The organism is Blastococcus sp. SYSU DS0619 (genome assembly GCF_054051035.1).
In genome coordinates, this window is record NZ_JBJHAM010000005.1 from 1 (window position 1) to 115,343 (window position 115,343).

General features: G+C 71.9%; 94 protein-coding genes and 1 riboswitch (1 of these 95 running past the window's edge). Of the genes, 50 read left to right on the top strand and 44 right to left on the bottom strand.

All coding sequences use genetic code 11. From position 1 onward, the window contains the following. Positions 1–16 precede the first annotated feature (16 nt). Together ACI79T_RS08595 and ACI79T_RS08600 are read left to right on the top strand one after the other, a co-directional pair. Complete coding sequence (locus ACI79T_RS08595) at positions 17–139, top strand: SDR family oxidoreductase (RefSeq protein WP_456609881.1); 123 nt, start codon at positions 17–19, stop codon at positions 137–139. After that, complete coding sequence (locus ACI79T_RS08600) at positions 139–912, top strand: fumarylacetoacetate hydrolase family protein (RefSeq protein WP_456609634.1); 774 nt, start codon at positions 139–141, stop codon at positions 910–912. The genes ACI79T_RS08595 and ACI79T_RS08600 overlap by 1 nt, the downstream gene beginning before the upstream one ends. Before the next feature lie 20 nt (positions 913–932). Here ACI79T_RS08600 and ACI79T_RS08605 read toward each other — a convergent pair whose 3' ends face one another. Further along, positions 933–1,553: a hypothetical protein gene (locus tag ACI79T_RS08605; protein WP_456609635.1), complete on the bottom strand. Its 621-nt coding sequence runs from the start codon at positions 1,551–1,553 to the stop codon at positions 933–935. A 346-nt stretch (positions 1,554–1,899) separates the two neighbouring features. Between ACI79T_RS08605 and ACI79T_RS08610 the strand changes: the two genes are divergently transcribed. Beyond that, the gene (locus tag ACI79T_RS08610; protein WP_456609636.1) at positions 1,900–3,297 is read left to right on the top strand and encodes a recombinase family protein; all 1,398 of its coding nucleotides are present in this window, start codon (positions 1,900–1,902) and stop codon (positions 3,295–3,297) included. 170 nt (positions 3,298–3,467) lie between these two features. Here the strand turns inward: ACI79T_RS08610 and ACI79T_RS08615 are convergent, their stop codons facing one another. From ACI79T_RS08615 to ACI79T_RS08640, 6 genes are all read right to left on the bottom strand, one after another. Further along, a complete protein-coding gene (locus ACI79T_RS08615) occupies positions 3,468–4,121 on the bottom strand; it encodes a rolling circle replication-associated protein (RefSeq protein ID WP_456609882.1) in 654 nt (217 codons plus the stop codon). A 564-nt stretch (positions 4,122–4,685) separates the two neighbouring features. Further along, entirely contained in the window at positions 4,686–5,162 is a 477-nt protein-coding gene (locus tag ACI79T_RS08620; protein WP_456609637.1) for a HEPN domain-containing protein, read from the bottom strand. Then, positions 5,162–6,259: a DUF262 domain-containing protein gene (locus ACI79T_RS08625; protein ID WP_456609638.1), complete on the bottom strand. Its 1,098-nt coding sequence runs from the start codon at positions 6,257–6,259 to the stop codon at positions 5,162–5,164. Before ACI79T_RS08625 ends, ACI79T_RS08620 begins: the two co-directional genes overlap by 1 nt. A 105-nt stretch (positions 6,260–6,364) precedes the next feature. Next, positions 6,365–7,780, bottom strand: coding sequence for an HNH endonuclease (locus ACI79T_RS08630; protein ID WP_456609639.1), 1,416 nt, complete (start codon positions 7,778–7,780; stop codon positions 6,365–6,367). 47 nt (positions 7,781–7,827) lie between these two features. Further along, positions 7,828–8,280 (bottom strand): hypothetical protein, encoded by a 453-nt coding sequence (locus ACI79T_RS08635; protein ID WP_456609640.1) that lies wholly within the window; start codon positions 8,278–8,280, stop codon positions 7,828–7,830. Between the two features lie 440 nt (positions 8,281–8,720). Beyond that, the gene (locus ACI79T_RS08640) at positions 8,721–9,302 is read right to left on the bottom strand and encodes a DUF6318 family protein (protein WP_456609641.1); all 582 of its coding nucleotides are present in this window, start codon (positions 9,300–9,302) and stop codon (positions 8,721–8,723) included. 155 nt (positions 9,303–9,457) lie between these two features. Between ACI79T_RS08640 and ACI79T_RS08645 the strand changes: the two genes are divergently transcribed. Both ACI79T_RS08645 and ACI79T_RS08650 read left to right on the top strand, forming a co-directional pair. Continuing rightward, positions 9,458–10,993 (top strand): class I adenylate-forming enzyme family protein, encoded by a 1,536-nt coding sequence (locus ACI79T_RS08645; protein WP_456609642.1) that lies wholly within the window; start codon positions 9,458–9,460, stop codon positions 10,991–10,993. Positions 10,994–11,060: 67 nt separating this feature from the next. Beyond that, on the top strand, positions 11,061–12,110 hold the full coding sequence (locus tag ACI79T_RS08650) for an LLM class F420-dependent oxidoreductase (RefSeq protein WP_456609643.1): 1,050 nt from the start codon (positions 11,061–11,063) through the stop codon (positions 12,108–12,110). Between the two features lie 8 nt (positions 12,111–12,118). On the opposite strand, the gene ACI79T_RS08655 is transcribed toward ACI79T_RS08650, so the two are convergent. The 3 genes from ACI79T_RS08655 to ACI79T_RS08665 all read right to left on the bottom strand — a co-directional run bounded on the left by ACI79T_RS08655 (position 12,119) and on the right by ACI79T_RS08665 (position 15,413). Further along, a complete protein-coding gene (locus tag ACI79T_RS08655) occupies positions 12,119–12,556 on the bottom strand; it encodes a hypothetical protein (protein ID WP_456609644.1) in 438 nt (145 codons plus the stop codon). 135 nt (positions 12,557–12,691) lie between these two features. Next, a complete protein-coding gene (locus ACI79T_RS08660; RefSeq protein ID WP_456609645.1) occupies positions 12,692–14,248 on the bottom strand; it encodes an amidase in 1,557 nt (518 codons plus the stop codon). Between the two features lie 130 nt (positions 14,249–14,378). Then, complete coding sequence (locus tag ACI79T_RS08665) at positions 14,379–15,413, bottom strand: glutathione S-transferase family protein (RefSeq protein ID WP_456609646.1); 1,035 nt, start codon at positions 15,411–15,413, stop codon at positions 14,379–14,381. Positions 15,414–15,646: 233 nt separating this feature from the next. Here ACI79T_RS08665 and ACI79T_RS08670 point away from each other — a divergent pair, with 233 nt between their 5' ends. Continuing rightward, positions 15,647–17,434: a putative bifunctional diguanylate cyclase/phosphodiesterase gene (locus tag ACI79T_RS08670; protein ID WP_456609647.1), complete on the top strand. Its 1,788-nt coding sequence runs from the start codon at positions 15,647–15,649 to the stop codon at positions 17,432–17,434. Positions 17,435–17,462: 28 nt separating this feature from the next. On the opposite strand, the gene ACI79T_RS08675 is transcribed toward ACI79T_RS08670, so the two are convergent. After that, entirely contained in the window at positions 17,463–17,882 is a 420-nt protein-coding gene (locus ACI79T_RS08675; RefSeq protein ID WP_456609648.1) for a DUF1810 domain-containing protein, read from the bottom strand. Positions 17,883–18,099: 217 nt separating this feature from the next. Here ACI79T_RS08675 and ACI79T_RS08680 point away from each other — a divergent pair, with 217 nt between their 5' ends. The 5 genes from ACI79T_RS08680 (at position 18,100) to ACI79T_RS08700 (ending at position 22,196) form a co-directional block, all read left to right on the top strand. Beyond that, complete coding sequence (locus ACI79T_RS08680; RefSeq protein WP_456609649.1) at positions 18,100–19,083, top strand: ABC transporter substrate-binding protein; 984 nt, start codon at positions 18,100–18,102, stop codon at positions 19,081–19,083. 68 nt (positions 19,084–19,151) lie between these two features. Continuing rightward, complete coding sequence (locus ACI79T_RS08685) at positions 19,152–20,045, top strand: ABC transporter permease (protein WP_456609650.1); 894 nt, start codon at positions 19,152–19,154, stop codon at positions 20,043–20,045. 8 nt (positions 20,046–20,053) lie between these two features. Beyond that, a complete protein-coding gene (locus tag ACI79T_RS08690) occupies positions 20,054–20,851 on the top strand; it encodes an ABC transporter ATP-binding protein (protein WP_456609651.1) in 798 nt (265 codons plus the stop codon). Further along, entirely contained in the window at positions 20,844–21,572 is a 729-nt protein-coding gene (locus tag ACI79T_RS08695) for a helix-turn-helix domain-containing protein (RefSeq protein WP_456609652.1), read from the top strand. The genes ACI79T_RS08690 and ACI79T_RS08695 overlap by 8 nt, the downstream gene beginning before the upstream one ends. Before the next feature lie 30 nt (positions 21,573–21,602). After that, complete coding sequence (locus ACI79T_RS08700) at positions 21,603–22,196, top strand: TIGR03086 family metal-binding protein (RefSeq protein ID WP_456609653.1); 594 nt, start codon at positions 21,603–21,605, stop codon at positions 22,194–22,196. 82 nt (positions 22,197–22,278) lie between these two features. Here ACI79T_RS08700 and ACI79T_RS08705 read toward each other — a convergent pair whose 3' ends face one another. The 6 genes from ACI79T_RS08705 to ACI79T_RS08730 form a co-directional block, all read right to left on the bottom strand. Next, positions 22,279–24,330, bottom strand: a complete 2,052-nt coding sequence (locus ACI79T_RS08705) for a primary-amine oxidase (protein WP_456609654.1) — start codon at positions 24,328–24,330, stop codon at positions 22,279–22,281. 53 nt (positions 24,331–24,383) lie between these two features. Further along, positions 24,384–25,940, bottom strand: a complete 1,557-nt coding sequence (locus tag ACI79T_RS08710) for an APC family permease (protein ID WP_456609655.1) — start codon at positions 25,938–25,940, stop codon at positions 24,384–24,386. Between the two features lie 96 nt (positions 25,941–26,036). Next, on the bottom strand, positions 26,037–26,789 hold the full coding sequence (locus ACI79T_RS08715; RefSeq protein WP_456609656.1) for an ABC transporter ATP-binding protein: 753 nt from the start codon (positions 26,787–26,789) through the stop codon (positions 26,037–26,039). A 2-nt stretch (positions 26,790–26,791) separates the two neighbouring features. Further along, positions 26,792–27,364 carry an FtsX-like permease family protein gene (locus tag ACI79T_RS08720; RefSeq protein ID WP_456609657.1) on the bottom strand — a complete coding sequence of 191 codons (573 nt, stop codon included), beginning with the start codon at positions 27,362–27,364 and terminating at the stop codon, positions 26,792–26,794. Then, positions 27,361–28,557, bottom strand: a complete 1,197-nt coding sequence (locus ACI79T_RS08725) for an ABC transporter permease (RefSeq protein WP_456609658.1) — start codon at positions 28,555–28,557, stop codon at positions 27,361–27,363. Before ACI79T_RS08725 ends, ACI79T_RS08720 begins: the two co-directional genes overlap by 4 nt. Before the next feature lie 132 nt (positions 28,558–28,689). Then, on the bottom strand, positions 28,690–29,088 hold the full coding sequence (locus ACI79T_RS08730) for a hypothetical protein (protein ID WP_456609659.1): 399 nt from the start codon (positions 29,086–29,088) through the stop codon (positions 28,690–28,692). Positions 29,089–29,314: 226 nt separating this feature from the next. Here ACI79T_RS08730 and ACI79T_RS08735 point away from each other — a divergent pair, with 226 nt between their 5' ends. The 5 genes from ACI79T_RS08735 to ACI79T_RS08755 all read left to right on the top strand — a co-directional run bounded on the left by ACI79T_RS08735 (position 29,315) and on the right by ACI79T_RS08755 (position 34,171). Continuing rightward, positions 29,315–29,614 carry a hypothetical protein gene (locus tag ACI79T_RS08735; protein ID WP_456609660.1) on the top strand — a complete coding sequence of 100 codons (300 nt, stop codon included), beginning with the start codon at positions 29,315–29,317 and terminating at the stop codon, positions 29,612–29,614. Positions 29,615–29,734: 120 nt separating this feature from the next. Continuing rightward, positions 29,735–31,144, top strand: a complete 1,410-nt coding sequence (locus ACI79T_RS08740) for a DUF4407 domain-containing protein (RefSeq protein WP_456609661.1) — start codon at positions 29,735–29,737, stop codon at positions 31,142–31,144. A gap of 181 nt (positions 31,145–31,325) precedes the next feature. Next, a complete protein-coding gene (locus tag ACI79T_RS08745) occupies positions 31,326–31,727 on the top strand; it encodes a hypothetical protein (RefSeq protein ID WP_456609662.1) in 402 nt (133 codons plus the stop codon). A 108-nt stretch (positions 31,728–31,835) separates the two neighbouring features. Beyond that, on the top strand, positions 31,836–33,641 hold the full coding sequence (locus ACI79T_RS08750) for a putative bifunctional diguanylate cyclase/phosphodiesterase (protein ID WP_456609663.1): 1,806 nt from the start codon (positions 31,836–31,838) through the stop codon (positions 33,639–33,641). Continuing rightward, entirely contained in the window at positions 33,638–34,171 is a 534-nt protein-coding gene (locus ACI79T_RS08755; RefSeq protein WP_456609664.1) for a DUF4916 domain-containing protein, read from the top strand. Before ACI79T_RS08750 ends, ACI79T_RS08755 begins: the two co-directional genes overlap by 4 nt. 98 nt (positions 34,172–34,269) lie before the next feature. Here the strand turns inward: ACI79T_RS08755 and ACI79T_RS08760 are convergent, their stop codons facing one another. The 7 genes from ACI79T_RS08760 to ACI79T_RS08790 all read right to left on the bottom strand — a co-directional run bounded on the left by ACI79T_RS08760 (position 34,270) and on the right by ACI79T_RS08790 (position 43,514). Beyond that, entirely contained in the window at positions 34,270–35,103 is an 834-nt protein-coding gene (locus tag ACI79T_RS08760) for a hypothetical protein (RefSeq protein WP_456609665.1), read from the bottom strand. A gap of 270 nt (positions 35,104–35,373) precedes the next feature. Next, positions 35,374–36,618 carry a polyhydroxyalkanoate depolymerase gene (locus ACI79T_RS08765; RefSeq protein WP_456609666.1) on the bottom strand — a complete coding sequence of 415 codons (1,245 nt, stop codon included), beginning with the start codon at positions 36,616–36,618 and terminating at the stop codon, positions 35,374–35,376. A gap of 118 nt (positions 36,619–36,736) precedes the next feature. Beyond that, positions 36,737–41,248, bottom strand: coding sequence for an HAD-IC family P-type ATPase (locus ACI79T_RS08770; RefSeq protein ID WP_456609667.1), 4,512 nt, complete (start codon positions 41,246–41,248; stop codon positions 36,737–36,739). Positions 41,249–41,321: 73 nt separating this feature from the next. Beyond that, positions 41,322–41,639 carry a tautomerase family protein gene (locus ACI79T_RS08775; protein WP_456609668.1) on the bottom strand — a complete coding sequence of 106 codons (318 nt, stop codon included), beginning with the start codon at positions 41,637–41,639 and terminating at the stop codon, positions 41,322–41,324. Beyond that, positions 41,575–41,808, bottom strand: a complete 234-nt coding sequence (locus ACI79T_RS08780) for a hypothetical protein (protein ID WP_456609669.1) — start codon at positions 41,806–41,808, stop codon at positions 41,575–41,577. Before ACI79T_RS08780 ends, ACI79T_RS08775 begins: the two co-directional genes overlap by 65 nt. 52 nt (positions 41,809–41,860) lie before the next feature. Next, positions 41,861–42,109: a hypothetical protein gene (locus tag ACI79T_RS08785; protein WP_456609670.1), complete on the bottom strand. Its 249-nt coding sequence runs from the start codon at positions 42,107–42,109 to the stop codon at positions 41,861–41,863. Between the two features lie 154 nt (positions 42,110–42,263). Further along, on the bottom strand, positions 42,264–43,514 hold the full coding sequence (locus ACI79T_RS08790; RefSeq protein WP_456609671.1) for an MFS transporter: 1,251 nt from the start codon (positions 43,512–43,514) through the stop codon (positions 42,264–42,266). Positions 43,515–43,810: 296 nt separating this feature from the next. Between ACI79T_RS08790 and ACI79T_RS08795 the strand changes: the two genes are divergently transcribed. Beyond that, the gene (locus ACI79T_RS08795) at positions 43,811–46,498 is read left to right on the top strand and encodes a S8 family serine peptidase (RefSeq protein WP_456609672.1); all 2,688 of its coding nucleotides are present in this window, start codon (positions 43,811–43,813) and stop codon (positions 46,496–46,498) included. Positions 46,499–46,567: 69 nt separating this feature from the next. Here ACI79T_RS08795 and ACI79T_RS08800 read toward each other — a convergent pair whose 3' ends face one another. Then, on the bottom strand, positions 46,568–48,493 hold the full coding sequence (locus tag ACI79T_RS08800; protein ID WP_456609673.1) for a primary-amine oxidase: 1,926 nt from the start codon (positions 48,491–48,493) through the stop codon (positions 46,568–46,570). Positions 48,494–48,639: 146 nt separating this feature from the next. Beyond that, a complete protein-coding gene (locus tag ACI79T_RS08805; protein WP_456609674.1) occupies positions 48,640–49,263 on the bottom strand; it encodes a putative quinol monooxygenase in 624 nt (207 codons plus the stop codon). 332 nt (positions 49,264–49,595) lie between these two features. Between ACI79T_RS08805 and ACI79T_RS08810 the strand changes: the two genes are divergently transcribed. From ACI79T_RS08810 to ACI79T_RS08835, 6 genes are all read left to right on the top strand, one after another. Then, entirely contained in the window at positions 49,596–50,405 is an 810-nt protein-coding gene (locus tag ACI79T_RS08810; RefSeq protein ID WP_456609675.1) for a DUF4839 domain-containing protein, read from the top strand. A gap of 158 nt (positions 50,406–50,563) precedes the next feature. Then, entirely contained in the window at positions 50,564–51,307 is a 744-nt protein-coding gene (locus tag ACI79T_RS08815) for a helix-hairpin-helix domain-containing protein (RefSeq protein ID WP_456609676.1), read from the top strand. A 253-nt stretch (positions 51,308–51,560) separates the two neighbouring features. Continuing rightward, complete coding sequence (locus ACI79T_RS08820; protein WP_456609677.1) at positions 51,561–52,814, top strand: hypothetical protein; 1,254 nt, start codon at positions 51,561–51,563, stop codon at positions 52,812–52,814. Positions 52,815–52,966: 152 nt separating this feature from the next. Then, on the top strand, positions 52,967–56,251 hold the full coding sequence (locus tag ACI79T_RS08825) for a TM0106 family RecB-like putative nuclease (RefSeq protein ID WP_456609678.1): 3,285 nt from the start codon (positions 52,967–52,969) through the stop codon (positions 56,249–56,251). Between the two features lie 102 nt (positions 56,252–56,353). Further along, positions 56,354–57,103, top strand: coding sequence for an enoyl-CoA hydratase/isomerase family protein (locus tag ACI79T_RS08830; protein ID WP_456609679.1), 750 nt, complete (start codon positions 56,354–56,356; stop codon positions 57,101–57,103). 1,119 nt (positions 57,104–58,222) lie between these two features. After that, positions 58,223–58,540 (top strand): hypothetical protein, encoded by a 318-nt coding sequence (locus tag ACI79T_RS08835; protein WP_456609680.1) that lies wholly within the window; start codon positions 58,223–58,225, stop codon positions 58,538–58,540. 47 nt (positions 58,541–58,587) lie between these two features. Here the strand turns inward: ACI79T_RS08835 and ACI79T_RS08840 are convergent, their stop codons facing one another. Then, complete coding sequence (locus ACI79T_RS08840) at positions 58,588–60,360, bottom strand: DNA/RNA helicase domain-containing protein (RefSeq protein WP_456609681.1); 1,773 nt, start codon at positions 60,358–60,360, stop codon at positions 58,588–58,590. A 222-nt stretch (positions 60,361–60,582) separates the two neighbouring features. Here ACI79T_RS08840 and ACI79T_RS08845 point away from each other — a divergent pair, with 222 nt between their 5' ends. Next, positions 60,583–60,930 (top strand): nucleotide pyrophosphohydrolase, encoded by a 348-nt coding sequence (locus tag ACI79T_RS08845; protein ID WP_456609682.1) that lies wholly within the window; start codon positions 60,583–60,585, stop codon positions 60,928–60,930. Between the two features lie 112 nt (positions 60,931–61,042). On the opposite strand, the gene ACI79T_RS08850 is transcribed toward ACI79T_RS08845, so the two are convergent. Beyond that, a complete protein-coding gene (locus ACI79T_RS08850; RefSeq protein ID WP_456609683.1) occupies positions 61,043–62,092 on the bottom strand; it encodes a DNA cytosine methyltransferase in 1,050 nt (349 codons plus the stop codon). A gap of 596 nt (positions 62,093–62,688) precedes the next feature. Between ACI79T_RS08850 and ACI79T_RS08855 the strand changes: the two genes are divergently transcribed. The 5 genes from ACI79T_RS08855 to ACI79T_RS08875 all read left to right on the top strand — a co-directional run bounded on the left by ACI79T_RS08855 (position 62,689) and on the right by ACI79T_RS08875 (position 74,247). Then, positions 62,689–63,708 carry an HNH endonuclease gene (locus ACI79T_RS08855; protein ID WP_456609684.1) on the top strand — a complete coding sequence of 340 codons (1,020 nt, stop codon included), beginning with the start codon at positions 62,689–62,691 and terminating at the stop codon, positions 63,706–63,708. Between the two features lie 492 nt (positions 63,709–64,200). After that, on the top strand, positions 64,201–66,876 hold the full coding sequence (locus tag ACI79T_RS08860) for a hypothetical protein (RefSeq protein WP_456609685.1): 2,676 nt from the start codon (positions 64,201–64,203) through the stop codon (positions 66,874–66,876). Positions 66,877–66,882: 6 nt separating this feature from the next. Beyond that, positions 66,883–68,394, top strand: a complete 1,512-nt coding sequence (locus ACI79T_RS08865; protein WP_456609686.1) for a hypothetical protein — start codon at positions 66,883–66,885, stop codon at positions 68,392–68,394. Between the two features lie 77 nt (positions 68,395–68,471). Further along, entirely contained in the window at positions 68,472–71,522 is a 3,051-nt protein-coding gene (locus ACI79T_RS08870) for a BPTD_3080 family restriction endonuclease (protein ID WP_456609687.1), read from the top strand. A 16-nt stretch (positions 71,523–71,538) separates the two neighbouring features. Beyond that, positions 71,539–74,247: a site-specific DNA-methyltransferase gene (locus ACI79T_RS08875; protein ID WP_456609688.1), complete on the top strand. Its 2,709-nt coding sequence runs from the start codon at positions 71,539–71,541 to the stop codon at positions 74,245–74,247. Positions 74,248–74,301: 54 nt separating this feature from the next. Here the strand turns inward: ACI79T_RS08875 and ACI79T_RS08880 are convergent, their stop codons facing one another. Then, positions 74,302–77,025, bottom strand: coding sequence for an ATP-dependent helicase (locus ACI79T_RS08880; RefSeq protein WP_456609689.1), 2,724 nt, complete (start codon positions 77,023–77,025; stop codon positions 74,302–74,304). Between the two features lie 172 nt (positions 77,026–77,197). Here ACI79T_RS08880 and ACI79T_RS08885 point away from each other — a divergent pair, with 172 nt between their 5' ends. From ACI79T_RS08885 to ACI79T_RS08895, 3 genes are all read left to right on the top strand, one after another. Further along, the gene (locus tag ACI79T_RS08885; protein WP_456609690.1) at positions 77,198–77,758 is read left to right on the top strand and encodes a hypothetical protein; all 561 of its coding nucleotides are present in this window, start codon (positions 77,198–77,200) and stop codon (positions 77,756–77,758) included. 154 nt (positions 77,759–77,912) lie between these two features. Next, a complete protein-coding gene (locus ACI79T_RS08890) occupies positions 77,913–80,075 on the top strand; it encodes a DUF262 domain-containing protein (RefSeq protein ID WP_456609691.1) in 2,163 nt (720 codons plus the stop codon). Positions 80,076–80,303: 228 nt separating this feature from the next. Next, a complete protein-coding gene (locus tag ACI79T_RS08895) occupies positions 80,304–80,978 on the top strand; it encodes an EcsC family protein (RefSeq protein ID WP_456609692.1) in 675 nt (224 codons plus the stop codon). A gap of 104 nt (positions 80,979–81,082) precedes the next feature. Here the strand turns inward: ACI79T_RS08895 and ACI79T_RS08900 are convergent, their stop codons facing one another. Together ACI79T_RS08900 and ACI79T_RS08905 are read right to left on the bottom strand one after the other, a co-directional pair. Beyond that, positions 81,083–82,480 (bottom strand): ADP-ribosylglycohydrolase family protein, encoded by a 1,398-nt coding sequence (locus ACI79T_RS08900; protein WP_456609693.1) that lies wholly within the window; start codon positions 82,478–82,480, stop codon positions 81,083–81,085. Between the two features lie 65 nt (positions 82,481–82,545). Then, a complete protein-coding gene (locus ACI79T_RS08905) occupies positions 82,546–83,328 on the bottom strand; it encodes a thioesterase family protein (protein WP_456609694.1) in 783 nt (260 codons plus the stop codon). A 163-nt stretch (positions 83,329–83,491) separates the two neighbouring features. On the opposite strand from ACI79T_RS08905, the gene ACI79T_RS08910 reads away from it, so the two are divergent. The 4 genes from ACI79T_RS08910 to ACI79T_RS08925 all read left to right on the top strand — a co-directional run bounded on the left by ACI79T_RS08910 (position 83,492) and on the right by ACI79T_RS08925 (position 88,361). After that, complete coding sequence (locus ACI79T_RS08910; RefSeq protein WP_456609695.1) at positions 83,492–84,130, top strand: hypothetical protein; 639 nt, start codon at positions 83,492–83,494, stop codon at positions 84,128–84,130. 634 nt (positions 84,131–84,764) lie between these two features. Continuing rightward, entirely contained in the window at positions 84,765–85,214 is a 450-nt protein-coding gene (locus ACI79T_RS08915) for a matrixin family metalloprotease (RefSeq protein WP_456609696.1), read from the top strand. A 159-nt stretch (positions 85,215–85,373) separates the two neighbouring features. Then, a complete protein-coding gene (locus tag ACI79T_RS08920) occupies positions 85,374–87,032 on the top strand; it encodes an NERD domain-containing protein (protein ID WP_456609697.1) in 1,659 nt (552 codons plus the stop codon). A gap of 9 nt (positions 87,033–87,041) precedes the next feature. Then, entirely contained in the window at positions 87,042–88,361 is a 1,320-nt protein-coding gene (locus ACI79T_RS08925) for a DUF6884 domain-containing protein (RefSeq protein WP_456609698.1), read from the top strand. Between the two features lie 388 nt (positions 88,362–88,749). Here the strand turns inward: ACI79T_RS08925 and ACI79T_RS08930 are convergent, their stop codons facing one another. Together ACI79T_RS08930 and ACI79T_RS08935 are read right to left on the bottom strand one after the other, a co-directional pair. After that, the gene (locus ACI79T_RS08930) at positions 88,750–89,403 is read right to left on the bottom strand and encodes a class I SAM-dependent methyltransferase (RefSeq protein WP_456609699.1); all 654 of its coding nucleotides are present in this window, start codon (positions 89,401–89,403) and stop codon (positions 88,750–88,752) included. Between the two features lie 90 nt (positions 89,404–89,493). Beyond that, positions 89,494–90,534: an NAD(P)-dependent alcohol dehydrogenase gene (locus ACI79T_RS08935; protein WP_456609700.1), complete on the bottom strand. Its 1,041-nt coding sequence runs from the start codon at positions 90,532–90,534 to the stop codon at positions 89,494–89,496. Positions 90,535–90,660: 126 nt separating this feature from the next. Between ACI79T_RS08935 and ACI79T_RS08940 the strand changes: the two genes are divergently transcribed. Continuing rightward, complete coding sequence (locus ACI79T_RS08940; RefSeq protein WP_456609701.1) at positions 90,661–91,536, top strand: NUDIX hydrolase; 876 nt, start codon at positions 90,661–90,663, stop codon at positions 91,534–91,536. 16 nt (positions 91,537–91,552) lie between these two features. Here the strand turns inward: ACI79T_RS08940 and ACI79T_RS08945 are convergent, their stop codons facing one another. Then, positions 91,553–92,323 (bottom strand): hypothetical protein, encoded by a 771-nt coding sequence (locus tag ACI79T_RS08945; RefSeq protein WP_456609702.1) that lies wholly within the window; start codon positions 92,321–92,323, stop codon positions 91,553–91,555. An 8-nt stretch (positions 92,324–92,331) separates the two neighbouring features. Next, a complete protein-coding gene (locus tag ACI79T_RS08950; protein WP_456609703.1) occupies positions 92,332–93,000 on the bottom strand; it encodes a helix-turn-helix domain-containing protein in 669 nt (222 codons plus the stop codon). Between the two features lie 72 nt (positions 93,001–93,072). Here ACI79T_RS08950 and ACI79T_RS08955 point away from each other — a divergent pair, with 72 nt between their 5' ends. The 3 genes from ACI79T_RS08955 to ACI79T_RS08965 all read left to right on the top strand — a co-directional run bounded on the left by ACI79T_RS08955 (position 93,073) and on the right by ACI79T_RS08965 (position 95,574). Continuing rightward, the gene (locus ACI79T_RS08955; RefSeq protein ID WP_456609704.1) at positions 93,073–93,534 is read left to right on the top strand and encodes an NUDIX domain-containing protein; all 462 of its coding nucleotides are present in this window, start codon (positions 93,073–93,075) and stop codon (positions 93,532–93,534) included. A 41-nt stretch (positions 93,535–93,575) separates the two neighbouring features. Next, on the top strand, positions 93,576–95,255 hold the full coding sequence (locus ACI79T_RS08960; RefSeq protein ID WP_456609705.1) for a CocE/NonD family hydrolase: 1,680 nt from the start codon (positions 93,576–93,578) through the stop codon (positions 95,253–95,255). A gap of 148 nt (positions 95,256–95,403) precedes the next feature. Next, positions 95,404–95,574 carry a hypothetical protein gene (locus ACI79T_RS08965; protein WP_456609706.1) on the top strand — a complete coding sequence of 57 codons (171 nt, stop codon included), beginning with the start codon at positions 95,404–95,406 and terminating at the stop codon, positions 95,572–95,574. Between the two features lie 60 nt (positions 95,575–95,634). Here ACI79T_RS08965 and ACI79T_RS08970 read toward each other — a convergent pair whose 3' ends face one another. The 5 genes from ACI79T_RS08970 to ACI79T_RS08990 all read right to left on the bottom strand — a co-directional run bounded on the left by ACI79T_RS08970 (position 95,635) and on the right by ACI79T_RS08990 (position 101,428). Further along, positions 95,635–96,993 (bottom strand): GntP family permease, encoded by a 1,359-nt coding sequence (locus ACI79T_RS08970; protein ID WP_456609707.1) that lies wholly within the window; start codon positions 96,991–96,993, stop codon positions 95,635–95,637. A 102-nt stretch (positions 96,994–97,095) separates the two neighbouring features. Continuing rightward, a complete protein-coding gene (locus tag ACI79T_RS08975; protein ID WP_456609708.1) occupies positions 97,096–97,872 on the bottom strand; it encodes a transglycosylase domain-containing protein in 777 nt (258 codons plus the stop codon). Positions 97,873–98,315: 443 nt separating this feature from the next. Then, positions 98,316–98,894, bottom strand: a complete 579-nt coding sequence (locus ACI79T_RS08980; RefSeq protein ID WP_456609709.1) for an HAD domain-containing protein — start codon at positions 98,892–98,894, stop codon at positions 98,316–98,318. Positions 98,895–98,903: 9 nt separating this feature from the next. Then, positions 98,904–100,226 (bottom strand): HupE/UreJ family protein, encoded by a 1,323-nt coding sequence (locus ACI79T_RS08985; RefSeq protein ID WP_456609710.1) that lies wholly within the window; start codon positions 100,224–100,226, stop codon positions 98,904–98,906. Then, positions 100,226–101,428 (bottom strand): DUF3500 domain-containing protein, encoded by a 1,203-nt coding sequence (locus tag ACI79T_RS08990; protein ID WP_456609711.1) that lies wholly within the window; start codon positions 101,426–101,428, stop codon positions 100,226–100,228. Before ACI79T_RS08990 ends, ACI79T_RS08985 begins: the two co-directional genes overlap by 1 nt. A 151-nt stretch (positions 101,429–101,579) precedes the next feature. Here ACI79T_RS08990 and ACI79T_RS08995 point away from each other — a divergent pair, with 151 nt between their 5' ends. Then, positions 101,580–102,575: a GGDEF domain-containing protein gene (locus tag ACI79T_RS08995; protein ID WP_456609712.1), complete on the top strand. Its 996-nt coding sequence runs from the start codon at positions 101,580–101,582 to the stop codon at positions 102,573–102,575. 328 nt (positions 102,576–102,903) lie between these two features. Further along, positions 102,904–103,896, top strand: a complete 993-nt coding sequence (locus tag ACI79T_RS09000; protein WP_456609713.1) for a ScyD/ScyE family protein — start codon at positions 102,904–102,906, stop codon at positions 103,894–103,896. Between the two features lie 74 nt (positions 103,897–103,970). Here ACI79T_RS09000 and ACI79T_RS09005 read toward each other — a convergent pair whose 3' ends face one another. Next, positions 103,971–104,873, bottom strand: a complete 903-nt coding sequence (locus tag ACI79T_RS09005) for an SMP-30/gluconolactonase/LRE family protein (RefSeq protein ID WP_456609714.1) — start codon at positions 104,871–104,873, stop codon at positions 103,971–103,973. Between the two features lie 110 nt (positions 104,874–104,983). Here ACI79T_RS09005 and ACI79T_RS09010 point away from each other — a divergent pair, with 110 nt between their 5' ends. Together ACI79T_RS09010 and ACI79T_RS09015 are read left to right on the top strand one after the other, a co-directional pair. Next, positions 104,984–105,922, top strand: a complete 939-nt coding sequence (locus ACI79T_RS09010) for a Rieske 2Fe-2S domain-containing protein (RefSeq protein ID WP_456609715.1) — start codon at positions 104,984–104,986, stop codon at positions 105,920–105,922. Beyond that, positions 105,919–106,401 carry a hemerythrin domain-containing protein gene (locus ACI79T_RS09015; protein WP_456609716.1) on the top strand — a complete coding sequence of 161 codons (483 nt, stop codon included), beginning with the start codon at positions 105,919–105,921 and terminating at the stop codon, positions 106,399–106,401. The genes ACI79T_RS09010 and ACI79T_RS09015 overlap by 4 nt, the downstream gene beginning before the upstream one ends. A 55-nt stretch (positions 106,402–106,456) precedes the next feature. Here the strand turns inward: ACI79T_RS09015 and ACI79T_RS09020 are convergent, their stop codons facing one another. Then, positions 106,457–106,984, bottom strand: coding sequence for a C40 family peptidase (locus tag ACI79T_RS09020; protein WP_456609717.1), 528 nt, complete (start codon positions 106,982–106,984; stop codon positions 106,457–106,459). A 15-nt stretch (positions 106,985–106,999) separates the two neighbouring features. Continuing rightward, positions 107,000–107,158: riboswitch (cyclic di-AMP (ydaO/yuaA leader) on the bottom strand. Between the two features lie 340 nt (positions 107,159–107,498). Here ACI79T_RS09020 and ACI79T_RS09025 point away from each other — a divergent pair. From ACI79T_RS09025 to ACI79T_RS09045, 5 genes are all read left to right on the top strand, one after another. Next, complete coding sequence (locus ACI79T_RS09025) at positions 107,499–110,708, top strand: carboxyl transferase domain-containing protein (protein WP_456609718.1); 3,210 nt, start codon at positions 107,499–107,501, stop codon at positions 110,706–110,708. A 109-nt stretch (positions 110,709–110,817) separates the two neighbouring features. Then, positions 110,818–110,979, top strand: coding sequence for a hypothetical protein (locus tag ACI79T_RS09030; RefSeq protein WP_456609719.1), 162 nt, complete (start codon positions 110,818–110,820; stop codon positions 110,977–110,979). Positions 110,980–111,100: 121 nt separating this feature from the next. Beyond that, entirely contained in the window at positions 111,101–111,739 is a 639-nt protein-coding gene (locus tag ACI79T_RS09035; RefSeq protein WP_456609720.1) for a hypothetical protein, read from the top strand. Positions 111,740–111,802: 63 nt separating this feature from the next. After that, the gene (locus tag ACI79T_RS09040) at positions 111,803–111,949 is read left to right on the top strand and encodes a hypothetical protein (protein ID WP_456585966.1); all 147 of its coding nucleotides are present in this window, start codon (positions 111,803–111,805) and stop codon (positions 111,947–111,949) included. Between the two features lie 53 nt (positions 111,950–112,002). Further along, complete coding sequence (locus ACI79T_RS09045) at positions 112,003–112,959, top strand: D-2-hydroxyacid dehydrogenase family protein (RefSeq protein ID WP_456609721.1); 957 nt, start codon at positions 112,003–112,005, stop codon at positions 112,957–112,959. A gap of 46 nt (positions 112,960–113,005) precedes the next feature. Here the strand turns inward: ACI79T_RS09045 and ACI79T_RS09050 are convergent, their stop codons facing one another. Together ACI79T_RS09050 and ACI79T_RS09055 are read right to left on the bottom strand one after the other, a co-directional pair. Continuing rightward, a complete protein-coding gene (locus tag ACI79T_RS09050; protein ID WP_456609722.1) occupies positions 113,006–113,797 on the bottom strand; it encodes a hypothetical protein in 792 nt (263 codons plus the stop codon). After that, on the bottom strand, positions 113,794–114,732 hold the full coding sequence (locus tag ACI79T_RS09055; RefSeq protein WP_456609723.1) for an ABC transporter ATP-binding protein: 939 nt from the start codon (positions 114,730–114,732) through the stop codon (positions 113,794–113,796). Before ACI79T_RS09055 ends, ACI79T_RS09050 begins: the two co-directional genes overlap by 4 nt. Positions 114,733–114,917: 185 nt before the next feature. Here ACI79T_RS09055 and ACI79T_RS09060 point away from each other — a divergent pair, with 185 nt between their 5' ends. Further along, positions 114,918–115,343, top strand: partial view of a sensor domain-containing protein gene (locus ACI79T_RS09060; RefSeq protein WP_456609724.1) — the 5' end (the start) only. 855 nt of this gene lie beyond the right edge of the window; only the first 426 of its 1,281 coding nucleotides appear in the window; the start codon lies at positions 114,918–114,920; its stop codon lies off the right edge, out of view.

Consider the following 115,343-nt stretch of genomic DNA (forward strand, 5'->3'; position numbering starts at 1 on the left):
GGAGAAGGGCATCCCCATCGGCCGGTACGGCACCGCCGAGGAGTTCGGCCGGGTGGCGGCGTTCCTCGTCTCCGGCGCCAACACCTACCAGACCGGGCAGAACCTGCTCGTCGACGGCGGAATGGTCCGGGCCATCTGATGCGCATCGTCCGATACACCACCGCCGGGAGCAGCGAGCCCTCCTACGGCGTGGTCGACGGGGACGGCGACGCCGCCGCCGTCGTCCGGCTCGAGGGCTCGCCGTTCGACGGCGTCCGGCGGACCGAGGAGCGCACCCCGCTGGCCGAGGCCACCCTGCTGGCGCCGGTCGAGCCGAGCAAGGTGGTCGCCCTCGGGCGCAACTACGCCGAGCACGCCAAGGAGCTCGGCAACGAGGTTCCCGCGATCCCGATCGTCTTCCTCAAGCCCTCCACCGCGGTGGTGGGGCCGGACGCCGAGGTCCCGTACCCGGCGCTCACCTCCGACCTGCACTACGAGGGCGAGCTCGCCGTGGTCATCGGACAGCGGTGCGTCGCGGTGGCCGAGGAGGACGTCGCCGGCGTCGTCCTCGGCTACACGGTGGCCAACGACCTGACCATGCGCGACATCCAGAAGTCCGAGGGGCAGTGGACCCGCGGCAAGGGCTTCGACGGCTCGTGCCCGCTGGGCCCGTGGGTGGAGACCGACGTCGACCCCTCGGCGCTGTCGCTGCGGTCGACGGTCAACGGCGAGCTGCGCCAGGACGGCACGACCGCCGACATGCTCCGCGACGTCGCGGCGTGCGTCTCCTGGGTCAGCCAGGCGATGACCCTGTTGCCCGGCGACGTGGTGCTGACCGGCACCCCGGCCGGGGTGGGCTCGCTGCAGCGCGGCGACGAGATCGCGGTGACCATCGAGGGGATCGGCACGCTGCGCACCCGCATCGCCGGCTGACCCGGCGCGGCGGGGCCCGGTCAGACGGTCTCGGGTACGCGCAGCTGGGCGACGACCAGCTCGAAGGTGGCGACCTCGACCACCTGCGCGGACATCTGCCGGGTGAACTCCTGGCGCAGCACCGTGGCGCGGTCCAGCGCCTCGCGCATGGCCTCGCGGTCGGTGTACGTGACGGTGGTGGTGGCGCGACCGTCGGCCGGGTCGACGAGCATGCTCACCGAGCAGAAGCCGGCGAGGTCCTCCAGCCGCGGGACGATGCTCCCGCGGAAGGCATCGGTCATCCGCTCCAGCCGCTCGGGCCGGCCGCGGGTCCAGGTGACGCGGGCGAAGGCACCGTCCGGCGCAGGGCGGGAGCGGTGCAGCACGGCGATCGACCAGTCCTCCACGACCGCCGGCCCGCCGAGGACGTCGGCGGCACGGGCCCGCATCGCCTTCACCGGGTCGGCGCTGCGGTGCATGGCCGTGCTGTCCTCCCAGGCCGTGGTGACGATGCAGCGCCCGGAGTGCCGGTCGGCCAGCATGGAGAGCCCGATGAAGCCGTCCATCCCCATGACGGCGGGGAGCACGCGGTCGCGGATGTAGACGGTGCCCCTGTCGATGTTCGCCGGGTCGCCGGAGATCGTGGTCGAGCGCGCGTCCATGCGGCGGTTCCTCTCGCGAGCCAGGCGAGTCCCGGACGGTGTCGCCGTCGTCCCTACTGTCCTCCCGCGGGTGCCGGTTTGGGAACGGTTCCGGACGCGCCGGTTCCGCCGGTCAGCAGCGCAGGCGGTCGGGGGGACGCTCCTCCTCCCACCACGGTGGATCCGGCTCGGGATCGTGGCACCAGCCCGGCGGCCGGGTCGTTCGGGAGACACCGCTCGGCGTGCGGACGACGAGCCGACCGTCGTCCAGCAGCTCGAAGTGCCAGCCGCGGGCGAACGTCTTGATCCGGTGATGGCGTCGGCAGAGGCAGCAGAGGTTCCCGACGTGTCCTTACTATGACTCCCCATGTCGACGCCCCGGTCCGCCGCGATCTACGCACGCATAAGCAGCGACCAGGCCGGGGAAGGGCTCGGCGTCCGCCGCCAGGTGGAGGACTGCCAGAAGCTCGCGGCCAACCTCGGCTGGAACGTCGGTGAGGAGTACGTGGACAACGACCTGTCTGCCTACTCGGGCAAGCCCCGACCGGAGTACCTGCGCATGCTGGCGGACCTGGCCTCAGGCGCACGGGACGGCGTGCTGGTCTACCACCTGGACCGACTGACCCGACGCCCCCGAGAGCTCGAAGACTTCCTCGAGGTGCTGGACGCGGCGAGAGTGCGCCACGTCAAGTTCGTCGCCGGGGACGCCGACCTGGGCAGCGGGGACGGGCTGCTCGTCGCGCGGATCATGGGAGCGGTGGCAGCCCAGGAGAGTGCGGCGAAGAGCCGCCGCGTCAAGCGCAAGATGCTGCAGAACGCCGAGCTCGGCCTGCCCCACGGACGCTCCCGCCGACCCTTCGGCTTCGACGACGACGCGATCACCCACCGCGCCGACGAAGCGGCGATCATCCGAGAACTGGCGGAGCGGTTCGTCGCCGGAGAGTCCCTGCGCTCGCTGTGCACCGACCTCGACGATCGCGGCATCCGCAGCGTGAAGGGTGTGCCCTGGCATACCCACAGCCTGCGACAGGTGCTGTCCAACCCGCGCATCGCGGGCTTGCGCAGGCACAACGGTCAGATCGTCGGCAAGGCAGCCTGGGAGCCGATCATCGACGAGGACCTGCACCGCCGGGTGCTGGCGACCATCGAATCCCGCAAGGTCTCTGGCCGTCGAACGGCGCGCACCTATCTGCTGTCCGGGCTACTGCGGTGCGGCAAGTGCGACGGCACCCTCTACTCCTCCCGTCGCGTGGACTCCCGGCGCTACGTCTGCCTGTCCGGCCCCGACCACCGCGGCTGCGGAGGCCTCACCGTCGTCGCGCTCCCCTTGGAGCAGCTGGTCACGGACTACGCGCTGTTCCGCCTGGACAGCCCGGCCGTGGCTGACGCCATTGCCGGGCGTGGCAGCGCCGATGCCGAGGCGTCAGCGCTGGCTGCGGAGTTGGCGGAAGAGCGGGAGACGCTTGACTATCTCGCCGAGCAGTTCGGGACCCGACGTATCGACCGACGGCAGTGGGAGAAGGCGCGCGTCCCGGTCGAGAGCCGTGTGCAGACCCTGGAACGCCGCCTGGCGCAGATCACCAGGACCGACGCCCTGACCGGACTCGGCAACGGAGACACCCTGCGCCGCAACTGGTCGGCGCTCAACCTCGACCGGCAAGCGGCGATCCTTAGCGCGCTGGTCGCCTCGATCAGCATCGCCCCCGGCACCCGAGGAGCCCAAGCCCTCAACCCCGACCGCGTGCAGGTGTCGTGGCGGCTGTGAAGCCCGCCGGCCGGCCACGCGCTAGGCCCTCCGGGCCTGCGCCCGTGACCGATCCGCCGGCACCCGCAGCAGCACAGCGATACGCGCTACGACGGCCGCATCCTCGACGTGCACCGGCACTCCCGACGCGGCGCAGGACTCCGCCACCCGGCGGGCCAACTCCTCCCGGCTCACCGCCACATCGCCCACAGCGCAGGCGGGCCCTGCCAGGCCAGCGACTGATCTGACGTCCACACCTCGTCCGGATCGCCGCCCATCGCCGCGACCGCCTGACCCATGACGTCTTCGAAGGTGCGTCCGCGCAGCCGAACCGTCTCCGGTTGGAAGCGCTGCGCTACCTCGTAGCGGTGCAGCCCCGGGATGCGCCGCGCGTCGAAGCCCTTCCGCACGTACTTCGACAGGTAGCGGGCCGCGATCCGCGCTTCATCGCGAGCCAGACCGCCCGCCGTCGAACCGGACGGCGCGGACAACCGCTTGATGTGGACGAACCCGTGACCCCAGGCCTGCTCGATCAAGCCCCGGGCGACGAACCGGCCGACCGCGAAGTGCACGTGCAACCCGTGGTCGGTCTTGTGCCACTCCGGCACCCACAGATACGCGAACGGCGTGCCGCCGAGCAGCGTGCGCAGCGATCGGAAGAACTCGGACACATCGCGTCGTAGCTGGCGAGGATCGTGGCAGCCGGGCGGTCGGTAGGTCAGCGTGCCAAGGCGGTTCAGGCGGTTGTGCGCGCAGTACCGGCGGACCTTCCTCGCCGCCCGCCGCGCCGCCTCCTCCTTCGAGCGCTCGGGATCCCCGCCACCAGGCGACCGCTGCACCGGCACCGAGTAGCGGAACGACCCGCCGACTTCTCCGGCGCCGGGGTACAGCGTGACGAACCAGCCCGCCGGGCTAGACGGGGACAGCGGTGGGGCAAGCAAGAGGGGCCTCCGGGGCAACCGATCAGCAAGTGATCGGCCCCGGCGCCTACGCCCTCGGAATCGTCGTTACTGCTTCAGCATCAGCAGCCTGCTGCCCACGCGCCTCGATGATCTTGGCTAGCGGGAATTGGGGCCCTACTCCGGCCGTGAGTGCGTGGGCTACACGACCGTTTATCCGCGAACCGCCCAGCACCCTCGCCAACACCGGGTCACCCTGTCAAGCGACGCGCCGGAGCACCGACTCCTCCGGCACGAGCATGCGCCACCCCCGCCCACGACCAAGGGCCGCCGTCATCGAGGCACCACGACCCGAGCCCTTGGCCGTGACCGCGTGCGGCAAGGGCACGAACCTGCGGCGCCGCCGCCAGAACGGGTCAGAGGGACAGCCCGAGTTATGTTGCTACTTCAAGTGAAGTAGCGGCGCGCTACGCGCGCCGCTACCACCCCGCGCCCGAGCCGAGCCGAGCATCAGACCGGATCGAACCGATCGCACAAATCATCCAGGACGACGGAAATCTGCCCGAAGTACTGCTTGATAGTCGCCATGGTGATGCCCGCGTCACCTCCGTGCGACACCGCGTTCCTCACGGTGGCAACACTGGTGAAGGCAGACAGCTCGTCCGCTCGCTTGTCCTCAAGCTCCACCCACCACTCAGGCTGGAACGACTCAACTAACTGCTTGAGCTTCTCCAAGTCGATGTTTCTTAATCGTCCCAACTGCTTGCCAACGTACCGCTGTATAGGCTCATTCGACTTCGTTCGACAGTAATGCGCCACCAATTCCTTGACAGACTGTTCGGCATAGCCAGACACAAGAACGCAGAGATAGCGCGAAAAGTGGGACGTTAACTCGGATCCTAATCCTGCACCGTCAATGGCTGCGAATGTTGCAGTCAGTCGCTGTTTCCGGCGCGCAACTTCTGCCCGGCCCTGATGCGCCGCCATTAGACCGATGCGAAAGCGTCGGTCGCCAGCCGGAGACGTTCTTCAACAGAGTCCTCGGCAGCCGTGGAACTTGTCGTGACTAGCTGATACTCAGTGCTGCCAATCAGGGCGCCGTACGGAACGACCAGGCGCGTCGGGTCCTTCACCGGGCCGGCGTCGAGTCGGCGCATTAGGCCAACCATGACGGAGTCGAGTACTGCTGCGTTCAAAGGTCGAACTGGACGAAATGCTCGCGACCCGATCTGCTCATTTAACAACTCGGTGGCTTGCACGAAGATTTCGGCCAAACGGGCGCTGTCGTCCTCGGACCGTTCTCGATTGTTCTCCAGATAGTGGTTGAGGAAGCCCTTAACGGGGCGACTGTAGTCCTCGGGCGTCTCGAACAGTGCAAGCACGCGAAGGATGAGTTCTTGGTCCTTGAACCGACTCGACGGCGCCCCGTAGAGGCTCCTCCAAGCCTCCCCCTCGTTCAGTTCGCTTATCAAGTGCAGGAAGGGGCCGTTGTAGAGGGCCACACGAATCTCCTGCGGCTGAAGCGGGCTGCCGCCAGTGTTCAGTCGCTCGAAGATCGAGTAGACCGCATCCTGGGACCCCTCAGGGTGCTCTTGCCGCAGGACGGTCGCGTGGATAATGCTGTCGTCTAGCCGGCGGCGCGCCTCGTCATCAAGCGATTCGTAAGTCTTGCCACGAAAGGGCTCCTGCACATGCCTGAGCGCGTACTCGCGGCCAGCATGTAGGCCCCTATAGAAGGCCTGGAGGGTCCGCAGGCGCTGCTGCCCATCGAGGACAAGGAGCTTGTTCCCCTTCTCCCGGACCAGGAAGACACCCGGCACCGGAAGTCCAAGCAACAGGGACTCGATGAACTTGTCCATCTGCGGCCGCGTCCACACGAAGCGTCGCTGGAAGCCTCGAACCTCTTCGCTCTCGTCGTACATCGGGTCAAACGACGGCACGACGATGTCGCCCTTCGAAAGTCGCTTGACGAGTCCATCGACGGGATAGTCGGCACCGTACGAGGTGATGTCGTAGGTGACCGGCATGACCTCCTGTTCCGGATCGACATCCAGAACGTCGTCCTCTTCGATCTCCTCGGACACAACTACCTCAGTCACAACTGACCCCGTCTCTGCTGCTCCACACCGGCGGCTTCATCCTTACATCGCTGACAGGTGGGCTGACCCCTGACGCACCAGCCCTGTGGACTACCAACCGTCCCGGCGTGGCGGCAACGACGTATGGCCGATCAGCCAGGCCGTCGGCCGAGCCCGGCCCCGTCGGGGGGCGGTTTGACTACTAGCGAGGTTCCAGCACGTCGTGGGGCCGCCGTCGGCGTGAGCCACCCCGTGGTCGATGTCGCAGCGGGCGGCGCGCCGGCGGCACCCGGGCATGCGACAGCGACGGTCCCGGGTTCGGGTGAAGCGACGCTGTGCGGCGGTCGGCCGGTACGCGGAGGTGGCTGCCGGCGGTCCGAGGCCCGGGCCGTCAGCGGGGATGTCCACGGTGTCGCTCGAGGCGCCGGCGGCATCGCGGCGCCGGGACAGACGGGTCCCACCGGCAGCTCGCCGCAGCTCGTGGCGGGTGGCGACGGCGACGAGCCGGCCGCTCACCGGATCCCCGACGGCCACCTGCACGCAGCCACCGCCCGGGGTCGCACGGACCCCCAGCATGTCGAGTTCGCGGAGCAGCTCCCGGCACTGGGCAGCGGTGACGACCTGACCGGCGACCTCCGCGGCCGGCTGCGTCGCGGCTCCAGCCGGGTCTGCGTCGTGGAGCGAGCGCAGTGGTGCGTGCACCTCCAGTCGGGCGGTGACCGGCGGCCGGGAGGTGTCCCACGGCCGCAGGATCAGATCGGCCGCCACGCCCGACCGGATCACGCCGATGGGCCGGAGGTCGCCGTCGGCGCGCAACATCTGGGCGTACTGGTCGACGGCGTCGACGCACGCGGCGGCCAGGGGGATCGGCATGTCCATGACGACCTGGCCCATGCCGTCGGCGGTGGGCCGCATGGCGACGTCGGCGCGCCGGGCGGCCGCCTTCCGTCGCTCCTCCAGCGCCTCGGCGTCGAGCCGGGCCAGGGCCCGCCGTACCCGGTGCCGGAGCTGCGGCACGGTGAGGCGGCCCGCGTCGGGCAGGACCCGGCGCTCGATCTCCGCGACGACCGCGGGCTTCGCCGGGCCGAGGAGGTCGACGAGGGCGCGCATCTTGCGCACGTCGATCTCGCCGGCGTACAGCGCGCTCCAGGTGCCGAGGAGCAGTGTGGTCAGGAGTATCGACTCGACCGCGAGGGCTTCGGCCTCCGCCTCGGAACAGCCCCGGATGAGAGCCAGCTCGGACACGAAGGTGTCGCTGACCTGTGCGAGCACCGGGGACCGGCGCAACCGGCTGTCCAGGCCCGGGCCGCCGAGTCGGCCGAACTCGCGGTCGCGCTCGATGGCGCGACGGCGGGCCAGGGCTGCGATCGCAGTCGCCCGCTCGGCTGCGTGGCGGGCCTCGCGGGCGTCAGCGGCCCAGATGTCGGAGACCAGCTCCATGTCACTGAGACCGACGGCGACGCTGTCGGGCAGCTCCGGGATCCGGACGCCCTCCTCCGGCGCGCGAGGAGGCTCGTCGTCGAACACACCCGCACCGTACGAGCCACCTACGACAGCTTCTGCTGCTCAGGAGGTCAGTCGTAGGGGTTGGTGAGCACGGTCCGGGCCTGGAGGACGTCGAAGGTGACCGGTGGGCCGTCGGTGGTGGTGCCGGGGACGTCGGTGGCGGCGCTGCCGTCGACGCTGAAGGTGGCGCCCCAGGTGACGGTGAGGGAGGCGGTGTAGGTGCCCGACCGGTAGGAGTGCTCGATGGTCTGGTCGGGATAGGGCGCGCCGGGGTCGGTGGTGGTGATCGAGCCGGTGGGGTCGCCGGTGTGCCAGGTGAACTGCTCGGCCGTGGCGTCGATGGTGACGGTGAAGCCGCGGATGTCGACGGTGAAGGTCTGGGTGGTGGGGGAGTCGGTGTAGAAGATGACCGGCAGGCCGGTGAGGCCGTCCCCGGGCGGCTGGTGCTGGGTGGTGAGCTCGGGGAGCGGCAGGCGCTGGAAGTAGCTGAACACCTCGGCCGGCGACGGCGGTGGGTTCAACGGCGTGACATCCATGCAGCCCCGGCGGACTTCCTCCCATGCCCCCAGCAGCGTCCCCGGTTGCGCCCCTGGCGGCACGGGGATAACCGCCGTGCCGTCCGGGCGCACGACAGGCCGCTGCTGAACAACCAGATAGCTGATCACGCGACCGGGCTCCTCCGGGCAGTCCTGAAAGTCCAGACCCGAGCAAGCTCCTTCTGCCTCGTCGGCCAGCATGCACAGGGTCCTCAGGCGCCAGACGTAGTCAACGGCTGCCTGTCCGCCTCCACTCACCAGATCGGTGACCGCTCCGCCGGTGAAGTCGACTTGGGCGGCGCCGTCCTTCAGCCCGACCGGCTCGCAGCCTCCCGTGAATTGGCAGGCTTGTGCAGCAGGGACGCCCCAGCCGAGAAACACCGTGATCCAGAGTGCGACGAGCCAACCTCGTGCGGCCACCGCTCTCATCCGAAATTCACTGCTTCCACGAGCCAGGACTCGAGTTCCGGCGACCAGTTCAGCGTGATTCCCGAAGCGAGATCCGGCTTCAGCTCGAGGCCGGGATCGACCACGTTTCCCTGCTGATCGACGAGACGGACCGCCTCTTGCCGTGCGCTGAAGCTGATGACCGCCCTGCTGCCTTCGATGTACGGCGTCGCAAGAGCATTGACGGTGAGCTCACCTCCCTCGTACTGCTGGCCGGCGGTCGCGACCTCGTCGAAGTTCTGGGCGATCCGTAGGCACTCCTGACAGTCGCGACCGAGCGCACGAAGTGGCTCACCGTCCAGCGCGACCTGCTGCCTGTTCGACAGCTCGATCCAGTAGCGCAGGAAGGCCTCGGCGCCGGCGGCGTCCTTGGTGCGGGCCTCTGCGGGGACCGGGAAGTCGGCCGGGCCGAGTGGCGGCAGCGCTTCGGTGGTCGGGGCGGAGGTGGTGGGCAGGGAGGTGCTCGCCTCCTGCTTCTCCGCGCACCCGGTGAGCAGCAACGACCCGGCCACGAGGCAGCCGAGCGTCGTCCGGACCAGACCCCCACGGTGATCACGCACAGCGGGAGACTACGCAGTGTGCGGCCGTATTCGGTTCCGTAACTGTGGACAACCGAGCACTGCTGCCGGATCGGGTGACCGCCCCGTCCGACGAGACGTGGCTCACCGGCGCACAATCCGACACCGGGCGATCAGCCACGAGGACTGGGGGACGCATGGGCACGGACGACGTCGCGACGGCCACCTACCCGTTCGACACCAGCGGCATCGAGACCGGCGCCGACGGCATCCGCCGGTACATCGGCCTGCCGCAGAACATCGTGCGCATGCTCGCCGACGTCGTCGCGGCCCGCGGCGAGCAGACCGCCATGGTGGAGCTCGGTGGCGGCCGGCTCACCTACGCGCAGCTCTGGCAGCGGGCGATGCGCGTCGCCGGGGGCCTGCGCGACGCCGGCGTCACGACCGGCGACCGGGTGGCCGTCCAGCTGCCCAACGGCCTGGACTGGGTGCTCGCCTTCTGGGGAGCCCAGCTCGCCGGCGCCGTCGTCGTCCCGATGAACACCCGCCTGGCCCCGGCCGAGGCCGACTTCATCCTCGCCGACTGCGGCGCGACCTCCGTCGTCCGCCCCGGGGAGCCGCTGCCCGACGGTGAACCCGGGGAGCTGCCCGACCCGGCGCACACCGACGTCGCCGCGCTCTTCTACACGAGCGGCACGACCGGCCGCCCCAAGGGCGCGATGACCACCCACGAGAACTTCCTCAGCAACATCGAGTCGGTGATCCGCTGCCGCGAGCTCAGCCGCGACCCGGAGGTCTCCCACGCCACCCTCATCTCGGTGCCGCTCTTCCACGTCACCGGCTGCAACTCGCAGTTCATGACCCAGATCGCCCTGGGCGGCACGTCGGTGCTGATGCCACGGTTCGACGCCACGGCCTTCCTGGCCGCCATCCCGGAGCACGGCATCACGCTGCTCACCAGCGTCCCGACGATCTACGAGCTCGTGCTGCGCCACCCGGCGCTGGCCACCACCGACGTCTCCACCGTCCGCACCCTCAGCTACGGCGGCGCCCCGATCGCCCCCGAACTGGTGCACCGGCTGCGGACGGCGTTCGCCAACGCCCGCCTCGGCAACGGGTTCGGCCTCAGCGAGACCTCCGCGCTGGCCACCTTCCTCCCGCACGACCAGGCCGCGACCCACGCCGACGCCGTCGGCTACCCGACGCCGGTGAACGAGGTCCGCCTCGACCGGCCCGACCCGGCGACGGGGGTGGGGGAGCTGCTGGTGCGCGGCCCGAACGTCGTCGCCGGCTACTGGGGCGACCCGGTGCGGACGGCGGAGACCTTCGCCGACGGCTGGCTGCACACCGGTGACCTCGCCACGATCACCGACGGCATCGTGCGGATCGTCGACCGGGCCAAGGACATGATCAACCGCGGCGGCGAGAACGTGTACAGCGTCGAGGTGGAGAACGCCCTCGCCGAGCACCCGGACGTCCTCGAGGTCGCCGTCGTCGGCGTGCCCGACCCGGTGATGGGGGAGAAGGTCGGCGCCGTCGTCCTGCCCCGGTCCGGGGTCACCGCCGACGAGCTGGTGCCCGCCCTCAGCGGCTTCGCCCGCGAGCGGCTGGCCGACTTCAAGTGCCCTCAGTTCGTCCGCGTGATCGAGGGTCCGCTGCCGCGCAACGCCGGCGGCAAGGTGCTGAAGAGCCCGCTGCGCGAGGCCGAGGGCTGGATCGCCGTCCCGCGCTAGCTCGGGACGGCGGTCGGCGGGCTTCGCTACGTTGCCGGTACCCGTCCCTCGTCGGCAGGAGCCCCCCGTGCGCATCGGCATGCCCATCTCCTACAGCGGGGGGTTCGACCGGACCACCGCCGTCATCGCCGAGTACGAGGGCGTGGGCCTCGACGTCGTCTACGTGGCGGAGGCCTACTCCTTCGACTCGGTGAGCCAGCTCGGCTACCTCGCCGCGCGCACGAGCACGGTGGAGCTCGCGTCGGGGATCCTCAACATCTACTCGCGCACCCCCGCCCTGCTGGCGATGACCGCCGCCGGCCTGGACTTCGTCTCCGGCGGCCGCTTCACCCTCGGCATCGGGGCCTCGGGCCCGCAGGTGGTCGAGGGCTTCCACGGCGTCCCCTACACCGCCCCGCTGGCGAGGACCCGCGAGGTCGTCGAGGTCTGCCGCACCGTCTGGCGGCGCGAGCGGCTGGACCACCACGGGAAGCACCTCGACATCCCGCTCACCCCCGAGCGCGGCGGCAGCGGGCTCGGGAAGCCGCTGAAGCTGATCAACGAGCCGGTGCGGTCGCAGATCCCGATGGTGCTGGCCGCCATCGGCCCGAAGAACGTGGCCCTGGCCGCCGAGCTCTTCGAGGGCTGGCAGCCGACCTTCTTCCTGCCCGAGGGCAGCGGGACGGCGTTCGGCGCGGCGCTCGCCGAGGGGACGGCGCGGCGGGACGCCGACCTCGGGCCGCTGCAGATCGTCGCCGACACCCAGTTGCTGATCAGCGAGGACGCCGACGAGCAGGCCGCCGCCCTGGAGCGGGTGCGTGCGCAGCTGGCCCTCTACGTCGGCGGCATGGGCGCCCGCGGGAAGAACTTCTACAACGACCTCGCCGTCCGCTACGGGTTCGCCGAGCAGGCCGCCACGGTGCAGGACCTGTACCTGGCCGGCCGCAAGGACGAGGCGGCCGCCGCGCTGCCCGCGGAGTTCGTCCGGGGCGTCTCCCTGATCGGCCCGCGCGGCTACGTCGCCGAGCGGGTCGCCGCCTTCCGCGACGCCGGGGTCACCACGCTGAACGCCTCACCGCTGGCGGGCGAGCACGCCCAGCGGCTCCGCGCGATCGAGCAGCTCAAGGCCGTGGCCTGACGGCTCCCTCAGCCGGTCCAGACGGCGGACGGCGCCGCGACGAGCGGCAGCACGCTCCCGCCGGCGGCCAGGTGCAGGCTCCACGAGCCCGGCACCCGCTCGTCGTCGAGCACCGACCGCAGCGCCTCGGCCCAGTCGTCGTCGTCCGCGGTGATCTCCGGCCCGCCCGGCCGGCACAGCGCCAGCGCGAGGTGACCCGCCCCGCCCAACTGGTCGCCGAGGACGGAGCCGTGCACCTCCCGCAGCCCGACCAGCAGCGCGGGGTCGGGCGCGAGCGGCAGGTCCTCGACCGGGACCACCACCGGCAGCTGGCGGCCGTCCGGCGCGAACCAGGTCAGCCACAGGCTGCGGCCGCCGGACCCGGCCGAGCCCAGGACGGCGTGCCAGCGGGCGGTGAGGTCGTCGGCGGAGCGGACGGGGGCGTCGGTGAGCGAGGACGTGGTCATGCCCGCCACCGTGTCAGCTCCGGCCGACGCCCCCAGCGGTTGTCCACAGGCCAGTGGCCAGGAAGGACACGAGCACGGGCACCCGGAGCCGGGACCGGCGCGGTGGTTCCGCGCCGGCCCCGGCCGGTGGCCGGGTCAGCCGCGCGCAGGCGGCGTCGGCGGCGCGAAGACGTGCTGCTCGAAGGCGTGCGACGCGCGCAGGACCGTGCGCTCGTCACCGTGCCGACCGACGAGCATCATCCCGACCGGAAGGCCCGCCTCTGACAGCGCGCAGGGAACGCTCATGGCCGGGTGCCCGGTGACGTCGAACGGTGCGGTGTTCACGATCATCTCCAGCCCGCGGGCGACGACGTCGGCGGCGGACGCGTCGGCCGGGGGCAGCACGGTGGCCACCATCGGCAGGGTCGGCATCACCAGCAGGTCGAAGTCGGCCAGCACCGCGTCGTAGGCGGCGGTCGCCACGGGCACCAGGTTCATCGCCTTGGCGTAGTAGGCGCCGCCGTAGGTGTCGAGCATCCACTGACCCGCCAGCAGGGTGAGCTTGACGGTGGCCGAGAGCTGGTCGGCCTTCTCGCGCCGTCCCTGCGCGAAGTGCTCCAGCAGGTCGGTGGTGTACCGGCCGCGCCAGCCGGTGCCCATGCCGTTGCCCCGGATCATGGTGTTGGCCATGCCCTCGCTGGCGACCGCGCTCCAGACCGGCATCGCGGCGGTGTGCCACGGGATGGACACCTCTTCCACGACGGCGCCGAGCTTCGTGTACTGCGCGACCGCCGCCCGCACCGCGGCGTCGACCTCCGGCTCGGACAGCCCGTCGATGGCGAAGCCCTCGCGGACGAGGGCGAGCCGCATGCCCGCGACGTCCCCGGTCAGCGCATCGGCGTAGGACGACTGGCGTGGCGGCGCCGACTGGGGGCCGCCCTGGCGCGGGTCCATGCCGTCCGCGCCGGCGATGACCTCCAGGAGCAGGGCGACGTCGGCGGTCGTGCGCGCCATCGGGCCGAGGTGGTCGACGGTCGGCTCGATCGGCATGGCACCGGTGTAGGGCACCAGACCCCAGGTGGGCTTGAGCCCGTAGATGCCGTTCCACCCGGCGGGCATCCGCACCGAGCCGCCCTGGTCGCCACCGATGGCCATGTCGACCTCTCCCGTGGCCACCAGGACGGCGGACCCGCTGGAGGACCCCCCGGCGGAGCGGGTGAGGTCGTACGGGTTCCGCACGGGGCCGGTGTCGGAGGTGTGGCTGCCGCCGGAGAAGCAGAGCGCCTCGCAGACCGACTTGCCCAGGATCGTGCCGCCGGCGGCGAGCACGCGCTCGACCACCGTGGCGTCGAGCTCGGGGACGTACCCCTCGAGCGTCACGGTGCCGTTCATCATCGGGATGCCGGCGACGCACACGTTGTCCTTGATCGCCAACGTCTTACCGGCGAGCGGTCCCTCGGGAGCGCCCTCGATGCGGCTCCGGACGTACCAGGCGCCGTAGGGGTTGTCGGCCTCACTGGGCCGCTCGACCGGTCCGCGCGCGTAGCGCACGTCCGGGGCCGGGCTGTCCATCTCGTCGAGCGCGTCGTAGCCGACCCACGGACCGGCCTCCAGGAGATCGCCGAAGGCCTTCAGCTGGTCGGGGTCGAGCGTGAGGTGGAACTGCTCCGCGATCCGGGTCAGATCGGCGGCGGACGGGCGGGCGACCGGCATGGTGCACCTCTCACGGGAATTGGCGGGAGCCGACCGTAGGAGCATCCCGTTCCCACCGCATTCCGCACCATTCACGGACATCGCCACCGGTCTCCGCCTGCGCGGGCGGAGACCGGCGGCCGCGGGCTGGTCAGCGGTGCCCGATCCCTCCGGGCCCGTGGTCGGCGGGAACCTCCTCGCCGGGCGCCACCGGGCCGGGCGGGGTGCCGTCGCCGAAGGGCCGGTCGCCGAGCTGCTCGCGGTTGTGCGGCATCAGCCAGCCGGAGGTGTCGGGCCCCTTCGGGATGATCTGCGTCGGGTTGATGTCGGCGTGCACCACGTAGTAGTGCTCCTTGATCTGCGGGAAGTCGATGGTGTCGCCGAACCCCGGGGTCTGGAACAGGTCGCGCGCGTAGGCCCACAGCACCGGCATCTCGGCGAGCTTCTGCCGGTTGCACTTGAAGTGGCCGTGGTAGACGGTGTCGAACCGCGCCAGGGTCGTGAACAGCCGGACGTCGGCCTCGGTGATCTGCCCGCCCATGAGGAAGCGGCGGTGCTCCAGGCGCTCGCTGAGCCAGTCCAGTGCGGTGAACAGCCGGTCGTAGGCCTTGTCGTAGGCGCGCTGGGAGCCGGAGAACCCGCAGCGGTACACCCCGTTGTTGACCTCGGTGTAGACCCGCTCCATCACCTCGTCCATCTCGTCCCGCAGGTGCTCGGGGTAGAGGTCGGGGGCGCCCTCGCGGTGGTGGGCGGTCCACTGGGTGGAGAAGTCCAGCGTCAGCTGCGGGAAGTCGTTGGTGACGACGGCGCCGCTCGGCACGTCGACCATCGCCGGCACCGTGATGCCGCGGGGGTACTCGGGGTCGCGGGCGAGGAACGCCTCCTGCAGCCGCTCGTAGCCCAGCACCGGGTCGCGGCCGCCGGGGTCGAGGTCGAAGGTCCAGCTGCGCTCGTCGTGGGTCGGGCCGCACATCCCCATCGAGATGACGTCCTCGAGCCCGAGCAGCCGCCGGACGATGACCGAGCGGTTCGCCCACGGGCAGGCCCGGGCGACGACGAGCCGGTAGCGCCCCGGCTCGACCGGCCAGCGGCTGCTGCCGTCGTTGGTGATGCGGTCGGGGATGTACTGGGAGTCGCGCGAGTACTCCACCTCGACGTAACCGGATCCGCTCGTCTCTTTGCTCACCGGTGGAGCCTGCCCGGCGCGGTGGCGGCTCACACGCCGGGGTCGATCTCGTTCTCGTGACCCTCACCGGCCGACCGCGGTGTCCCCGCAGCCGGACGGTGGACACCCGCAGCGCCGCCGCCCGGTGCGCCGTGGGGCGAAACGCGGGCAGCCGGGCATCCCCCTCCTCGGGGTGAACCGTCGCCGGCCGGCTACGGAGTGCTGCGGAGTGCGACGAAAACAAGATCATGACCATGGGTTTGCTCGACGGGGGGCTGCGCTCCCTCACCCGGCGCACCAGCGAGCCGCTGACGGTGGGCGACCTCGCCGTCGAGGTGCCGGTGCTCGCCGGTGACACCACGTGCGAGGACCTCGACCGCGTCTTCGGCCGCAGTGCCCGCGGCAGCTGCGCCGTCGTCCGCCACCCCGACCTCGAGGGCGTCATCGGGCTGGTCGAGCGCGGCCGGTTCGAGGCCCTGATGAGCGGCCCCTACGGCTACGGCCGCTCCCTGTACGGGCGCCGGCCGGTCGCCGAGGTGGCCCAGTGGGACGCCCTGACGGTCACGCCCGACACCAGCGTCGTCGAGGCGTCGAGCCGGGCCATCACCCGGCCGGCCGAGCACGTCCAGGACCACGTCCTCGTCCAGGAGGCCGGGAGCGTGCGTGCGCTGCCGATGCCGCTGCTGCTGTCGGCCCTCGCGCGGGACCTCGCCGACCAGGCCCTGCGGGACCCGCTCACCCGGCTGGCCAACCGGGAGGCCTTCTTCGGGCGGGTGGAGGAGTCATGCCGGCGCAGCGCCACCCAGCCCGGTCACCAGACCGCCGTCCTGTACCTGGACCTCGACGGGTTCAAGGCCGTCAACGACACCCTGGGCCACGACCGGGGCGACGCCCTGCTCTGCGAGGTCGCGGTCGCGCTGACCGACGTGGCGCGGCCGGCGGACCTGGTCGCCCGCCTGGGCGGGGACGAGTTCGCCGTCTGCCTGGACGTGGAGACCGACGGGCCGGGGCACCCGGCGGACAGCGACACGGCGCAGCGGATCGCGCGCCGGATGCACGAGGCCGTCGCGCGCCTGACCCGCGACGGCGCGGTGGCCTCCCGCGTCCGGGTCAGCGTGGGTGTGGCCGTGACCGCCGGTGGGCGGGTCGACCCGCGGTCGCTGATCCGGGCCGCCGACCTCGCCATGTACCGGGGCAAGCGGGACGGCGGTGACGCCGTGACCGGTCCGGTCGTCGTCACCACCTCGGTGGACGCCGACCCCCTGCTCGGCACGAGCATCGAGGAGGCCGTCGCCCGCGGGGAGCTCGAGCTCCTGTACCAGCCGATCGTGGCGCTGGAGGACGGCCGGCTGGCCAGCCTGGAGGCGCTCGTGCGGTGGCGGCACCCCCGCCTGGGGCTGCTCACCCCTGACGCGTTCCTGCCGGCCGTCCAGCGCGCCGGGCAGCTGATCGCCCTGGACGACTGGGTGCTGCGGACGGCGATGCGCGAGTTCGCGGCCTGGGCCCACGCCGAGGAGGCGGAGGGCCGGGACCGGCCGGTGGCCCTGAACGTCAACGTGAGCACCGACCGGCTGCTGGCCGCCGGGCTCAGCGACGTCCTGGACGCGGCGGCCGCGGAGGCGGGTATGGAGCCCTCGCTGGTCCGCATCGAGGTGCCCGAGCAGCTGCTGGTCGACCAGCTCGAGGCCGCCACCGAGGCGCTGGCCCGGGTGAGCCGGCACGGCTTCAAGGTGACCCTCGACGACGTCGGCGCGGGTGGCACGTCGCTGCGCCACCTGCGGGAGGTCCGTGCCGACGGCCTCAAGATCGACCGCTCCTACGTGCAGCGCCTGCTCACCGACGACCGCGACCGCGCACTGGTCCGGATGCTGGTCGACTTCGCGGTCGGTACCGGCATCGCCGTCACCGCCGAGGGCGTGGAGAGCCTGGAGCAGCGCGACGCCCTGCTGGAGCTCGGCTGCCACTACGCGCAGGGCTGGCTGTTCTCCCGGCCGGCACCGCTGTCGGCGGCACGCGCACCCGCCGGGCCCGTCCCGGTCTGACCGCGCGACCGGTCCGACCGCCTGCCGGTCAGAGGCGGCTGGTCGTCGCCTCGTCCTCGGCGCCGCCGAAGTAGTGGTCGAGCACCTCGCGGAACACCGGCTGCTCGGGCGCGGCCCGGGCGAAGAGGGTCATCGACGAGCGCAGCTTCTGCGCGTCGATCGAGCCCATCACGCGCACCGGGTCGTCGGTGTCGAGCGCGGTGAGCGCCCGCGCGCACTCGACCAGCCGGCGGCCGAGCGTCGGGTGCGCCAGGTAGGCGCGGGCCTCCGCCAGGCCCGAGAGCGCGAACCGCTGCGCCATCCCGCTGCGGCCGAGGCCCGCGATCTGGGGGAAGACGAACCACATCCAGTGGGTGCGCTTCTCGCCGGCGCGCAGCTCGGCCAGCGCCTGGTCGTAGGTCTGGGCCTGCGCGTCGACGAACCGGCGGAGGTCGAAGGAGTCGCTCACGGGCACCAGGGTGCCGCACGGCCCCGGCGCCCGTCGGCGCCCGGGCCGGTGCGGGAGGTGCGCGCGGTGCGGCGCACGTCGTTCAGCCATGACTTAACAGCGACGTCACTGCCGGGAAACCACCGCTGCCGCCGGAGGAGCTTGAGTCGTGGACGAAGGCGCTCACGCGCGATCCCGGTCCGCCACCACGGTCCGGCCACCGTCCCGAAGGAGTTCCATGAGCGCCCGTCCCGCGCAGCGACTGCTCGCCCTCGCTGCCTCGGCCGCCGCCGTCGTCGCCCTCGCCGCCTGCTCGTCCGACCCGGCCGACTCGACAGACGAGGCCGCCGCGAGCGGCGCGAGTGGTGAGACCGAGACGGTGACGGTCGGCACCCTCCGCGGGCAGCCCCACTTCTACGCGCCGTTCCTCTACGAGGAATACGCCGAGGAGGGGGTGGAGTTCGAGGTCGTCATCCTCGACAGCACGCCGTCGCTGTCGGACGCCCTCGTCTCCGGCGCCGTCGACTTCGCCGTCACCGGGGTCACCTCGACCGTCTCCTCGATCGCCCAGGACCGGGACCTGAAGATCGTCGCCTCGGCCGCCGACGGCGGCTGGGGGTTCCTGGGCAACGACATCGACTCGGTGTCCGACCTCGTCGGCAAGAAGGTCGGCTACATCCAGGGCAGCGCGCCGGAGGTGGCCCTGCGGCTCATCCTCGAGGAGGAGGGCATCGACCCGGCCGACCTCGAGCTGGTCACCGTCGCGCCGCCGGAGCTCGCCTCGGCCCTCGCGAGCGGCTCCATCGACGCCTTCTTCGGCGTGGAGATCGGCGTCTCCCTCGCGAAGGCGGCGGGCAGCACCGAGATCGCCGACCCCTACTCGACCTCCATCGGTCAGGTGAACATCGGCCTGGCCACCCGCGGGGACCTGATCGAGGAGAACCCGGACCTGGTGCAGAAGGTCGTCGACACCCACGTCGCCACCACTGCCTACATGAGCGAGAACGTGGACGAGTGGCTGCCGGACATGGTCGCGGAGTTCGGCGGCGACCAGGAGGTCCTGGAGACGGCGCTGGAGAACTTCACGCTCCGGTCGGACCTGAGCCAGGAGTACCTGACCCAGGTCGAGGCGCTCGTCGGAGAGATGGCCGGCCTGGGCCTGATCGACGAGGCGCCGGCGATCGAGGACATCGTCGACACCACGTTCGCGCCGGAGGACTGATCCGCGGGGGCGCCGGGCGGTCCCCGGCCGGCGCCCCCGACCGCCCACCACCTCTGAAGGACATCGCCATGGCCGACACGGCCACCACCACGGGCCCCACGGCGCCGGTCGGCGCCCCAGGCACCCTGGCCCCGCCGCCCCGCACCCGCCGACGGCGCGGGGGGAGCACGGCCCGCGCCGTGCTGCTCGGCCTGCCGGTCCCGATCCTGTTCCTGCTGTTCTGGCACGTCGGCCGCCAGCAGGAGTGGGAGCTGCCGTTCGGCATCCGGATGGGCTTCCTGCCCCTGCCGGGCGACGTCGCCGTCTCGCTGTGGGACTACGCCTTCGGCGGCCTGCGGGACGACGCGTTCAGCCAGCTGCTGTGGACCGATCTCGGCGCCAGCGCGCTGCGCGTCGCCTCCGGGTTCGCCCTCGCGACGGCGATCGGCGTGCCGCTGGGCATCGTGATGGGCCGCTTCCGGACGGCGTTCGCGCTGTTCGACCCGATGATCAACCTGTTCCGTCCCATCCCGGCGACCGCCTGGGTCCCGCTCGTCGCCCTGCTGATCGGCTACGGCGACCAGGCGTCGATCTTCCTGATCACGCTGTCGGCCTTCTTCCCGATCGTGCTCGGCACCATCAGCGGCGCCCGGCAGGTGCCCGAGCGGCTGCTGGAGGCCGCGCGGATGCTGGGCACCTCCGGTCCGGGCACGCTGCTGCGGGTGGTCCTGCCCGCGGCCGCGCCGGCCATCGTCAACGGCATGCGGGTCGGGCTGGGACTGGCCTGGGTCATCCTCGTGCTGAGCGAGACCACGGGCGTCCCCACCGGCCTGGGCTCGACCATCTTCCTGGCGCGGGACGTCGTCCGGACCGACCTGATCGTCGTCGGGATGATCTGCATCGCGATCGCGGGGTTCCTCTCCGACCGGTTGCTCATGCTGCTCTTCGGCGTCCTGTTCCGCGACCGTCCCCTGATCAAGTAGGAGCAGCGATGAGCACCCACGTGCCAGCCTGCCGGATGGCCGACGTCCGGCTGGCGGACCTCGGCAAGGCGTACGAGACGCCGGGCGGCGAGGTCCTCGCCATGTCCGGCGTGTCCCTGACGATCGCGTCGGGCGAGTTCGTCGCCGTCGTGGGCGCCAGCGGGTGCGGCAAGAGCACCCTGCTGCGGATCCTCGCCGGGTTCGAGCACGCCACCGCCGGCTCCGTCGAGGTCGGCGGCGCACCGGTCACCGGACCGGGCCCCGACCGTGGCGTCGTCTTCCAGGACTACGGGCTGTTCCCCTGGCTGACCGTGCGGGAGAACGTCTCCTACGGTCCCGCCCGCAAGAAGCTGCCCCGGGCGGAGGTGCGGCAGGTCGCGGACCGGTTCATCGGGGCGGTGGGGCTGAGCCGGTTCGCCGAGAAGTATCCCGCGCAGCTGTCCGGGGGGATGCAGCAGCGGGTGGCGATCGCCCGCGTGCTGGCCAACGACCCGTCGCTGCTGCTGATGGACGAGCCCTTCGGCGCCCTCGATGCGCTGACCCGCTCGGACCTGCAGGCCGAGCTCAAGCGCATCCACGCGGAGACCCACACGACGGTCGTCCTCGTGACGCACTCGATCGAGGAGGCGGTCTACCTCGCCGACCGGGTGGTGGTGATGACCGGTGGCGCGTCCCACGGCGTGCCCGGGCACGTCAGCGAGGTCGTGCCGGTGGAGCTGGCGGACCGGGACGTGACCGCGCCGGCGTTCAACGCGGTCAAGCGGCGGATCGCCGACCTGGTGCACGCCGCCCCCGTCGGTGTCTGAGCAGGTCGGCGACTTCGCCCCCGACCTGCTCGGCGCGAGGATCCGGCGGCTGCGCCAGGACGTCGGCCTCTCGCTCACCGAGGTCGCCCGGCGGCTGGGGGTGAGCGCGTCGGCGGTCTCCCAGATCGAGACCGGGGCCATGGCGCCGTCGGTCGGCCGGCTCGTGGGGATCATGGGGGTGCTCGGGCTGCCGCTGACGACGGTGTTCGACCAGTCCGTGGCCCCGGCCTTCCCGCCGGCCGACGGCGAGGCCGCGGCGGGGGAGGAGCTGCGCGGGGTGCGCGTGGCGAGGGCGGGCGGGGCGCGGACCCTCGGCCTCGACCAGGGCGTCGTCTACCGGCGGCTGACCCCGTACCCGCTGCCGGGCACCGAGTTCTTCGAGTCGACCTACCCGCCGGGCGCCGCATCCGGGGAGGAGGGGGACTTCCTCGCGCACAGCGGCCTGGAGACCGGCGTCGTGACGTCGGGGATGCTCACCTTCCAGTTCGGCGACGGCGAGGTCGAGCTGTCCCACGGGGACGCCATCCACTTCCCGGCGGCGAAGCCGCACCGCGTCGTCAACCGCACCGGCGAGGTCGCCGTGGCCACCTGGCTCACCGTGGGCATCCCGGGAGGGCGCACCGCCGGCAACGGTGCGCCGGCGTGCGCCCACGGGCGGGTCGCCCCCGCGGGTAGCACCGGCGACGGGGGACGCCGGGTCGGAGTGCGCCCGGACCGATGACTCGCGGGCGCCGTCGCCGTCCTATCCGGCATGCAGACGACGACGCTCGACCTGGGCCCGCAGACTGCCGAGGTGGCCCGCGTGGTCGCCGGGGTGCGGGACGACCAGCTGGACGATCCGACGCCGTGCGCGGGAACCCCGGTGGCCGGCCTGCTCAGCCACCTGGCCGGCCTCACCCTGGCGTTCCGGCTGGCCGCGGAGAAGACCGCGTTCGACGGCGGCCCCTCGGCCGACCCGGCCGACCTGCCCGCGGACTGGCGCACCCGGCTGCCCGCGCAGCTCGCGGCGCTGGCCGCCGCCTGGCGCGACCCGGCCGCGTGGGAGGGGGAGGCGGAGGTGGCCGGTGTGCGGATGCCCGCGCCGGCGATGGCCGCCGTCGCCCTGGACGAGGTGCTGGTGCACGGCTGGGACCTCGCCGTCGCCACCGGCCAGGACTACCGGCCCGACGACGCCGCCGTGCGCGCGTGCATGGAGTTCGTCGGCGACCGCAGCGACCCCGCGGACGAGCCCGAGGGGTTGTTCGGCCCGCCGGTGCCGGTGCCCGGCGATGCGCCCGCGTTCGACCGGCTGCTCGGGCGCACCGGCCGCGATCCGCGCTGGCGGGCCCGGGCCGAGCCCGCATGACGGCGGGGTGCGCGCCGCCTGACCGGACGGGTCCGGCGCCGCCCCCGAGGGGGCAGCGCCGGACCGGTGTGCGCCTCACGGGTCAGGCGTGCCCGTGCCCGTTCTCGGCCAGCGGGAGCCCGCGGTGGGTCTCGGAGTGCCCGCAGGTGCACGCGCCCGCGGGGCAGTGCGAGCAGGACGCGCTCGGCGGCAGGTCCAGCGCCGGGTTGCCGTCGAAGAAGCCGACCGGCTTGAGCATGAAGCCGATGTAGGCGCACGGCATGACCGGCCAGTCCTCCGGCCGCACCACGTGGTGGGCGCCGACGGTGTACCAGAGCACGACGTCGGTGTCCTCGAGCGGCGCGTCGTCGGCGATGTACTCGGGCAGGCCCTGCGCGTCGGGGCTCTGGTACGGGTAGTCGCCGGCCGCGTACAGCTCGCGCGGCTCGTACCTCGTCACCCACAGGTGGTGCTGGACGAAGCGGGCCCGGTCGAAGATGTAGGACCCCTCCTGCAGCATCGAGGGGACGACCTCGCGCGGCATGAGCTTGTAGCCGACCGGGCTGCCCAGCTCGTTGACCCTCGAGGGGTTGACCACCTTCCAGTACCGCGCGGTGGAGAACTCCCAGTCCCGCGCTCCCTCGGCCTCCGACGCCACCAGCGTCTCCCGGGTGATCCAGGCGTTGGCGTGCGGGTTGAGCGCCGGGTCGGGCTCGGGGACTGAGTCGACCTCGTAGACGCTGTTGCCGGGGCCGTCCACGCACATGTCCATGCGGACGTTGAAGTGGTGCTGGTGGTGCGGCCCGTAGAGGCCGGGGGCGACGAGGTTGCCGTAGCGCGGCTTCTCGCCCTCGGCGATCGCGCCGGTGGTGAGGACGCCGGTGAGCTTGACCTCGTACTCGATGTTGCCGTCGGTGTAGAGGTACCAGAAGAAGCCGTACTCGTAGTTGCCGACGGTGGCGATGAAGGAGATGACCAGCCGGCGGGAGCGGCGGACCTCGACGACGCCGGTGCGGAAGTCGGTGTGCTTCCAGGCGATGCCGTAGTCCTCCTCGTGCATGCAGACGGCGTTGGGGATGGTGACGGCGTTGCCCATCGAGTCGTTGACGACGCCGTCGAAGTAGAAGATCTCGCCGAGGCAGTCGCAGCCGAGGGTGAGCGGGTTGGCCATCAGCCCCATCCCGACCTCGCCCATGTCGAACACGTTCTTGTTCCAGTGGGTCGGGGCGGTGTCGCCGTACGGGACGACCATCTCCGAGAGCGCGGCGCGGTACATGATCGGCCGCTCGACGCCGCGGTCGGTGTAGCCGAGCTGGTGCAGCACCAGGCCCTCGCGCGGGTTGAACCCGACCCGCAGCGACCACTTCTGCCAGGTCACGTTCCAGCCGTCGACGGTGAAGCTGGGGCCCTCGGGCTGGGTGATCTCGATCGGCTTCAGGTCGTCGCGGAACGCGCTGAACGCCGGCCGGTTGCCCTCGCGGAACATGAAGCGCTCTTCGTAGTTCCCGGCGTACCGGGGGAGCGGCACCACGCCGTGGTCCTCGACGTCGATCACGGCCATGGCGTCGAGGTCGAAGGTGACGATGACGCCCTCGACCGGCCGGGCGTAGCCGTGCTCGCCGGGCTCGGAGCGGATGAACGTCAGCGGCCGGCACAGCAGCGGGGAGTTGTCGTAGTGGTCCTGTGCGCCGTAGTAGCCGGTGGGCCACGGGTCGACCATCGCCAGGTCGAAGTCGGTGACGCCGCGCCTGCGCATGGCCTCCTGCCAGCGGGGGTCCTGCACCACGACCTTCTCCACGCCGTCCATGTGCTCGGCGAGGTAGGAGGGGAAGCGGCCGGGCACCGGCGTCCAGGCGGCGAGCAGCCCGGCCTCGAGGTCGACGACGCCTTCGAAGATCAGCTTCTGCGCGCCGTCGTAGGCCACCACGAAGGCCTGCCGGGGCGGGACGTCGGCGGGGTCGAAGACCAGGCTGGCCGGCTTGGCCGGCTCGGCCAGCGAGATCATCACGAACCGCAGGGTGGGGGTGGCGTGCTCGCTCCCCATCACGATCGAGCCGGCGCGCTCGATCTCGGCGCCGCTCAGCGGGTCCAGCGGGTGGCGCGCGGCGGCGGGGGAGACGCCGGGCAGATCGGTCAGTGCGGTGTCGACGGCCATGCGGAGACGCTCCTCGGGCGAGTGCGGGATCGGAAGGGGGACGGCGGTGCCGGTCAGACCGGCTCGCCGGCCGACGACGCCGAGCGCTGCTCCGGGAGCTCGAGCACGGCGAGGTGGGCGAGGGCGTCGGGTGCGCTGAGCTTCTCCGCCGACCGGCGTCCGAAGACGTAGACCAGCAGGCCCACGAGCAGGGCCACGGCGACGATCGAGCCCAGCCAGGTCATCCAGGTGGACGCCGGGACGTCGATCCAGGGGGTGGCGAAGGAGTAGTAGATGCCGGCCGTGGTGCTCAGCGAGCCGATCACCGCCACGGCCCAGACGGCGGGCATCCCGCCGGGGATCCGCCAGAAGTCCTCGGTGGCGTAGCGGTCGGCGTACCGCTTCCGCGCCCGCACCAGCGGCACGAAGAAGAAGAAGCCGGAGACCAGCCAGATGACGCTGAGCGCGCCGGTGAGATAGACGGTGACGTTGGCCAGGCTGGACTGCGAGAACAGCGCGACCATCACCGTCGAGGAGAGCGCGCCCTGCACCAGCAGAGCGGTCACCGGGTTGCGGGTGCGCGGGTTGAGGTGGGTGAAGATCCGCGGCAGGTGCCGCTCGAGACCGGAGACGAAGATCAGCCGGGAGTAGGCGATCTGGTAGGTCACCAGCGCCACGAAGACGATGAGCGCGAGGACGACGGCGGCGATCTCCATGAGCCCGGGGAAGCCGGCGACGTCGAGCATCCCGATGACGCCGGTGACCGGGTCGATCTGCGCCGACGGCAGGGCCATCATCGTGCCGAGCGTGGTGAGCAGGTAGATGGCGATCAGCGCCAGCGAGCCCCAGCCGATCATGCGGGTGGCGCTGCGCTTCACCGACAGGAACTCGGCGCCCATGTTGAACGGGGTCTCGACGCCGACCAGGTAGAGCAGCACGGTGCCGAACAGGAAGCCGCCCACGGCGAAGTTCGGGATCAGCGCGTCGCGGGCGACGAACTCGGTGGCCGGACCGCCGTTGTTCACCGCGTACAGGGCGCCGGCGACGAAGATGACCGCGGTGAGCACGCCGTAGGTGAGGAAGGCGGCGTTCATGATCCGCTGGTTGGCGGCGAGCTTGGCCAGCGCCAGGCCGATGACCACCCAGAGGATGAGCAGCTGCAGGATGATGCTGAGCGTGATGCCGATCTCGGCGTGGAAGGCGAGCAGCAGCAGCTGCACCACGATGGCCGGCGACGCGGCGCCGTTGAGGATCACCGGCATCCACGACAGGTAGCCGCCGAAGAACGCCATCGGCTCGTTCATCGTGCGGTAGGCCCAGATGTAGACCCCGCCCTGCCCCGGCCAGAGGTTGCCGAGCTCGGCGACGGCGAGACCGGCCGGAACCAGGAACAGCACGATGCCGAGCACCCACATCGGGATCGCGTTCCACCCGCCGGTGGCCATCACCGAGGAACCGGTGATCCAGCAGATGATGAACACGTAGGTGGCGGTGAGGCCGAACGTGCTCATCACCTTGGGCAGCACCTGCTCGGGCACCAGCTCGGTGGTCATGGGCAGTGCGCGCTGGGAGGGCGCTGCCGGTGGAGGAGCGGACGGGGTGGCGGACGTCGGCAGGGCATCGGCGGACATGGGCACTCCTGGGCGTCGGGCAGGGCGGAGCTCGGGCGGGGGGTGTTCGGGTGGGGGTGTCCCGGGGTGGCGTCCGGGGTGGTGCGCTCCTGGGAGCTAGTGCGCGCCGTCGATGGCGCCGTCGGTCATCCGGACGACGCGGCTGGCCTGCTCGGCGACCGTCGGGTCGTGCGTGCTGGCGACGACGGTGACGCCGAGGTCCGAGCACAGGTCGCGCAGCAGGCGGACGACGGTCGCGCCGGTGCGGTGGTCGAGGTTGGCCGTCGGCTCGTCGGCGAGGATCAGCTGGGGGTTGCTGATCAGCGAGCGGGCGATGGCGGTGCGCTGCTGCTCGCCGCCGGACATCTTGGTGGGGGAGTGGTCCACCCGGTGGCCGAGGCCGACCAGGTCGAGCAGTTCGAGGGCCCGCTTCCGGAGCGCGGCCCGGTCGTAGGGCTCGAACATCAGCGGCAGCTCGACGTTCTCCACGGCCGACAGGAACGGGATCAGGTTGTAGCTCTGGAAGATGAAGCCGACGGTGTCGTGGCGCAGGGCGGCGAACTGGCTCTCGGTGAGCGTCGCGGTGTCGGTGCCGTTGATGACGACGCTGCCCTTGGTCGGCCGGTCCAGCCCGCCGATGATGTTGAGCAGCGTCGACTTCCCGCTGCCGCTGGGCCCCATCAGGCAGACGAACTCGCCGGGGAGCACGGTGAGGTCGGCGTCGACCAGCGCGCGCACCACCTCGTCGCCGAGCTTGTGCAGCTTCCACGCGCCGGTCACCTGGACGACGGGCCGGGCGGTCGCCGGCGTCGCGTCGGGGCCGGCGGTGCCGGTGCCGGTGCCGGGGGCGGTGTCGGGAACGAGGGTCATGGTCAGGCTCCAGACGAGAGGGATCGGATCGGCGGGCGGGAGGCGGCCCGCCAGGTCGGCAGGATGCTGGTGGCCACGGCGGCGACGGCGCTGACGACGACGGCGACCAGCACCCCGACGGCGGTGCCGGTGGCGGACACCCCCGTGGCGGCGGCCCCGGTGGCGGCGAGCACCGCCGCGGTACCGACGGCGGCGGCCGAGCCGAGGACGGCGCCGGCGACCGAGGCGACCACCGGCTCCACCAGCAGCGCAGCGACCACGGGCGGCCGGGGCACGCCGGTGGCGCTGAGCACGCCGAGTTCGCGGGTGCGGTGCACGACGGTGCGGGTGGTGGAGACCGCCACCTCCACGACGCCGACCAGCAGCACCGTGACGGCGATGAGCACCACGGCCCGCTCGATCGCGTCGGCGTGGCCGAGCGCCGCGGCCTGGGCGCTGATCCCCGAGGCCATGCCGAGCACGAGCACGAGGAGGAAGGCGCCGGTCGCCGTCGTCACGACGGGCAGCGCCAGCGCCTCGGCGCGGCGGCGGGTGGAGAGCAGGCCGTAGGCGAGGCCGAACCTCAACTGGTTCATGCGGAGTCCCCGAGGAGCTGGACCGGCCGCTGCTGCAGCAGCCGGTGGACCGGTACGAGCGCGCCGACGATCGCCATCGCCGGCAGGTAGGCGGCGACGGTGCCGGCGGCGGCGAGCCAGGCGACGGGGGTGGCGATCTCCGGCACCACGAGCCAGACGGCGACCCCGGCGAGGCCGATGCCGAGGAGGTACGCCGAGACGAAGACCAGCGCGGACTCGACGAGGAAGAAGTAGAGGACCTCGTCGGCCAGGCCGATGCTGGCCATGATCCCGAACTCCCGGCGTCGCTCCTGCACCGCGGCGAGGAAGGAGGAGATGGCGATGACGAAGCCGAGCACCAGCCCGATCACCGAGATCAGCCCGAACGCCGAGCTGGTCACCTGGCCGGAGAAGAGGGCGGAGAACTCCTGCTCGAACGTCGTCGCCCCGCTGCCGCCGACCGCGTCGTAGATCAGCCCGTCGCCGCCGGCCTCGGGCTGCACGGCCGGGTTGGTGGTCGCGGGCAGCCCGCTGTCGGCCGACAGCAGGGCGCCGAGGTCGTTGCGGCCGGCCTGCTCGGCCGGCTCGGTGACCGTCCACCAACCGTCGTCGCCGACGACGTCGACGGCGAGCGCCTCCGGGACGGCGACCACCGGGTCGTCGCCGCCGACGGTTACCGCGAGCTCGGCGCCCCCGAAGGCCAGGGTGTCGCCGTCGCCGAGCCCGAGCGTCTCGGCCGCCTGCGAGCCGAGGACGGCGGTGCCGCCGGCGACCGCGTCGCTGCCGTACACCGGCAGGTCGCCGGCGTCCGACGACCAGACGCCGGTGACGGTGCGGGTGGCCGTCCAGCCGTCGGGGACGGTCAGGTCGGGCGCCGGGCCGTCGGCGACGAACGCGCCGGCGTCGCTGTCGTAGTGGACGCCGGCCGCGGGCACCGCCCACAGCGAGGCGCCGTCGAGCACGCGGGTCACGGAGTCGCTGCCGGTGATGGCGAAGCTCGAGGAGATGGTGCGCACCACGGTCACCGAGAGGATGGCCAGGGCGATCCCGAAGACCGCGAGGGCGAACCGCTCCGGGCGCCGGCGCACGTTCGCGAGGGCGAACCGGAGCAGCCGGACCGACGTGCTGTCGCGCAGACTCCGGGCGGCCGCCTCGATCTGCACCGGGTGCGCGAGAGAGCCGGTGCGGGTCTCCTCGACGGTCGTCACTGCCATGCCGGAACTGTGGTGGCGGGTTGTTTCCCCTGTTCGGCCCGCGTTCTTCCGTGCTGGTGAACGGACGACCCGCCGCGTGAACGCCGCGTTCCCGAGTTCGCACTCGAGGCGGGCAGGCGCTCAGGGCATCGCTCAGCGGCGGGCGGCCGCTCCCGCGGCGAGGGCGGCGGCGACCAGCTGCGCGCCGACCAGCCCGAGGCCCAGCCACATGAGCGGACCCGGCGTGCCGGCCCCGTGCACGTGGCCGGATCGGGGGGCGAGCATCTGCAGGTGGACGACGAGCATCGCGGCGTCGACCGTCGCCGTCACCGCCCAGACCCGCCCCGACGGATCGCGCCACAGGTGCCAGGCGCACGGCAGGCAGGCCAGCGCCATGCCCAGCATGGCCAGCGAGCCGAGGGTGGAGGTGTCGACCAGCAGCAGGTGGACGACGGCGGAGCCGAGCGCCAGGAGGGCTGCGGCCCGGCCGAGGACGCGCACGCCCGCGGGCAGGGCGAGGACGGCGGTGCCCTCGCGCGGGAACGTGGTCATCAGGTCTCCCGGTGGTCGCCGGCGCCCGGCCGGCGCCGCCTGCGCCACCGACCCTGTCGGCCGGTCGTTTCCGGAGCATCTCGGGAACGGGACGTTCCGGCGACACCCGCGCGCGCCCCCCGAGCGGCCGCAGATGTCGAAGCCGTGTCATCCGCCGTCCGCCCCGCTGCCCCGCCCGCCGGATGGGAACCCAGGGGAGGACAGCAGCACCGCACGAGGAGGAGTCATGCGCAGGAGCACACGGATGGTCGCCGGCGCCGTGCTGGCCGCGGGCCTGGGGCTGAGTGGCTGCGGCCAGGACGACGAGGTGGACGAGGGCCCCGGCGTCCCGGAGGTCTTCCAGAGCGAGGAGGTCGGCAGCCCCGACCAGGTCGACGGCGGCGAGGAGGACGCCGACGGCATCGATCGCGGCACCGGCGGCATCGACGAGGACGACAACACCGGCACCGACGACGGCACCGGGGAGGAGGACGCCGGCAGTGTCGACGGCGGGCCCGACGTCGACGACACCGCCGACGTCGGCTGACCCGCGACACCCCGGGCGACGGGAGCGAGATCGGTCACGGTGCCATGACCCGGTGCGCCTGCCGATGAGCAGTCGTGGGTGACGGTCCTTCGCGATCCCCGTCGCCCGGGGGTGCACCGCATGAGCGAGCGACGACGTCGTCTCGGCGACGGGCTGGCCGTCCTGGCCGGCGCGCGTCCGGACGTGCTGGCGGCCGCGCCCGGGGCGCGGCCCCGGTTCGTGGCGCTGGGCGGCGTGCTGCTGAGCACCGGCGCGCTGGCCGCGGTCTCGGCCGCGTTCGCCGTCGCGATGGCGCTGGGCGTGTGGTGGCCGCTGGCCCTGCTCGTCGGCCTCGGCTGGGGCGCGGTCGTGGTCAACCTCGACCGGATGCTGCTGGTCGGGATGGCGCACGACTCCTCGCTGAAGCGCAACCTGGCGATGGCCGTGCCCCGCGTGGGGCTGGCGCTGGTGCTCGGCGTCGTCGTCGCGACGCCGCTGACGCTGCAGGTGTTCCACAAGGAGATCGACGCCGAGATCGTGGTGATGCAGGCCGAGGCCGCCGACGCCCACCGGCAGACCCTCGAGGCCGACACCCGGTTCGCCGGGCTCCCGGCGCTCGAGGAGCGGATCGCCGCGCAGGAGGCGGTCGTCGCCACCGGCGGTGCCAGCGACGCCGGACTGGCCGCGGTGCGCGGCGCGGTGCCCACCAAGCAGGCGGCGCTGGACTCGGCGCTGGTGCTGTCCCGCGAGCTCGACGCCAAGGCCCAGTGCGAGCTCGACGGGACCTGCGGCACGGGCGACGCCGGCACGGGCGAGGCCTACGCCCAGGCCCGCGCCGCGGCCGACGCGCAGGCCGCCGTCGTCGCCGCGGCCCGCAGCGAGCTGGACGCCGCCGTCGCCGCCGTGGGCGCGGCCGAGGGCCGCAGCGCGGCGCTGGCCTCGTCGTCCCTGGACGGCGACCGGGCAGAGCTCACCCGGCTGACCGCCGAGCTGGACCGGCTGCAGGCCGCCTTCGACGCCCAGAACGAGGGCTCGGGCGGGATCCTGCTGCGGCTGGAGGCGCTGGACCGGCTGGGCGACAAGAACGGCACCCTGGCCGCCGCGCAGTTCATGCTCTCGCTGCTGTTCATGTGCGTCGAGGTGCTGCCGGTGCTGATGAAGCTGCTGCTGAACTTCAGCCCGCCCACCGCCTACGACCGGCTGGCCGCGATGCGCGACTCCGGTGACGTCGACCTGGAGGAGATGGCGCAGGAGTCGCGGCGGACCGTGGCGCAGGCCAAGGAGGAGCTGCTGGTGCTCGCCGAGAAGGAGCGGGTCGACCGGCAGAAGGAGGCGATCCTCGCGCGGCGCCGGGCGGCGCTGGCCGAGGTCGCGGCCCGGGTGGAGCGCGAGCGGCAGGTCGAGCCGGCCCCCGTCGAGCCGGTCGTCGGCGAGGAGCCGCGGCAGCTGTGGGACACCGGCCCGATCCGCGAGCTGGCCCGCAGCGCCGCCGTCCGGACGGTGCGCTCGGTGCGCCGTCGCCCCGGCGACCGGACGCCGACGACCGTCTGACCCCCGCTGGGGGTCCGCTGCCGGTCTGCTGTGAGTCCGCTGCCGGAGCGCTGCAGGACGGCTCCGCCGTGCGAGAGTCCGGAGCGTCAGCCGGGCGGCTCTGGCCGCCCGGCTTCCTGCTGCGCGGGCCGGCTCCCGGCACCGCCGCACATCCCCGATCCGACGTGAGGACACCATCCCGATGAGCACCACCACGCCCGAGCCGACGCAGCAGATCGACGGCGGAGCGGACCCGGCCGGCACCGGACCGGCCGGCGAGACCCTCGCCACGGGGTCGGCCGGCGAGCCCGGCTGGGCGCAGCGGAACAGCGGGCTGCTGACCGCGGTGCTGATCGCCGTCGTGGTGGCGGCGATCGCGATCGCCGGGCTGATCCTGTGGCGCGGCGGAGTCGACGACGACAACGCCGCCACCGAGGCCGCGTTCACCGAGACGGTGACCGCGCAGGGCGCCGAGGTGACCACCGTGGAGTGCGACGGCGACACCTGCGCGGCGATCATCGGCGGCCAGGCCTACACGGTGCTGGTCCAGGTCGACGAGGACGGCGAGCAGCAGTTCGGCGTCGCCGCCTACACCGGGGACTGAGCCGGCCGGCAGGTCGGAGAGTGCGCTGCGTCACCCGGACGGGGGGAAGTCGGCGCGACGGCGATCTGACCGGTGAAGTTCCGCTTTCCGGCAGCCGAGGACAGTGCCATGCAGATCAGCCGGATGGCCCCCGAGGTGGCCACCCCGCGGGTCGTCGCCCGGACCGCCGGGCTGCTCACCGCCACGGGGGGCCTGGCGGCAGTCGCGCTGGTGCTCGGCACCCCGGGCGCGCTGCGCGCCGTCCACCCGGCCATCACCGCCCTCGGACCGGTCACCACGCTGCTGGGCCTGGCCGTGATCCGCTGGGGTCACCTGGTGCCGCGGGTCTTCTTCCAGGTGCTCGTCGCCATCGGCTCGGTCGGCATCGGGGTCGTCGCCGTCGCCTCGCCCATGGCGCACGGCGCCGTGGCGGTGCTGGCGCTGATGACGTTCGCGTCGATGGACGCGTTCCTGTTCTTCCCGCTGCTGTGGGCGCTCGGGTTCCTCGCGGAGCTGCTGGCCATCGGCGCGGTCGTGGTCGTGCTGCGCGGCGACATCGCCATCGGGCCGGCGCTCGTCCTGGGACTGCTCGTCGTCGGCTCGGCCGGCGCGGTCGGCGTCCTCGCGCGGCGGGCGGCCAGCGCGTCCGAGGACGCGCTCACCGGGCTGATGAACCGGCGCGGCTTCGACGAGGCGCTGGACGCCGCGGCGCGGGCGGCCCTGCGCACCGGTGAACCGCTGTCGGTGGCGCTGTTCGACCTCGACCACTTCAAGGCCGTCAACGACACCCGCGGCCACGCGGCCGGCGACGAGATGCTGCGCGCGGTCGCGGGCGCCTGGCGGACGTCGCTGCCGCGCGGCGCCGTCCTCGCGCGGCACGGCGGCGACGAGTTCTCCCTGCTGCTGCCCGGGCACGACGGCGACCGGGCGCTGGCCTGCGCCGAGCGGCTGCGGGCGGCGCTGCCGGACATCGGCACGTCGGTGGGCGTGGCCGAGTTCGAGCTGGGCGACTCCCCGGCTGACGTGATGCGGCGGGCCGACGCCGCGCTGTACCGGGTGAAGACCTTCGGCCGCGGCCGCAGCGAGCTCGACGCCGGTGGCCGCAGCCCGATGGCCCGCGACCTGGCCGCCGCGCTCGCCGACGGGCCGACCGGTGGGTTGTCGGTGCACCTGCAGCCGATCGTCACGCCGGCCGACGGCGCCATCGCCGGCGTCGAGGCGCTGGTGCGGTGGCACCACCCCGAGCGCGGGCCGGTGCCGCCGACGGAGTTCGTGCCGGTGGCCGAGCAGGAGGGCCTGGTCGGCGCGCTGGGCGCCTTCGTGTGGACGGCGGCCTGCCAGGACGCGCGGACGCTGTCCGAGGCGACCGGGCGGGCGCTGTTCCTGACCGTCAACGTGTCGGGGCTGGAGCTGGACGACCCCGGCTTCCCCGACCGGGTGCTGGCCACGCTGGCGGCGACCGGCTGGCCGGCGTCGCGCACCGTCGTCGAGGTGACCGAGAGCCTGGTGGAGGCCGAGACGACGCAGTCGGTGCAGGCGCTGCACGCGCTGCGCCGGCACGGGCTGCGGGTGGCGATCGACGACTTCGGCACCGGCTACTCGGCGCTGTCCCGGCTGGACACGCTGCCCACCGACTACCTGAAGCTGGACAACTCCTTCGTCTCGACGATCACCACCTCGAGCCGGCGGGCGCGGCTGCTGCGCAGCGTCATGGCGCTGGCCGACGGGCTGGACCTGGTGCTGATCGCCGAGGGCGTGGAGACGCCGGAGCAGGCGCGGACGCTGACCGCGCTGGGCTGCCCGTTCGCGCAGGGCTACCTGTACAGCCGGCCCCGCCCGGTGGCGGAGCTGGTCGCCGAGCTCGCGCAGGGTGGCCCGGGTCACGCCGCCGCCGTCCTGTCAGCTCCGGTGCCATCGGCTAGACAGTCCCCATGACCGAGGTGACGACGGCGACCGGTGGCGGCATGCTCTCCCGCGAGGAGATGGACGCCGCGCGCGAGCGGCTGCCCATCGTGTACGTCGACGTGGTGCCGGTGCGGGTGGACGACCACGGCACGGTGATCGCCGTCGGCCTGCTGCTGCGGGCCGGTGAGGACGGGCAGATCAAGCGGGCGCTGGTGTCGGGGCGGGTGCTGTACCACGAGCGGGTGCGGGCGGCCCTGCTCCGGCACATCGAGAAGGACCTCGGCCCGCTGGCGCTGCCGCGGCTGCCGCCCGCGCCGCAGCCGTTCACCGTCGCCGAGTACTTCCCGACGCCGGGGGTGACGCCGTTCCACGACCCGCGGCAGCACGCGGTGTCGCTGGCCTACGTGGTGCCGGTCGAGGGTGACTGCGCGCCGCAGCAGGACGCGCTGGAGCTGACCTGGTTCTCGCCGCTCGAGGCCCGCGACCCGGCGGTGCTCGCCGAGTTCGAGAACGGGCAGGCGACGCTGCTGCTGCAGGCGCTGTCGCACCTCGCCGTCTGACGCGTCGGTGGCCCCGGGGCCACCGAGATGCGCATCGTTGCGGTTGCCGGCGGTGCAGAAGCGCAACGATGCGCATGAGCGCGGGTGCAGCGCCGCGGTCAGGTCCGGGAGGCGACCGGCTGGTTGCTGGCCCACAGCAGGAACCGCGTCGCCTGCTGCAGATCGGGGATGTCGTTGCCGACCAGCGACTGGAGCAGGTCGTTGCTCCAAGTGGCCAGGCGGCCGATCGTCCACGTGGTCTTCGCGGCCGGCGGCAGGTCGAGGTCGAAGACCAGCTTGGCGATCTCCTTCTTGCCGTCCGTCGCGGCCGAGTACCTCAGCACCGGCAGCCACCGATCGGGCTCGACGACGCAGAGGACCTTGGTCAGCAGCGGCTCCTTGTTGAACAACGGGAAGCCCACGGCCTTGCCGTCGATCAACTGGGTGAGCCGGTCCTCCAGGCGCACGGTCTCTGGGCGGTGCAGCAGGTAGCCGATCGACTCGCGGACCTTCTGCGCCGCCGTGTCCGGACCCTGGGTCTTCCAGACCCGGTTGAGGCCGGACATGTTGCCGGGCGGGGCGATCGTGCTCGAGTTGGCGAAGTGCAGGAGGTCCTCGGCAGGGGCGCCGGGGAGACCCTCACGGCTGAACAGCTCCCGGTAGCGGTCGCGGTACTCGCCGATCTCCGGGTCGGGCTCGGGCCGGTCGAGCAGGAACTCGGCCTGCAGCACGGCGACCCGGTCGCGGATCTCGTGGCGGACGGCGGCGGCCGTGGGGAAGTCGGCGTGCAGCGAGTCGATCGTCTGCACGGCGGGCCGGCCGGGGTCGCGGCGGACCTCGCCGCGCAGCCACTCGGTGCCGCAGTCGTTGCAGTGGATGAGCAGCCGGCTGTCGGCCTGGGCCGTGCCGTTGATGTCTTCGCTCGAGCAGTTCGGGCAGGCGACCAGCGCCATGGAGCTCCTCGTTCTCAGTGGGTCATGTGCACCGAGCACCGGCGGCCTGATGTGCCTCGTCATCGAGGACGTCGGCCGGCACGGCGAGCCACGGGGCGTCGGCCGTCGGTCGGACGGCCAAGGCTCCCACGGCGTCAGCCGCCGGGCGCCACCCGTGGCCCGCCACCCGGACGAGGAGGGGCGTCGGACCGTCCTGGGTGACGGGCCGAACGCCGTGCGCGACCGCGGATCGGTCCGCCGCCTCCCGGCTGCGGGGCCGTCGCGCCAGGATCAGCCGATGCGCGCCGTCCGCTCGGCGGCGCGGGCGGACTCGATGAACTCCCGGACGACGGGGTAGGCCTCGGCCTCCCAGCGGGAGCCGCTGAACACGCCGTAGTGGCCCACCCCGTCCTGCAGGTGGTGGCGCTTGCGCTCCGCCGGGATCCCGGTGCACAGCCGGTGGGCCGCCTCCGTCTGGCCGGGGGAGCAGATGTCGTCGTTCGCGCCCTCCACGGTGAGCAGCGCGGTCTCCCGGATGGCACCGGGGTCGACCGGCCGGCCCCGCCAGGTGAAGCGCCCGGTGGCGAAGTCGTGCTCCTGGAAGATGCGGGCGACCGTCTCCAGGTAGAACTCGGCGGGGACGTCCATCACCGCGCCGTACTCGTCGTAGAAGGCGCGGGTGGTGGCGGCCGCAGCCGTGTTGCCGACAGCCAGGTCGCGGTACATCCGGGCGTGCGCGGTGAGATGCCGCGTGGGGTTCATCGACATGAAGGCGGTGAGCTGGACGACGCCGGGGTACACCCGCCGCCCCGCGCCGGCGTACCGGCGGGGCACCGTGTCGACGACCCGGCGCTCGTACCAGGTGATCGGCCTGGTGGCGGCCGAGGTGTTGACCCGGTTCGGGTTGATGCGGGTGTCGACCGGGCCGGCCATGAGCGTGACGCTGCGGGGCTGCGCGGCGTCGTCGGCCTCCGCGAGGAGGGCCACGGCGGAAAGGACGGGGACGGCGGGCTGGCAGACGGCCACGACGTGGGTGTCGGGGCCCAGGGAGCGCAGCGCCTCCATCACGTGCTCGATGTACTCGTCCAGCCCGAAGGGCCCGTGCTCGGTGGGGACGTCGCGGGCGTTGTGCCAGTCGATGACGTGGACGTCGTGGTCGGACAGCAGCGTGCGGATCGTCGGCCGGATCAGCGTGGTGAAGTGGCCGGACATGGGGCCGACGACGAGCACGCGGGGCTGGGGAGGGGCCGACGGCTTGGCGAAGTGCAGCAGGGTGGCGAACGGCGTGGTCAGCGTCGGGCGCTCGACGACCCGCACGTCGCGGTCGCCGACCCGGACGACGTCGATGCCGAAGTCCGGGCGGTCGTGCGTGGGCCGGGCCTTGGCGAGGATGTCGCAGGCCGCCCGCACGTGCCGGACGCCGGGGGCCTTGGCCAGCGGGGCGGGGAGGGCGTGCAGTGCCCGCGAGGTCAGCTCGGACGCCACGACGACGGGCGCCCCCGCTCGACGGTTCATCTCGTACGCGGTGTAGAGCATCGGCCTGCCGATCGCGAGAGCGGATTCCAGTGACGGGCGCCACTTCCCGGACGGTAACCGGAACCTGCTGACGACCGCACGCAGGGGCCTCGGCGGCGTGACGGGGGGCGCCGGCCGGTCACGTCCGGGCGGGTGTGACGTCCGTCCGGGAGCGCACCCGGGCCACCAGGGGCGGGACCAGCTCCGCGCCCGCGGCGCCGACGGCGGCCGAGCCGAGCACCACCGACCACGAGACCGGGTCCAGCGGCGTGCAGCCGAAGAACCGGCTCACCCCCGGCGTCTGCACGATCGCCACCAGGGCGGCGAGCGACCCGGCCACGGTGGCCAGCACCAGCGGGCTGCGCCGTCCGGACCACGCGGTCTGCGCGAGCTGGGTGGCGATCAGCGCGGCCAGGCCCATGGTGCTCGCCCGGCCGGGGAGGACCGGGGTGAGTCGGCCCGCGACCCAGGCGCCGGTGGCGCCGGTGGCGGTCGCCGCCCCGCGGACCAGCACCATGCGCCGCACCTCGCGGGTGAACCCGCGGTGCGGGCCGGCGTGGAGCACGGCGGCGAGCGGGTGCCCGGCCAGCGGGCCGTCGTCGTCGGGAGCCTGGACGGTGCGCGGGGCGGCGACGGCGACCGCCAGCGCCGGGAACATGTCGGTGAGCAGGTTGACCAGGAGCAGCTGGCGGGTGCCCAGCGGCGCCCGGCCGCCGACGGCGGTGCCGAGCACGGTGAACGCCACCTCGCCGGCGTTGCCGCCGACCAGGATCGACACCGCGTCACGGACGCGCGACCACATGGCGCGGCCCTCGGCGATCGCGTCGACCAGCCGGGTGAGGTCGAGCTCGGTGAGCACCAGGTCCGCGGCGGTGCGGGCGGCCGGTGACTCGGCGCCCTCCACCCCGACGCCGACGTCGGCCAGCCGGATCGCCGCGGCGTCGTTCACGCCGTCGCCGGTCATCGCCAGCGTCGCCCCGGCCCGCCGCAGGGCGGCCACGAGGGTCACCTTCTGCTCGGGGGAGAGGCGGGCGAACACCGCCGTCTCGGCGACCATCCGGGCCCGCTCGCTGTCCGACGCACGGGCCAGCCGGGCGCCGGTGACCACCTTGCCGGCGTCCGGGATGCCGGCCTCGGCGGCGATGGCGCCGGCGGTCTCCGGGTGGTCGCCGGTGGCGACGACGACGCGGACCCCGGCGGCGCGCAGCTGCTCGACCGCCCGCACCGAGGACTCCCGCAGCGTGTCGGCGAGCCCGACCAGCCCGCGCAGGGTGAGCCCGGCGGCCGCCTCGTCGAGGTCGCCGGGGACGTCGTCGACCGCGCGGTCGGCGACGGCGAGCACCCGCAGGCCCTCGCCGGCGAGCTGCCTGATCCGGTCGGACGCCTCCCCGGCCCCGGCGCAGCGGCGGAGCACGGTCTCGGGCGCGCCCTTGACCACCAGCCGGCCGTCCCGGACGGCGGCGGAGAAGCCGCGGCCGGCGGCGAAGGCCAGGCTCGCGTCGGGGGCGTCGTCCCAGGCGTCGCCGGCCGCGTCGAGGACGGCGCGGTCGGTCTCGTGCGCCGTGTCGTCGCCGTTGCCCATGCCGGCGGCGGCCAGCCGGAGCAGCTCGTCCTCGCTGCCGCCGTCCAGCGGGACCAGCCGGGCGACCCGCAGCCGGTTCTCGGTCAGCGTGCCGGTCTTGTCGAAGCAGACGGTGTCGACCCGGCCCAGCGCCTCCAGCACCCGGGCGCTGCGCACCACCGCACCGCGCCGGGACAGCCGCCGGGCCGCGGCCTGCTGGGCGACCGTGGCGACCAGCGGCAGCCCCTCGGGCACGGCGGCGACCGCGATGGCGACCCCGGCCGCGACCGATTCGCGCAGCGGCCGGCGCCACAGCACCGACAGCACGGTGACCGCCGCGCCGCCGGCCAGGGTGAGCGGCAGGACGGCGCGGGTGAGCTCGGCCAGCCGCGCCTGGACGCCGGCCGGGGGAGCCGCACCCCCGGCCGCGCGCGCGGCGCGCCCGGCCTGGGTGGCCGGGCCGACGGCGACGACGACGGCTCGGCCGCGCCCGGCGACCACCGTGGTGCCGTCGAAGAGCATGCAGGTGCGGTCGGCGACCTCGGCCCCGGGCGTCGCGGCCACCGACTTGCCGACCGACAGCGACTCGCCGGTGAGGCCGGACTCGTCGACCTCCAGGTCCTCGGCCGCCAGCAGCCGGGCGTCGGCGGCGATCACGTCGCCGGCCTCGACGCGGACGACGTCGCCGGGCCGTAGTGCGGTGCCGGGCACCTCCTCGGTCCCGCCGTCGGTCTCCCGGCGGGCGCAGGTGTCCTGCTCGAGCAGGAGCGACTCCAGCGCGGACTCGGCGCGCAGCCGCTGCAGCCCGCTGACGACGGCGTTGATCGCGGTGACGCTGCCGACCAGCACCGCGTCGGTGACCTCGCCGAGGACGGCGGTGGCGCCGGCCCCGGTGACCAGGATCGGGGTGAGCGGGTCGGCCAGCTCGGCGGCGACGGTGCGGGCGAACCGGGCGGGCGGGAGCACCGCCGCCCGCCGGGTCAGAGCCGCCACCCGGGTCGGCCGCTGCTCCGCCTCCCCGGGCCGGTCGGCCAGCCGGCGCAGGACGTCGTCGGGCTCCAGCGCGTGCCAAGGGGTGTGCGCGGTGGGCGCCGGGACGGGTCGGCTCGCCACGCGGACGGCGGCCAGGGTGGCGGTCGTCATCGTGGTGACGGTCGCCCACTTGCCCGGGGTCGTCGCCCGGCGCTGCCCGGAGCGGGCGCTGCCGACGGCGGCCAGCAGGCCGCCGAGCACGTTGCCGGTCAGCGCGGTGCCGGCCGACCGCCGGCTGACCGCCTTCGCGACCGGGACCGCGGCGACGATGCGGCAGGCGTCGGCGAGCCCGGGAGAGGTGACCAGGTCGGCGCCCCACGCGGGCGCCCGCCCATCGAGGACGGGGGTGACCGCGATGTCGGCGGCCAGCAGCGCGGGGCCGGCCACCGCGGACACCAGCAGCACGCCGCGCCCGTCCTCCTGCAGCTGCCGGACCGTGTCGACGAGCGGTGCGTCGGCGGGGACGACGTCATCGGCCAGGCCGGCGATCTCGCGGGCGCCGACGTGCCGGGTGAGGACCAGCCGCAGGCCGGCGTCGGTCACGGTGCTGAGCAGCGCCTCCGCGTGCGGGTCGAGCTCGGCGGCGACGGTGACGGTGCCGACCCGCCGGCGGCCCCGGAGGAGGCTCCGCACCTCGCCGCCGGGGGCGTCGCCGGTCGCGCGCGGAGGGCCGAGGCGGACAGCGCCATCGTCGTCCCCGGTGAGCAGGCGGCCGGCGGCCGTCCAGACGTCGGCGTCGTCCCAGCCGCCGGCCTCGCCGTTGGCCTCGACGACCACCGGCGGGCCGGTGCAGAGGGCGGCGGCGTCGACGACGACGGTGTCGACGCGGTCGAGCCGGCGGTAGGCCGAGCCGTCGAGCGGGAGGACGCCGCGGCGGCACAGCAGCAGGTCCAGCGTGGCGGCGAACGACTCCCGGCCCTGGACGGCGGCCTTCGGCGTGAGCGCCTTGAGCAGGTCGGCGCCGCGGCCGGGGCTGCGGGTGAGCGCGAGGACGGTGAGCGCCGCGGCGAGCTCGCTCGGCGCGAGGCGGTCGCGGTAGGTCTCGACCGGTCCGTTCCGCAGCGGCGCCGGGCGCGGGCGGGGGAGGTGCTCGGCGGCCCGGCCGTCGTCGGGCTCGGGGCGGCAGAGGTCCCGCTCGCGGCGGCGCCACACCTGGCGGCGCGCGCGCATCTCTCCGGCCCGCTGGACGGCGGCGGTGGCGTTGAGCGCCGGCACGGTCGGGCTCTGGGTGAGGGCGTGCAGCAGTGCGCTGGTGCCCTCGAAGACCAGGTCGGTGCCGACGGGGCCGATGCGGTCTGACAGCGCCCGCTTGAGCCACTGCTGGGTGTCGAGCAGCGACATGAGCAGGGTGGCGTGCCGGTGCACGGCGGGGATCGGCAGGTACTTGGCAGCGGTGGCGACACCGAACGCCGCGGTGTCGACGGCGGCGGCCAGGACGGCGGCCAGGAGGGGTTCGAGGTCGGCCGGGTGGTCGGGGCGCTGCGGGAAGACGCCGGTGTCGCCGCGGGCCTGCTCGATCTCGGTGACCACGCCGACGACGTCCTCGACGCCGACCCGGCGGGCGTCGACGGCGACCATCACCCGGCCGACGACGTCGTTGACCGTGGCCCACTCGACGCCCTCGAGCCGTTCCAGGGAGCTGCGCAGCGCGGAGCGGGCGCCGGGTGCGTCGTCGGTAGGCTCCTCGACCTCGATCTGCAGGCGGTCGCGGTCGCCCCAGACCCGTCGCGTGTGGCGGGCGAACGGCGGCTCGAGCATGCCCCTGGCGACGTCGACCAGATCGTGGAGGTGCCCGCCGGGGAGCGGGTCGGCGCCGGTGACGAGGGTGCCGACGGCGCGGGTGGTGGAGACGGCGGTGCTCCGCGCCAGGTGGAGCGAGCCGCTGACCCCGGCGCGGGCGATGCTCCGCGTGAGCCCGGCCGTCCCGCCGAGCAGCCCGGCGCCGACCAGCACGGGGACGGCAGCCACAGCGGCGACGTCGGTCGCGAGGGACGTGGCCTCGCGCACGGCTGCCTGCGCGGTGCTGCCGGCCTGCGCGAGCCGGCGGAGCAGTGCCATGGCGCCCCCGTGTGACGACGGTCACTACAGACGGTACGTCGTCAGGGGGACGGTGGCAGCACCCCGCGGTCCGTCAGGTCTGGTCCTTCTTCGCTGAACGGTCCGCGTGCGTCTCGCCGGCGACCGCGATGTCGGTCGGCGGCACCTCGACGATCCAGGCCCGGACGGTCTCCGGCGGAGCGCCGATGCTGTCGGTGGTGGCCTGGCTGACCGCGGCGAGCAGGTCGCGCTTCTGCTGCTCGGTGCGGCCGGCGATCATGGTGATCTGGATGAAGGGCATGCCGGTATGCCTAGCAGCCACCGGCCGGTGCCGCGATGACGTCTGGTCAGGCCGCGGTCGCGACCGGCGGGTCCACCCGGCGGGGGAGCTCCAGGGTCGCCGGTCCCGCACCCGCGTCGGTCCTCCGCGACATGCCCCTCACCTGCTCTCCGGCGGCCGGCACGCCGAGGGAGCGGGCCACCGCGTCGAGGTGGCGGAGCGCCTCGTCGTGCAGCTCCTGGAGTGCGGCCGCCGCCGCTGCGTGCGCCTCGTCCACGGTGCTGGGATGTCCACTGGTCATTGCCCCCCTCATCGGCCGGCGGCCGGTGCTCCGTGACCGGGTCGCCGGTTCCCTAGAGGCAGGCGGCGTCCTGCTCCGGGAACACGACGACGGCGGGGAAGGCTCCCGGCCCGGACGTCGCGACCATCCTTGCGTTCTCCCCGAACTCGCCCCTCGGGAACACGGTGTTCGCCAGGGAGCTCACGCTCTGGCCGAAGGCCTTGCAGCCGCCGGAGCCGGGGTCCGCCGACGCGGCTGCCGTGGGCGCGACCAGCAGCACGGTGGCGGCTGCCGTGGTGATCAGTGGGCGTCGAACGGACATGGTGGACCTCCCGTGCCATCGCGGAGCCGGCTGATGGACGACGATGCTGGCCCGCTGCAGGCTCCCTGCCCAGGGGTCCGGGTGGCTCGGGTGACGCGACGGGGCGAGGCGACACGCTCCGTCGTCCTCGGGCGGTGCACCGTCACGGCCTGCTTCAGGCCGGGACCGGCTCCGGCTCTCGTTGGACGACGGCCCGCTGCTTCGACGCGGCGTGCGCGACTCCGGCGGCGACCACGATCGCCGCGGCGACGGCGGGTGCGGCGAGCGCGGTGCCCGAGCCGAGCCGGTCGACGACGAGACCGGTGACCGCGGCGGCGACCGCCTGCCCGACGACGACCGCGGAGCCGAGCATCGTCATGGTGGTCGCCGAGCGGCCGGCCGGGCTGAGTGAGGCGGCGAGGCTGTACAGGGTGACCAGCGTCGGCCCGACGCCGCAGCCGAGGACCGCCAGCGCGATGACGAGGCCGGTACCCGAGCGCGCGTACGCGTAGCCGATGGCGGCGGCGAGCAGCACCGACCCGAAGGCCAGCCAGCGCGCCTTCAGGGTGAACCGTTCCGGCAGCGCGGCGGTGCCCAGGGCCAGCACGGCCGAGCCGATGCCCATGACGCCGTAGAGCAGGCCGGCGCTGTCGCCGTCGCCGTCCACGGCCAGGAAGCCGGTGAGCGAGGTGAGGGTCGCGCCGAAGAAGATGCCGACGCCCAGCGTGCCGACCACGACGGTGAGCAGCCGGAAGCGGACGAGCTCCCGGGCGGGCGCCTGCGCGCCGGCGGAGTGGTCCGTGCCCGGGTGGAGCCGGCCGGTGGTGTGCAGGGCGAAGGCGGTGACGAAGACGAACGTCAGCACCGAGGCGCCGGCGATGGCCACCCAGGGGGCGATCGCGACGGCGAGCAGCCCGACGAGGAACGGGCCGACGATGAAGACCATCTCGTCGGCGGCCGATTCGTAGGCCATCGTGCCGTTGAGGACCTTCTCGCGGCGGTCCCGCTGCACCGAGCGGCGGATGATGGCCATCAGCCGGGTGCGCGACATGGGGGCGATCTGCGGCGCGGAGGCCCCGATCAGCACCGAGAGCGCGAGCAGGGCGACGTCCGCCGCCGTGCTGGCGACGACGAACGGGAAGGCGCCCAGCAGGGCGGCGTTGACCAGCCCCACCGGCACGAGCACCCGGCGCTGGCCGAAGCGGTCGGCGGCAGCCCCGAGCAGCGGGCCGGCGATCGCGGTGCCCAGGCCGGCGACGGCGGAGTTGAGCCCGCCGAGGGTCACCGAGCCGCGCTCGGCGACGACGAGGGTGAGGACGCCGACGGTCATCATCGCGAACGGCAGCCGCGCGATGAAGGCGATCGGGAAGTAGGAGAGACCGGCCGAGCGGATGAGCACGGAGCTGGTCGGGCGCGTGTGGAACATGACCTCTGCTGCTGCGGATCGGGCGTGCCGCCTTGATCCACCGGCGAGGCCGACAGCAGGTAGTTACACACGGACGTTCGGAACGCCCTCGACCATAACGCGCCGGCGGGGGACCGGCGTCCGCTGCGGGCCGGGAGCCTCGCCCGGCCGGGTGACCCGGGAGTCCGCCGGCGAGCACTGGCAACGACGCCCTCGACGTCCGCCGGTGGTGGTTCCCTCGATCGGGCGATCCAGAACCGGCCGGTCCGCGTCGACGTCCTGCAGGGAAGAGGACCCGACGACGGATCAGGTGAGGCATGAGGGAAACGGCGGGCCGCCCGGCCGGCATGGGGCGCCGCGGCGCCGCGGTGCTGGCGGCCGCGGCACTGGGATTCGGGGGCACGGCCGTCATCGGCACGCTCGCCTCCGCGGCGCCGGCCGTGCCGGTCGCCGACGACTTCGGCCCGGACGGCGACGGACTCACCCGTCTCGTCGTCACGGTGGACGGTCAGGTGACCGCCGAGCAGGTGGCGCTGCTGGACGCCCATCCGGCGATCGCCTCGGCCCAGTCGCTGTTCGACGGGTCGGCGCTGGTCGCGGGGAAGGACCTCGACGCGTCCGTCGTCACGGAGGTGCTGCCCGGGGCGCGGGTGACCGCGTCGGGCTCCGGTGAGGTGTTCGATCTGTCCGTCTCCGACCCGTACTGGAGCTCCTACGGCTGGAACCTCAGCAACACCGGATCCAACTTCTACAAGCAGAGCGGGGTGGCGGGCGCCGACGCCGACGTGCCGGAGGGCTGGCCGGCCGGCACCGGCCGGGGACTCACCGTCGCCGTCATCGACACCGGCATGGCGACCGACCACCCCGACCTGCAGGGCGCGCTGTGGACCAATCCGGACCAGCCCTGCGGAACCGGCGACACCGACGCCAACGGCAAGCCGGGTGACTGCCACGGCTGGAACTTCGCCACGAACTCGGCCGACATCACGAACGGCGGCCCGGTCAACAACTCGCACGGCACGTCGGTGGCCGGGGTCGTCGGCGCCCGCGCCGGGAACGGCCAGGGCACCGCGGGCGTGGCACCGGACGTCACGATCATGCCGCTGGTCATCGGCACCGGGGAGGGAGTCAACCTCCGCCTGGGCGCAGAGGCGATCGTCTACGCGGTGGACAACGGCGCCGACGTCATCAACGCCTCCTGGGGCGGCGACAACTCGGCGGCGATCCTGACCGAGGCCATCGACTACGCCAACAGCAAGGGCGTCGTCGTCGTGGCGGCCGCAGGGAACGATGCCAGCAACCGCGACACCTCGTTCTCCTACCCGGCCAGCATCAACCGGCCCAACGTCATCACCGTGGGCAGCAGCACGGCCGCCGACACGGTGAGCGCGTCGTCGGCGTACGGGGCCGGCACGGTGGAGCTGTTCGCGCCAGGGAACCTCGTCTTCACCACCTGGCCCGACGGCAGCTACCGGTTCGTTAGCGGCACCTCCATCGCCGCTCCGCACGTCGCCGCCGCGGTGGCGCTGTACCGGGGCCTGGACCGCGCGGCGTCCGCGCCCGAGCTGGTGCAGCGGGTGCTGACCGACGCCGAGCCGGTGGCGGCGTTCGCCGGCCGGTCGGTGACCGGCGGCCGGCTGTCGCTGGCCGCGTTCGGGCAGACGGCGGCGCCGGTGCAGTACCGCTTCACCGACATGACCGCGACGGCCGGCACGGTGACCCCGCGGGTCGTCGCCAGCGGCTCCGCGCCGGCCGGTGCGTACGAGGCACGGATCTCGCTCGGCATGGAGCACGGCGGCAGCATCCTCGCGCTGACGGAGCACGCGATCGAGCTGGACGGCCGGACGGTCACCACCGACGACGCCGGGGAGGCACGATTCTCCCTGGGCGCGCGTGAGGCGCTCGGCTCGCTGGTGCTGACGCCGAGCACCGAGCTGCAGGACGGCCGGTACGTGCTCATGGTGCAGCTGGTCAAGGACGGTGCGGCGCTCGGTACGGCCTACGCCGCTCCGCTGCTGGTGGGGGTGGAGGCGCAGCGCAGCACGCCGTCGCCCTCGACGACGCCGGGCACGCCCGTTCCGCCGGCCGGCGGTTCCGCTCCGGCACCGGGCGTCAGCACCCCGGCACCGGGCGGCTCGTCTCCTGCGCCGGGGACCTCCCCGACGTCGGCGCCGGTCCCGCCGTCGCCGTCCGTGTCGGCGCCCTCCGCGCCGACGCCGGGTGGGTCGTCGCCGTCGCCGTCGGTGCCGGGTGGATCGGGTGATGCCGGGGCGGGGACCCCGGACCAGCCTGCTGCCGGGTCGCCGTCGCCGTCCTCGTCGCCGGTGGTGGACGGTGGCCGGACGCCGGCCACCGACGGCGGCAGCACGACGCCGCCCGCCGCGCAGCCGGTCGGGGAGACGCCGTCGTCACCGGCTCCGGCGGCTCCCGTGCCGTCGGCTCCGGCACCTTCGCCGGTCGGCCCGGCGCCGTCGGCCCCGCAGCCGGCCGTGAGCGGGGAGAAGCAGTACCCGTCGGTCGGGGAGTACCGCGTCACCTCGGTCTCGCCGTCGGTGGTGAGCGCGTCCGGTGGCACCCGGGTGCGGATCAGCGGCTCGGGCTTCGAGTCCGGGGTGCGGGTGCGCGTGGGGGCCAGCACGGCGGTGCGGGTCGTCTCCGTGAGCGGCACGGAGATCGTGTTCGAGTCGCCGGAGCTGGTGGCGGGGGTCTACGACGTCCACGTCTTCGCCCCGGACCGCTCGGAGACGGTGCTGGACGACGCGCTGACCCTGGTTGCGGCGGCTGCGTCGCCGTCGGCTCCCGCACCCGGGCCTTCGGCACCGGCGCCCGGCAGCCAGCCGGTGGCCGACGCCCCGGAGGGCGGCGCGCAGCCGCCGGCCGGCGGGTCCGTCGTGGTGAGTGGTCCGCGCGGGGAGCGGCTGCTGCCGTCGGCCCGGTTCAGCGCGCTGGCCGGCTCGATCTGGACCGTCGACTGCAGCAGCGGTTGCGCCGGGTTGAGCATCTGAGGTGAGGGACGGCGGCCCCGCGACGACTCCGGTCGTCGCGGGGCCGCCGTGTTTCCCGGGACTCGGCGCTCAGCTGCAGTGCGGATCCGGACCGGCGCAGTGCGACGAGGTCGACGCGGGCACGCCCAGCGTCGGGTTGCGGTCGAAGAAGCCGACCGGCTTGAGCGTGAACCCGGTGTAGTCCACCGGCATGACCGGCCAGTCCTCGGGCCGCGGGAAGTGGGTCAGCCCGAAGGTGTGCCACAGGACGACGTCCTGACCCTCGAGCGGGCGGTCGTTCGCGACGAACGCCGGCAGGCCGCCCGATCCCGGGTGCTGGTTGACGAAGTCGCCGGCCGCGTAGCGCTCGGTGGGCTCGTAGGGCGTGACCCACAGCGCCTTGGTCGAGAACGTCGCCCGCTTGGCGATCGACGACTCGTCGTCGGCCAGCAGCAGCGGCGTGGCCTGCGGGTACAGCGCGTACCCGACCGGCTGGCCCAGGCGGTTGCGCTTCTCGTGGTTGAGCACGTACCAGGTGCGGCCGACGGTCGCGTCCGCCGTCCGCTGGGCCCGCGACTCCGACGTCAGCGGTGTCATGGAGCGGGTGAAGGCGTTGCCGTAGGGGTTGGTGTCGCTCATCGGCTGCCGGACGGCGTCCATCTCGACCACCGTGTTCGCCCGCCCGTCGACGGCCATGTCCAGCCGCGCGCAGAACAGGTGCTGGTGGTACGGCGCCCCCAGCCCGGGCGCGACCTCGGTGGCGTACGGGTGCTCGTCGCCACGGTACGCCGACGGGAAGAGGATCCCGGTGGCCTTCGACTCCAGCTGGATCGTGCCGTCGAGGTAGAGGTACCAGTAGAAGCCGTAGTCGTAGTTGCCGACCGTGGTGAAGAAGCTGACCACCAGCCGGCGCTGCCGCCGCGTCTCGGTCATGCCGTTGAACATGTCCGTGTGCTTCCAGAGGACGCCGTAGTCCTCCTCGTGCATGCAGATGGCATTCCGGATCGTCTTCGGGGTGCCGTCCTCGCCGGCGAGGGTGGCGTCGAAGTAGTGGATCTCGCCGAGGCAGTCGCAGCCGAGCTCGAGGGAGTTGGTGAACCGGCCGTAGAGGTACTCGCCGGTGTCGAAGTAGTTCTGCCAGAACCGCACGGGGGAGGGGTCGGCGTAGGGGACGACCATCTCCGCGATGGACGCCCGGTAGATCACCGACCGGCCGTCGACGGCGAGCTGGTGCAGGGTGAGGCCCTCGCGGGCGTCGAAGCCGATGCGGAACTTCCAGTCGGCCCAGGTGACCTCGTCGCCGTCGACGGTGAAGCTCGGCCCCTCGGGCTGGGTGATCTCGATCGGCTTGAGGTCGGTGCGGGTGGGCTGCGCGTGCGCGTCGGCGTTCCACTCGCCGCGCTCGGCGGGCACCGGCAGGTCGAGGTGGTCGTGCACCGCCGTCGCGATGCCGCGGGTGAGGTCGACGTAGGCGACGACGCCGTCGACCGGGTGCGCCCACGGCAGGTCGGCCTCGTCGGCCTGGAAGAAGCCGAGCACCCGGATGATGCGGTGCCCGAACTCGTCGGCGAAGTACGAGCCCGCCGACAGCGCCACCGCCCGCACGTTCGCGACGTCGAGCCCGCGCTTGGTCATCGCCCCGACCCAGCGCTCGTCCTCGGCGAGGATCGGCTCGATCGCGCCGAACTCCTCCTCCAGGATCGGCACCTGGCCGTCGGCCACGCCGTCGATCTCGACGCTCTGGACGACGGCGCCGCCGGTAACCGAGACGGTGACGTCGCGCCCGTCGCCGGTGCTGCGGTCGAGCAGCAGCACGCGGACCCGCCGCTCGATCGGATCGCCCGGCGTGAACGCGAGGACGTCGTCCTTGTGCGGCTCGATCGGCCCGACGTAGACGAACCGCGTGTGCTCGCCGACCAGGTCCGCGTCGCGGACGATGCCGGTAGCGGCGGAGATCTCCTCGGCGGTGAGCCGGGCGAGCGGGTGGGTGACGGTGCGGACCTCGGTCGTCGTCATGTGCTGTCTCTACGCGTGTCCGAGGGGCGAGGGAAGAGGGCAGCGGGCGGGAACCTGCACGAGTCGTTCCGTCTCCCGGGTCGCGTCGCTCGGCGACCGCGGCAGGACGCGGAGTCGCCGGCCGCTGTCGTGCCGCGCTGTGCCGGTCAGACGAATTCGGGGACGCGCAGGTGGTGCAGCACGACGTCGAACTCGGCCACCTCGGTGGCTGACATGCGCAGCCGGCGGCGGAACTCGTCGCGGATGTACATGGCGCGCTGGCGGGAGGCCTCCATGGACCGGCGGTCGGCGTAGACGGCGGTGAGGGAGTTGTCGCCGGTCTGGCGGTCGATCAGCAGGCTGAGGCTGCAGAAGCCGGCCATCTCGTCCATCCGCGGGACGAGGTCCGTGCGGAAGACCTCGAGGACGCGGTCCACGGCGGCCGGGTCGACGCGGGACCAGGTGATCCGGGCGCAGGAGTCGTCGCCGGCAGGGTGCAGCCGGTGCATCGCCGCGATCTCCCACTCCCGCACCTCGGGCTCGCCGGCACCGAACTGCTCGGTGGCCTGCTCGCGCATCCGGTGGACCGCGTCGCGGGTCGCGGCCATCGCCTCCTCGGTCTCCCAGGCGGTGGTGACGATGCAGCGGCCGGTGTCGCGGTCGCACAGCATGGACAGCCCGACGCAGCCGTCCATGCCGTTCACGGCGGGCATGACGTGGTCGCGGACGTCGGCGATCCCGGCGTCCAGGCGGTCCGGGTCGGCGGTGATCGTGGTGCTGCGGGCGTGCATGACGCCCTCCCTTCCGGGGACAGGCGCGCGGCGCCCCGGCGGCGTCGCCCGCAGGTCATGGTGCTCGGGTGACGACCGCTGTCAACGGGTGCACGCGCGGGGGTCGCTGCCGCGCCGAGAAGCGGGCCCGCGAGCGCGGTGCCAACGCCGGCGGCGGCGTCCGGGCAGGGAGAGGTTGGGCCCGCCTCACGGCACTACGAGGGATAGGGACGCTGACACCCGTGGGAGGCCAGGCGCTCGCTGCTGCTGCCGTGTCCCGAGAGGAAGAAGTGACATGACGTCGGCCGAGCGGCACCCGCGGAGGGCCGGACGCGCTACCTACTGTCCCAGCCATGTCTGCCGACCACCCGCAGTACGAGTACACGTCCGTGCAGGCAATCCGCGGGACCGAAGCCAGAACGATCGCGAAGTGGCAGAACGACGGCTGGGAACTCGACACCCGCGGCGAGGGATCGTTGTTGCGCACGGAGCTCACGTTCCGTCGCGTGAAGCCGAAGACGCTCGGCGGCTCAGCGCTGGCGGCGTTCCGCCGTCTCGAGCCGACGGCGCAGCGGGGTCTGCTGGCAGGGGCGGCCGGCTTGGTCCTGATCGCGGTCGTCGGCGGTGTCGTCGCCGGCGTGCAGAGTGGCGATGGTGTCGTCGACACAACCGCGTCGGCTGCCGAGTTCAGCGCCGCGCCGAGTGCAGCGCCCTCCGGGCAGGACCAGGCAGCGGCCGATTCGGCCTCCGTCCCCGCACCATCCGCTGCGGACGAATCGCTGACGGTGCAGAACAACGAGGATCTGGCCGCGTTGGTGGCCACCACGGCCCCGAGCGTGGCCGAGGTCGAAGAGTTCGCGGCCACGTACCGGGGCCGGACCATCGAGTTCGACGGGAACATCGCCCACATGAATCCCCACGGCGACTACACGACGCGATACGACCTCCTGATCTTTTCCGGGGACTACAGCGCAACGAGCTCGACCGGGCCCAATATGCAGTTCCGGGACGTCAACATCGTGAACGACCTGCACCTGACGGGTCCCAACATCCCGGACACCATCGGCATCGGTGACAACCTCCGCGTCGTGGCGCGTGTCGGCGACTACAACAGCACGCAGGAGCTCCTCTTCCTCGAGCCGATCTCGACCGAGGTCAGGTAAGCCCGTTCGACCGGGCAACCCGGCAGCCGGGGCCCAGTCACAGAACACTTGCGCGCGTCGCTGAGCGGTCTCGTCCGGCCGCCCAGCAGGCTGCCGCAATCCGACCATGAGAAGCAGCGGCGGCTCTCCTCCGGAGTCCGACGTCATGAGGAGTGCCCGTGACCCAGCAGTCACCACCGTTGACCCAGCAGCCCGCGGCCTACGCCGGCGCTTCCGCCCACGGCAGTACGAAGTCGCTCGCCGACCGGCTGGCGAACGGCCGGTGGTACTTCTACGTCACCGTCTTCTCGGCGGGCTTCCTGGCCGGGCTGCCCTTCTGGCACGCCGCACAGCGGCTCGGTCGCTCGTCCGTGCGTCGCCTGGCGTGGATCTACACGGCGGCCGGCGCCATCCTCGTCGTCCTCATGGCGCTGACCCCCGCCCCCGATCCCGACGAGTCGTCCGGGAACTCCACGATCAGCACCATCGGTGGCATGGCGGTCGTGGCCGTCGTGGTCATCGCCTGCTACCAGCTCGTCGGCCTCCGACGGGAGGTCTACGAGGGGCGACGGAACGCCGTCCCGACGTCCTCCGCCGACGTCCTTGCGCGCGCCGTCGCCACCCGGCAGAAGCGCCAGGACGCGCGTCGACTGCACGAGCAGGACTCCGCCCTGGCCCGGGAGCTCGGGATCGGGCGCCCCGATCTGGGGCGCGGGTACGACGACGGTGGGCTCGTGGACCTGAACACGGCATCGGCGGCGCTCATCGTGACGGTGAGCGGCATCGACCGGGAGCACGCCGACGCCGTCGTCGAGGCCCGAGCAGCCCGGGGCGGCACGTTCCTCACCGTGGCCGAGGTGTTCATCGAGGCGCACCTGCCCTCGCACGTGCAGGACCAGTTGCGCGAGCACGCCGTCGTCTGAGCTACGCCCTCGGGCGGCCGCGCCGCTGAGGCCGGACGCTCGGGTGCTCCGGTGCGTGACGTCAGGGCACCGCGGGACGCGAGTGGCGTGATGGCCTCATCGGTACGGGACACCGTCGCGCGTCCCGAAGGAACCGCATCGGCTGGTTACCGTCCGGCACGAGACCTGTGCGGCTGAGTGATGGCGCCGCGCGGTGCCCTTCCTGCCATGTGGCAATCGCTGCTGTGGCCTGCCTACGCCCGAGGAGTCGACGATGGACACCGAGATCCAGCTGATCAGTGACGGGACCGGGCTCGCGGTCATCGGGGACCCGGCCGTGGTCGATCGCTTCCTCGCCTCCGAGGGGCTGCCGTCCAAGGATCTCGGACTCTCCCGACTCCGGGGCCTGTGGAAGACCGGAGCCAAGGTCGCCCAGAAGGGCTCCGAGCTCGCGGCCAGCTCGGGTCGGTGGGTGCAGCTGACCGAGGAGTCCGCGGAGCACGTCAAGAAGTACGGGCTGATGAAGACCAAGAGCCCGGGCGTCAGCCATGCGATGGTCGGGCAGCCGGGTTCGGTCAAGAAGTGGCTGCAGATCGAAAACGGGCCCGGGTCGATCGCGACCAATCCGGCCATGCTGAGCGGCGCCGCGGGGGTGATGGCACAGCTGGCCATGGAGCAGGTCATGGAGGAGATCACCGAGTACCTCGCGTCGATCGACCGGAAGCTCGACGACGTGCTCCGCGCCCACGAGGATGCCGTCATCGCGGACATGATCGGGGTGGGCTTCGACATCGACGAGGCCATGACGCTCCGCGAGCACGGCGGTCGGGTCAACGAGGTCACCTGGTCGAAGGTGCAGGCCTCGTCGGCGACGATCGCGCGCACCCAGGCGTACGCGCTGCGGCAGCTCGACGCGCTGGCGGAGAAGGTGGAGCGCGGGACCACCATCGCCGATATCGCCAAGTCGGCCAAGGAGGCCGAGGTCAAGGCCCAGGAGTGGCTCGCCGTCCTCGCCCGCTGCTTCCAGCTACAGGACGCGATCGCCGTGCTCGAACTCGACCGGGTGCTGGAGGTGGCTCCGCACGATCTGGACGGGCACCGGGTCGGGCTGAAGGCCGTCCGGGCGAAGCGCCTCGAGACCATCTCGCAGTGCACGAGGCAGTTGCTGGCCCGCATGGACGCGGCTGCGGGCACGGCCAACGCGAACGTGCTGTTGAACCCGCTCCAGTCCCCGGCGGTCGTGCGGTCGAGGGAGCAGGTGGCCGTCACCGTCTCCGACTTCCACGGACGGCTCGGCATCGACTCCGGCCAGCAGTCCGTGGAGGCGAGGGAGTGGTCGGCCGCTGCCGTCGAGCTGCGGGACTCGGTATTCGCGACGGGAGCCGAGGGTCTCGGCGCTGCGAAGACCCTCGGCAGCGAGACCTTCGACCGGGCCAAGTCGGTGACGGGAAAGCTCTCCAGCGGCATCGCCGGGCGGTCGCTCCGGTGGCGCCGGAACGACGAGGAGTTCGCCCAGGCGGCGGAGTGATCGGGACTCCGCGCCGATAGGGGTCACGCGTCCGGGTGACGCACCGGCTCGGGTCAGCTGAGCCGGCCGGTTCGTGTCGGAGGCGTCCGCTACTTCTTCGGCGAGGCAGGCCGTGCGGCACGGTGCCGCGGCGGATCGGGAGGTACGGGGCGATGCAGCGACTCGACGGGCGGCTGGTGCTGAGCCCGACCGACCTGACCCCCCACCAGGAGTGCCGGCATCTGACCCGGCTCGACCTGGGCGTGGCCGCGGGGGAGTGGGCGGCGCCGGAGGCCGGGACGACGGCTGAGCTGCAGTTCGTCTTCGACCGCGGCATGGCGCACGAGGAGAAGTACCTGGCGTCGCTGCGGGCTGCCGGGAAGACGATCGCGGAGATCGACACCGCCTTCGACGCTGCCGGGCGGCGTGCGGCCGAGGCGCAGACAGTCGAGGCGATGCGCAGCGGCGTCGACGTCGTCTACCAGGGCACGTTCTTCGACGGCGCCTGGGGCGGACAGGCCGACTTCCTGCTCCGGGTCGAGACGCCGTCCCCGGCCTTCGGGAACTGGTCCTACGAGATCGCCGACACCAAGCTCGCGCGGAAGCTGAAGGTCGCCGCGCTGCTGCAGATGGCCACCTACGCCGAGCGGCTCACCGTGCTGCAGGGGGTCGAGCCGGCGCGGATCCACGTCGTCACCGGCGACGGCGAATCGCGGCCGTGGCGGCTGGCCGACGTCGCTGCGTACGCCCGGCGCGCGCGGGCCCGGCTCGAGACGTTCGTCGACGCGCCGCCGGAGACCGGTCCCTCGCCGATCGGCCACTGCGAGCAGTGCCGCTGGGCCGAGCGGTGCAACGCCGAGATGCGGGACGCGGACGACCTCGGCCTGGTCGCCGGCATGCGCGGTGACCACCGGGACGCGCTGCGGGCGGTCGGCATCCCGACGATGGCGGCGCTGGCTGCGGCGTCGCCGGAGCTGCTGAAGTCCTCGGGCATCGGCGCGGACGCTCGTACCCGGCTGCAGCAGCAGGCGGCCGAGCAGCTTCGCGAGCGGACGACGGGGGAGTCGTCGCGGACGCTGCTCGACCCGGTCGAGGGACTGGGTCTGCTCCGGCTGCCGCCGCCCAGCGCCGGCGACCTGTACCTGGACTTCGAGGGCGATCCCTGGTTCGAGGACGGCGCCGGCATCGAGTACCTCGCGGGGATCGGCGACCGGTCTGGCGGGTTCACCGCGCTGTGGGCGCACGACCGCGCCGCGGAGAAGCAGCTGGTCGCCGACCTGATCGACCGGATCGTCGCGGCGGCGCAGGCCGACCCGGCGATGCACGTCTACCACTACGCGCCCTACGAGGTGACCGCGCTCAAGAAGCTGACCGGCGGCTACGGCGTCCGCGAGGCGGAACTGGACCAGCTGCTGCGCGAGGAGCGGTTCGTCGACCTCTATCCCGTCGTCCGGCAGTCGATGCGGATCAGCAAGGAGTCGTACTCGATCAAGAAGGTCGAGGCGTTCTACGGGCGGTCGCACGACGGCGCGGTGGCCAGCGCGCTGGGCAGCGTCCTGGAGTACGAGGCCTGGCTGGAGGACGGTGACCAGGCGCGGCTGGACGGCATCGAGGCCTACAACAAGGACGACGTCGACTCGACCCGCGAGCTGCACGACTGGCTCGAGGAGCAGCGCACCGAGCTGGAGGCGGAGCACAGGCCGCTGCCCCGGCCGTCGTGGGTGACCGCGGAGCCCGACGCGAAGGTGACCGAGGCGCAGGCGGCGGAGCAGGAGCTGACGGCGCGGCTGCACGCGGCCGGGCACGAGCTGCTCGGCGACCTGGTGAGCTGGCACCGGCGCGAGGACAAGCCGGCGTGGTGGGAGGTCTTCCGGCTGCGGACCCTGGACCGGGAGGCGCTGATCGGCGACGGCGCCGCGCTGGGCGGGCTGTCCTTCGAGCGGTACGTCGGGCCGGAGAAGAAGAGCCACCTGTACGAGTACTCGTTCCCGGTGCAGGACACGAAGCTGTCGGTCGGCGACGAGGCGCTGGACGTGGACACCACGAAGAAGGCGGGCACGGTGCACGCGATCGACGTCGCGACATGTCGACTTGTCCTCAAGACGACGGCTGCCGAGCCGCCGCGCCCGCGTGGCCTCGGCCCGGGCGGGCCGCTGAACACCAAGAGCCTCCGGGACGCGATCGCCGCGACCGGCGGCGACGTGCTGGCCGGCCGCGACTGCCTCGGCCAGGCGCTGGTCGAGCGCCGCGTTCCCGCGGGAACGCGGCTGCTGCCCGGTGAGACGACGACGGCGGCAATCGTGAGGCTCGGCCTGGCGCTGGACGGCGAGGTGCTGGCCATCCAGGGCCCGCCGGGCAGCGGCAAGACGACGGCGGCCGCTGCGCTGATCCGGGAGCTCCTTGACGCCGGGAAGAAGGTCGGGGTGACGGCGACCTCGCACGCCGTCATCGGCAACCTGCTGAAGGCGGTCGGGCGGCCGGCGCTGCAGAAGTGCGACGAGAACCAGCACTGCGGCTCGGACGACGTCGCCTGGTCGAACGACAACGCGGTGGTGGCGCGGCAGCTGCTGTCCGGTGGCGTGAACCTGGTCGGCGGGACGGTGTGGTTCTGGACGCGTGCAGACGTGGCCGCCGCCGTGGATGTGCTCGTGGTCGACGAGGCGGGGCAGTTCTCGCTGGCCAACGCGGTCGCGGTGGCGCGGGGCGCGCGGTCGATGGTGCTGCTGGGTGACCCGCAGCAGCTCGCGCAGCCGTCGCAGGCGGTGCATCCGGGCGGCTCCGGGGCGTCGGCGCTCGAGCACCTGCTGGACGGGCACGCCACCATCCCCCCGGAGCGCGGGGTGTTCCTGGACCGCTCGTACCGGATGCATCCTTCGCTGACGGCGTTCGTCTCCGACCTGGCCTACGAGGGGCGGTTGGAGGCGGCGGACGGCCGGGAGCGGGTGGCGGTGCTGGGGGAGGGGCCGCTGGCGGGGAGCGGGCTGCGGGTGCATCAGGTAGCGCACGAGCTGACCTGCGCGGACAAGAGCCAGCAGGAGGCCGGCGCGGTCGCCCGGCTGTGGCGGTCGGTGCAGGGGTCGACGTGGCGGAACCACCTGGGGGAGGAGGCGCCCATCGGGCCGGCGGACGTGCTGGTGGTCGCGCCGTACAACCTGCAGGTGGCGCTGATCAAGGCGGCGCTGCCGGATGGTGCTCGGGTCGGGACCGTGGACAAGTTCCAGGGGCAGGAGGCGCCGGTGGTTCTCTACTCGATGACGAGCACCAGTGCCGACGATGCGCCGCGCGGTGTGTCGTTCCTCTACGACCTGAACCGGCTTAACGTGGCGGTGTCGCGTGCACAGGCGCTGGCCGTGGTCGTCTTGAGCCCGCTGCTGCTCGACGCGCCCGTGCGCACGCCGGAGCAGCTGCGGCGGGTCAACGCGCTGTGCCGGCTGGTGGAGTCGGCGACCGTCGTCTGATCTCGACCGCGGTGCGCGGGCGGGTGCGGGCCCGTGGTGTGATGCCTGTCAGGTGACTGCGGGCTGGCGTCGGGTCGGTCTGCTCGGTGGAGAGGTGGGCTCGTGGCCGGAACTGGCGAGATTCTGCTCGAGGTGAACGACGGCGTCGCGATCGTGACGCTGAACGCTGCGGACCGGCGCAACGCGCTGACGCCCACGATGGCCGACGAGCTGATGGCGACCTTCGACGAGGTGGACGCCAAGTCGGAGGTCGGGGCCCTTGTGATCCGCGCGGAGGGCAAGTCGTTCTGCGCGGGCGGCGACATCGCGACGCTGACCTCGGCCGGCAAGGACCCGGCGGCACCCGATGCCTACGAGGGCATGGGCAAGATCTACGACTCGTTCTACCGGCTCGGCCAGGTCAAGGTGCCGACGGTGGCGGCCGTGCGCGGCTCGGCGGTGGGCGCCGGCATGAACATGCTGCTGGCGGCGGACCTGCGGATCGTCGCGAAGGACGCTCGACTGCTGGCCGGCTTCCTCAAGCGCGGCATGCACCCGGGCGGCGGGCACTTCGTGATCCTCTCGCGGCTGATCGGCCGCGAGGCCGCGGCGGCGATGGCGCTGTTCGGCGAAGAGATCAACGGCGACAAGGCCGTGGAGCTCGGGCTCGCCTGGGAGTCGCTGGACGCTGCGTCGGTGGATGACCGCGCGATCGAGCTGGCGACACGGGTGGCTGCGGACCCGCAGCTCGCGCGGGTGGCCGTGGGCAACTTCCGCAAGGAGGTTGTGAACGGCGCAGTGGCCTGGGACGTCGCGATGCAATCCGAGCGACCGGCGCAAATGTGGTCGATGCGGCGCTCGGCTGAGCAGTAGTTGCTCGACCCTTCGCAGAGGGTTATTCGAGAGAGGAATCCCTAGGCAGCCTGCCGCGACTGGCGAGGACCTCGGCCTCCACGTGCCAACGACGCGACTCCCGCACCGGCTGGAGGGCCACTTGACCATCGATCACGTCGCCGTGCCCTTGGACTAGGAAGTGACCGACGTGCAGCGAGTATCGGGCGTCGGGCTGAGCGAGCACGACGCCTACGTGCATGCAGGTCGTCGTTTCGGGTGACACAAGCATTTTGACCTTGATTGCGCGGTGTTCGTTTGGTGTCCTGCCCACACCGCATCTGAGGGGGCAGCGTGGCCAGGTCGATCGGTGATTGGTATGGGCACCGTGAGCGCTGGTCGCCCGATGACTCGTTCGACGACGAGGTCGTTGAGGCCCAGGACCCCTGGGATCTGGCGACGTTTCGGCGAACGGCCTTGTCACCCCGTCCGTCCACGAGCCGGTCGGGGAGTCCGCGCGGTGGAACATCAAAAGGCGGAGGGGCCGGCAAGGCCGCGATCAAGAACGCTGTTCGAAGCTCGATGGGACGGCAGGGTTCGCATCGACGCGGTGCAGGACGCCCGATCGCCTCGACCTCGTCGGCGGTGAAATCTTCGCCGCCGACGACACCGACCAAGACCCTGAGCCAAGCCACACGAAACAACATCCTGATCGCGGCACGGCTGCACCCGGGCATGGGCCCGAAGCGCCTCGCCGCTGTCCTCCGCGTCAGCGGGACGATCGTCACGAAGGCACAGATCAAAGAGGCCCTCGGCCTCTCGGGCAGCGGAGAGCCAAAGGGGCGGCGACCTGCCCCGGCTTCGAAGGTGAAGTCCGTGGCGTCCAAGCCAGTCACGTCGACTGCCGCACTTCGATCCCTGTGCAATGCCTGCGGCGTCGTCGTCAGTGTGACGGGGCAGTGTCGCTGTTCCTGACGTCTTTGACTGCGTGCGAGTGCTTTGAAAGGGCACGACGGCCGCAATTGCTTACGGCCTGAGTCGACTCCCACTCTGGGTGCTGCCCGCCTCGGACTCGATGCGGAGCCCCCCGACTCGTTCGGCGTCCCCACTGGTGTGGTCGTCCTGCCGATGTTCCCCGGCAGCACCTCCTAGCATGGCCCCGTGTCAGGCGACCTCTCACTCTTCGGCGACGACCCACCGGATGAGCCGGTTCAGCCAGTCCCCGCTGAGCAATCGATCGCCGGCTGGCTGGTCGATGCGATCAGGGAAGCCCTGACTGCCCGGGGACTGGTGACCATGGCCGAACGACAAGAAGCGATCGAGTCCGTCGCCGGGCGGCCCGTCGAGTCCTTGCGCTCGCTGACCCGCGCGGAAGAACTGCGCGTCTTGAACCGCCTGACTCCCGAGCCAGCGGCGCAGACGGGATCGACGTCGGCGTGGGACGGCCGCGCCGAGGACACCTGGATCGACCGACTCTGATAGCGAGGTGTCCGCGGCTCCACCGAGCGCTGTCACCGAAAAGCCGTTCAGTTGACGAGGTCGTCCAGTAGTTGCTGGGTCTCCGGATCGGTCGAGTGCAGGTAGACGCCACGGAGACCGCGCGTCAGCAGCACCTTGTAGACGTTGCGCACGAGCAGATCGAAGTCCGCATCGCTCACCCGCTTTGTGTTGCGGAAGTCCGGGTCCCGGTTGGCACTGCGGACGGCGACCCACCGATCTGTGCGCCACACCAGGTCGGGGCCGAGCAGGACGCCGTTCCACTCGTACTCGAAGCCCTGCGCGGTGTAGACGCAGCCGACCTGGCCAAAGCCACGGTCGTCACTGGCCCACAGGGCCGCCGGCGGGGCGTCACCCACGGAGCGCTCACCCTTGAGATTCCACGGGCGGGACCAGTCGCCGATCGTCACGTCCGGGACGAGTGACCCGTCGGACCGCGGGTCACTCCACGGCCAGCAGTAGCCGGCGGCCATCCGTGCGTTCTGGCGCTGGGCTAGCTTCTCCGCCAGTGCTGCCTCCATGGCGGACGGCGACGGCGCCGTCCGGACTTCGAAGCGCTCGTCTCCGGACCACTCCTTCGGGCCGCCCGGAGCCAGACCGAGCAGCCGCTCGACCCATTCGACGTACTCGGCGCTGCCGCCGCTGCGGTACTGGGTCGACAGGTCGATCTTGTGGAAGTCGATGCCGCGTTCGCGCGCGTGCTTCTCGATGTCCTGCACCGTGCCCATCTCCCCAGGTCGCACGACCTGGTTCTGATCGAGCAGGAACACCGACACGAAGGCTGCATCGATCAGCTCGTCGATCTGCCGCTTGTCGCTGCGCAGCTCGGCCTTCGTCCAACGGTTGGCCGATGTCTCCCGCAGTCGGTGCGCCTCGTCGGCGATGAGGACGTCGAGACTGTTCTTGGCGACGTCCATGAACTGGTTGAAGTACCGGAACAAAGCGGCCGTGCGCGGGGCTCGGCGACCGGCCACCTTGCGCAGCGTCTGGGTGAACGACCGAGAGCCGGTGGCGTGCGCGACGCGGACGCCGCGCCGGCTGAGTTCACCGAGCAGAGAGAGCGCGATGACGCTCTTCCCGCTGCCCGGCCCGCCCGAGACGATGACGACCGACTTGTGGTCGCCTCCGCGGGCCTTCTCCACCTCATGGAGCACTAGATCGAAGGCGACCCGCTGCTCATCGAGGAGCACGAACTGCTCGCGCGTACGGATCTCCTCCGCCGCGACGGCGAGCAGCTGCTTGCTCGGGGCGACAGACGACCGCAGCAACCGGTCGGCGTAGACCGAGGCGTTGGTAGGGGAGAGGCGGTACCGGAGGAAGTCGTGGAAGTCGCCACGGTCGCGTCCGGTGAACAGGCGGCCCAGCTCGTCCTGCGGGTAGCCGCGGAGCGCACTGACGCGGTCATCGGTCGCGTTGTGCAGGTATGCGGCTCCGGCGAGCACGTCGGTCGTGCCGTGCAGGACGCCGAGGAAGTCGAGCAGGTACTCGCCGTAGTAGCGCACTTGGGCGACCGGGTGCAGCACGGGACGGTTGCCGTACGTCGGCTGGACGACGAGCTCCGGCTCGTCCTCGAACAGGGTTGCCTGCGTCCACTGCTTCAGCTCCAGGACGACGTAGGACGGCCCGCCGCGGCGCGCGTGCTCGCCGGCCAGGATGACGTCAATCCGCTTGCTGGACAGGGGGAGCTGGTACTCGAGCAGCACCTCGACGCTGCCGAGACCGGCTTGCTCGAGGTCGGCGGCGAGAGCGGTGAGGCTGGCGTCCCAGGAGCGCGTCTCGGCGGCTGAGGGCGAACGGTTCATGCGGTGCGACATCTGAGTCGCCAGCGTGGACGCCAGCGAGGCGGCGTCAGCGAGCGTCTTGAGGCCATGGCCGGACGTACGAAGAAGTGGCAAGGACCTGTCCCCGGGCAGCACGAATCAACGTGCGGGTGGGGGCATGTCCAAAGATCGGAAGCCAGTCGAACCGCGTAGTCGTCACCCTAGACGGGACGCCGGTCACATCCGGTGACCGATACTCCAGCCGTGAGCGACTTGGCTGACTTGACCGCCCGGATGCGTGAGTTCACCGAGGTCCGCGACTGGGGTCGCTTCCACAACCTCAACTCCCTCACGCTCGCGCTGGCAGGTGAGGTCGGGGTTGTTGCCGAGCTCGTGCAGTGGCTGCCCACTGAGGAAGCAGGCGGGACGGCGGAAGGCAGTCGCCTGCGTGAAAGGTTGGGGGAGGAGCTGGCGGACGTCCTGCTCTACCTGGTGCGGCTGGCCGACGTGTCCGGTGTCGACCTCGCTGCTGCGGCTCGGTCCAAGTTGGAAGCAAACAGCCAGCGCTTCCCTGCTGCTGCCAACCTGGGCGTCGCTCCTGTTCGCGACTGAAGCCGACGTCGGGGTGTCGTTCCACGCCCCTGCCGGCGGCCTTGCACAGTCAACGGACCGGCGCAATGGGTGTCGGCACAGTGAGGACGGCCCAACGGGCTTCTGTGGGCGGCTAGGGGACGAGCACGGCAGCCACCTGCGCGGCCAGGGGGGGCGGGACGCAGTTACCCAACTGTGCTTGCACGCTGCCTCGCGCTCCCACCAGCTCGAAGTCATCCGGGAAGCCGAACAGTCTCTTGATCTCTCCTACCCGGAGCCGGCGATTCTCCCAGTGGAACGGACCAACGTACGGACCGGGTTGAGCCTGAATTGTCGGCGCCGGACGGGTCGGGTCGAGCTTCAAAAGGAAGGACCAGAACTTACTGCGCCATGCGAACTGAGGATCCGGGTGCCCCTTTTCGGCGGTGTAGTGCAGGTAGTTGCCGCCTGGAGGAATCTCTTCGAGCAAGTGACCAAACTTTCCCTGCACCTTCTCTCCCGGTTCTGGGTCGCATATGAGTCCCGCCAACGCTTCTCCCGCGGATACGTGCGCACGATCCGAGTGGCCGGTCGCGCGACGCTCCCACTTGCCCCCGTGGCTGGCGTCGGGGTGGGGGGGGACCGGCAGTCCCTTTTGCACGCCGATGACGAAGAGCCGTGGCCGCGCCTGAGCGACGCCGTAGTCAGCGGCGTTTAGCACCTTCCATCGATAGTCGTAACCCGCGTCGTTGATCTCACGAAGCAGCCGCTCGAACGCTGGGCGAGATGCCCGGTTGTTGTACGTGAGCGCGTAGACGTTCTCCAGGAGGAACGCTCGCGGCTTAGCCTCGGCCAGCACACGTGTGTAGGCCTGCAGCAGGCTCGCGTCCGGGTCGAGGCCAGCACGCTTCCACTCAAGGTGGAACCCGCTCTTGCTGAACGGGGTACACGGCGGCCCGCCCACCAGGAGATCAGGTCGCTCGCTTCCAGTCAGACCCGCTGCCCGAAGGATGTCCTTGGTTGGGACGTCAAGGATGTCCTCTTGGATGACGGGGGACGCAAGCGTAGGGAAGTTCTTCTCCATGGTGGCGGCCGCGTCCGCGTTGCGTTCGACGGCGGCTCGGACCTCCCAGCCCGCGGCTTCGACACCTAGATCCAGCCCGCCGGCGCCCGAGAAGAGACTGATCGCTACGCCCTGAGTCACGATCTGAGTCTCTCAGGCCCCTCTGACAGAACCCGGAGGCTCACCGCCGGGGCTCCTGGCGGGCGACTGTCCAGTCCCGGGCGTCAACAGCTGTACCAGCGTCGATACCGACCCGGCCTCGATGTCTGTGAGGTGGACTCAGGCGTCGGCGTCCCCTACCAGCTGCTCTTCGGTCACCCATCGGCTCGGTACCGGAAAGACTGCGAGGCTGCGCGCGTATGGCCGCTAGGAGCTTGCTCAGTGGCAGCCGGACAGCTGGATCGCCGCCCGAGCGTCTTGGCTGCACCTGCCTGCCTCCGGGGGCTTCTGTTGCGTGATCGAACTGGCCACTGCTGGGTGGTTGCCGGGACTGTTGGTGACCTTGAAGTGGCCGGTCCCGTACGCAGGGTCGACCTGTCGCTGCACCCCGACGTTGACGGCAACCCGCGTGTACCTCCCGCTCGTAGCTACCCTTCACCTCGACTCGTGATTGAGATGGACAGGCCCAGGGCCGACACCGTCGCCATCGTTCGGTCAATACTCATGTCGTCTTGTCCAGCGTGAGAGCCTGCCGCAGTGCCACCTGAGACATGCGCCGAAACGACATTGGGTGAGATATGACAGCCCGCATCGATCGAATCCTTCACGTTGCCGCCTTGGTGGGACATGACGTCCTTGAGATCGAGGACGTTCGAGACGGCTGGCCGGCGCTGGCAACACTTCATGTAGAACGAATGCAGCTCCGTTTGGCGCTCTTCGTGGGAAGTCTTGGCTCGGGTGGCAGACGCCGCGATGACGTCGAACGCCGCTTTCAAAATCCCGGCCAGAATCGTCCCCTTGTCGGCGTCGACGGTCGGGCGTCCGTCCTACTCGCTCTGTGGGATCAGGACGATCACCTACGTGTAAGTCGGCCGATCATTGTTACCTACGACGCCGATCGTCGTGACGGTCTCATGACGCGATGGTCGGCGTTCGCCCCTGTTAGCACGCTGATGGACGCTCAGGCGACGGGGTGGGCGACGCATGTCAGCGATTCGGGGGAATCGATCCGCTGCATGGTGCCGGCGCTACTCCCGGCCGCGATCTTGGCGGATGTCGAAGGCATTGAACTCGAGCAGCTACTAGTACAAACGGCCGTCGAGGCGTCCGGGCTGCTCGAGGAGCCGGAAGGAGCGGCCGTCCCGGACAGCAGTCCGTCGGCCCTGCGTGCCCGACGCGCGACCTACTCGCTGGTGCGTGACGCGAGATTCTCGAGACGGGTCCTTGACGCGTACGACGGGAGGTGCGCGATGTGCGGCGTGGGTTTGCATCTCGTGCAGGGCGCACACATTTATCCGGCATCCGCACCTGGATCACTTGATCGGCCGTGGAACGGCTTGTCCCTGTGTGCGAATCACCATCTGGCGTTCGATCGCTACCTAGTCGCTGTACACCCTGTTGAGCGGTACATCTTATTCCACCCAGACGTGCTGGAGGCGGCGCAGGCAGACCCGACCGCACGTGCCTTCATCGAAGGAACCTTGACGGAACTGCGACCATGCGCAGTCGGGGCGGAGCCGAAACCGGAAATGTTCCATCGCCGTTACGCCCATTATCATGATGAGTACAAATGGCTCACCGCAAACTTTAGCTTCTAGCGGCCACGGCTCAACAGTGAGCCTGGTAGCCGGGTCGGCCCGTTCTGCTGATGTGGTCCAGGAGGTTGCGACGACATGCGCTGACACCGGATGCGGTTCGGCGCCGGGTCAATGGTCACTGTGGCGCACTCATCGTCGGGGGGGGGTAGACATATTCGGCGAAGTCGATCAACGGGACGCCGTCGCAGCGCTGAGCGTCGTCGACCAGGAATCGTTGGCGTCCGGCCAGACCGCGTCTTGCGGGGTGGCGGCCCCGGGGACGGTTCTTGGGATCCGGTCACCGCGCCTGGACACGCCGACGGGCGCACTTCAATCGCGAAACGCCCGTGTCGCTAGGTCAAGTGATCGCAAGGCGCAGGCGTGCACCACTGCAACAGCAGTCCCATAGGGGCCGACACCGACTCGAATCACGGTCAACAATTGCCGTCACCTGATTAGTTTGCGCAACGGACGCACGGACAGCCGCGTGCTCGTATGGACTACGGGGGACCGATGGGCTCGCTCAGCACAGGAGGCGGCAGCAGCGCCGTTGCCGCATCCGCGCACGCCGGCTGCCAGCGATTTCGGCGCACCGATCCGCTGATCACCAAGGTGAGCCGCAAGAAGCTCGCCTCGGACCTTGGCGCCCCCGATGTCAGTGCTGGCATCCCCGAGGCGCGATGGATGCGCGCCATGACCTTCGAGCGGCTCGTCCACTCGGATCGCTTTGTCTCCGAGCTGCTCACCAAGGCGGTGGGTCAGCTCGGTCTGCCGCGCCCTGAAGGCGTTCGGCGTCGGTCGGGCAAGGTTTCGGTGGACATCACGGCCGCCGAGCTACATGCGGCCCACGCAAGAGCCGCCGAGGGACACGCCACGATGCTCACCGAGCTCGCTGTCCCTTTCGTGGACTTGGAGAGGCAACTTGGCGCCACGCCGACCAAGCCCGATTTCGCCATCGTCTGCCCGCGGATGGTCGACGGCGACGGTGCTGGCTCGTGGCTGATCATGGGAGATGCCAAGGACTACGAGCGGGTGCGTTCGCGCATCGACGACGCTCGGTTGCTCAAGGGCTTCCTGCAAGTGGCACTCGGAGCAGAGTCCGCCAAGGCGTGGAGCAAGTTGCCCGCCGGGATGGTCGTGCACAAGTGGGGTGCGTTGGCTGTTCCCCGCAACGCCTTCCTCCAGCCCGAGGCAGTCGTCGAGAGGCTCGACGACCACCGGGCCGAGGTCAGGGCACGCGCAAGAGAGCGCACCGATGCGTTGGCCGCACATGGCACCCACGCCACCGACACGAATGATCCGACCGGGTACGTCCAGCACCTCGAGGCCGAGTACGACCCGAGTTCGTGCCCCACCTGCAACCTCTTCACGTACTGCCGCGACGAACTCCGCCAGGCAGCAACGCCAGACGCCCTCCTGATCGAGCTCGGCGTGGAGCGGCTGACCCGCCCGGCGGTGCGTGGCCTCGTGGACGGCACGGGTGTGGTGGGTATGGCATCGCCCCAGGTCTTGGCGAACATCCGGGCGACGGCCAGCGGGCTCCCTGAGTGGATGACTCGACGCCGCGTCGACCCGGTGGGCTTGCCGGGCGCCATCAACATCGTCCTGGCGAAGTCCGATGCCGCGGCCCTTGGTGTGCACGGGATTGCCGTCCAACAGGTCGGGGCCAGCGGACCTGGGGCGTGGCGGCGACTCACCTTCCTCGAGCCGCAGGCGCCGCAGACCCGGACGGCGGTCATGGGTGTGATCGGTGCGGCGCTGCGAGAGGTCCGCGACGCCGGAGCTGGGCCGGTGCACCTCGTCGTCCCGGACAAACCGACCGCAGACATCCTGGTCTCCACGGCGGACTCGCTGGCCGGCGTGGAGCTCAGCCGGTTGCGCTGGCAGCACGATCTGGACATGGGGCGATCGCCGCTCACCTTCGATGGTGAGCCTGCAGAGGTCCCCACGGCGCTCGGCGATGACCAGCGGCTCGCAGTCAGCTTCATGCTGGAGGCAGACCGGGCTCGGGCGATGTCTCTCCGCAGCGCCATCGTCGATGTGCGGGGGGTGCTGGCGACGCACGTCATCGCCGGCGGCCCGTCAAGCGACAGCGGGCGTCTCGACTACCTCGTCCGCTGGGCTGCGGCGAGTCAGCCGATTCAGCACCGCGACATCTCCGATGAGATCGCCCAGCAGGTGCACACGCCTGGGGCCCGGCTCTCCAATGAAGCCTCCGACGAGATCCATGCGGCACACCGTCGCCGGACGACGGACGAGGCTGCCTATCGGCAGTTGGTCAACGCTGCGATCGACTACCGGATCAGCGTGCTCGAGCAGGCGACCGCAGTCCTCGACGCGCTCCCCATCTCCAAGCTCAGAGCTGTCCACCGGGCTCTGGAGATGGACGCGCAGGAGGTGTGGGGCAGACGGGTCGCGCTGCACGCCTCGGACCTGGTGCGGTTCTCCCGGACTTTCCCCGCCTGGCGGAACGCCCAGGTCGACATGCTGGACGCCGACAACAGGTGCGCCAGCCAGCTGACCATGCTCGCCGATACCGACTGCGCGTTGGAGCGGGCACAGGACGCGGGTGTTCGTGAGCTGGCAGAGGCGACGGTGCTGACCACCACCCCCCTCCGGCTCCGAGTCCGCTCTCGGCGGCTCGTCGAGGGATCTTCGGTCGTCGCCCTGCACGTCAACGACGCACCGGTCGTCGAGGCCGCAGGTACCACCGTGCAGACCCAGAAGGGGAGCTTCAAGTTCGGACAGCTGCCGATCGGTCCCCTGACCGGGGAGGCCGACGCCGAAGGGCTGCGGTGGTCACCGGGAGTACCAGTGCAGCTCCAGGTGGGCGACCGGCTCATTCTGGCCGACGCTTCCTGGTTCAAGACCTTCCGCTCAGGTCACGAGATCGCCATCGACAGACCCAAGCTCGACGAACGAGCAGCTCCCAAGGCCACCTGCACCCCCTCGTCGTTCGCCTCCGATCCCATTCAGCACCGGTGGTGCTGCCGGCCACATGAGGACGCCGAGGCGGAATGGTCGGACACGCTCGCCGCTCGCCGGGCTCGCGGCGAGCTGAACCCGCAGACGTGGCCGCCGCTCATCGACGAAGACCGGTTCGACGTCGGAATCAACGGCCCTGAAGTGGAGACGGCCGACGACGAGACGGCCGTACCGGCCGATCTGACCCTCGACGACATCGAGTAGGCGCGCATGAGCATCCAATTCACGGCGCCGATCCATGAGGGCATCGGCGACCGCCACCACGGTGCCGCAGCGGCCGGCAACTTCGCGGCTGCTGAGCAAGCTGTGGCCGCGCTCACGGACGCGTTGAGCGAAGTTGGCGAGCACGACAAGGTCCTGCTCAGGGCCGCGGCCGGCGCAGGGAAGTCGTTCGCTCTCGTCCGGATGGTCAAGGAAGCACTCGAGCACAAGGCGTGCGCTCGAGTAGCCATCACCGCCTTCGCCAACAAACAGGTCTTTCCCCTGGCTGGCCGGCTCGGTGATGAGCTGGGGGCAGATCGCGTCTGCCTCTTCGTCGCGACGGCCCGTCAGTCGGATGTACCACCGGAGGTGAGAGCCAAGGTCACCATCGCGGTCAGGACCACCGAAATTCCGGCATCGGCGGAGGTCGTGCTCGGGACGTCGCACAAGCTGGGAGCCTTCGGCGAGCGCGGCCGGCTGATGAACCACCTCGGCGCCTCGGCCAACGGCGACCGCATCTTCGACGTGCTGCTGGTCGACGAGGCCTGGCAGCTCGCTCTGCACCGCTTCAATGCAGTCGAAGGCTTGGCGCCGCTCGTCGTTGGCGTCGGCGACGTAGGCCAGCTGCCGCCGCTCGACCCCGGCCAGAATCCCTGGCGAGGCGACCCCGGTTACAACCCGTACCGGGCATGGCCGACGGCGTACGAGGACAAGCCGACGACCTTCGTGGTTGACCTGCCGGCGGTCTGGCGCCCCGCGGCTGAGCAGCTGCCTCTCTGGCGAGCCTTCTACAACGACTGGGACGAGCTCGACTCTGTGGCCGGCCCCGGCGACCGATCCCTAGAGCTGCCCCTGCTGACCGGCCCCGCAGGCGACGTGTGGAGTGCAGTGGCTACAGGTCGGCCGACGCTGTTGGAGGTCGAGGGCCTGGACGAACCAGATGCTGCCGACATCGACCCGCCACTCCTCGGGGTCCTGGAGGAGCTGCTGTTCCCGCTGCTCGAGGCAGGCTTCGCGGTCAACGAGCGGGAGTACGACGACACCGGTCAGCCGAAGGAGGGAGTCCGCCGAGTCGAATCCTGGACGCCCACGGGCGATCCACTGATCGTCATCCTGGCGACGCGCAACCAAGCGGTGGACGACGCGGCGGAGATCGCGGACCGGCTCACCGAGAAGCTGTCGCTCCCCGACGGCGTGATCCAGGCATCGACAGTCGACTCCTGGCAGGGCCAGACCAACCGGCTGACAGTCGCCGTCCACCCGTTGTCCGGCGCGTCCAAGCTCGACGACTTCAACTCGGCCTTCGGCCGGCTTGCCGTCACCTGCACCCGTGCAACCCATGGGCTGCTCATGGTCGCGCGCGCTGGACTTGATGACCTGCTGGTGACGGCGCCGCCGCGTCCTGGGACTCCGTTCGGGGAGCCGGGCCCCCGCTCGCTTCCTCGACAGACGCACCAGCGGATCTTGGGAAGCTTCACCCGCGGGACATGGCAGTACGACGGAGCGCCTGCTGTCGGATGACCAGCTGCGTTGGTGCAGCCACTTAGGGTGTCAGCGGAATGACGGGGGAGTGCAATGGCAGAGGAGCGCGGTCGCCGGTGACTGAGACGCTGGGAGCAAGTCCGATCCTCAACGGGCCGTACGACCCGCCCGCGCGCTACTACGAGATGGGTTCGAGCGGGCGCACCAACACGATCATCGATGGGCGCCGCCCCAGCGAGTCGTACATCCCCATCCCAACGGCCCGCAAGGGCAACGTCAGCGCAACGGGTTTCGTCCAGGACGCCATCGACTTCGACCTGACCGGTGAGCGGCGTGAGCGCAACAGCTTCGTCAACGACCTCCGGCGGGAGGTCGAGCGATGGCGGCACCGGAACTACGAGCGCGTCACACCCACGAGCCGCAAGTTGTTGCAGCACTGGGCGGACCCGGACCGTGAGAATCGCGTCCTCTTCGCCCAGCGAGAGGCGGCCGAGACGGCGATCTTCCTCGCCGAGGTCGCCGGCCGGCACGGCTACGCGGACTGGCGTCGTCAGATCGACGAAGCCAACGGCGACCACAACTCGGGGCTGCCGCGGGTCGCCCTGAAGATGGCGACCGGATCCGGCAAGACCGTCGTCATGGCCATGCTCATCGCCTGGCAGACGGCCAACAAGGTGCTCAGTCCGCGGGACGCGCGCTTTGCCAAGCGGTTCTTGATCGTGGCACCTGGCATCACCATCCGGGACCGCCTCCGGGTGCTCCAGCCCGGACACCCCGGCAACTACTACGACGAGCGCGACCTGCTGCCGTCGGACCTGCGCGCCGCGGTGCAGCAGGCGCAGATCGTGATCACCAACTACCACTCCTTCCTGCTGCGCGACGCGAAGGAGATCAAGGGCGTCGCCGCCAACACGAAGAGGATACTCCTCGCCGGCAAGGCGGAGGATCCCTTCAAGGAGACGCCAGAGGCCATGGTGGCCCGAGTCCTGCGCGACTTCGCCGGCCGGAACGAGCAGATCGTCGTGTTCAACGACGAAGCGCACCACTGCTACCAGGACAAGCCGATCCCGGCCGCCAAGGGAGCTCCCGCGTCACAGACCAAGGAAGACCTGGAGACGGCGCGCGTCTGGTTCAAGGGTCTGCAGGCGATCCAGCGCAAGGTCGGCATCAAGACGATCTTCGACCTGTCAGCGACGCCGTTCTATCTCGGGGGGTCCGGCTACTCCGAGGGCTACATCTTCCCGTGGGTGGTCAGCGACTTCTCCCTCATGGACGCGATCGAGTCGGGCATCGTGAAGATTCCGCGCACCCCGGTGGACGACGACGCGACCGGCGATCTGGTCACGTACTTGCGGCTTTGGGACCACGTCGGCACCAAACTCCCAAAGAAGAAGCTGTCGTCCACCGAGACACTGCATGGCTGGATGCCGCCGGCCGAGCTCGAGGGCGCGCTGAAGAGCCTCTACAACAGCTACAGCAAGTCCTACGAACACTGGGCGACGACGCTGGCTCAGTACGGTGAGCCGCCGCCCGTGTTCATCGTGGTCTGCCCCAACACGGTCGTTTCCAAGCTGGTCTACGACTACATCGCCGGTAAGGAGACGGACGGCGGTGTACTCGTCCCCGGAGAGCTCGCGCGGTTCAGCAACGTCGAGGACGGCCACTTCCTGACTCGACCGCGGACCATCCTGGTCGACTCTGCCCAGCTAGAATCAGGCGAGGCGATGAAGGCCGACTTCAAGCAGGCCGCGGCCGCCGAGATCGATGCCTTCAAGGCGGACTTCCGGCGCCGCAACCCGGGAGCCGACGGCGAGTCCCTCACTGACGAGGACCTCCTCCGGGAGGTCATGAACACCGTCGGCAAGAAGGGCAAGCTGGGCGAAGGTGTGCGCTGCGTCGTCAGTGTCGCGATGCTGACCGAGGGCTGGGACGCCAACACGGTGACCCACATCCTCGGCATCCGCGCGTTCGGCAGTCAGCTCCTGTGCGAGCAGGTGGTCGGGCGCGGACTTCGCCGGCGGTCGTACGCGCTGGGCGAGGACGGCAAGTTCGAGCCCGAGTACGCCAACGTCTACGGCATTCCCTTTGCCTTCATCCCGAGTGACGGACCCGGTCCTGACCCGCTGCCGCGCCCGCCGGCGATCATGGTGGAGTCCCTGCCTGGACGTGAGCACCTGCGGATCGAGTTTCCCAAGCTGGATGGGTACCGAGTCGAGATCCCGGACGAGCGGCTCATGTTCGACGCGGCGACAGCGGAGCACTTCCCCATCGGTCCGAGCACCGTGCCGACCCGCACGGACGTCGAGGGTGTCGTCGGCACGGTTGAGATCGTCACCGACGACGAGGCAGAAGGGCGACGACGGCAGGAGGTCGCCTACCGCCTCGCGGCGCGGCTTCTGCGGACGCACCTCACCGCGCTGGGGGATGACCCGCGACCGTGGCTGTTCCCGCAGCTGGTGGAGATCGCGCAGCAGTGGCTCGAACAGTGCGTCGACATCACCCCTGGCTACGCGATCGGACACCTGCTGACCTCAACTGAGGGCCAGGCGGAGGCTGCGGAGGCCATCTATGGGGCGATCGCGGTTCAGGTGGGCAACCGGCGCGAGCGACTCCGCCCGATGATCCGGCGCTTCGATCCGGTCGGATCGACGGCCGAGATCGCTTTCCCGACCCGCAAGGCGGTCGTACCGGCGGAGAAGTCAGAGGTCAGCCACGTCACGCTGGATGGCAAGGACGGCAACACCTGGGAGCAACTGCTCGCGGCCGAGTGCGAGCTGCACCGGGATGTCCAGTCGTACGTGAAGAACGATCATCTCGGCTTCGTGATCCCGTACGTGCATAAGGGCCGGACTCACTCCTATGTCCCCGACTTCCTGGTCCGACTGGAGCCACGCGAGGACGAGGTGGTGCGGACCCTCATCATCGAGGTCTCCGGCGGCCAGAAGAGTCCCGGTCCGACCAAGGCGAAGGCCGACACTGCGCGCGACCAGTGGTGCGTCGCCGTGAACAATCACGGCGGCTTCGGACGCTGGGGCTACGTGGAGATCACCACCATGCTCGGCGTCCGCAAGCGCCTCTCCGAGGCCATCGACTCGCTGTACGCCGACGACCCCATCGTCGGCGATCCCGATCTGCTCGACTATGACGAGGTCACACGTGGTGCGTAAGCCGAACGGTCCGAAGATGCCGACGCCGGTCGAGGCGATCGAGCACCGGGACACCCGGGTCAATCTGCCGACCGCAGATGCGGTGGAGGACTTCGGGACACCGGAGCTCGATGCGATCCGCACGGTCGCTCTGGCCCGTGACCCGAGCCTGGACCCGCAGCTGATCTGGAAGGGCAAGTACCCGGACGGCGACCCGGCTGCCGGCACCGATCTGACTGTCGATGCTCCGCCCATCTACATCCAGGAGAAGGTCGACCCGCGGGTGTTGGTGGAGAACCTGCGCAAGACTGCCGCGCCAGGGCAGACGGAGCCTGAGCTCTCGCTTTTCGAAAGTTTCGACGGCCTCGATGAGCTCGACGTGGTCGACTTCTACAAGCATCAGGCCAACTGGTCGAACCGCATGATCCTTGGCGATTCATTGCAGGTCATGGCGTCACTGGCTGACCGTGAGGCTCTCCGCGGCCAAGTGCAGATGATTTACATCGACCCGCCATACGGCATCAAGTTCGGGTCGAACTGGCAGGTCTCTACACGCAAGCGCGACGTGAAAGACGGCAAGCTCGAAGACGCGGCCCGCGAGGCTGAGCAGATTCGGGCATTTCGGGACACTTGGAAGTTGGGGACTCACTCCTACCTGTCCTATCTGCGCGATCGGCTCATTGTTGCACGTGAGCTGCTGAATGAAAGTGGTTCCTGCTTCGTGCAGATAGGCGACGAGAACGTCCACCTCGTACGCGCACTAATGGACGAGGTTTTCGGCAGTGAGAACTTCGTTAGCCAGATCACAATTCAGAAGACGGGTGGTGCGGGCAGCTTCGCGGGTGCTACGACCACTCTGGCAGCTGTAACGGACTATGTCCTATGGTTCTCAAAGAATGCGGATGTAGTTAAGTATCGCCCCCTATTTCGAACGAAAGCGGCAGATGACCGAAGCGGTGCGGCCTACCGACTGATCGAAGATGCGGACGGCAGGATCCGAGCCGGCAATCCGACTGAAATGTCCGCCCCGGGCTCGCGGCCCATCCAGCTGACAATCCTGACTTCCCAGACCACACGTGTGGGGCAAACTACAATCTTCCCGGTTGAGGTCGACGGAAAGACCTATATGCCGTCAACCGGCGGTTGGAAGACGAACCGTGACGGGATGGCGAAACTTGTCGCGGCCCGTCGTGTGGCGCCGTCGGGAAAGACGCTGCGCTACGTCCGCTACCTCGACGACTTTCCCGCAATGTACGTCCCGAATCTTTGGACGGACACCTGGGGCGGGTTCGGTGAGGAACGACTGTATGTTGTGCAAACCAATACCGGTGTCATTCAGCGCTGCATGCTGATGTGCACGGACCCCGGCGACTTGGTCCTCGACCCGACCTGTGGGTCTGGAACGACGGCTTACGTGGCAGAGCAATTCGGTCGCCGCTGGATCACGGTCGACACCTCCCGCGTGGCCTTGGCCTTGGCGCGGCAGCGCTTGATGGCGGGAAGGTACCCGTACTACTTCATGGCCGACTCTGTCGAGGGGCGGGCCAAGGAGGCTCAGGTAAGCGGTAAGCCACTGCCGCAGGCGGGAGTCGCGAATGACATCCGTCAAGGCTTCGTATACGAGCGCATTCAGCACGTAACGTTGAAGTCGATCGCGAATAATCCGGATATTTGTGAAGGCATGTCGCGACAGGAAATCGACGCCGCAATCAAGAGGCACGCGGACTTCGAGGTTCTCTACGACAAGCCCTATGAGGACAAATCGAAGGTGCGCGTTACTGGTCCCTTCACTGTCGAGAGCCTCTCGCCGCACCGGTCTCTGGCGTTCGCGGGTGGGCCGGACGATGTTGAGCACCGCGAGACGGTTAGTGAGCAGACGGCTGCCGCGGACGCATCCGCGCCGACGTTCGAGCAGTCGATCCTCGACAACCTTGCCAAGGCCGGCATCCAGAACGGGAAGCGAAAGGAACGCGTCCACTTCGCTGGCGTCGAGCCGTACGCGAACCCGTACATCCAGGCCATCGGCGAACGAGCAGAGGCGGCCGAGCATGACGAGGCGGCGCCGAGTCGGGTCGGCATCGCGATCGGGCCCCAGTACGGGACCGTGTCACCGACCTTCATCAAGTCGGCCGCCCGTGCGGCGATCCGCGCCGGCGATGTTGATCTGCTCTGTGTGCTCGGCTTTGCCTTCGATGCGCAGGCCACGGACGTGACCGAGTCCGACGGCATCACAGTGGAGACCACCGAGGAGGGCTTCGCCTCGGTGGCCGGTGAGCGAACCGTCGGCCGGATTCGAGTACTGCTCGTGCGGATGAACGTCGACCTGTTGATGGGGGAGGACCTAGCCAAGACCGGCACCGGCAACCTCTTCACAGTCTTCGGTGAGCCGGACATCGAACTGCGCTGGACCGACGAGGGCAAGATTGTCGTCGACCTCAAGGGCGTCGACGTCTTCGACCCCACGACTGGGGAGATCCGCAGCGACGACACCAGCAAGATCGCGCTGTGGATGGTCGACACGAATTACAACGAGGAGTCGTTCTTCGTCCGGCACTGCTACTTCACCGGCGGCAACGACCCGTACAAGCGGCTGAAGGCCGCGCTGAAGGCGGAGATCGAGCCGGACGCTTGGGAGTCGCTGTACAGCACCGAGTCGCGGCCCTTCGACAAGCCCGAGACCGGCAAGATCGCGGTGAAGGTGATCAACGACTACGGCGACGAGGTCATGAAGGTCTTCCAGGTCTGACCACTACCGGCTGATCGATGGGTGGAGCGGGGATGGTCCCGCTCCACCCATCGATCAAAGGGCTGACTTGCAGAGCACCTTCACGTCGCAGCTGCGGCATGGCGTCCCCGGCTTCGGGGCGTACTGGCGCTGGCGCATGCCGTGCAGCACCTCGCTCACCTTGGTCTCGGCGATCGTGATGGCAGGACTCTCAACGTCAACGGGCTCGCGGGCGCCCCGTTTCAAGTCGTGCACGTAGGCGCCGCGCACGTCCAGACCCTCACGTCGTCCCGCGTCGGCGTAGACCTGCAGCTGCAGGTCGTGACTGCCTTCCTCACCGGCCGACGTCTTGTAGTCAACGATCGCCAAGCCAGTGGTCACGCCACCCTCCTGGTCCAAGATCACGTCGGCTCGGCCGGACACCACCGCATTGCCGAGGTGGAGTTCGAACGGGCGTTCCGTCATCCAGACGCGCTGCAGGTCCGCTTCATGGTCCGCGATGTAGCGGTTGACCAGCCGCCGCGCGGCCTCCTTCATGAGGCGGTGCGCCGGCTTGTTGGCGGCCGGGAGGAAGAGCTCGTCGTCCAAGATCTGGTCGACAGTCGCGGCATCCGGCGCGGCACCCGTGGCTTTCGTGTGTTCGGCGATCGTCCGCATCACGTGGTGCACCGCTTTGCCGTACCCGAGCTCGGGGGCCAGCGTCGGCTGGAAGCCGAGGACATTGCGAAGCCGGTACGCCAGCCCGCAAACGTCGTAGGCGGCGAGCTCGCTGAAGGTCACTTGCAGGAGTGCGTCGCCGTCGGCCGCCGATGACGTCAGGGTGGGAACCGAGACCGGGAGCGTCGTGACCAGGTGGTCAGGAATCTCGTCCCAGTAGGGAGACGACCTGACTCGGTTCTTGGTGACTCGCTCATGACGCGACAGAGACAGCCAGTCTCGGGCGCGAGTCATGGCTACGTAGAAGAGTCGCCGCTCGTCGGCGTCTGAGCCCTCGTAGCGGTCGGCGTCGAAGAGCGTGCGGTCGATCAGCCATGGCTGAGGACGTCCGGTTCGGGACGAGGGGAAGCGTGACTTGGTGAGGGACGGGACGAAGACGGCGGGCCACTCGAGGCCCTTGGCGCTGTGCACCGTGGTGAGGTCGACGGCGTCCGTGTTGATGTCCGGTTCGCCGTCGAAGCCCTCGTAGGCGCCGTTCGCGTAGTTCGTGATGTGGATGGCGAGGTTCTTGTAGTACCAGAGCCCGCGATCCTGACCACCGACCTGTTCACCCGGCGTGGCGTCGTCCGGACGCGCCCGGCGCCGCACGGACTCGTAGTCGGCCAGCAGGGTCGTGAAGCGAGCCAAGGTGCCCAGGCGGGTGACGGCGTGCATGTCGTCGTGGTCCCAGTGCTTGCAGCCGAGTACGTCCACGAGTTGGTAGAAGTCGCGAACGAGGTCGACGCGCCGTTCCTGCTGGTGGACGGCGCTCTTCCATTCGTTCAAGAGTCGCCGCAGTGCGCCGACCGCCGAGCTGGGGAGGGTGAAGGCGGCCTCGTAGTCGGCTACGAGCCGGTCTTCGGTGATGACCTGGGACTGGACGCCGAAGCCGGCCGGTCGGTAGTCGTGGTCAACGAGCCAGCAGTAGGTCTTGCCCAAGACCTCAGCCTCCGGCCGAGCGAAGAGCCCCGTCCGGCCGGCCGGTTGGACGGGGATCCGAGCGTCCTCCAGCGCGGTCAACAGCGCTGGGTAGCTGGCTCGACCGCGAACCAGGATGGCTATGTCCCGGTACGCCAGGCCGTTCTGGTGCAGGTAGAAGATCGCCTCAGCAATCTCGGCCGCCTCCTCCTCCTCGTACTCGGCATGCCACTTGACGACCTCGGTGCTGCCCAGAGGCGGACGGGTGGGCGTCATGGCTTTGGCGAGCCGGCCTGGGATCGACTGAGCGAACTGGTCAGCGGTCTCGACGATCGTGGCCCGGCTGCGTCGGTTCGCCGTGATCGAGAAGGTCGCAACGTTCGGATACCGCTGGGCGAACGAGGTGATGTTGCCGACGTCGGACCCGCGCCAGCCGTAGATCGCCTGGTCGTCGTCACCGACCGCGACCAAGCTCACGTTCGGGCCGGCCAGTCGTTCGATCAGCGCTTCCTGAGCCGGGTTGACGTCCTGGTACTCGTCGACGATGAGGTGTCGCAGGTCGGCCAGGACGGTCTGGAGCACCTCGGGGCGGTCCAGCTCAGCCACAGCGCGAGCGATCTGTTGCCCGTAGGTGAGGAGCCGGTACTTCTCAAGCGAGGCGTAGTACCGCTCGAGGACGCTGCGGAAAGGGGCGTCGAGCTGGCTGGGGACAAGCAGCTCGTTCTCGACGACGTCCAGGTTGTCGAGGAAGGTGCGAATCGACTTGAAAAGCGTGCTGTCGATGGTCTTGATGTCCAGGCGGGTTGCCTCGCGAACGAGGAAGGCGGTCAGCTGGTTCTCGTCCAGTACATCGAACGTCTCGTAACGCGGAACGTACGTCTGCAGCAGTCGAAAGCAGTAGGCGTGGATGGTGCCGACATAGAGGCCGCCGAGCTGGTCCAGCGCCTGTGGGCCCAGTCGCTCGGCAACGCGCTCGCTGATGCGTTGCTTTAGCGAGGCGGCGGCGCGCTCGGTGAAGGTGAAGGCGACGATGCTGCTGGCGGGCGTCCCTTCGGCCAGCAGCGCGGCGACCCGTTGTGAGACGACCTCCGTCTTTCCCGAGCCGGCGCTGGCAATGATCTGCACGTGGCTGCCGCGGTGCTGCACCGCGGCGAGTGACTGACCTTCCAGAACTGGCGCTGTCATCTGTACCCCCGTGATGGAGCGCGGGGGCGGACCCGCTGCTCGGCACCACAGACAGTGGCGCTGAGTCCATGCAAGACCTCTGCGTCGACCACGGCAAGCACTGCGTGATTCGATCACCACGAAGAGTTCCTCCTGTGCCGACGGTGGCCAGGGTTGTCAGTGAGGCGGAGGCGTGACGAGTCATCTCATCGGTGCTTACGGACTCTTCTGGCAGCGAGATGAGGTCTTTGGCTACCGCGACGTTGGAGACGGCTGGCAGCTCTTGGGCCGGCGCAACAAGCTGAAGCCTGCGCTGGCGATCTGCGACTTTCGCAAGGCCCGAGGCTTCTACCTGCTCTACAACGACTACGGGGCCACGTACGTCGGGCTTGCGGCTGGCGCTCAGGGTCTGGGGCAGCGGTTGAAGTCCCACGACAGCGACCAGAAGAAGGACTGGTCTCGCTTTTGCTGGTTCAGCTTCGACGACGTCGAGAACTGGACGGAGCGGGATGGTTGGTCGCGAGTCCTCACGAGGGATGCCGTCGACAACGTCAACACGCGCGGCGCTGTACAGGAGTTCGAGGCACTGCTGATCCAGGTGCTCGGTACGAAGAGGCAGAACCAGATGCGCTTCAAGGGCGGGGAACGCTGGGAGCAGGTGCTCGCCACGGACTACGCGCCGGATGGACTCATGAGCCGAGTCGACCGGCGACCGATTAAGAGCCGACTGCTCGCTGCCCTGCTGACTTCTTAGCTCTAGACTCCCGCTTTTCGTCAACCGAGCGATCGTGACGACTCGCGGGCTGCCCGCCGCAGTCGGCGGTCGACGGAACCGAGGCCTAGGTTGGCGCGTGCGACCGCTACCTACCTCGGTGGTCCTGCGAACATCTGACACGACGGGAGGCCTGGTGAAGGCTCAGACGCTCACGCCGGCCGCGCTATTCGGTAGTCACATCCGCTATGTCGTCCCGCTCTTCCAGCGGCCGTACGTGTGGAAGCGCGACGAGCAGTGGGCGCCGCTCTGGGAGGACGTGCGAGCCCTGGCGGAGAAGGTGCTCGAGACACCACCCGGGTACGGAGCTCCGCCGGTGCCACCGCATTTCCTCGGGGCGATCGTGGTCGATCAGCAGGCCAACGCATCTGGGTTCATTCAGGTTCGCCACGTCATCGACGGGCAGCAACGCCTGACCACTCTGCAGCTGCTTCTCGACGCCGCCCAAGAGGTGACCGAGGAACACGGCACTTCCTTGGACGCCGAGACCCTCAAGGTCCTCGTGCTCAACCAACCGCAGGTGACGCAGCACCCGGACGAGATCTTCAAGGTGTGGCCGACCGACCGGGACCAGGCAGCGTTCCGAGCGGCCATGGACAACGAGACGTCGGTGCCGCCAGAACTGGCGACCGCACGCATCGCCCAGGCTCACGACTTCTTCGTCCAGCAGATCACCGACTGGTGCGAACCCGCAGGGGACCCGGACAAGGCGGCGGCGCGGCTCAAGGCACTCGCGCAGGCGCTGCACGCCCACCTAAAGTTGGTCATCATCGACCTTGAGCCCGGCGATAATGCGCAGGTCATCTTTGAGACTTTGAACCACCGCGGGTCGCCGCTGCTCGCGGCCGACCTGGTAAAGAACTTGGTCTTCCAGGTCGCGCAGTCCCAACAGCTCGACGTGCCCGCGCTGTACGCGGCACATTGGCGTCAACTCGACAGCGACTACTGGCGTGAGCTGACCGCGCAGGGGCGGTTGTTCCGCCCACGCATCGACGTCTTCCTCAACTACTGGCTCGCCATGAAGCTCCTCCGTGAGGTCCCGAGTGACCGGATTTTCGCCGACTTCCGGGATCAGATCGCTGTAGGAGCCGCGAGCATCCCCGACCTCTTGGCTGAGCTGGCCAGGGACGCGGAGGTCTTCTCTTCGCTGGAGGCGTTGTCAGCTGACACGGTGCCCGGCCGCTTCTACTACCGCGTCATCAGGGCTCTGGACACCAATGCTGTGACTCCCGTGCTTCTCTGGCTTCTCCGCTGGCCGGCTGACCAGCTCCCCGTGGAGCAACGGGACAAGGCGCTCAACGCCATCGAGTCTTGGCTGGTCCGCCGGACCCTGGCCAGGTTGACGGGCAAGAACGTCAACCTTGCGGTCCTCGAGCTGCTCCGGGCGTTGGACAAGGGCGGTCCGGCGACCGCCGGGGACACTGCAGTGAGCTTCTTGGCTGAGCAGACGGCTGCCGCCCGCGTGTGGCCTGACGACGACCTGGTCAGGTCCTCACTCGAGACGGGGTCGGTGTACACCAGCCTCCTCCGCGCACGTCTGCGAATGATCCTCGAGGCGCTCGAAGACGACCTCCGCACAGCCTATGGCGAGGGGCAGTCAGCACCGCGAAACCTGACGATCGAGCACATTCTCCCGCAGTCATGGCAGGCGAACTGGCCGATTGCCCCAGAGGACGTCGCGGGCGCAGTCGAGCGCGAGCGTCTCGTGCACCTGCTGGGCAATCTGACCCTCGTCAGCGGTCGGCTGAACCCCGCGCTGTCCAACCGGCCCTGGGTCGCTGACACGGGGACCGGCAAGCGTGACTACCTGCTTGAGCACAGCGCGCTGAAGCTGAATGCCAAGGTCGTGGCTGAGCACCCCGCCGCGTGGACCGAAGACGACATCCGCGCGCGCACCTCAGCACTGACAGACAGGCTGCTGGCCCTCTGGCCGCGTCCCGCCGGCGTTGCGTCCGTGCCACTCGCCGAAGCCGAGGTGGAGCCACAACCCGCGGCGGCCGCGGACGAGCAGGTGGCCGAAGACGAAGACCCCAGCATCGCTCCTCACACGGGCAAGTACCGGCTGCTGTACTGGTGGCTGAAGGCTCAAGACGGGGACGAGTTGCCGCTCGACTTCGAACAGGTCGAGCAGATCGCCGGCATCGCACTGCCACCCTCAGCGCGCCTGCACCCTGCGCACTGGTACGGCTACGAGGGCAGCGCGATCGCCCGAGCGATTCGGGACGCCGGGTGGAAGGCGTCGAAGGTCGACCTTCCGGCCCAGCGCCTCACGTTCATCAGGGCCTCGAGCGACACGTGAGGGCGTTGGGTGACTGAGCTGCGCGGCCAGCCCACTGACTGATCCTCGCGCAACTGTCAGCGGGCTGGCCGCCCGATACTGCGGGTGCACCTCCAGCCGCTGTTGACACACGTCCCCGCAGCCTCTTTTTGCCCAGTTCAGGCGACACGTCACTGCGCCTGGTCCGTCGGTCCGGCAGCCACGCCTACCGTCGCAGGACCATTCCTCACAGCTCGGAGCGAAGTTTCAATGAACGCTGAAGACCAGAGTTCGACGTTGGCGCGAGCGGGACAAGACCTCGTTGAGCAGCTGCTCAAAGTCGGGATCAACGGCTTCGGCCCGTTCAAGAGCGCTGCTGAGTCGGCGGTCGAGGCGCTGTCGGGACGAACGACCGAGCAGGCGGTGAGCGCCCTCATCCGCAACCATGCTGCTGCCGCTGGCGCCCAGGGCTTCGTGACCAACCTCGGTGGCTTCATCGCCATGCCACTCACCCTCCCCGCGAACGTCGGTGCGTCCTACCTGGTGCAGACCCACCTGGCCGGCGCCATCGCCGCGGTGCACGGGCATGACCTCGACAGCGAGGAGGTCCGCACCGCTGTTCTCCTCTGCCTGGTCGGCAATGCGGGCACAGAGGTGCTCAAGCAGGTCGGGATCAAGGTGGGAAGCCAGGTGAGCATGACGGTGATCAAGCGGATCCCGATCACGGTGATCCGTCAGATCAACAAGAAGGTCGGCTTCATGCTCGTCGCCAAGTACGGCACCAAGCGGGCGGTGATCACCCTGGCCAAGGGCGTTCCCCTCGTTGGTGGAGCCATCGGCGGGGGTATGGATGCAACCGCCACCTGGGCGATCGGTTCCCTCGCGGACAAGGCGTTCACCGTGAACCAGGACTCTGTCGAGACATCGGTCCTGGCCCCGGCGTGACATCCACCTGCGTCTCCGGTGAGCAACTTTTCAGGACCTGAGTCTGCGATTACGACACCGCGGCAGAGCGGCAACCGAACTGACGACAGTCTTGCGGCCCGGGCTCACCGCGCAGCGAGGCGCGCGAGCGCGTCGGTGAAGCTCTCGTTCCACAGGCCGAGGTGCGGCCAGCGTTCGGCGACGTGCGCGGTCGCCTCGTCGGCCTTCATGCCCTCGGTGCGCATCAGCCAGGCCCGCAGCACCAGCCCGGTCCTCGAGGCGCCGCCGTGGCAGTGCACCAGCAGCCGGTGCCCTTCCTCCTGCAGCGCCTTCATGTCGTCGAGGACGTCGGTGAGCATGACGTCGAGATCGACGTTGTGCTCGTTGTCGGCGATGTAGGCCATCCGGTGCACCGGGTGGGGGAACGGCTCACCGAGGCGGCACAGCGAGATGACGGCGAAGTCGTCGTCGCTGTAGCGGGCGCCGTCGAGGTTGCCGGCCCAGATGCCGGGCAGCACCTCCTTCGGGCCAATCCGCGGGATCACGCCCGGGTCGTAGTTCTGCTGCACCCCGCCGTCCAGCGCCGCCGCCAGCTGCTGCAGGTCCAGCAGCCGCCAGACCTTGTTGCCGTGGCCGTGCACCCGGCCGTGCATCGCTGACGACCAGCGAATCGGGATGCCGCCCATCCCGAACACCGCCCCGGCCAGCCCGCCGGCGACGCATGCCACCGTGTCGGTGTCGCCACCCAGGTCGATCACCAGCCGCATCACCTCGGCGAAGTCCCCGCCGTTCCGCAGCGCCCACACCGCCTCGCCGAGCGTCGGCCACACCGCGCCGTTCGACTCGGTGGCCTGGTCAGGCGTCCAGTGCGGGGCCAGCACCGCCGCCCACCGCTCCCGGTGTGCCGGAGCCACCGCCTCGAGCGCGGACGGGATCGCCGCCAGCGGGTCGCCGCCGTCCAGTGCCACCCGCATCAGCTCGTGGAAGATCGCGCAGCCCTCGCCGGCCGACGGGTCGCCGTGGGTCAGCGCCGAGATGCGCCGGGCGGCGTCCATGGTCGCTTCGCGACCGTCCCGGGAGAACCGGATGGCGGCTGGTGCCGTCCGCATCAGCGAGCCGTTGCCGGCCGCGTGCCCGCTGCGGGCGAAGTGATCGGCCGCGGTGACGTCCCACGGTCGGCCGGACCCGAGGACGGCGCGGGTCTGGTTGCCGATGTCCGGCGGCCCGGCCGCCGCCCAGGCCCGGAAGCGGTCGAAGACATCGGCCTCGTCTAGCCCGCCGCGCTCCACCAGCGACGTCGCCACGAGCAGCGCCATCTGGGTGTCGTCGGTGAACTCGCCCGGCTCCCAGCCCAGCGAGCCGCCGCCGCACATCTCCGTCTTCGACCCCCGCGCCGGCACCGGGAAGCGGGTGGAGAACTGCCCGGGCGGTCCGAACTCGAACGGGGCGCCGAGGGCTTCGCCGACGGCGGAGCCGACGAGCGCGCCGGCCACTCGATGTGAGCGGTGCATGCGCTGGGTCACACAGGCATCCTGGCCGACGGCGGTGCCGCGCGTGCGTGCGACGCTGGATGCGGCTCGTGGCTTCGTCAGCGGGCCTGGACGAGCAGCGGCTGGGCGACCTCGCCGATCGAGCCGCGTACGTCGGAGAGCTCGCCGTGGCACAGCCCGATGCCGTCGGCGGCGATCTGCGTGCGGCAGGCCAGGTGCACCCACTCGCCGTCCGGCTCGCGGGTCAGGTGCGTGGTCATGCCCGGCGGGATGGACCACCAGCTGTCGATGGGCAGCTCCACGGAGATGCCGTTGGCCGCATCGGCCGCGATGAGCGCGCGGTCGAGACCGGTGAGCGGCAGGCCGGCCACCAGCGGGACGCGCACCCGGGTCCAGACGTCGGCCGGCCCGGGCTCCTCTGGCGACCCGGCGGTGTAGCGCCACTCCAGGGCCTGCCCGAAGCCCCAGTCGGGCAGGCCGAACAGGACCTGCGGCGAGGATTCGGGGACGGCGGGTGGCGGGCTGAGCTCGGTGACCACCGGCGGGGTGGGTCCGACGGCGAGCGACCACACGCGGGCGACGGCGACGGTGCGGCCCTCCACGGTCATCACCGCCTCGGTCAGGTCGATCCGCCGTCCCGGGCGTACGGGGGACACCTCGACGGCCAGCTCTCGGCGGGGGATGGCGCCGAAGAAGTCGACGCTGATCCGCGCCGGTCGCGAACCCGCCCCCGTCGACCGGGCGGCGTCGGCGGCCAGGTGGGCCAGCAGCGCGGACGGCGGTCCGCCGTGCTGGGCGCTGTGGTCCCATGGGCTCTCGGTGGCCCGGGTGGGCGCGAACCGGTTGTCGCCCAGCGGCAGGTAGAAGGCCTCGAACTCCATGACCGGCAGTCTGGCCGAGGTGGTCAGCCGGCGGCCGGGCGGACTCACCGTCGCTCGATCGGGTGGGACTGCGGCGGATGCCTACGCGGGCGGCCGGTTGCTGTCGGTGGCGCCTGCCATGGTCCGCCCTGCCGTCACGGGGCGGCGCGAACCAGGGAGTGGCATGGGCGGATCGGTCGGTGTGCAGGCGGGGCGGGTGTGCCCCGGGTGCGGGCGGGAGGACTCGGTCCCCGTCGTCTACGGGTTGCCGGGGTTCGACCTCTTCGAGCAGTCGGAGAGCGGGCGGGTCGCGCTCGGTGGCTGCCTGGTGATGGACGAGCCGGCAGCGTTCGCCTGCCGCACCTGCGGACTCGAGTGGGGCGACGAGTCCGACCCCACCGTCGAAGAGGCCGAACTGGCCGGGCTGCTCGACGTCGGGCACGCCGAGCTCGTCCGGGCCCTGGGCGCCGGGTGGCGGCGCGAGAGCGCGGTCGACGGGTCGGACGGCGTGCGGTGGTTCGTCAGCGGCGAGCCGGCGCAGCTCGCGGTGGGTGTGCAGGGTCCGTGGTTCGTCCTGGCCCGGCCGCTCACCTCCTGGGGCCAGCACCGTCCCGGCCCGCTGATGGGGGACGAGCCGCGGCTGACCCGGGACGACGTCCTCCACCAGCCGGACCTCGTCGCCGAGATGGCGGAGGCCATTGCCTCGCACCGCCGCCGGTCCTTCCGCTGGTGCCGCACCTGCCGCCGGGCCACCGCGCCCGAGGCGTTCGTCGCCGCGGAAGGATCTTGCGCGACCTGCGTCGATACCTTCATCGATTCCTGATCCTCGCCCGTCGCCACGGTCTCGCTCGTCGGGAGTAGGCAGCCCGCTGTCGGTCTCCTCCGGGCGGGCCGAGGTTCCGATGGGACGACGACCGAGCAGCGAAGGACGCGGGGGATCCACAGTGCGGAACGGTGCAGGACCGGACCGGGTGCCTTCCGGCCTCCGGGCATCACCCACCGGCCGGGTGCCGCAGTGGGTGCTCGACGAGGCGAGCGGTCGGGCGCCCACCGCCGAGCCCTGGCGGACCTGGTCACCCGCTCCCGCTCCCGCTCCGTCGCCGACGCGTCGCGCTCGCAATCGCCGCCGTCTGATGTCCCTGGTGGCTGTCCTGGCCGGTGTCGGTGTCGTGTGCGCCGTGGTGCTCGACCCGCGCGGGCTCGGGGGTGGTGCCGCGGGCACCGTCAGGCCGTCGTCCTGGCCGACACCCGGATTCGAGTCCGCTGACGCGCCGCTGGGCACACCGGTGCCGGCACCGAGTCCGGGAGGCACGCACCTCTTCGTCGGGTTGCAGGACGACGGCGAGCAGCCGGTGGCCTACGACCCGTGCCGGCCCGTCCACTACGTGATCCGTCCCGAGAATGCGCCGCCCGGGGGAGAGGCGCTGGTCCACGAAGCGTTTGCCCGGGTCTCAGGTGTGACCGGTTTGCACTTCGTCTACGACGGCGCCACCGACGAGTCGGCGTGGGACGACCGTGCGAGCTTCCAGCCCGACCGCTACGGGGACCGTTGGGCCCCCGTGCTCGTGTCGTGGCAGACCGAGGCGGAGAACCCGGAGCTGGCCGGTCGTGTCGCCGGGCTGGCCGGCAGCGCCAGTGTGGAGCCGCCCGGCGGGCCGCAGGTGTTCGTCACCGGTGTGGTGGGGCTCGACGCAGCCGCCTTCGACAGCATGCTGGCCGACCCGGCGGGGGTCTCCGGTGCGCGCGCCGTCGTCCTCCACGAGCTCGCTCACCTGGTCGGCCTCGCACACGTCGCGGACCCGGACGAGCTGATGTACCCGACGACCAGCACGGTGCTCGACTTCGGCATCGGTGACCTGACCGGCCTGTCTCAGCTCGGGGGCGGGGAGTGCGTCCCGACCGTGTGAGCGGGAGGCCGGCAGATCACCGGTTGGAGGTAGATGGGTCGTGCGTGACGAACTCGGCGCCCGGCTCGCCGGAGATGTCGGTGTGGCATGTCACGCTGCCAGGACGATCCATCCCAGCCAGCCACGGGGGCACGGCATGACGACGACCGCGGTGCGCGCATGACGGCGCGCATCTTCCCGAGCAGTCCCGTCTTCGAGTCGCACGCCGAGCGGCTGTTCGCCGAGGCGCTGCGCGACCAGTTGCCCGACGACGCCGTCATGGTCTGCGGCCAGCGCTTCAGCGACCGCCGCGAGGACCGCGAGGCCGACGTCATCGTCGCCTGGCCCGGCTTCGGGATCGCCGTCATCGAGGTCAAGGGCGGCAGCGTCCACCTCCGCGAAGGGGAATGGCGGCAGGTCGGCGGCGGGCTGGACAAGCGAATCAGGCCAGTCGAGCAGGCGCTGCGCTGCAAGTACCTGCTGCGCGACTACCTGCGCCGCGATCGTCGCTGGAGCGCTGGTGACCCGCGGGTGGTGCACCTGGTGGCCCTGCCGGCGACGACGCTGCCGGACGAGTTCGCCGCGCCCGACGCGCCGCGGTGGATGGTCCTCGACCGCACCGACCTGCCTCGGGCGGCCGCCCGCATCGCCAGTTCCCTCCGGCAGTACGAGAGCGACGTCGAGCCCCCGACCGCCGAGGACGTCGAGGCGTTCGTCGACTGCCTGGCCGGGGTCGGCATCCCGCAGCAGGAGCTGCTCGCGACGCTGCACGAGCGGGAGGCCGAGTGCGACCTGCTGACTCGCGACCAGGCGCGCGTCCTCGACTGGCTGCGCTCCAACCGGCGGGTGGAGGTCCGCGGCGGCGCGGGCTCGGGCAAGACCTGGCTCGCGCTGGAGAAGGCCCGGCGGCTGACGGTCGAGGGCGGGCGGGTCGCCGTCATGTGCTACTCCCGTGGACTGGCCGAGTACCTCCGCCGCCGGGTCGACACCTGGAACCGGAAGGAGCGCCCGGCCTACGTCGGCACCTTCCACGGTCTCGGCATCGACTGGGGCGTCACCCCCGGGTCGGACGACGACAGCGGCTACTGGGAGGAGTACCTCCCCGAGCGCATGGTGGAACTCGCCGGCGGGCTGCCCGAGACCGATCGCTTCGACGCCATCGTCGTCGACGAGGCGCAGGACTTCGCCGAGAGCTGGTGGCCGGCCGTGCTGGCCGCGCTGCGCTCCCCGGAGGACGGCTGCCTCTACGTGTTCGCGGACGAGGGGCAGCGGGTGTTCGCACGCCAGGGCCGCCCACCGGTCGCGCTGACGCCCTTCGACCTCGACGAGAACCTGCGCAACACCAAGCAGATCGCCGGCACCTTCGGCAGTCTCACCACCAGTCAGATGCGCTACCGGGGTGGCGACGGCGTCCCCGTGCGCTTCGTCCAGTGCGCGACCGATGACGCCATCGGTGCGGCGGACGACGAGGCGGCCGCCCTCCTCGACGCCGGGTGGCCGGCCGAGTCGGTGGCGCTGCTGACGACCTACCGGCGGCACCCCGTCCAGGCCAAGCGCCAGACCGCCGGTCAGGACGCCTACTGGGACTCCTTCTGGGCCGACGACGACCTCTTCTACGGCCACGTGCTCGGGTTCAAGGGGCTGGAGCGGCCGTCGGTCGTCCTGGCGGTCAACGGCTTCCGGGACGAGGAGCGCGCCCGCGAGATGCTCTACGTCGGGCTGTCCCGCGCCCGCGACCTGCTCGTGGTCTGCGGCGACCTGGAGCTGATCCGGCGGGTGGGCGGCCCGGCCGTCGCCCAGCGGCTGGCGCAGTCCTCCGTCTCGACGCCGACCGGCTGAGGGGGAGTCGTGGAGTTCGTGCACGAGGGTGCTCGGTACTCGCTGGACACGGAAGCCGTCCGGGTGGCGCTGCGCGGTGTCGCTCCTGACGAGCTGCGCACCCACTGGGTCGACGTCGACGGCACCCGCTGGCCGCCGAAGCAGGTGCTCGCCCTGGCCACCGGGCTGGAGAGGTCGGCGTTCACGTCGCACCGGGCGCTGGACGTCCTCGGCCGGCTCGGCTTCTCGACCAGTCCGTGGAGGGGTAGCCGGGATAGCGAGGCGACGGCCCCGGCGACGGCGCCGCCTTCTGACCGTTCTCCCGGCCGGCCGGGTCTGCCCGCGGGCGTTTCCGCGACGGCCGCTCGTGGTGCCGACGTCGTCATCGTCGGCTGTTCCGGCTCCAAGGCTGACGGGCCGGCGCCCGCCGCCGCGCTGTTCACGGGGGCTGCTTTCCGGAAGGCGCGTGATCTCGCCGTCCGGTCCGGCCGACCCTGGTACGTCCTCAGCGCGAAGTTCGGCCTGCTCCACCCCGACGAGGTCATCGCGCCCTACGACGTCTACCTGCCGGAGCAGTCGGCCCGATACCGCAGCGCCTGGGCCGAATGGGTGGTGGCACAGCTCGGCGAACGGCACGACCTCCGCGGTCTGACCGTGGAGGCGCACGCAGGCAGCGCCTACTGCCGGCCCCTCATGGACCCGCTCGCTCGGGCCGGCGGGACGCTGGTCCAGCCGCTCGCCGGGCTCAGGCAGGGGGAGCGACTGGCCTGGTACGGCGGCTCGGCGGAGCACCTCGGCGAGCCTGTGCCCGCGGCTCCCGCTGTTCCGGATGTGGCCCGGCTCCTGGACGATGGCTACGCCGTCCCTCCGAGCGAGTTCCTCGCCGCCGGCCGGGTGGCGTCCGACCGGCCGGGTCTCTACAGCTGGTGGGCCGACGTGCAGGGCGCCGGAGAGCTCTCCGCCGGCCTCGGGCACCGCGTCCCGCCCGGGCTGATCTACGCCGGTCGGGCGGGCGGCATCCGTCCCAACGGCGTCAGCTCGACCAACACGCTCTGGGGCCGGGTGGCCACCATGCACCTCGGCGGCAACCGCAACTTCTCGACGTTCCGCCTGACGCTGGCCGCCTGCCTGTCCCGGCCCGGCGACCAGCCGATCTCGGAGGCCGACCTCACGGCGTGGATGCATCAGCACCTGCGCGTGGCCACTCTGCCATTGCCCGCGGACCAGGTGACGTCCGGCGAGGCGCGCCTCCTAGGGGTCACCGATGCGCCGCTCAACCTGCGTGACGTCCCGCCGACCCCGCTGCGGAAGACGCTGAGCGCCCGTCGGTCGTCCATCCGCAGCCGCTGACAGCCGGGCGGATCCCGGTCGCGCCCGTGGTCCGGGGGGAGGGGCCGGGCATCGCTCGGGAGCGTGCCTGGCTCTGCTATGGGATCCACCGGGACGGGCCGTTGGTCGACCCGTCCGGAGCCGCGGTCGGGACCTGAAACTGCCGGCCGTCGCTGGAGCGCCGGGCCATCGAGCCGTCCCAGGCATTCCTCGTCGGCGCAGTCGAGGCGCCGGCCTTCGCGATCTCACACCGTACCCACGCTCCTCACCGGCCGGCTGCCAGCAGGTACCCGCTCAGCCGTCCCAGGCTGGAGCCGTGGTCGACGACCTGCTCGTGGCGCGCGACCCCGACCCCGACCCCGACCCCGACCCCGACCCCGGCTCCTGGGTCAGCTGGGCCTTCGGGTGGTTATCCGGAAGCCGGATCGGAAGGTGTCCCCGGGCCGGTGATCGCAGGCGGCTTCGTGCCACCGGCGATTCTCGCGACACCGCCGAACCAGTCGTGGTCGATCAACTCGAAGTCGTCCACGCGCCATTGGAGTGGCTCCCAGAAGCGACGTCGTGAATCGGCCAGCGCCAGGCGGCGGTAGTAGGCGTTGGCGACGCCGCTGGTGAGCTTTCCGTCGAGGTGGAGGTCCATCACGACGATGCGACCGCCGGGGCGGACCAGGTCGAACATGCGCCGGAACACGTCGCGCCAGTCCGGCGCGACACTGAGGCCGAGGACGCAGATCGCGGCGTCGAACTCGGTGCGCCCCACCAGTCCGGGGTCGAGCGTGCGAGCGTCCGCCTCGATGAGGTCGATGTTGTCCCAGCCGGCGTCCCGCACCTTCGCATCCGCGCGGGCGAGCATGCCGGGGGAGTAGTCGACCGCGCAGATCCTGCCGGACGCACCGATGCGCTCGGCCAGCAGGGGGAGGTTCGCGCCGGTTCCCGTCGCCACGTCGAGGACGGTCGCACCCGGCTCCAGGCGGAGCAGTTCGATCGCCTCGCGCCGGTGCTCACCGTGCAGCAGTTCGGTGCCGTACTCGTACATCCACGACAGGACGTCATAGTGCTGCATGGGTCGCGGAGACTACCGGCCGATCGAGACCGTCGGCGACTGGCCGGCAGGACGGCGCGGCACCGTAGAGCTGGGGCGTCGCTTCGGCGGTCAGGCACCCGGGACGACGACGGCGCGGCCGCGGATCGAGCCCTCGTGCAGCCTCCGGTACGCCTCCGGTGCCTGGTCGAGCGAGTACCGCTCCACCTCCACGTGGATCGCGCCGGCGCGCGCCAGGTCGAGCACCTCCATCAGCTCCGACCGCGTGCCCCAGTACGGCGCCCGCACCGAGGCGCCCATCGGCGTCGAGAAGAAGCCGGTGGGCAGCACCCCGCCACCGATCCCGACGATCTGGACGACGCCGTCCAGCGCGACCGACTTCCGGGCGATCTCCAGGGTCGGCGGGGCGCCGACGAAGTCGAACACCACCTGCGCACCCACCCCGCGGGTCAGGTCCCGGATCGCCGCGACGGCCGACTCGTCCGACGGCAGCGCTCGGTGTGCTCCCACCTCGCGGGCCAGCTTCAGCTTGTCCTCGCTGATGTCCAGCGCGATCACGGTGGCGCCGGTGATCGCCCGCAGGATCTGGATGCCCACGTGCCCCAGTCCGCCCGCCCCGATCACCACCGCGGTCGAACCGGCCGGGAGCGCACTGAGCGACGAGACGATCGCGTGGTACGGCGTCAGCCCCGCGTCGGTCAGGGAGACGGTGGCCACCGGGTCGAGGTCGCCGAGCGGCACCAGGTGCCGGACGTCGTCGACGATCATGTACTCGGCCAGCGCACCGGGGGAGCCCAGTCCCGGCGGCTGGATGCCCAGCTCCGCGGCCCGCGGGCAGTAGTTCTCCGCACCCTGCGCGCACGCATGGCACAGCCCGCAGCCCCACGGCCCGTAGACCGCCACCGGCTCACCCACCTCGACACCGGTCGCACCCTCGCCCAGCGCGTCGACGACGCCGGCGCCCTCGTGCCCGAGGGTGAGCGGCAGGCCGTAGACGTACTGCTCGGCCGGCAGGCTCATGACGAACGCGTCGGAGTGGCACAGCCCCGCGGCGGTCACCCGCAGCCGGACCTGCCCCGGCCCCGGTTCGGGCGTCGGGACGTCGACCACCTCGGGCTCGCCGCCGATGGTCCGGTACTGCACCGCGCGCATGCCTGCTCCTCCGTTGCCGGGACGAGGTCCCACCCGACGCTAGGGCCTGCGCGTGGCTGGTGGCGAGCCGTGCGAACGGGCAGCGGTCGACAGCGACGATGCGCCACCGGTGCGAGCATGACGGCCATGCCTGCCGATCGCACCGAACTCGTCGAGCGGTACCTGCGCGGCGAGACCGACGTCGTCGAGCCCCGCGACGCCGCCAGCGTGGTCCTCCTCCGCGACGGTGCGGCCGGCCCGGACGTCTACCTGCTCCGGCGCCGTCCCACGATGGCCTTCGCCGCCGGGATGCACGTCTTCCCGGGCGGCTCGGTCGACCCCCGCGACCGCGAGGCCGCGGAGCACTGGGTCGGCCCGCCACCCGCCGCGTGGGCCGAGGCGTTCTCCTGCGACCCCGAGCTGGCGACCGCCCTCGTCGCCGCGGCCGTCCGCGAGACGTTCGAGGAGTCCGGCGTCCTGCTCGCCGCGCACCGGGACGGCACGCCGGTCACCGACACGACGGGAGAGGACTGGGAGCGCGACCGGCTGGCGCTCATCGAGGGCGCGCTGGCCCTCAGCGACTTCCTGAAGGCACGGTCCCTGCTGCTGCGCGCCGACCTGCTCCGCCCCTGGGCGCACTGGATCACCCCCGAGTGGCAGACCCGCCGCTTCGACACCCGGTTCTTCCTCGCCGCGCTCCCGGCCGGTCAGCGCACCCGGGACGTCGGGGGCGAGGCCGACCAGGTGGCCTGGACGCCGGTCACCGAGGCGTACCGGGGCTTCCGCGACGGGTCGCTGACCATGATGAACGCCACCGCGTCGACCCTGCGCGACCTCACCGCCCATCCGGACGTCGCCTCCGCGATGGCGGAGCCGCGCCGCATCCGGCCGATCATGAGTCGTCCGGTGCTCACCGACGGCCGGCTGGAGTACGTGTACGACGAGGACGACGGCCCGGCGCCGCTCGCCGAGCTGGTCGAGCCGTTCGGGGCAGCCGACGGCGACCCGGGCGACGACACGTAGCCGGACCCGGTTGCGCTCAGGAGCACAGCAGGTCGAGCGCCACCTGCCCGTCGCGGCGAGCGTCCTGGGGGAGCAGCAGCCAGGATGCCGCGATCGGGTCCGCCAGGTGCCGCTGCAGGTGCAGCAGCCGCTTCCGGTCGCTGCCCGAGGAGGCCCGGTCGGCGAACGGGTCGACGCATGCGAGCAGGACGGCGGCGTCGGCCAGGTGCCGGTCGCGGTCGCGTCCGTCGGTGAGGTGCGCCGCGGCCTTGAGGATCAGTGCGCCGAAGGCGTCGGGCACGCTGATCGTCGTCTCCATGCTTCCGGTGATCCGCAGCTCGGCGAGAACCGTCCGGCGCAGCGCCTGCGTGCCGCCCGCGACGCGCACCAGGTCGTAGCCGCGGAACCGCTCCAGCGACCGGGGCGGGGCGTGGTCGGCCGCGACCACGTCGACGACGGAACGTTCGGTCCCCGACGTCACGAGGTCGACGACGGCGCCGTCCCGGACGAAGCGGTGCGCGGTCCCCACGCGCGGGTCGACGCTCGGGGCCAGCCGGTAGCCGAGCTCCTCGAGGGAGCGGGCCACCTGGGCGGGGCGGCCGGACCCGGTCTCCACGTGCAGCAGGACGTCGACGTCATTGGTCGGCCGCACCACCGGCACACCGGCGACGGCGCCGTGCAGCTGCACCATCAGCCCGCCGATCAGCGTCCAGGCGTCGGCCGGCACCGCCCCGGCCAGCTCGGCGACGTCGGGCCACGGTGGCGCCCACCCGCCAGCCGGCGTCGGCGGCCGCAGCACCTCAGCCACGCAGCACCTCAGCCACGCAGCTGCCCGAGCGCGCGGTCGAGAAGGTGGTGGCCGGTCGAGCGCTCCCGCGGGTCGGTCGAGCCGGCCAGGTCCAGCGCGGCCAGCACCTGCCGGCCTCCGCCCGCCAGCTCCGCGACGACGTCGATCGGCATGCGCGTCGCCCGCAGCGTGACGCCGCCCGACGGGTCGGGATCCAGCCGGTACCGCTGGACCAGGCGCTCCTCGACGCGCTCGTCGACGTACCCGTCGCAGCGGTCCGGCGCCGCGCTCAACCCGCCGATGCCCCCGGCGGCGCCCGAGGCGACCACCTCGCGGGCCAGCCGGTCGAGCGCCCGCGGGTGGGCGCGGTAGCGGTGCACCGTCGCCCGGTTGCGGGTGCGGGCGGCGAGCTCGGCGGCTGCGGTGCCGGCGAGAGCCGAGCGGAGACGCGACCGCTGCGCCTGCCCGAGCCACGCCGCCGGAGCGCCCTCCAGGAGTGCCACGGCGGCCCACGCCGTCGGCTCCTCCCAGGCGCGCACCCGGCTGCCCTGGCGCTGCGCCATCCACTGGGCCACCGAGTCGGCGTCGACGCGGTCGGTGCCGATCGCGAGCAGCTGACCTCCGGAGACCAGGCGCTGCACGTGCCGGACGGAGACGCCCAGCCGGTCGGCGGCCTGCTCGGTGGTCATCAGGGGCATACCGACAATGTCGTCACAGCGACGCTATCGGTCAAGCCGAAACCGCGGCAGCATCTCTGCGAAGCTGGCCGGGTGCCTCCCGTCCGCAGCTCCGGCGTCCTGCTGTACCGCCGCACCGGCGGCCGCGTGGAGGTGCTGCTCGGGCACATGGGCGGGCCGTTCTGGGCGAGGAAGGACGACGCCGCCTGGTCGATCCCCAAGGGCGAGCACGACCCGGCCGAGGACGCCGAGGCCGCCGCCCGCCGCGAGTTCGCCGAGGAGCTCGGCTGCCCGATGCCCGCCGCAACCCTCCGCCCGCTGGGCGAGGTCAAGGGCCGCAAGCTGCTCACCGTCTGGGCGGGAGAGGGCGACCTGGACGCCGACGCGATCACCAGCAACACCTTCGAGCTCGAGTGGCCGCCGCGGTCGGGCCGGATGCAGACGTTCCCCGAGATCGACCGCGCCGCCTGGTTCGACCTCGACACCGCCCGCACCAAGCTGGTCAAGGCGCAGCTGCCCTTCCTCGACCGGCTGGCCGCGCACCTCGCCCGCTGAACTCGCAGCTAGGGTCGCCGTCCCACCGACCTGGAGGTTCCGTGCCCGACCGCTCGCTCCCCAAGCCCCTCCCGCGGGCGGCCCGCGTCGCCGCCGCGGCGATGACCCGCCGGTGGCCGCTGCCCCCGGCCACCCACGGGGTGCGGGTGCTGCGCGGTCTCGACGTCCCGATGCGCGACGGCACCACCCTGCGGGCCGACGTCTACCTGCCCGCCTCGGACGGCCCGCACCCGACCGTGCTGCTGCGCTCCCCGTACGGCCGCGGCCTCGGGTTCGCCCTGGCCATGACGGTGCCGTACGCCGAGCGCGGCTACGCGGTGGTGGTGCAGAGCGTGCGCGGCACCTTCGGCTCCGGCGGCGAGTTCAGCCCGGTCGTGCACGAGGAGCACGACGGGCAGGACACCGTCGTCTGGCTGCGCGAGCAGCAGTGGTTCGACGGCCGGCTCGCCACCCTCGGCCCCAGCTACCTCGGCTACACGCAGTGGGCCCTCGCGCTCGACCCGCCGCCCGAGCTCAAGGCGATGGTGCTGCACATCGGCCCGCACGACCTCGCCCAGGCCGGGCTGATCGACGGCGCCTTCCAGCTCACCAACCTGGCCATCTGGACCGAGCTCGTCGCCCACCAGGAGCGGGTCAGCTTCCTGCGCGGGATGTACCGGCTGATGACGGCGGAGCGCCGCCTGGCCCCGCACCTCGGCGAGCTGCCGCTGCAGGGCCTGGCCGAGCGCTTCGGCGGCATGCCGGCCCCGTGGTTCGACGAGTGGCTCGCGCACCCCGACCTGTCCGACGCCTACTGGGACCGCTACCGCGCCACCCCCGCCGTCCACTCGAGCACCGTCCCGACCATGCTGATCGGCGGCTGGCAGGACTGGTTCGTCGAGCAGACGCTGTACCAGTACGCCGTCCTGCGCGACCGCGGTGTCGACGTCGGCCTCACCCTCGGCCCGTGGGCGCACCTCACCATCGACGCCGCCGTGACGACGCCGGAGAGCCTCGCCTGGCTGACCGCCCACCTGCCGGTGGACGGCGCGCCGCCCGCCCCGGAGCGCACCGACCGGGTGCGGGTGCACGTCTCCGGCGCCCGCACCTGGCGGACCATGCCCGACTGGCCCCCGGCCACCACCGACCGCGCCTGGTACCTCGCCGCCGGCGGGCGGCTTCACGACGACGTCCCGGCCGGGCCCGAGGAGCCCACCACCTTCACCTACGACCCGATGGACCCGACCCCGTCGGTCGGCGGCCGGGTGCTCGCCGCCAGCGCCGGCCAGCGGGACAACCGGGAGCTGGAGGCGCGTGACGACGTCCGCACCTTCACCACCGCGCCGCTGCGCACGCCGGTCGAGCTGCTCGGTGGCGCGCGGGTGCGGCTGTTCCACGAGTCGGACAACCCGTACGCCGACGTCTTCGTGCGGCTCTGTGACGTCGACCCGAGCGGCCGGTCGGTCAACGTCACCGACCGGCTGGTCCGGCTCGACCCGGCGCCCGGCGAGGAGCCGGCGGCGGGGGAGCGGACGGTGGAGACGACGCTGCCCGACGTCGCGCACCGCTTCCGGGCCGGGCACCGCATCCGGCTGCAGGTCTCCGGTGGCGCCCACCCGCGCTACGCCCGCAACCTCGGCACCGGCGACGCGCCCGGCGAGGGCACCCGCGGGGTGCCGGTGGCCCACCGGATCTGCACCGGCAGTGCCGCGCCGTCGTCGCTCACCCTGCCGGCCGGCTGACCCGCCGGGCCGCCCGAAAAGGGTTGCCGCGACACGCGGTCGTCACAGTTTTCCCGCTGACCACAGCCGACCTGGGCTTTCCCTCAAGGTCCTACGAGCGGGCGCTCCGGCTGCTTACGCTGACCGCAATCCACGGAAGGACGGCCCTGTGAGCAAGCACCTGCTCGACGAGACAGCTGAGTTCAAGATGCCCCGCGCCGGGCGGCACGCCGCCCCGGAGACCGCCGAGTTGGAGCCGACCCAGCGCTTCGACCCGGGTTTCCAGCAGCGGCGCCCCATGCCCAACCCGCAGCAGGGCCGGGACGCCGGAACCCGCTGAGCCCACCGGGCCGCCCGTCCTGCGGGCGGCCCGGTCCTCGGCCGGCCGCGGGGACGCCGCTCAGGCCGGAACGAGGAAGCCGAGCACGATGATGATCGGCATGGCCACGACCGAGGCCAGCGCCGTCACGAAGGTCAGCGCCTTCAGCGCGCCCTGGGTGGAGATGCCCAGCAGGCTCTGGAACATCCAGAAGAAGTTGCTGTTCACCTGCAGCGCGAACAGCGCCCCGGCGCCGATGGCCAGGCCGACGACGACGGGTGCCACGTCCAGCGAGCCGAGCACCGGCGCGAGGATGCCGGCGGCCGCGATCGCCGCCACCGAGATCGACCCGATCGCGAAGTGCAGCAGCGCGGCGATCAGCCAGGCCAGCAGCAGGGTGAGGATCACCGAGGCGCCGGTCGAGGCGGAGAACAGGTCGGCCAGCACCTGGTCGAGCGTGGTCTCCCCGATGACCGCGCCCAGCGAGCCGCCGATGCCGGTGATCAGCAGGATCTGCCCGGTGGTGCTCAGGCCGGTGGTCACCGCGTCGTCGGTGCGCTCCCGGCCGAGGGTCCGCCGGGTCAGCACGTAGGCGCCCACCATCCCGAGGAACAGGGCGAACACCGGGTTGCTGACGAAGGCGATGACCGGGTTCTCCACGCCAGCCGCCGAGGCGATCGCGCCGCTGGCGATGAGCAGCAGCGGCACGAGCACCGGCAGCAGCGAGATGCCCAGCGGCGGCATCGCGGCCTCGTGCTCCTCGTCGCGTTCGCCGGCTGCGTGCTCCGCGTCCCGCAGGGCCTGCGTCTCGTGCTCGTCGCTCTCCGGCTTCCAGAAGCCGGCCTTGAGCACCAGGCTGAACAGGAACGTGGTGAGCACCGCGGTCGCCGGGCCCACGACCAGCCCGAAGATCAGCATCGTCCCGAGCGGGATGCCGAGCAGGCCGGCGATCGACAGGGTGCCCAGCCCGGGGACGACGAAGACGTAGCCGACCAGGATGCCCGCGGTCAGCGACCCGGCGAGCAGGGGCAGCCCGCCGCGGCCGATGTGCGGCGCCGCCGAGCGCGCCAGCGGTGAGGCCAGCACCAGTTGCACGTCGACGTAGATGGACGGGAACAGCGTGGTCAGCGCCGCGCTCATCGCGTAGGGCAGCCGCTTCGCCCCCAGCAGCCGCAGCAGCAGCGCCACGAACTTCTGCAGGGCGCCCAGCGCGAACAGCAGCGCCCCGAGGAGTACGCCGAACCCGATCAGCAACCCGACCTCGGCCATGATCTCGCCGAAGCCGACGGCGATGACCTCCACGGTCCCGGCCAGGCCGACCCCGCCCGCGATCCCGAGGTACAGCGAGCCCAGCACCAGGGCGATGACGGGCTCGACCTTGAGCGCGATGATCAGCAGGAGCACGCCGAGGATGGCGATGGACGCGTGCAGGATGATCACGTGGAGCTCCGTTCACAGGCACCGGCCGTGGTGAGGTCACACGACGTCCTGATGTGACCACGCCGTGCCCCCGGCCGCCAGACGACCGGCTCGCCCCTCGGCTCAGGCGGTGCCCTCCGCGGCGATCAGCTCCGTGACCTCCTCCGGGGGCGTCGAGCAGTCGTCGGACGACGGCTCCTGCTCCGACGCCAGCCCCTCGACGCCGGCGTCCTCGACGGGCGTGAAGCCGAGGCGGTCGAGGTGGCGGGGCACCCGGTTCTGCGCGTTGACCACGTGCGAGCGGGACAGCCATCCCATGCCGTCGTCCACCTCGAAGTCCATGCCGCCGCCGGGCGCGCGCTGGACGTGCCCGGGGGAGGGGAGGAGGCCGACCAGCTGCACCGCCTCCGCCGCCGACAGCTCCGCCGGCGGGGAGTCGAAGTAGTACCAGCCGGCCGCGCAGACGCCGTAGATCGTCGGCCCGAACTGCGCGTAGTTGACGTACAGCTCGAGCATCCGGCGGTCGTCGACGAACGCGGCGAGCTCGACGGACAGGCCGGCCTCCAGCGCCTTGCGCCAGGCGCTCAGCTCCTGGTTGAGGAAGACGTTCTTCGCCACCTGCTGCGGGATCGTCGACCCCGACGGGTCCTCCTCGCCGGAGAGGTGCGCCGTCGCGCGGCTCCACAGCTCCTCCCACTCGAACGCCCCGGACCGGTAGGGGAGCGCGGCGTCCTCGTGCGCGATGACCGCGGCGAGGAAGTTCCGGGAGACGTGCTCGACCGGCACCGACTGCTGGATCGAACCGTCGGGGTTGGCCGCCATGAACGCCGTCGTCGGCGGGTCCACCCAGCGCAGCGACAGCACCAGCAGCGCCTGGACGACGCCGAGCACGGCCAGCACCCGGACGACGCGGCGGACCAGCCCCCGGCGGCGCCGCGGCGCGCGGTCCCGGAGCAGACGACGGCCACGGCGACCCCGCTCCGGCTCGGCCGGCGGGTACGGACGCTGCGGCGGAGCCGGCGGAAACGGGCCTCCGGGCCGCGCCGTCGGGTACGGGCGCTGCGGCTCCTGCCCGGGCCGGGTGCGCGGGGGAGGCGGCCCGTACGGGGGCTGACCGCCGTAGGGCGGCTCGCCGTACGGAGCCTGACCGCCGTAGGACGGCTCGCCGTACGGGGCCCGGCCGGCGGGCGGCGGCGCGCCGTACCAGTCGTTGCCCGCCGGCGGCGGCCGGTCGAACCGCGGGCGGCGGACGGGCTCGTCCTGCGGCAGCGGCTCGGTGGGCTGACGGCGGAGCCAGCGGGTGGCGCGGTCATCCGGCGGGACGGAGGCCAGGGCGGTGCTCCTCAGGTCGGCGTCGGAGGCTCATCGTACGGCGGCTTCCTATGTGCCCCCTCGTCCTCGCCGCCCGCGGAGCCCAGCCACGCCTCCACCCGGTCCAGCTCGGCGTGGGTCAGCCCGAGCACGTGGTCCGGCGCCACGACCAGCACCTGCCCGCTGGCGGCCAGCCACTCGCTGGTGTCCTCGGCCTGGTCGGCGAGGTCGTCGTCGATCCACACGATCCGCCGGCCGGGCTCGGCCTCGGCGACCTCCCGCGCGGCGGCCAGCTTCCACCACCCGGTGAGGGCACCGAGCGGGCCGCCGAAACCGGTGGGCAGCACGTCCCGGCTGTGCGTCCGCAGCCCCCGCGGCAGGCCCATCGGCTCGGCGAGCAGCTGGTCGGCCAGCTCCGTCCACGTCGTCAGCCACTGCAGCTCCACCCGCCCGGAGTCGTGCCACTCGCGCAGCCGGGCGACGACGGAGGGGTCCCACGACAGCACGTAGCCGTGGAAGGTGCCGCGCCGCCAGCCCTCCGGCAGATCACGGCGCAGGGCGTTGAGCACGCCGTCGACGTCCAGCAGCAGGACGGGTGGGGGAGCGGTCATGGTGCAGCCCTACCCGACGGCGACCGGTTCCTCGCTGCGGGACTCCGTGATCGACGGCTCGTCGTCGGCCCGGCCCGGCAGCGGGAACAGCTCCCACAGCACGAACGCCGACCCGGCCAGCACCAGCAGCGACACCCACGGGTTCGCCGCGACGACGTCGAACACCGGCTGCAGCACGGACTCGCTCCCCGACAGCACCGCGACGATCCAGGCGACCGCCGCACCGAAGCCGGCCACCGCCAGCCCGACCCGGACGACGGGGAAGGCCCGCGACCGGCTCATCAGCACGAACAGCGGCAGCACGACCAGCACCGCGGCCAGCTGCGCCAGCTCCACCCCGACGTTGAACCCGAGGATCGCCGACAGCGTCGCCCCGGGGTCCAGCTGCAGGTCGAGGATCGTCGTCGCGAACGCCGTGCCGTGCACCAGCCCGAACAGCCCGGCGATCCACACCTCGCCGCGCGGCACCAGCGGCCGCACCGCGTGCACCGCCGCCACCGCGATCGACGCCGCGACCAGCACCTCCACCGGCGTCGTCGGGAAGCTGACCCAGCCCAGCGACACCGCGGCCAGCGACAGCGAGTGCCCGACCGTGAAGGCGCTGACCACCAGCCCGGCCCGGCGCAGCGTGGCGCCCAGTGACCGCCGCTCCCGCCACCGGCCGGCGCGGGCGACCAGCGGCGCCGGCAGCAGCAGCATCGCCAGGAACATCAGGTGGTCGGTGCCCTCGGCGATGTGCCGCATCCCCAGCGCGATCGTCGCGGTCATCCCGCTCCACCAGCCGGCGTCCGCGCGGTCCAGCGCGATCGTCGGCTCGTCGCTGGTGAGCACGCCGAGCAGCTCTGCCTCCCCCTCGGGGACGACGCCGGCCTCCCAGTCGCTGACCACCGACACGTAGACGTCGTGGGTGGCGATCCGCTCGGAGACGGCGTCGTAGTCGAGCACCACGTCGCCGACCGAGCTCCCCGCCGGCGTCGCCGCGACGTCGACGAGCAGGGTGGGCAGGTCGTTCACCGTGCCCAGCGACACCGAGCCGACGTCGACGGCGTAGGCGCCGTTCTCGTCCGACAGCGCCAGGTGGTCGGAGACGTAGGCCTCGATCCCGTCGGCGGCCGCGGCGACCGAGCCGGCGTCGGCGGCGATCTCCGTGCCGGTCGCCAGCGTGTAGCGGTCGAGCGGGATCTGCAGTTCCAGGTCGACCTCGTCCGCGCCCACGGTGAGCAGCACGGCGGAGGTCTCCGACGGGTGCGCCGAGGCGGCGGTGGGGGCGGCGACCAGGACGAGCCCGGCCGCCGCGGCCACCAGCCCGGCGCGGGCGAGGCGGCGGGCCATCAGGCCGCGCTCTCCGCGCCGTAGTCCGCCGTCTTGTCCCGGTAGACGGTGTGGATGTGGGTGCCGGAGAACCCGATGCCGGCCTGGTGCACGTACTCCATCCACACCTCGGGCCCGCTGATCCGGAAGTAGGCGTCCTCGCTCTCCGGGTCGGTCGAGCCCGCCCACGACAGGTACGTCTCGTCGTAGGCCGCGACGTACTCGGCGACGATCTGCTCCGCCACGTCCTCGTCGATGTCGCCGACCCACTCGCGGATGGCCGCGGTCACCAGGTCCTGCTGCTCCTGGGTCAGGTCGGAGACGAGCACGCCGCCGTCCTCGGGGTACGTGGCGCCGTCCGCACCGGCGCCCATGACGACGTCGTCGTAGAGCTGGGGCAGCTCGGCGGTGGCGAGCTCGTCGGCCGACAGGCTGCTGAGCACCCCGAAGACGGCGGACTTCATCGAGGCGAGCGTCTCGACGCTGGTGCCGTCCTCGGCCTCGTAGACCTGCGGCTCGATGCCGACGAACTCCGGGGTCAGGGTGACGGTGTCCCCGGCGTAGTTCGCGTTGATCGCCAGGTGGTGGCCGCCGAACTGGATCATGAACTCGGAGTCGGTGGCCGGGGTGCCGAAGAAGGCGAAGAAGTAGTTGTCGCTGCTCCAGTCCGGCCCGCCGCCGGGGCCGCTGCCGCTGCTGTTGGTGCTGCTCTGGCCGCTCTGCTCGGCGAGGTAGTCGTCGGCGGCCATGGTGTCGAGGACCTGCTGGTAGCCGTCCTCGCTGAGCATCGCCTCGAGCAGCGCGAGCGCCGCCGTCTCCTGCTCCTCGGTCAGGTCGCCCATCGCCACGCCGTTGCGCTGGATCATGCCCTCGGGCAGGTTCGACCAGTTCGACTTCGCCTCGGTGTCCGAGTAGTCGTACTGCAGCGTGGCGAGCTGGTCGTCGGTCAGCGTGGCCATGAACGCCTCGGCGGCTGCGACGACCTCCGCGGTGTTGGAGCCGTCGGCGGCCGCGGTCACCGCATCGGCCGTCGACGACGTCCCGGTCGAGGAGCTCGACGCGGTGGAGCCGGCGCTCGTGGCCCCGTCAGCGGTGCCGCAGGCGACCGCGCCGCCGAGGATCGAGAGGGTCGCGATGCCGGCGACGAGCGGCCGCGCGATCCGGCGGAAGAGCGGGGGCCGCTGCTGCTCGCCGGACGCCGGGAGGGGGGGAGTCGAGGTCATGCGCCCAGATTGGTCACGCTCCGTGCAACGGTGCTGTACGCATCCTGCACATCTGCTGTGAACCGGGGGCCCTCACCCCGCCGGGTGGGTCCGGATCGTCCCGTTCCGTAAGGGGGTCAAGTCCGGAGGCCGGACGGCCGACCTCTCCGAGGTGAGCCGGTCCAGGACGCCCGAGGTGGCGACGATGCGCGTCATGGCGCAGACGCTGGCCACGTTCTACGCCTTCGGCGGCGCGGCCGGGCTGTGCATCTGCGCGGGGGCCGCGCCGGGCGACCCCCGGTCGGTGCTCGTCGCGCTGTCGCTCGTGGCGCTAGCCGCCGCCGCCGTGGTCGCCCGTTGGGGTGCCCGGTGGCCGCGGAAGGTGTTCCACGGGACGGTGGGCGCGGCGACCGTGCTGATCTCCGCGGCGGTGGTGGTCAGCCCCGACCCGGTGACCGCGCTGGCCGCCGCCTCCCTCATCGCCTTCGTCGTCGTCGACGCGCACCTCTTCTTCTCCGGCCGCCAGGCGCTCGTCCACCTGGTGGTCGCCGTCGTCGGCATCACCGTGGCGCTGCTGTCCCGAGGAGTGCCACCGGGCACCGCGCTCGGCGTGGACCTGGTCCTCGTCGGTCTCGGCTCGGTCATCCGCCGGCTGGTCATCCGGGCATCGGGCGCCAGCCGCGATCCGCTGACCGGCCTGCGCAACCGGCGCGGGTTCGACGACGCGCTCGACGAGCTGATGGGCGAGGCGATCCGCACGCGCGAACCGTTGTCCGCCGTCCTCGTCGACGTCGACCACTTCAAGTCGGTCAACGACACCCACGGCCACGAGGCCGGCGACCGCGTGCTGTGCCGGGTCGCGGACGTGTGGCGCGCGGCGCTCCCGGCCGGCTCGGTGCTGGCGCGGCACGGCGGCGACGAGTTCTCCCTGCTCCTCCCGGGGACGACCGGCCCGCAGGCGCTGGCCCTCGTGCGGCGCATCTGCACCCTGCACCCCGACATCTCCCTCTCCTGCGGGGTCGCCCAGTACGGGTTCGGGGAGAGCGCCTCGCAGCTCATGCGCGGCGCCGACCGCGCCCTCTACGACGCCAAGCTCCTCGGCCGCGGCCGCGCGGAGCTCTGGGAGGGCCCCGGCGCCCGGTCCGGCGTCCTGCCGCCCCTCGGCTGACCCACCCGGGAGCGCACCCCCCCATCTCCGGGGAGCGCACCCCCCAGCTGGGGGGTCGTGGTTCCGGGAACCGGTTACCCACCACCCCGGATGCATCGCGATCGGTCACGGCACGCACGGACGTGACCCCGGCGAGATCCGGCGACGCCCTCCGGCGCACCACTTCCTGGCAGGTTCCCCCGCGTCCCACGGGGGAGTCGATCGAGGGAGAGCAGGGATGCGGTACTTCAGGGCGGCGGCGGGTGCAGCTGCGGCCATGGCGCTCGTCGTCGTGTCACCGACGGCGGCGGGTGCGGACGACGGGCGGAAGCACGGGCACGGTGAGCCCGTGACCACCGTCGTCGGCGGGCTGGACGGGCCGCGCCAGCTGAGCGAGTACAAGGGGCGCCGGCTGATCGTCGCCGAGTCCGACACCGGCGAGGTCACCTGGATCGACCCGCGCGGGGGGAGGTCGCAGACGATCCTGTCCGGCCTGGGCAACGCCCAGGGCGTGGACTACGTGCGCGGCCTCATCTACGTCGCGGTCGGCGAGTTCGCCGGTCCGCCAGAGGAGGGCGAGGGCCTGCCCGCCCAGCAGGTGGTCGAGGCGACGCCGGGTGGCGAGATCCTGCGAACCTGGGACCTGCTGCAGTACGAGCTCGACAACAACCCGGACGGCCAGGAGCAGTTCGTCGACGGGGAGCCGTTCGAGACGCTGTCCAACCCGTTCTCGGTGCTCGCCCAGCCGCACCGGATCCTGGTCTCCGACGCCGGTGCGAACGCCGTGCTCTCCATCGACCGCTACACCGGTGAGATCAGCACCTTCTTCGTCCCGCCGGTCGTCACCGACGTCGAGGGGTGCGCGGAGGCGTTCAACAACCCGGGCACCGTCGGGTGCGACCCGGTGCCCACGGAGATCACCGAGGGGCCGGACGGGAAGATCTACGTCGGCACCCTCGGCGCCGAGGTGCCCGGGGCCGGGCGGGTCTACGTGCTGGACCAGCGTGGCGAGCAGGTCGGCGTCATCGAGGACCTGACCAGCGTCACCGGGGTCGCCGTCGACCACAAGGGCACGGTCTACGTGTCCAACGTGCTCGAGGGGGCGCCGATGGGCGAGGGCCCGCCGCCGGCGGACTTCGACCCGTCCACGGTCGGTGAGCTCACCCGGATCGCCCGGGACGGCTCGCGTGCCACCGCGGACGTGACCATGCCGACCGGCCTGGAGATCGAGGGCGGCGACCTGTACGCCTCGGCGTGGAGCATCGCCGCGTTCCTGGGCATGCCCTCGGCCGGTGAGATCCAGCGGATCGCGCCCAGCGCCTTCATGACGGCCGCTCCCTGATCCCTGCACCGCAGACGGTGATGGCGGTCGGGAGGCTCGCGCCTCCCGGCCGCCATCGCCGTTCCCGCGTGCGGTCAGGGCAGGCCGGCGTGCGGGACGGCAACCTGCGTCGACACCAGCACCGCCTCGCGCACCGGCGCTCGCGTGTGCTCGTAGAAGTCCGGCGCGCAGCACATCAGCAGCGTGCGGCCGTCCTCGCCACCGAGCGCGCAGGCGAAGACGCCCATCCCGTCGGGCGCGGCGATCTCCCCGACGATCGTCCCGCCGGGCGCGATCCGCAGCACCCGCGAGCCGAACCCGTCGGCGACCCAGACGTGCCCGTCGGCGTCCATCGTGCAGCCGTCCGGCGCGACGACGACCTGCCCCATCAGCTCCTCGACCGAGTCGCCCACCGGCTCCGCGCCGAGCGACGCCCACACCCGCCGCTCGCCCAGCGAGCCGTCCGCGCCGATGGCGAAGGCGGAGAAGCGGTTGCCCCACGTCTCGCCGACGATCAGCGTCGCGCCGTCCGGGGTGATCACCGAGCCGTTGGGGAAGCGCAGCCCTTCGGCGACCACGGTGACCGTGCCGTCCGGGTCGACCCGCTTGAGCGACGCCGGGGCCGGCGCCCCGCCGCCCATCAGGTCGAAGCCGAAGTCGCCCACGAACGCCCGGCCGGACGCGTCGACCACCATGTCGTTGAGCAGGCCGGTGCAGACGTCGGAGAGGTCGGCGTGCGTGGCCACCTCGCCGTCGGTGACCCGCAGCAGCCGGTGGTCCTTCATCGACACCACGAGCAGCGAGCCGTCGGGCAGCCAGCCCAGCCCCGACGGCTGGTTCTCCACCCCGAGGACGACGGTCTCCGGGCCGCCCTCGGCCGCCACCCGGCTCACGGTGTGCCGGTAGAAGTCCGACACCCACCAGTGCCCGTCGCGCCACCGCGGTCCCTCGAAGTAGGAGCCGCCCTCCAGCACCGTCCGGAACTCTCGATCCGCCATGCCGTCGGACGCTACGACCACCCGGCCCCGGGCACGAGCCCGCCACCTCCTGTTTTCCCCCGTCCCGGGGTGGGCAGGGCTTCGGGCATGGCAACCTCAGGCGCGCACCGGTGAGCATCCGCGAACTGCTCGAGCGGGCGGTGAACCGCGCAGAGCGGTGGCAGCTGCTCGATGCGCCCAGCTACCAGGTCGAGCACGGGATCTCGCTGACCTTCCTGCTGGCCGGCCGGTACGCCCGCCCACTGCAGGACCTGCTGCACGGCGTCTGGCTCGGCCACCCCCTGCACCCCTTCCTCGTCACCGTGCCGATCGGGTCCTGGAGCGCGGCGGCCCTGCTCGACGGCCTCGACGCGACCGGCCGCGGCGGCCCGGGTACCGGTGCGGCGGCGCGCACCGTCGTCGGGTTCGGCATCGCGGGTGCGGTGGGCGCCGCCGCGAGCGGGATGACCGACTGGCAGCACGCCCACGACGAGGCCCGCCGGGTCGGCCTCGTGCACGCCGCCCTCAACAGCACCGCGCTGGCGCTCTACGCGTGGTCGTTCGCCGACCGGGGACGGGGCCGCGCGGTGCGGGCCCGGGTGACCGCCGCCGCCGGTCTCGCCGTCGTCGTCGCCGGCGGCTACCTCGGCGGCGTGCTGTCCTACCGGCACCGGCTCGGCGTCGACCACTCCGCGGCCGGCCGCTCGCCCCGGACCTTCACCGAGGTCGCCCGGCTGGCCGACCTGCCTGACGGCGAGCCGGTCGGCGTCGACATCGACGGCGTGCCGGTGGCGCTGATCCGCACCGGCGGCGCGGTCCGCGCGGTCGGCGGGCGGTGCCCGCACCTGGGTGGCCCCCTGGCGGAGGGCTGGCTGCACCGGGACGAGCTGGTCTGCCCGTGGCACGGCTCGCGCTTCGACCTCGACACCGGCGAGCCGGCGCAGGGCCCCTCCACGGCTCCGCTGCCCTGCTACGACACCCGCATCACCGACGGCGCGGTGGCGGTGCGGCGGCGGGCCCGCTGGCGCAGCCCCACCGCGATCACCACCGCCGAGGAGGCATCCCGATGAAGGCCGACGAGGTCCTGATCGCCCACCACGACGTGCTGCGCGGGCTGCTCCGCGAGCTGGCGGAGACGTCCGCGGCGGAGACCGGCCGGCGGGAGGAGCTCCGCGACCGCTTCCTCCGGGAGATCGAGATCCACGCCCAGATCGAGGACGAGCTGTTCTACCCGGCCGTGCCCGACGTCTCCCCGCTGCTGGCCCTGGCGCACGCCGAGCACCGGCAGATCGACGACCAGGTCGCGACCGTCATGCGCATGGACGTCACCGACCCGGAGTTCACCACCGAGGTGCGCATGCTGGAGAACACGGTGCGCCACCACACGATGGAGGAGGAGCAGCGGATGTTCCCCCAGTCGCACGCGCTGGGGGAGGAGCGCCTCGAGCAGCTCGGGGAGCAGCTGCGTGCGCGGCAGCAGGAGTTGGCCGAGTCCGGCGGGATGCGGCTGATCATCCGGCTGAAGCGGGCGACCCTCCGCTCTGTGTAGTCGCGCGGTCCCCCCGGGCGTGCGCGCACACCCGGGGGAACCGTCGCAGGAGTGATCAGACGATGCGGCGCGCGGTGTTGTAGCCCCACATCGAGTCGACCGGGACGACCGCCACCGGCTGGCCGTAGGTCGAGGAGTGCACCATCAGCCCGTCCCCGATGTACATGCCGACGTGGCCGACCGGGTCGTAGAAGAAGATCAGGTCGCCGGGCTGCAGGTTGGCCCGGTCCACGTAGACCCCGGCCGTCGACTGCGCCCGCGAGGTCCGGGGGATCTCCAGGCCCGCGGCCTGGTAGGCCGACCAGGTGAGGCCCGAGCAGTCGTAGCCGCCGGGGCCGGTGCCGCCCCAGACGTAGGGCTTGCCCTGCTGGGCGAGGGCGGTGTCGACCGCCACCTGGGCGGCGTGCGTCGGTGCGACGACCGGGGCGACCGTCACGGTGACGGTGCCGCCGGAGGTGCCACCGCCGCCGACATCAGCAACGGCGGGGAGCGGGGAGAGGGCGATGCCCGCTCCGGTGACGAGCGCGAGCGCCGCCCCGCGGAGGGAGCGACGGGTGACCGAGGTCGTGCGAGTGGTCGTCATGGACGACGGTTTCTCCTGTTCTCCGACAACCGCCTACCGGGTTAGCTGACGGGTTCGGGCGGGGAACTCGCCCGGCGCTCCCGGGCATGCCGGTCACGCTTCACCCCAGTGCTGCGGTGGGTCCCCGGTCCGGGCGGCGGAGCGATCCGACGCCTGGTTCGGCGGTGTCCGCACGGGTGTCACCGGTGGTGGTGACGACGCGGCCCCGGGCGGACCGGCGACGACGCTAGGCATGTCACGGAAAGGTCACAAAGCGGCCGGACGGGCCTGGCGGGGCCGGATCGGGAGGACGACGGCGCCCCGTCGGGAACGCGACTCGCGAGCGGACCACGGCCGATCCCGTCGCACGATCCCGGCCGGTTCCGTCCGCCGGCACGGAGCGCGACCGCGCACTTACTTCCTGACGCGCGGCATGCCTCGACTCTCCGTCCACGATCGCGTGCGCTCCGATCCGCTCGCGACCGCCCCGGTGACCGTCGCCACAGCTCGTCGGAGCGCGTGCGAGCATCGCCGGGTGGCCCGCCTGCTGATCGCCAACCGCGGCGAGATCGCCGTCCGCATCGCCCGCGCGGCGGCCGCCGAGGGGCTGACGTCGGTCGCCGTCACGGCCTCCGACGAGCCGGACGCACCCCACCTCGCCGCCGCCGACGAGACGCACTTCCTCCCCGGCAGCGGACCCGCCGCCCACCTCGACGCCGCGGCGATCGTGCAGGCCGCACGCGCCGCCGGCTGCGACCTGATCCACCCCGGCTACGGCTTCCTCTCCGAGGACCCAGCGCTCCCGCGCGCATGCGGGGACGACGGCGGTGCGCCGACCGTCGTCGGCCCCGGCGCCCCCGTCCTGGAGACGCTCGGGGACAAGGTGCTCGCCCGCTCGGCCGCCGAGGCCGCCGGCGTCCCGGTCCCGCGGGGCACCACCGACGCCACGACCGGCCAGGTCGTCGACCTGCTCGATGCCACCGGCGCGGTGATGCTGAAAGCGCGGTTCGGCGGGGGAGGGCGGGCCACCCGCATCCTCCGCCGGGGCGACGACGTCGCCGCCGCGTTCGCCGCGGTGGCCGACGAGGCCCGGGTCGCCTTCGGCGCCGACGCGCTGCTCGCCGAGGAGCTGGTCGAGGACGCCCGGCACATCGAGGTGCAGGTGCTCGGCGACGCGGACGCGGACGTCGTCGTCCTCGGCGACCGCGACTGCTCGCTGCAGCGCCGCCGGCAGAAGGTCGTCGAGATCGCGCCGGCGCCGAACCTGCCGGGCGCGGTCCGGAAGCAGCTGCACGACGCCGCCGCCGCGCTCGCCCGGCAGGTCGGCCTCCGCGGCCTGGCCACCGTCGAGTTCCTCGTGCCGGCCGGCGACCCCGCGCGCTTCGTCTTCCTCGAGTGCAACCCCCGCCTGCAGGTGGAGCACACCGTCACCGAGGAGGTGCTCGGCCTGGACCTGGTGCGGCTGCAGCTGCGCGTCGCGGCCGGCGCGACCCTCGCCGACCTCGGGCTCGCCGACGGCCCGCCCCGCGCCGCCGGGTGCGCGGTCCAGGCGCGGGTCAGCGCCGAGACGCTCACCGCCGACGGCGCCGTCGTCCCGTCCGCCGGGACCATCAACTCGCTCACCCTGCCTGGTGGCCCCGGCGTGCGCGTCGACACCGCCGCCCGGGCGGGCACCGACGTCAGCCCCCGCTACGACCCACTGCTGGCCAAGGTGGTCGTGCACGCGCGGCACGGCGGCCTCCCCGAGGCGCTGGCGCACCTGCGCCGCGCCCTGGGCGAGGTCGAGGTGCGCGGCGTCGCCACCAACACGGCCTTCCTGCGGGCCCTGGTCGCGCACCCCGAGGTCGCCGAGGCCACCACCACGTTCGTCGACGACCACCTCGCCGACCTCGCGCCGGCCGCCGCGCCGACCGGGGAACCCGGCGGGCAGGAGGGGCTGCGCGCTCCGGTCCCCGGGACCGTCGTCGCCATCGAGGCCCGGCCCGGCGGCACGGTCGAGCCCGGGGGGACCGTGGTCGTCCTCGAGGCGATGAAGATGGAGCACGTCGTCGCGCTGCCGGCCGGGGGCACCGTCCGGCGGGTCGCGGTGCGGCTCGGCGAGACCGTCCGCCAGGGCCAGCTGCTCGCCGACGTCGCGCACGCCGCACCCGGCGAGGAGGGGCTACGCCCGGAGCTCGACCTGGACGCCGATCGGCCCGATCTCGCCGAGGTCCGCCGCCGCCACGAGATCGGCCTGGACGAGCACCGCACCGACGCCGTCGCCAAGCGGCACGCCCAGGGCCGGCGCACCGCCCGGGAGAACCTCGCCGACCTGGTCGACCCCGGCAGCTTCCTCGAGTACGGGCCGCTGGTCTTCGCCGCCCAGGAGCGCCGCCGCAGCCGGGAGGAGCTCCAGGAGCGCACCCCGGCCGACGGCGTCGTCGGCGGGCTGGCCGACGTCAACGGCGACCTGGTCGGCCGCGAGAGGAGCGCCGCGGTGGTCGTCTCCTACGACTACACGGTGCTCGCCGGCACCCAGGGCATGCGCGGCCACCTGAAGAAGGACCGGCTGTTCGAGCTGGCGGAGCAGCGCCGGCTGCCCGTCGTCCTCTTCGCCGAGGGCGGGGGAGGGCGGCCCGGCGACGTCGACTCCACGCACGTCTCCGCGCTCGACACCATGGCCTTCACCCTCTTCGGCAAGCTGTCCGGCCTGGTGCCGACCGTGGGCATCGCCAGCGGCCGCTGCTTCGCCGGCAACGCGGCGCTGCTGGGCACCTGCGACGTCGTCATCGCCACCGAGGACGCGAACATCGGCATGGGCGGCCCGGCGATGATCGAGGGCGGCGGGCTCGGCGTCGTCGCGCCGGAGGAGATCGGCCCCATCGACGTCCAGCACGCCAACGGGGTGGTCGACGTCCGGGTCGCCGACGACGCCGCCGCCGTCGCCGCGGCCCGGCAGTACCTCTCCTACTTCCAGGGGCCGGTGACCGACTGGACCGCCCCCGACCAGCGCGCGCTGCGCCACCTCGTCCCCGAGAACCGCAAGCGGGTCTACGACATGCGCGCGGTGCTGCACGCGCTCGCGGACGAGAACAGCGTGCTCGAGCTCCGCGACGGCTGGGGCACCGGGATGATCACCGCGCTGGCCCGGGTCGAGGGCGCGCCGCTCGGCGTCGTCGCCAACGTGCCCACCCACCTCGGCGGGGCCATCGACTCCGACGCCGCCGACAAGGCCGCCCGCTTCCTCCAGCTCTGCGACGCCCACGGCCTGCCGGTCGTGTTCCTCTGCGACACCCCGGGCTTCATGGTCGGTCCCGAGTCGGAGCGGACGGCCACCGTCCGGCACCTCTCCCGGCTGTTCGTCATCGGCGCGAACCTGTCGGTGCCGATCGGCACCGTCGTCGTCCGCAAGGCCTACGGGCTCGGGGCGCAGGCGATGGCCGGCGGCAGCATGAAGGTGCCGCGGTTCGCGATCGGCTGGCCGACCAGCGAGTTCGGCCCGATGGGGCTGGAGGGGGCGGTCCGGCTGGGCATGCGCCGCGAGCTCGCGGCCATCGCGGACGACGCCGAGCGGGCCGCCGCCTACGACGCCGCGGTCGCCGCCGCCTACGAGAACGGACGGGGGCTCAACGTCGCCGCCCACTGGGAGATCGACGACGTCGTCGACCCCGCCGACACCCGCCGGTGGATCACCACGCTGACCCGCGAGGTGGCGGCGACGCCGCGCCCGCCGGGTCGCGTCCGGCCGCACGTCGACACCTGGTGACCGTCCGGGCGAGACTTCCGGCCCGGTGGTTGGCGGGGGCCGTGCCGGGGCAGGGAAGGTCCTGATCAGCCAGCCGGCCCCCGGGCCGGCCGACGACCAGGAGGCAGACATGGGAATGATGCGGAAGCTCATCGCGTCCGGTGTGGCGGCGAAGGTGTTCCAGGAGGCCAAGAAGCCGGAGAACCAGGCGAAGATCAAGAAGTTCATCTCCGACTTCCAGAACAAGAGCGGTGGCGGCGGCGCAGGCAAGGGCCGCGGCGCCGTCCGCTGACTCCTCCCGCACCGTGCGGAGCCGAGGAGCGACCCCTGCGCAGGAGGCATCCGCCTCCCGGGCGGGGGTCGCTCCCGTTCCGGCGCGACCTGGTTCGGGGGCACCTGGGTCGGGGGCACCGGTGAGGACGCGGGAGGAACGCTGGCAGGAGCGGCTCGCGCTCCCGGTCCTCGTCGCGGCGCTGGCCTCGATCCCGGCGATGTTCCTGACCGTCGCCGAAGGGACGCTCGGCACTGCCGGGCACGTCATCGACATCGTCAGCGGGCTGGTGCTCGTCGCCGAGACGGTCATCCTGCTGGTCGTCGCCGAGAACAAGCGGGCCTGGCTGCGCGGGCACCTCGGGCTGGTCGCCCTCACCGTCGCGGTGGTCGTCGCCGTCGTCTTCGCGCTCGGGCCCGTCCAGATCCTGCGGCTGGTCCGCACCGTCGGCGCGCTGCGCATCCTGCGCGCCGGGCGGATCGTCAAGGCCGCCCGCAGCGTGAGCAACCGGATGGGGTTCTCCGGCCGGCTCGCCCACCTGGCCGCCGCCGGCGCCGGGATCCTGGTCGCCGTCTTCGTCGGGGTGGTCCTCGCCGACCCGACCTCCCGCTCGCGCGACCTGCTCACCGCCGTGCTCGGCGACATCGGCACGCCGCTGATCGTGGCGCTCTCCGCGGTCGCCGGGATCGTCCTCGGCGTGGCCACCTACCTGCTGGCCCGCGACCCCGGGGCCGGGTCCGACGCGGAGGACGAGGACGACGGCGCACGCCGCGCGGGATGACGCCCCGGTGACGCCCCGCCGGGTCGGCGCATGGTTGCCCGGGGAACGGGCACTGGAGAACCCATGGGAATCATGAGCAAGATCGCCAAGGGTGGCATGGCCAAGAAGGTCATGGACGAGGCTCGCAAGCCGCAGAACCAGCGCAAGATCAAGGACGCCGTCTCCAAGTTCACGAACAAGGGCAACAGCAGCGGCACCAAGCGCCCGTGACGTCGCGTCCCCGGCCCGTGCGGCCGGGGACCGATCTGTAGTAGACCGGGCACATGCCCCGCATCGCGGTCCTCGACGACTACCAGTCCGCCGCCGCCGAGTTCACCGACTGGTCGCGACTCCCCGAGCCGGCGGAGGTCGTGGAGTTCCACGACAGCGTCGCCGACCCCGACGAGCTCGTCGCCCGGCTGGCGCCCTTCGACATCGTGGTCGCCATGCGCGAGCGCACCCGGTTCAGCCGGGAGGTGCTCGAGCGGCTGCCGAACCTGCGGCTGCTCGTCACCACCGGCATGCGCAACAAGTCGATCGACGTCGAGGCCGCCGCCGAGTTCGGGGTCACCGTCTGCGGCACCGGTTCCGGGGCCACCGCCACCGTCGAGCTGACCTGGGCACTGATCCTCGCCACCGTGCGGCACCTGCCGCAGGAGGACGCCTCCATGCGCGCCGGCGGCTGGCAGACCACGATCGGCGGCGACCTCGCCGGCGGCACGCTCGGCGTCATCGGCCTCGGCCGGCTGGGGTCGCAGGTCGCCCGCGTCGGCGCGGCCTTCGGCATGGACGTCGTCGCCTGGAGCCAGAACCTCACCGACGAGCGGGCCGCCGAGGTGGGCGCCCGCCGGGTGGAGAAGGACGAGCTGTTCGCCACCGCCGACGTCGTCACGATCCACCTGCTGCTCTCCAAGCGGACCCGCGGCCTCGTCGGCGCCGACGACCTCGCTCTGATGAAGCACAGCGCCGTGCTGGTCAACACCAGCCGCGGCCCGATCGTCGACGAGGCCGCGCTGATCGACGTGCTGCGCCGCGGCGCCATCGCCGGCGCCGGCCTCGACGTCTACGACAGCGAGCCGCTGCCGCGCGACCACCCGCTGCGGGAGTTGCGCCGCGCCGTCCTCACCCCGCACCTGGGCTACGTCACCCGCGGCACCTACCAGGTGTTCTACGGCGAGGCCGTCGAGGACGTCGCCGCGTTCCTCTCCGGCGCCCCGATCCGGGTGATCAGCCCGTCCTGACCGCGCGGGAGCCGGCACCGGAGCGCTCCGGTGCCGGCTGCTGCGGCTACCCGGCGTCCCGGCGCAGCAGAGACCAGCCGCCCGCGGCCAGGGCTGCTCCCGACCAGCCGGCCAGCATCGTCGTCGCCATGGCCGCCGTCATGTCCGGCTCGCCGAGCAGCGTCCAGATGGCTGCCGAGCCCGGCAGCACCCGGCCCAGGTCGCGCATCCACTCCACGTCGAACGCGGGCAGCAGGAACGGCAGCACCAGCTGCAGCAGGAAGACCGTCGCCAGCGCCCCGGCGGTGCTGCGCAGCAGCAGCCCCAGGCCGACGGCGAGCAGCGAGCCGGCCGCCACGACGGCGGCGATCCGCCCGAGGCTGTCGGCCAGGTCGGCGAGCGACAGGGTGAGGTCCGGCGCGATGAACCAGGCGGCGATGTCCGCGACCAGGGCCAGGAGCACCCCGGCGACCGTTGCGACGACGACCGGCACGGTGACCCGGGCGGCCAGCAGGACGCCGCGCCGCGGGGTCCACTGCAGCGTCGGCCCGATCACCCCGGTCGCGTGCTCGGAGGTGACCGCGAGCAGCGCCAGCACCAGCAGCGCGAACTGCCCGGGCAGCACGCCGAGCTCACCGGCGACCGTCGCCGGCAGGGAGGAGTCGGGCCCGGCCGGCCCGGACGTCGCGTCGAAGGCGGCGGTGGCGCCGATGCCCACGATGGTGACGGCGGCGGCGAGCAGGCACCACCACGTCGTCCGCACGGTGCGCAGCCGCAGCCACTCGGCGGCGGCGGCGCGCGCGAACACGGTGGCCGTACCCAGTTCCGCCGTCCGGACGGCGAGCCCCGACGCGCTCACCGCCGCACCTGCCCGGCCGGCTCGGGCGTGCCCTGCACGCGGTACTGGACGCTGTCCCCGGTGAGATCGAGGTACACCTGCTCCAGCGAGCTGTGCTCCTCGGCCAGCCGGTGCACCGCCACGCCGAGCTCGAGCGCGACGTCGCCGACGGTCTCGGCCGACGCGCCCTCGACCAGCAGGTCGCCGTCGCCGGTGGGGTGCACCCGCAGCTTCCGGCGCAGCAGGGCGCCGGCCAGGTCGTCGGCGGACGGGGTCCGCACCCGGACCTGCCGGGAGGCGTCTTCGCTCCGCATGATCTCCTCCATCGAGGCGTCGGCGATCAGCCGGCCGCGGCCGATGATCACCAGGTGGTCGGCGGTCTGCTCCATCTCGCTCATCAGGTGGCTGGACAGCAGCACGGTGCGGCCCTCGTCGGCCAGCTCGCGCACGAGGCGACGGATCCACCGGACGCCGTCGAGGTCCAGGCCGTTCATCGGCTCGTCGAACAGCAGGACGGCGGGGTCGCCCAGCAGCGCGCCGGCGATGCCGAGCCGCTGCCGCATGCCGAGCGAGTAGCCGCGCACCCGGCGCCGGGCGGCGGGACCGAGCCCCACCTGGTCGATCACCTCGTCGACCCGGCGCACCGGGATGCCGTTCGTGCGGGCGGCCACCCGCAGGTGGTCGCGGCCGCTGCGCCCGGGGTTGACGGCCTGCGCGTCGAGCAGCGCACCGGCCGCGCGCAGCGGCTCGGCCAGCCCGGCGAACGGCCGGCCGGCCACCAGCGCGCTGCCGGAGGTGGGCCGGTCCAGGCCCAGCACCATCCGCATCGTGGTGGACTTGCCGGCGCCGTTCGGACCGAGGAAGCCGGTCACCTTGCCCGGCTGGACGTCGAAGGTGAGGTCGTCGACGGCGCGGATCTCGCCGTACCGCTTGGTCAGCCCGCGCACCTCGATCACGCGGAGCTCCCGGGGGGACGGCGGCGCGGCCGCCGGGGCAGGGATGTGGTCATGCGCCGAGCCTGTCCGCACCGGGGGTCGCAGCGGATCACCCGGCAGCGCCGAACCGGGTCCCCCGCGCGGGGGAGGGGGGAAGCGCGCTGACGGGGGAATCGCCCGGCCGGTCCATCGGCCAGGATCGGTCCATGTCCTCGACGATCCCCGGACGCGGCGCCGCCCCGATCGCCGCCCGCGCGCGCGAGCTGCTGGCCGCCGCCCGCCCGGGCTGGCCCGGCCGGGCCCTCTACGCGCTGGCGAGCCTGCCGTTCGGCCTGCTGTACCTGGCGCTGTACCTGGCGCTGATCGGCTCGGTCGTCGCGGTGATCTACGGCATCGGCGTGGTGCTCATCCTGCTCGTGCTGGCCCTGACCCGGGGGTTCGCCGGCCTCGAGCGGCGCCTCGTCGGCGACCTGCTGGGCATCGACATCCCCGCCGGCGAGCGGGTGCGCGACCAGCGGGGCCTGCCGCGCCGGGTGCGGCGGCTGGTGATGTCGCCGGGGACCTGGCGGGCGCTCGGCTGGCTGGGCGCGCGGGTGCTGCTGGGCCTCGCCACGTCCGCCACCCTGCTCTTC

Excerpts from the sequence above, each read along its gene's own strand:
- ACI79T_RS08600 (WP_456609634.1), top strand. The coding sequence starts at position 139 with ATGCGCATCGTCCGATACACCACCGCCGGGAGCAGCGAGCCCTCCTAC.
- ACI79T_RS08605 (WP_456609635.1), bottom strand. The coding sequence starts at position 1,553 with ATGGACGCGCGCTCGACCACGATCTCCGGCGACCCGGCGAACATCGAC.
- ACI79T_RS08610 (WP_456609636.1), top strand. The coding sequence starts at position 1,900 with ATGTCGACGCCCCGGTCCGCCGCGATCTACGCACGCATAAGCAGCGAC.
- ACI79T_RS08620 (WP_456609637.1), bottom strand. The coding sequence starts at position 5,162 with ATGGCGGCGCATCAGGGCCGGGCAGAAGTTGCGCGCCGGAAACAGCGA.
- ACI79T_RS08645 (WP_456609642.1), top strand. The coding sequence starts at position 9,458 with ATGGGCACGGACGACGTCGCGACGGCCACCTACCCGTTCGACACCAGC.
- ACI79T_RS08655 (WP_456609644.1), bottom strand. The coding sequence starts at position 12,556 with ATGACCACGTCCTCGCTCACCGACGCCCCCGTCCGCTCCGCCGACGAC.
- ACI79T_RS08660 (WP_456609645.1), bottom strand. The coding sequence starts at position 14,248 with ATGCCGGTCGCCCGCCCGTCCGCCGCCGATCTGACCCGGATCGCGGAG.
- ACI79T_RS08670 (WP_456609647.1), top strand. The coding sequence starts at position 15,647 with ATGGGTTTGCTCGACGGGGGGCTGCGCTCCCTCACCCGGCGCACCAGC.
- ACI79T_RS08680 (WP_456609649.1), top strand. The coding sequence starts at position 18,100 with ATGAGCGCCCGTCCCGCGCAGCGACTGCTCGCCCTCGCTGCCTCGGCC.
- ACI79T_RS08685 (WP_456609650.1), top strand. The coding sequence starts at position 19,152 with ATGGCCGACACGGCCACCACCACGGGCCCCACGGCGCCGGTCGGCGCC.
- ACI79T_RS08690 (WP_456609651.1), top strand. The coding sequence starts at position 20,054 with ATGAGCACCCACGTGCCAGCCTGCCGGATGGCCGACGTCCGGCTGGCG.
- ACI79T_RS08700 (WP_456609653.1), top strand. The coding sequence starts at position 21,603 with ATGCAGACGACGACGCTCGACCTGGGCCCGCAGACTGCCGAGGTGGCC.
- ACI79T_RS08705 (WP_456609654.1), bottom strand. The coding sequence starts at position 24,330 with ATGGCCGTCGACACCGCACTGACCGATCTGCCCGGCGTCTCCCCCGCC.
- ACI79T_RS08710 (WP_456609655.1), bottom strand. The coding sequence starts at position 25,940 with ATGTCCGCCGATGCCCTGCCGACGTCCGCCACCCCGTCCGCTCCTCCA.
- ACI79T_RS08715 (WP_456609656.1), bottom strand. The coding sequence starts at position 26,789 with ATGACCCTCGTTCCCGACACCGCCCCCGGCACCGGCACCGGCACCGCC.
- ACI79T_RS08720 (WP_456609657.1), bottom strand. The coding sequence starts at position 27,364 with ATGAACCAGTTGAGGTTCGGCCTCGCCTACGGCCTGCTCTCCACCCGC.
- ACI79T_RS08725 (WP_456609658.1), bottom strand. The coding sequence starts at position 28,557 with ATGGCAGTGACGACCGTCGAGGAGACCCGCACCGGCTCTCTCGCGCAC.
- ACI79T_RS08730 (WP_456609659.1), bottom strand. The coding sequence starts at position 29,088 with ATGACCACGTTCCCGCGCGAGGGCACCGCCGTCCTCGCCCTGCCCGCG.
- ACI79T_RS08735 (WP_456609660.1), top strand. The coding sequence starts at position 29,315 with ATGCGCAGGAGCACACGGATGGTCGCCGGCGCCGTGCTGGCCGCGGGC.
- ACI79T_RS08740 (WP_456609661.1), top strand. The coding sequence starts at position 29,735 with ATGAGCGAGCGACGACGTCGTCTCGGCGACGGGCTGGCCGTCCTGGCC.
- ACI79T_RS08745 (WP_456609662.1), top strand. The coding sequence starts at position 31,326 with ATGAGCACCACCACGCCCGAGCCGACGCAGCAGATCGACGGCGGAGCG.
- ACI79T_RS08750 (WP_456609663.1), top strand. The coding sequence starts at position 31,836 with ATGCAGATCAGCCGGATGGCCCCCGAGGTGGCCACCCCGCGGGTCGTC.
- ACI79T_RS08755 (WP_456609664.1), top strand. The coding sequence starts at position 33,638 with ATGACCGAGGTGACGACGGCGACCGGTGGCGGCATGCTCTCCCGCGAG.
- ACI79T_RS08760 (WP_456609665.1), bottom strand. The coding sequence starts at position 35,103 with ATGGCGCTGGTCGCCTGCCCGAACTGCTCGAGCGAAGACATCAACGGC.
- ACI79T_RS08765 (WP_456609666.1), bottom strand. The coding sequence starts at position 36,618 with ATGCTCTACACCGCGTACGAGATGAACCGTCGAGCGGGGGCGCCCGTC.
- ACI79T_RS08770 (WP_456609667.1), bottom strand. The coding sequence starts at position 41,248 with ATGGCACTGCTCCGCCGGCTCGCGCAGGCCGGCAGCACCGCGCAGGCA.
- ACI79T_RS08780 (WP_456609669.1), bottom strand. The coding sequence starts at position 41,808 with ATGACCAGTGGACATCCCAGCACCGTGGACGAGGCGCACGCAGCGGCG.
- ACI79T_RS08785 (WP_456609670.1), bottom strand. The coding sequence starts at position 42,109 with ATGTCCGTTCGACGCCCACTGATCACCACGGCAGCCGCCACCGTGCTG.
- ACI79T_RS08790 (WP_456609671.1), bottom strand. The coding sequence starts at position 43,514 with ATGTTCCACACGCGCCCGACCAGCTCCGTGCTCATCCGCTCGGCCGGT.
- ACI79T_RS08795 (WP_456609672.1), top strand. The coding sequence starts at position 43,811 with ATGAGGGAAACGGCGGGCCGCCCGGCCGGCATGGGGCGCCGCGGCGCC.
- ACI79T_RS08800 (WP_456609673.1), bottom strand. The coding sequence starts at position 48,493 with ATGACGACGACCGAGGTCCGCACCGTCACCCACCCGCTCGCCCGGCTC.
- ACI79T_RS08805 (WP_456609674.1), bottom strand. The coding sequence starts at position 49,263 with ATGCACGCCCGCAGCACCACGATCACCGCCGACCCGGACCGCCTGGAC.
- ACI79T_RS08810 (WP_456609675.1), top strand. The coding sequence starts at position 49,596 with ATGTCTGCCGACCACCCGCAGTACGAGTACACGTCCGTGCAGGCAATC.
- ACI79T_RS08820 (WP_456609677.1), top strand. The coding sequence starts at position 51,561 with ATGGACACCGAGATCCAGCTGATCAGTGACGGGACCGGGCTCGCGGTC.
- ACI79T_RS08825 (WP_456609678.1), top strand. The coding sequence starts at position 52,967 with ATGCAGCGACTCGACGGGCGGCTGGTGCTGAGCCCGACCGACCTGACC.
- ACI79T_RS08840 (WP_456609681.1), bottom strand. The coding sequence starts at position 60,360 with ATGAACCGTTCGCCCTCAGCCGCCGAGACGCGCTCCTGGGACGCCAGC.
- ACI79T_RS08855 (WP_456609684.1), top strand. The coding sequence starts at position 62,689 with ATGACAGCCCGCATCGATCGAATCCTTCACGTTGCCGCCTTGGTGGGA.
- ACI79T_RS08860 (WP_456609685.1), top strand. The coding sequence starts at position 64,201 with ATGGGCTCGCTCAGCACAGGAGGCGGCAGCAGCGCCGTTGCCGCATCC.
- ACI79T_RS08865 (WP_456609686.1), top strand. The coding sequence starts at position 66,883 with ATGAGCATCCAATTCACGGCGCCGATCCATGAGGGCATCGGCGACCGC.
- ACI79T_RS08875 (WP_456609688.1), top strand. The coding sequence starts at position 71,539 with ATGCCGACGCCGGTCGAGGCGATCGAGCACCGGGACACCCGGGTCAAT.
- ACI79T_RS08880 (WP_456609689.1), bottom strand. The coding sequence starts at position 77,025 with ATGACAGCGCCAGTTCTGGAAGGTCAGTCACTCGCCGCGGTGCAGCAC.
- ACI79T_RS08895 (WP_456609692.1), top strand. The coding sequence starts at position 80,304 with ATGAACGCTGAAGACCAGAGTTCGACGTTGGCGCGAGCGGGACAAGAC.
- ACI79T_RS08905 (WP_456609694.1), bottom strand. The coding sequence starts at position 83,328 with ATGGAGTTCGAGGCCTTCTACCTGCCGCTGGGCGACAACCGGTTCGCG.
- ACI79T_RS08910 (WP_456609695.1), top strand. The coding sequence starts at position 83,492 with ATGGGCGGATCGGTCGGTGTGCAGGCGGGGCGGGTGTGCCCCGGGTGC.
- ACI79T_RS08920 (WP_456609697.1), top strand. The coding sequence starts at position 85,374 with ATGACGGCGCGCATCTTCCCGAGCAGTCCCGTCTTCGAGTCGCACGCC.
- ACI79T_RS08930 (WP_456609699.1), bottom strand. The coding sequence starts at position 89,403 with ATGCAGCACTATGACGTCCTGTCGTGGATGTACGAGTACGGCACCGAA.
- ACI79T_RS08935 (WP_456609700.1), bottom strand. The coding sequence starts at position 90,534 with ATGCGCGCGGTGCAGTACCGGACCATCGGCGGCGAGCCCGAGGTGGTC.
- ACI79T_RS08940 (WP_456609701.1), top strand. The coding sequence starts at position 90,661 with ATGCCTGCCGATCGCACCGAACTCGTCGAGCGGTACCTGCGCGGCGAG.
- ACI79T_RS08950 (WP_456609703.1), bottom strand. The coding sequence starts at position 93,000 with ATGCCCCTGATGACCACCGAGCAGGCCGCCGACCGGCTGGGCGTCTCC.
- ACI79T_RS08980 (WP_456609709.1), bottom strand. The coding sequence starts at position 98,894 with ATGACCGCTCCCCCACCCGTCCTGCTGCTGGACGTCGACGGCGTGCTC.
- ACI79T_RS08985 (WP_456609710.1), bottom strand. The coding sequence starts at position 100,226 with ATGGCCCGCCGCCTCGCCCGCGCCGGGCTGGTGGCCGCGGCGGCCGGG.
- ACI79T_RS08990 (WP_456609711.1), bottom strand. The coding sequence starts at position 101,428 with ATGACCTCGACTCCCCCCCTCCCGGCGTCCGGCGAGCAGCAGCGGCCC.
- ACI79T_RS09005 (WP_456609714.1), bottom strand. The coding sequence starts at position 104,873 with ATGGCGGATCGAGAGTTCCGGACGGTGCTGGAGGGCGGCTCCTACTTC.
- ACI79T_RS09015 (WP_456609716.1), top strand. The coding sequence starts at position 105,919 with ATGAAGGCCGACGAGGTCCTGATCGCCCACCACGACGTGCTGCGCGGG.
- ACI79T_RS09020 (WP_456609717.1), bottom strand. The coding sequence starts at position 106,984 with ATGACGACCACTCGCACGACCTCGGTCACCCGTCGCTCCCTCCGCGGG.
- ACI79T_RS09030 (WP_456609719.1), top strand. The coding sequence starts at position 110,818 with ATGGGAATGATGCGGAAGCTCATCGCGTCCGGTGTGGCGGCGAAGGTG.
- ACI79T_RS09040 (WP_456585966.1), top strand. The coding sequence starts at position 111,803 with ATGGGAATCATGAGCAAGATCGCCAAGGGTGGCATGGCCAAGAAGGTC.
- ACI79T_RS09045 (WP_456609721.1), top strand. The coding sequence starts at position 112,003 with ATGCCCCGCATCGCGGTCCTCGACGACTACCAGTCCGCCGCCGCCGAG.